At 71.7% G+C, this 114674-nt stretch carries 99 protein-coding genes and 3 pseudogenes; 61 read left to right on the top strand and 41 right to left on the bottom strand.

The features are described from left to right. Positions 1-95: 95 nt before the first annotated feature. From ACFXOA_RS14015 to ACFXOA_RS14005, 3 genes are all read right to left on the bottom strand, one after another. Positions 96-398, bottom strand: a complete 303-nt coding sequence (locus tag ACFXOA_RS14015) for a hypothetical protein (protein WP_385026619.1) — start codon at positions 396-398, stop codon at positions 96-98. A 176-nt stretch (positions 399-574) separates the two neighbouring features. Continuing rightward, positions 575-808, bottom strand: coding sequence for a chaplin (locus ACFXOA_RS14010; RefSeq protein WP_327113122.1), 234 nt, complete (start codon positions 806-808; stop codon positions 575-577). A gap of 222 nt (positions 809-1030) precedes the next feature. Next, positions 1031-1435: a rodlin gene (locus ACFXOA_RS14005; protein WP_362549051.1), complete on the bottom strand. Its 405-nt coding sequence runs from the start codon at positions 1433-1435 to the stop codon at positions 1031-1033. Positions 1436-1702: 267 nt separating this feature from the next. Here ACFXOA_RS14005 and ACFXOA_RS14000 point away from each other — a divergent pair, with 267 nt between their 5' ends. Together ACFXOA_RS14000 and ACFXOA_RS13995 are read left to right on the top strand one after the other, a co-directional pair. Beyond that, complete coding sequence (locus ACFXOA_RS14000; RefSeq protein WP_385026615.1) at positions 1703-2503, top strand: chaplin; 801 nt, start codon at positions 1703-1705, stop codon at positions 2501-2503. Positions 2504-2693: 190 nt separating this feature from the next. After that, positions 2694-3425 (top strand): FadR/GntR family transcriptional regulator, encoded by a 732-nt coding sequence (locus tag ACFXOA_RS13995; RefSeq protein ID WP_385026612.1) that lies wholly within the window; start codon positions 2694-2696, stop codon positions 3423-3425. A 53-nt stretch (positions 3426-3478) separates the two neighbouring features. Here ACFXOA_RS13995 and ACFXOA_RS13990 read toward each other — a convergent pair whose 3' ends face one another. Continuing rightward, positions 3479-4177: a FadR/GntR family transcriptional regulator gene (locus tag ACFXOA_RS13990; RefSeq protein WP_385026609.1), complete on the bottom strand. Its 699-nt coding sequence runs from the start codon at positions 4175-4177 to the stop codon at positions 3479-3481. A 153-nt stretch (positions 4178-4330) separates the two neighbouring features. On the opposite strand from ACFXOA_RS13990, the gene ACFXOA_RS13985 reads away from it, so the two are divergent. From ACFXOA_RS13985 to ACFXOA_RS13970, 4 genes are read left to right on the top strand one after another with little or no spacing between them, the layout of a single operon-like run. Further along, a complete protein-coding gene (locus tag ACFXOA_RS13985; protein WP_385026607.1) occupies positions 4331-5290 on the top strand; it encodes a dihydrodipicolinate synthase family protein in 960 nt (319 codons plus the stop codon). Further along, positions 5287-6231: an ROK family protein gene (locus ACFXOA_RS13980; protein ID WP_385026604.1), complete on the top strand. Its 945-nt coding sequence runs from the start codon at positions 5287-5289 to the stop codon at positions 6229-6231. The genes ACFXOA_RS13985 and ACFXOA_RS13980 overlap by 4 nt, the downstream gene beginning before the upstream one ends. After that, positions 6228-6908, top strand: coding sequence for an N-acetylmannosamine-6-phosphate 2-epimerase (locus tag ACFXOA_RS13975; protein ID WP_385026601.1), 681 nt, complete (start codon positions 6228-6230; stop codon positions 6906-6908). Before ACFXOA_RS13980 ends, ACFXOA_RS13975 begins: the two co-directional genes overlap by 4 nt. 51 nt (positions 6909-6959) lie before the next feature. Further along, the gene (locus tag ACFXOA_RS13970; RefSeq protein ID WP_385026598.1) at positions 6960-8420 is read left to right on the top strand and encodes a sialate:H+ symport family MFS transporter; all 1461 of its coding nucleotides are present in this window, start codon (positions 6960-6962) and stop codon (positions 8418-8420) included. A gap of 14 nt (positions 8421-8434) precedes the next feature. Here ACFXOA_RS13970 and ACFXOA_RS13965 read toward each other — a convergent pair whose 3' ends face one another. From ACFXOA_RS13965 to ACFXOA_RS13950, 4 genes are all read right to left on the bottom strand, one after another. Continuing rightward, the gene (locus tag ACFXOA_RS13965) at positions 8435-8893 is read right to left on the bottom strand and encodes a MaoC family dehydratase (protein ID WP_385026595.1); all 459 of its coding nucleotides are present in this window, start codon (positions 8891-8893) and stop codon (positions 8435-8437) included. Positions 8894-8920: 27 nt separating this feature from the next. Continuing rightward, positions 8921-10258, bottom strand: coding sequence for an MFS transporter (locus ACFXOA_RS13960; protein WP_385026592.1), 1338 nt, complete (start codon positions 10256-10258; stop codon positions 8921-8923). Between the two features lie 107 nt (positions 10259-10365). Then, the gene (locus ACFXOA_RS13955) at positions 10366-11592 is read right to left on the bottom strand and encodes an acetyl-CoA C-acetyltransferase (RefSeq protein WP_385026589.1); all 1227 of its coding nucleotides are present in this window, start codon (positions 11590-11592) and stop codon (positions 10366-10368) included. Positions 11593-11695: 103 nt separating this feature from the next. Further along, positions 11696-12598: a LysR substrate-binding domain-containing protein gene (locus tag ACFXOA_RS13950; protein ID WP_385026736.1), complete on the bottom strand. Its 903-nt coding sequence runs from the start codon at positions 12596-12598 to the stop codon at positions 11696-11698. A 155-nt stretch (positions 12599-12753) separates the two neighbouring features. On the opposite strand from ACFXOA_RS13950, the gene ACFXOA_RS13945 reads away from it, so the two are divergent. From ACFXOA_RS13945 to ACFXOA_RS13935, 3 genes are read left to right on the top strand one after another with little or no spacing between them, the layout of a single operon-like run. After that, positions 12754-13671 carry a CoA transferase subunit A gene (locus ACFXOA_RS13945; protein ID WP_385026733.1) on the top strand — a complete coding sequence of 306 codons (918 nt, stop codon included), beginning with the start codon at positions 12754-12756 and terminating at the stop codon, positions 13669-13671. 26 nt (positions 13672-13697) lie between these two features. Continuing rightward, complete coding sequence (locus ACFXOA_RS13940) at positions 13698-14474, top strand: CoA-transferase subunit beta (protein ID WP_385026586.1); 777 nt, start codon at positions 13698-13700, stop codon at positions 14472-14474. A gap of 35 nt (positions 14475-14509) precedes the next feature. Next, complete coding sequence (locus ACFXOA_RS13935) at positions 14510-16036, top strand: 3-hydroxyacyl-CoA dehydrogenase (RefSeq protein WP_385026583.1); 1527 nt, start codon at positions 14510-14512, stop codon at positions 16034-16036. Positions 16037-16187: 151 nt separating this feature from the next. Here ACFXOA_RS13935 and ACFXOA_RS13930 read toward each other — a convergent pair whose 3' ends face one another. Then, positions 16188-17315, bottom strand: coding sequence for a YihY/virulence factor BrkB family protein (locus tag ACFXOA_RS13930; RefSeq protein ID WP_385026580.1), 1128 nt, complete (start codon positions 17313-17315; stop codon positions 16188-16190). Positions 17316-17332: 17 nt separating this feature from the next. On the opposite strand from ACFXOA_RS13930, the gene ACFXOA_RS13925 reads away from it, so the two are divergent. The 14 genes from ACFXOA_RS13925 (at position 17333) to ACFXOA_RS13860 (ending at position 30726) form a co-directional block, all read left to right on the top strand. Continuing rightward, positions 17333-18970 carry an acyl-CoA dehydrogenase family protein gene (locus ACFXOA_RS13925; RefSeq protein WP_385026577.1) on the top strand — a complete coding sequence of 546 codons (1638 nt, stop codon included), beginning with the start codon at positions 17333-17335 and terminating at the stop codon, positions 18968-18970. 250 nt (positions 18971-19220) lie between these two features. Next, positions 19221-20513, top strand: a complete 1293-nt coding sequence (locus ACFXOA_RS13920; protein WP_385026574.1) for a GAF domain-containing protein — start codon at positions 19221-19223, stop codon at positions 20511-20513. 47 nt (positions 20514-20560) lie between these two features. Then, entirely contained in the window at positions 20561-21154 is a 594-nt protein-coding gene (locus ACFXOA_RS13915) for a GNAT family N-acetyltransferase (RefSeq protein ID WP_385026571.1), read from the top strand. Between the two features lie 132 nt (positions 21155-21286). Next, complete coding sequence (locus ACFXOA_RS13910) at positions 21287-21370, top strand: putative leader peptide (protein WP_349817346.1); 84 nt, start codon at positions 21287-21289, stop codon at positions 21368-21370. Between the two features lie 115 nt (positions 21371-21485). Continuing rightward, a complete protein-coding gene (locus ACFXOA_RS13905; protein WP_385026568.1) occupies positions 21486-23183 on the top strand; it encodes a nitrite/sulfite reductase in 1698 nt (565 codons plus the stop codon). After that, a complete protein-coding gene (locus ACFXOA_RS13900; RefSeq protein WP_385026565.1) occupies positions 23180-23359 on the top strand; it encodes a hypothetical protein in 180 nt (59 codons plus the stop codon). The genes ACFXOA_RS13905 and ACFXOA_RS13900 overlap by 4 nt, the downstream gene beginning before the upstream one ends. Then, positions 23356-24072: a phosphoadenylyl-sulfate reductase gene (locus tag ACFXOA_RS13895; RefSeq protein WP_385026562.1), complete on the top strand. Its 717-nt coding sequence runs from the start codon at positions 23356-23358 to the stop codon at positions 24070-24072. The genes ACFXOA_RS13900 and ACFXOA_RS13895 overlap by 4 nt, the downstream gene beginning before the upstream one ends. Positions 24073-24095: 23 nt before the next feature. Beyond that, the gene (gene cysC, locus ACFXOA_RS13890) at positions 24096-24641 is read left to right on the top strand and encodes an adenylyl-sulfate kinase (protein ID WP_385026559.1); all 546 of its coding nucleotides are present in this window, start codon (positions 24096-24098) and stop codon (positions 24639-24641) included. Beyond that, positions 24638-25573, top strand: coding sequence for a sulfate adenylyltransferase subunit CysD (gene cysD, locus ACFXOA_RS13885; protein ID WP_385026556.1), 936 nt, complete (start codon positions 24638-24640; stop codon positions 25571-25573). The genes cysC and cysD overlap by 4 nt, the downstream gene beginning before the upstream one ends. A 2-nt stretch (positions 25574-25575) precedes the next feature. After that, positions 25576-26913: a sulfate adenylyltransferase subunit 1 gene (locus ACFXOA_RS13880; protein WP_385026553.1), complete on the top strand. Its 1338-nt coding sequence runs from the start codon at positions 25576-25578 to the stop codon at positions 26911-26913. A gap of 234 nt (positions 26914-27147) precedes the next feature. Continuing rightward, positions 27148-28263, top strand: coding sequence for an aliphatic sulfonate ABC transporter substrate-binding protein (locus ACFXOA_RS13875; protein WP_385026550.1), 1116 nt, complete (start codon positions 27148-27150; stop codon positions 28261-28263). A 48-nt stretch (positions 28264-28311) separates the two neighbouring features. After that, positions 28312-29103, top strand: a complete 792-nt coding sequence (locus ACFXOA_RS13870) for an ABC transporter ATP-binding protein (RefSeq protein ID WP_385026548.1) — start codon at positions 28312-28314, stop codon at positions 29101-29103. Beyond that, a complete protein-coding gene (locus ACFXOA_RS13865) occupies positions 29090-29968 on the top strand; it encodes an ABC transporter permease (RefSeq protein ID WP_385026545.1) in 879 nt (292 codons plus the stop codon). Before ACFXOA_RS13870 ends, ACFXOA_RS13865 begins: the two co-directional genes overlap by 14 nt. Before the next feature lie 5 nt (positions 29969-29973). Further along, on the top strand, positions 29974-30726 hold the full coding sequence (locus ACFXOA_RS13860; RefSeq protein WP_385026542.1) for a sirohydrochlorin chelatase: 753 nt from the start codon (positions 29974-29976) through the stop codon (positions 30724-30726). 91 nt (positions 30727-30817) lie between these two features. Here the strand turns inward: ACFXOA_RS13860 and ACFXOA_RS13855 are convergent, their stop codons facing one another. Then, positions 30818-33679: a M4 family metallopeptidase gene (locus ACFXOA_RS13855; RefSeq protein WP_385026539.1), complete on the bottom strand. Its 2862-nt coding sequence runs from the start codon at positions 33677-33679 to the stop codon at positions 30818-30820. A 148-nt stretch (positions 33680-33827) separates the two neighbouring features. Between ACFXOA_RS13855 and ACFXOA_RS13850 the strand changes: the two genes are divergently transcribed. Next, a complete protein-coding gene (locus tag ACFXOA_RS13850; protein ID WP_385026536.1) occupies positions 33828-34844 on the top strand; it encodes a LuxR C-terminal-related transcriptional regulator in 1017 nt (338 codons plus the stop codon). Between the two features lie 101 nt (positions 34845-34945). On the opposite strand, the gene ACFXOA_RS13845 is transcribed toward ACFXOA_RS13850, so the two are convergent. The 7 genes from ACFXOA_RS13845 to ACFXOA_RS13815 form a co-directional block, all read right to left on the bottom strand. Continuing rightward, the gene (locus ACFXOA_RS13845; RefSeq protein ID WP_385026533.1) at positions 34946-35863 is read right to left on the bottom strand and encodes a S1 family peptidase; all 918 of its coding nucleotides are present in this window, start codon (positions 35861-35863) and stop codon (positions 34946-34948) included. 548 nt (positions 35864-36411) lie between these two features. After that, complete coding sequence (locus ACFXOA_RS13840; protein ID WP_385026530.1) at positions 36412-36795, bottom strand: DUF4440 domain-containing protein; 384 nt, start codon at positions 36793-36795, stop codon at positions 36412-36414. Then, complete coding sequence (locus ACFXOA_RS13835; RefSeq protein ID WP_385026527.1) at positions 36788-37336, bottom strand: DUF1697 domain-containing protein; 549 nt, start codon at positions 37334-37336, stop codon at positions 36788-36790. Before ACFXOA_RS13835 ends, ACFXOA_RS13840 begins: the two co-directional genes overlap by 8 nt. A 145-nt stretch (positions 37337-37481) precedes the next feature. Next, positions 37482-37652, bottom strand: coding sequence for a hypothetical protein (locus tag ACFXOA_RS13830; protein WP_385026524.1), 171 nt, complete (start codon positions 37650-37652; stop codon positions 37482-37484). A 404-nt stretch (positions 37653-38056) separates the two neighbouring features. Further along, a complete protein-coding gene (locus ACFXOA_RS13825; protein WP_385026521.1) occupies positions 38057-39361 on the bottom strand; it encodes an ABC transporter substrate-binding protein in 1305 nt (434 codons plus the stop codon). After that, the gene (locus tag ACFXOA_RS13820; RefSeq protein WP_385026518.1) at positions 39361-40200 is read right to left on the bottom strand and encodes a carbohydrate ABC transporter permease; all 840 of its coding nucleotides are present in this window, start codon (positions 40198-40200) and stop codon (positions 39361-39363) included. Before ACFXOA_RS13820 ends, ACFXOA_RS13825 begins: the two co-directional genes overlap by 1 nt. Next, positions 40197-41174, bottom strand: a complete 978-nt coding sequence (locus ACFXOA_RS13815; RefSeq protein ID WP_385026515.1) for a carbohydrate ABC transporter permease — start codon at positions 41172-41174, stop codon at positions 40197-40199. The genes ACFXOA_RS13820 and ACFXOA_RS13815 overlap by 4 nt, the downstream gene beginning before the upstream one ends. A gap of 108 nt (positions 41175-41282) precedes the next feature. Here ACFXOA_RS13815 and ACFXOA_RS13810 point away from each other — a divergent pair, with 108 nt between their 5' ends. After that, entirely contained in the window at positions 41283-42146 is an 864-nt protein-coding gene (locus ACFXOA_RS13810) for a phosphotransferase enzyme family protein (protein WP_385026512.1), read from the top strand. Positions 42147-42210: 64 nt separating this feature from the next. Here the strand turns inward: ACFXOA_RS13810 and ACFXOA_RS13805 are convergent, their stop codons facing one another. Together ACFXOA_RS13805 and ACFXOA_RS13800 are read right to left on the bottom strand one after the other, a co-directional pair. Further along, positions 42211-43530, bottom strand: coding sequence for an MFS transporter (locus ACFXOA_RS13805; protein ID WP_385026509.1), 1320 nt, complete (start codon positions 43528-43530; stop codon positions 42211-42213). Then, positions 43527-44150 carry an ArsR/SmtB family transcription factor gene (locus ACFXOA_RS13800; RefSeq protein WP_385026506.1) on the bottom strand — a complete coding sequence of 208 codons (624 nt, stop codon included), beginning with the start codon at positions 44148-44150 and terminating at the stop codon, positions 43527-43529. Before ACFXOA_RS13800 ends, ACFXOA_RS13805 begins: the two co-directional genes overlap by 4 nt. Before the next feature lie 399 nt (positions 44151-44549). Here ACFXOA_RS13800 and ACFXOA_RS13795 point away from each other — a divergent pair, with 399 nt between their 5' ends. Further along, positions 44550-44909, top strand: a complete 360-nt coding sequence (locus tag ACFXOA_RS13795) for a DUF4333 domain-containing protein (RefSeq protein ID WP_385026503.1) — start codon at positions 44550-44552, stop codon at positions 44907-44909. 18 nt (positions 44910-44927) lie between these two features. Here ACFXOA_RS13795 and ACFXOA_RS13790 read toward each other — a convergent pair whose 3' ends face one another. Together ACFXOA_RS13790 and ACFXOA_RS13785 are read right to left on the bottom strand one after the other, a co-directional pair. Beyond that, positions 44928-45662, bottom strand: a complete 735-nt coding sequence (locus ACFXOA_RS13790; RefSeq protein WP_385026500.1) for a 3'-5' exonuclease — start codon at positions 45660-45662, stop codon at positions 44928-44930. Positions 45663-45739: 77 nt separating this feature from the next. Beyond that, positions 45740-46972 carry an SAV2148 family HEPN domain-containing protein gene (locus ACFXOA_RS13785; RefSeq protein WP_385026497.1) on the bottom strand — a complete coding sequence of 411 codons (1233 nt, stop codon included), beginning with the start codon at positions 46970-46972 and terminating at the stop codon, positions 45740-45742. Between the two features lie 379 nt (positions 46973-47351). On the opposite strand from ACFXOA_RS13785, the gene glgX reads away from it, so the two are divergent. Both glgX and treY read left to right on the top strand, forming a co-directional pair. Continuing rightward, entirely contained in the window at positions 47352-49505 is a 2154-nt protein-coding gene (gene glgX, locus ACFXOA_RS13780) for a glycogen debranching protein GlgX (protein WP_385026494.1), read from the top strand. A gap of 97 nt (positions 49506-49602) precedes the next feature. Continuing rightward, positions 49603-51999 carry a malto-oligosyltrehalose synthase gene (gene treY / locus ACFXOA_RS13775; protein ID WP_385026491.1) on the top strand — a complete coding sequence of 799 codons (2397 nt, stop codon included), beginning with the start codon at positions 49603-49605 and terminating at the stop codon, positions 51997-51999. 8 nt (positions 52000-52007) lie between these two features. Here treY and ACFXOA_RS13770 read toward each other — a convergent pair whose 3' ends face one another. Continuing rightward, positions 52008-52577 carry a TetR/AcrR family transcriptional regulator gene (locus ACFXOA_RS13770; RefSeq protein WP_385026729.1) on the bottom strand — a complete coding sequence of 190 codons (570 nt, stop codon included), beginning with the start codon at positions 52575-52577 and terminating at the stop codon, positions 52008-52010. 422 nt (positions 52578-52999) lie between these two features. On the opposite strand from ACFXOA_RS13770, the gene ACFXOA_RS13765 reads away from it, so the two are divergent. Continuing rightward, the gene (locus tag ACFXOA_RS13765; RefSeq protein ID WP_385026488.1) at positions 53000-54889 is read left to right on the top strand and encodes an RICIN domain-containing protein; all 1890 of its coding nucleotides are present in this window, start codon (positions 53000-53002) and stop codon (positions 54887-54889) included. A 156-nt stretch (positions 54890-55045) separates the two neighbouring features. On the opposite strand, the gene ACFXOA_RS13760 is transcribed toward ACFXOA_RS13765, so the two are convergent. Continuing rightward, the gene (locus ACFXOA_RS13760) at positions 55046-55612 is read right to left on the bottom strand and encodes an FHA domain-containing protein (protein ID WP_385026485.1); all 567 of its coding nucleotides are present in this window, start codon (positions 55610-55612) and stop codon (positions 55046-55048) included. A gap of 148 nt (positions 55613-55760) precedes the next feature. Between ACFXOA_RS13760 and ACFXOA_RS13755 the strand changes: the two genes are divergently transcribed. Beyond that, a complete protein-coding gene (locus ACFXOA_RS13755) occupies positions 55761-56720 on the top strand; it encodes a GNAT family N-acetyltransferase (RefSeq protein ID WP_385026481.1) in 960 nt (319 codons plus the stop codon). A gap of 13 nt (positions 56721-56733) precedes the next feature. Here the strand turns inward: ACFXOA_RS13755 and ACFXOA_RS13750 are convergent, their stop codons facing one another. Further along, positions 56734-58128, bottom strand: a complete 1395-nt coding sequence (locus ACFXOA_RS13750) for a GH1 family beta-glucosidase (RefSeq protein WP_385026478.1) — start codon at positions 58126-58128, stop codon at positions 56734-56736. 203 nt (positions 58129-58331) lie between these two features. On the opposite strand from ACFXOA_RS13750, the gene treZ reads away from it, so the two are divergent. The 3 genes from treZ to ACFXOA_RS13735 all read left to right on the top strand — a co-directional run bounded on the left by treZ (position 58332) and on the right by ACFXOA_RS13735 (position 62181). Continuing rightward, a complete protein-coding gene (treZ, locus tag ACFXOA_RS13745) occupies positions 58332-60092 on the top strand; it encodes a malto-oligosyltrehalose trehalohydrolase (protein ID WP_385026475.1) in 1761 nt (586 codons plus the stop codon). Positions 60093-60221: 129 nt separating this feature from the next. Then, positions 60222-60971 (top strand): SDR family NAD(P)-dependent oxidoreductase, encoded by a 750-nt coding sequence (locus ACFXOA_RS13740; RefSeq protein ID WP_385026472.1) that lies wholly within the window; start codon positions 60222-60224, stop codon positions 60969-60971. A 193-nt stretch (positions 60972-61164) separates the two neighbouring features. Further along, on the top strand, positions 61165-62181 hold the full coding sequence (locus ACFXOA_RS13735) for an aldo/keto reductase (RefSeq protein ID WP_385026469.1): 1017 nt from the start codon (positions 61165-61167) through the stop codon (positions 62179-62181). Positions 62182-62198: 17 nt separating this feature from the next. On the opposite strand, the gene ACFXOA_RS13730 is transcribed toward ACFXOA_RS13735, so the two are convergent. From ACFXOA_RS13730 to tdh, 5 genes are all read right to left on the bottom strand, one after another. Further along, on the bottom strand, positions 62199-63323 hold the full coding sequence (locus ACFXOA_RS13730) for a M24 family metallopeptidase (RefSeq protein WP_385026466.1): 1125 nt from the start codon (positions 63321-63323) through the stop codon (positions 62199-62201). A 68-nt stretch (positions 63324-63391) separates the two neighbouring features. Beyond that, complete coding sequence (locus ACFXOA_RS13725) at positions 63392-64039, bottom strand: nucleoside/nucleotide kinase family protein (protein WP_385026463.1); 648 nt, start codon at positions 64037-64039, stop codon at positions 63392-63394. Between the two features lie 113 nt (positions 64040-64152). Beyond that, complete coding sequence (locus ACFXOA_RS13720) at positions 64153-65055, bottom strand: LysR family transcriptional regulator (protein ID WP_385026460.1); 903 nt, start codon at positions 65053-65055, stop codon at positions 64153-64155. Between the two features lie 30 nt (positions 65056-65085). Then, a complete protein-coding gene (locus tag ACFXOA_RS13715; protein ID WP_385026457.1) occupies positions 65086-66279 on the bottom strand; it encodes a glycine C-acetyltransferase in 1194 nt (397 codons plus the stop codon). Between the two features lie 45 nt (positions 66280-66324). After that, the gene (tdh, locus tag ACFXOA_RS13710) at positions 66325-67353 is read right to left on the bottom strand and encodes an L-threonine 3-dehydrogenase (protein ID WP_385026454.1); all 1029 of its coding nucleotides are present in this window, start codon (positions 67351-67353) and stop codon (positions 66325-66327) included. Between the two features lie 541 nt (positions 67354-67894). Here tdh and ACFXOA_RS13705 point away from each other — a divergent pair. The 6 genes and pseudogenes from ACFXOA_RS13705 (at position 67895) to ACFXOA_RS13680 (ending at position 75827) form a co-directional block, all read left to right on the top strand. Continuing rightward, positions 67895-70309: a GTPase-associated protein 1-related protein gene (locus tag ACFXOA_RS13705; protein ID WP_385026451.1), complete on the top strand. Its 2415-nt coding sequence runs from the start codon at positions 67895-67897 to the stop codon at positions 70307-70309. Positions 70310-70404: 95 nt separating this feature from the next. Then, entirely contained in the window at positions 70405-70881 is a 477-nt protein-coding gene (locus ACFXOA_RS13700) for a hypothetical protein (RefSeq protein ID WP_385026448.1), read from the top strand. A gap of 28 nt (positions 70882-70909) precedes the next feature. After that, positions 70910-71545, top strand: a pseudogene (locus ACFXOA_RS13695) (GntR family transcriptional regulator); the annotation flags it as partial. Continuing rightward, a pseudogene (locus ACFXOA_RS13690) lies at positions 71540-72607 on the top strand (amidohydrolase family protein); the annotation flags it as partial. The pseudogenes ACFXOA_RS13695 and ACFXOA_RS13690, both read left to right, overlap by 6 nt. Before the next feature lie 457 nt (positions 72608-73064). Beyond that, positions 73065-73613, top strand: a complete 549-nt coding sequence (locus ACFXOA_RS13685) for a TetR/AcrR family transcriptional regulator (protein ID WP_385026445.1) — start codon at positions 73065-73067, stop codon at positions 73611-73613. A gap of 39 nt (positions 73614-73652) precedes the next feature. Continuing rightward, positions 73653-75827, top strand: coding sequence for an MMPL family transporter (locus ACFXOA_RS13680; protein WP_385026441.1), 2175 nt, complete (start codon positions 73653-73655; stop codon positions 75825-75827). Positions 75828-75914: 87 nt separating this feature from the next. On the opposite strand, the gene msrB is transcribed toward ACFXOA_RS13680, so the two are convergent. From msrB to ACFXOA_RS13660, 4 genes are all read right to left on the bottom strand, one after another. Next, positions 75915-76322 (bottom strand): peptide-methionine (R)-S-oxide reductase MsrB, encoded by a 408-nt coding sequence (gene msrB, locus ACFXOA_RS13675; protein WP_385026438.1) that lies wholly within the window; start codon positions 76320-76322, stop codon positions 75915-75917. 10 nt (positions 76323-76332) lie between these two features. Next, on the bottom strand, positions 76333-77727 hold the full coding sequence (gene murC, locus ACFXOA_RS13670) for a UDP-N-acetylmuramate--L-alanine ligase (RefSeq protein ID WP_385026435.1): 1395 nt from the start codon (positions 77725-77727) through the stop codon (positions 76333-76335). Positions 77728-77772: 45 nt separating this feature from the next. Beyond that, positions 77773-78225: an indole-3-glycerol phosphate synthase gene (locus ACFXOA_RS13665; protein ID WP_385026432.1), complete on the bottom strand. Its 453-nt coding sequence runs from the start codon at positions 78223-78225 to the stop codon at positions 77773-77775. A gap of 152 nt (positions 78226-78377) precedes the next feature. Then, the gene (locus tag ACFXOA_RS13660; protein WP_385026429.1) at positions 78378-79172 is read right to left on the bottom strand and encodes a pyrimidine reductase family protein; all 795 of its coding nucleotides are present in this window, start codon (positions 79170-79172) and stop codon (positions 78378-78380) included. A gap of 59 nt (positions 79173-79231) precedes the next feature. Here ACFXOA_RS13660 and zapE point away from each other — a divergent pair, with 59 nt between their 5' ends. The 4 genes from zapE (at position 79232) to ACFXOA_RS13640 (ending at position 83401) form a co-directional block, all read left to right on the top strand. After that, the gene (gene zapE, locus ACFXOA_RS13655; RefSeq protein ID WP_385026426.1) at positions 79232-80326 is read left to right on the top strand and encodes a cell division protein ZapE; all 1095 of its coding nucleotides are present in this window, start codon (positions 79232-79234) and stop codon (positions 80324-80326) included. Between the two features lie 86 nt (positions 80327-80412). Continuing rightward, the gene (locus tag ACFXOA_RS13650) at positions 80413-80838 is read left to right on the top strand and encodes an OsmC family protein (RefSeq protein WP_385026423.1); all 426 of its coding nucleotides are present in this window, start codon (positions 80413-80415) and stop codon (positions 80836-80838) included. Positions 80839-81031: 193 nt separating this feature from the next. Then, positions 81032-82408, top strand: a complete 1377-nt coding sequence (locus ACFXOA_RS13645) for an alkaline phosphatase PhoX (protein ID WP_385026420.1) — start codon at positions 81032-81034, stop codon at positions 82406-82408. A gap of 96 nt (positions 82409-82504) precedes the next feature. Beyond that, complete coding sequence (locus ACFXOA_RS13640) at positions 82505-83401, top strand: polysaccharide deacetylase family protein (protein ID WP_385026417.1); 897 nt, start codon at positions 82505-82507, stop codon at positions 83399-83401. Positions 83402-83443: 42 nt separating this feature from the next. On the opposite strand, the gene ACFXOA_RS13635 is transcribed toward ACFXOA_RS13640, so the two are convergent. From ACFXOA_RS13635 to ACFXOA_RS13625, 3 genes are all read right to left on the bottom strand, one after another. Next, complete coding sequence (locus ACFXOA_RS13635) at positions 83444-83635, bottom strand: hypothetical protein (RefSeq protein WP_385026414.1); 192 nt, start codon at positions 83633-83635, stop codon at positions 83444-83446. A gap of 211 nt (positions 83636-83846) precedes the next feature. Continuing rightward, positions 83847-84047 carry a hypothetical protein gene (locus tag ACFXOA_RS13630; protein WP_385026411.1) on the bottom strand — a complete coding sequence of 67 codons (201 nt, stop codon included), beginning with the start codon at positions 84045-84047 and terminating at the stop codon, positions 83847-83849. Continuing rightward, a complete protein-coding gene (locus ACFXOA_RS13625) occupies positions 84044-84721 on the bottom strand; it encodes an AIM24 family protein (protein WP_385026408.1) in 678 nt (225 codons plus the stop codon). Before ACFXOA_RS13625 ends, ACFXOA_RS13630 begins: the two co-directional genes overlap by 4 nt. A gap of 73 nt (positions 84722-84794) precedes the next feature. Here ACFXOA_RS13625 and ACFXOA_RS13620 point away from each other — a divergent pair, with 73 nt between their 5' ends. The 4 genes from ACFXOA_RS13620 (at position 84795) to ACFXOA_RS13605 (ending at position 89100) form a co-directional block, all read left to right on the top strand. Continuing rightward, positions 84795-85559: an aminoacyl-tRNA hydrolase gene (locus ACFXOA_RS13620; protein WP_385026405.1), complete on the top strand. Its 765-nt coding sequence runs from the start codon at positions 84795-84797 to the stop codon at positions 85557-85559. Positions 85560-85772: 213 nt separating this feature from the next. Beyond that, the gene (locus ACFXOA_RS13615) at positions 85773-87095 is read left to right on the top strand and encodes a DUF692 domain-containing protein (RefSeq protein WP_385026402.1); all 1323 of its coding nucleotides are present in this window, start codon (positions 85773-85775) and stop codon (positions 87093-87095) included. A gap of 5 nt (positions 87096-87100) precedes the next feature. Next, on the top strand, positions 87101-88132 hold the full coding sequence (locus ACFXOA_RS13610) for a TIGR04222 domain-containing membrane protein (RefSeq protein ID WP_385026399.1): 1032 nt from the start codon (positions 87101-87103) through the stop codon (positions 88130-88132). Between the two features lie 188 nt (positions 88133-88320). Beyond that, a complete protein-coding gene (locus tag ACFXOA_RS13605) occupies positions 88321-89100 on the top strand; it encodes a TIGR04222 domain-containing membrane protein (RefSeq protein ID WP_385026396.1) in 780 nt (259 codons plus the stop codon). Between the two features lie 282 nt (positions 89101-89382). On the opposite strand, the gene hemQ is transcribed toward ACFXOA_RS13605, so the two are convergent. After that, positions 89383-90096 (bottom strand): hydrogen peroxide-dependent heme synthase, encoded by a 714-nt coding sequence (gene hemQ / locus ACFXOA_RS13600; protein ID WP_385026393.1) that lies wholly within the window; start codon positions 90094-90096, stop codon positions 89383-89385. Positions 90097-90100: 4 nt separating this feature from the next. Beyond that, a pseudogene (gene hemG, locus ACFXOA_RS13595) lies at positions 90101-91589 on the bottom strand (protoporphyrinogen oxidase). A gap of 127 nt (positions 91590-91716) precedes the next feature. Between hemG and ACFXOA_RS13590 the strand changes: the two are divergent. Together ACFXOA_RS13590 and ACFXOA_RS13585 are read left to right on the top strand one after the other, a co-directional pair. Then, entirely contained in the window at positions 91717-92688 is a 972-nt protein-coding gene (locus tag ACFXOA_RS13590; RefSeq protein ID WP_385026390.1) for a DUF4349 domain-containing protein, read from the top strand. Between the two features lie 53 nt (positions 92689-92741). Next, positions 92742-94115, top strand: a complete 1374-nt coding sequence (locus ACFXOA_RS13585; RefSeq protein WP_385026387.1) for an FAD-dependent oxidoreductase — start codon at positions 92742-92744, stop codon at positions 94113-94115. Positions 94116-94154: 39 nt separating this feature from the next. Here ACFXOA_RS13585 and hemE read toward each other — a convergent pair whose 3' ends face one another. Then, positions 94155-95198, bottom strand: coding sequence for a uroporphyrinogen decarboxylase (hemE, locus tag ACFXOA_RS13580; RefSeq protein ID WP_385026726.1), 1044 nt, complete (start codon positions 95196-95198; stop codon positions 94155-94157). Positions 95199-95356: 158 nt separating this feature from the next. On the opposite strand from hemE, the gene ACFXOA_RS13575 reads away from it, so the two are divergent. From ACFXOA_RS13575 to ACFXOA_RS13530, 10 genes are all read left to right on the top strand, one after another. Further along, on the top strand, positions 95357-96016 hold the full coding sequence (locus ACFXOA_RS13575) for a DUF3000 domain-containing protein (RefSeq protein ID WP_385026384.1): 660 nt from the start codon (positions 95357-95359) through the stop codon (positions 96014-96016). Positions 96017-96233: 217 nt separating this feature from the next. After that, positions 96234-96896 carry a response regulator transcription factor gene (locus tag ACFXOA_RS13570; RefSeq protein WP_033300087.1) on the top strand — a complete coding sequence of 221 codons (663 nt, stop codon included), beginning with the start codon at positions 96234-96236 and terminating at the stop codon, positions 96894-96896. A gap of 115 nt (positions 96897-97011) precedes the next feature. Next, entirely contained in the window at positions 97012-98286 is a 1275-nt protein-coding gene (locus ACFXOA_RS13565) for an HRDC domain-containing protein (protein WP_385026380.1), read from the top strand. A gap of 276 nt (positions 98287-98562) precedes the next feature. Beyond that, a complete protein-coding gene (locus ACFXOA_RS13560; RefSeq protein WP_385026377.1) occupies positions 98563-99789 on the top strand; it encodes a thiolase family protein in 1227 nt (408 codons plus the stop codon). Further along, on the top strand, positions 99786-101915 hold the full coding sequence (locus ACFXOA_RS13555) for a 3-hydroxyacyl-CoA dehydrogenase NAD-binding domain-containing protein (RefSeq protein WP_385026374.1): 2130 nt from the start codon (positions 99786-99788) through the stop codon (positions 101913-101915). The genes ACFXOA_RS13560 and ACFXOA_RS13555 overlap by 4 nt, the downstream gene beginning before the upstream one ends. Before the next feature lie 310 nt (positions 101916-102225). Continuing rightward, the gene (locus ACFXOA_RS13550) at positions 102226-104052 is read left to right on the top strand and encodes a stealth family protein (protein WP_385026371.1); all 1827 of its coding nucleotides are present in this window, start codon (positions 102226-102228) and stop codon (positions 104050-104052) included. Then, entirely contained in the window at positions 104049-105176 is a 1128-nt protein-coding gene (locus ACFXOA_RS13545) for a DegT/DnrJ/EryC1/StrS family aminotransferase (RefSeq protein ID WP_385026368.1), read from the top strand. Before ACFXOA_RS13550 ends, ACFXOA_RS13545 begins: the two co-directional genes overlap by 4 nt. Further along, positions 105173-106195 (top strand): Gfo/Idh/MocA family protein, encoded by a 1023-nt coding sequence (locus ACFXOA_RS13540; RefSeq protein ID WP_385026365.1) that lies wholly within the window; start codon positions 105173-105175, stop codon positions 106193-106195. Before ACFXOA_RS13545 ends, ACFXOA_RS13540 begins: the two co-directional genes overlap by 4 nt. Positions 106196-106343: 148 nt before the next feature. Then, on the top strand, positions 106344-107924 hold the full coding sequence (locus tag ACFXOA_RS13535) for a stealth family protein (RefSeq protein ID WP_385026362.1): 1581 nt from the start codon (positions 106344-106346) through the stop codon (positions 107922-107924). Continuing rightward, entirely contained in the window at positions 107921-109903 is a 1983-nt protein-coding gene (locus ACFXOA_RS13530; RefSeq protein ID WP_385026360.1) for a glycosyltransferase, read from the top strand. The genes ACFXOA_RS13535 and ACFXOA_RS13530 overlap by 4 nt, the downstream gene beginning before the upstream one ends. A 75-nt stretch (positions 109904-109978) precedes the next feature. Here ACFXOA_RS13530 and ACFXOA_RS13525 read toward each other — a convergent pair whose 3' ends face one another. After that, complete coding sequence (locus ACFXOA_RS13525) at positions 109979-111007, bottom strand: hypothetical protein (RefSeq protein ID WP_385026357.1); 1029 nt, start codon at positions 111005-111007, stop codon at positions 109979-109981. Positions 111008-111438: 431 nt separating this feature from the next. On the opposite strand from ACFXOA_RS13525, the gene ACFXOA_RS13520 reads away from it, so the two are divergent. Together ACFXOA_RS13520 and ACFXOA_RS13515 are read left to right on the top strand one after the other, a co-directional pair. Next, complete coding sequence (locus ACFXOA_RS13520; RefSeq protein ID WP_385026354.1) at positions 111439-112533, top strand: LCP family protein; 1095 nt, start codon at positions 111439-111441, stop codon at positions 112531-112533. Between the two features lie 17 nt (positions 112534-112550). Beyond that, a complete protein-coding gene (locus tag ACFXOA_RS13515; RefSeq protein ID WP_385026351.1) occupies positions 112551-112967 on the top strand; it encodes an NTP pyrophosphohydrolase in 417 nt (138 codons plus the stop codon). Positions 112968-112972: 5 nt separating this feature from the next. Here ACFXOA_RS13515 and ACFXOA_RS13510 read toward each other — a convergent pair whose 3' ends face one another. After that, positions 112973-114475 (bottom strand): amino acid permease, encoded by a 1503-nt coding sequence (locus ACFXOA_RS13510; RefSeq protein ID WP_385026348.1) that lies wholly within the window; start codon positions 114473-114475, stop codon positions 112973-112975. Positions 114476-114674 lie beyond the last annotated feature (199 nt).

The following is a 114674-nucleotide window of genomic DNA, read 5'->3' as shown; positions in this document are numbered from 1 at the left end:
GCCGTTTCACTCGAACGATGCGTGTCGCCCGCATCCTCACGGTCGCCCGGAGCGACCCGGCGGAATCACCCCCTGGGGAATCCGCTCCCGGAGGATCAACCCCCCAGGGGGAGCCCTCCCAGGAGGGAGCCGGCGGAGTCGGCGACCCCGCTCGCCGTCTGCGCGGACCGGCTGACCAGCCCGTCCTCCCGCAGGGTTCGGGCCGTCTCCCCGGCCGCGTCGACCAGGGGGTTCACCGCCCGGTCCGGGATCCGGGGAACCGTCGCGGTCAGCTCGTCGACGCCGGTGGTCAGGCTCATCCTGGGCGCTGTGGGGACGGTCGCGGCGAAGGCCGGAGCCGATGCCCCGACGGCGGCGACGGAACCCGCGACCAGCGCGGCGGTCTTGGCGTACTTCACTTTCCCTGGTCCTTTCCCCGGCGGCGTACGCCGCCGTCCATGACCGGGACAACGAGCAGGAGCCCTTCGGGAAACTACGCGCGGTACCGGGTCCCGAGACGACGAAAAGGCCCCGGTGCGCGCGACGCGCCCCAGGGCCCTCTCGTGACGGGCGGTCAGTTCGCCCGGAAACGACCTCAGTCGTTGATGCAGACGTTGCCGAACGCCGGGTTCAGCAGACCGACGACGTTCACGGTGTTGCCGCAGACGTTGACCGGGATGTGGATCGGAACCTGAACGATGTTGCCGGACAGGACACCCGGGGAACCGACAGCGGCGGCCTCGGCACCGGAGTCGGCCATGGCCGGAGCGGCGGCACCCAGCGCCATGAGGGTTCCGGCGGCGACGGCGGCAACCTTGGTGTACTTCACTTTCGTCCCTTTCTGCAGCGGAGTCATGAGCGGTCACGTCTTTCGTGCCCGCACGAACGCTCTGTTGAATGCGTTCGTAACTCCGGAGCTGTTATCCGTAACGATCGACGGGCGGCGACGAAACGCTATGGAAGAAGTTTCTCTCGAATCCGCCCGAATGCTGCAGGCCCGGGCCACGCGATGGAGGAGTGTCGGCGGCCCGGACCGGTCCTGGGGCCCGGGTCAGCTGTTGCCGGCACCGTTGCCGGAGAGGACCGGGATGTCCGACAGGATGTGCGACAGCGGCTCGTCGCCCTTGGCCTGCGTGGAGTTGTCCGCGCACTGCTGGTTCTGCGGGTTCGACAGGACGTTGACGTCCTGGACCGCGACCGCGGCGAGGAGTCCGACGAGCGCTCCGGCGTTGGCCTTGACCGGCAGGGCCACACAGGGCTTGTTCAGCGAACCCTGGACGAGGCTGAGCTGCGGGCTCTGGTCGCCCCGGGTCGCGCTGTTGCCGTACTCCGCCTCGGCACCGTTGCCGTTCCACGTCGTCGTGCCCGTGTCGTCGCCGATCGCCATGGCGCTGGTCGCCGTGAGACCGAGGACGGAGGCGGCGACGGCTCCCGTAGCCAGAACCTTCTTGATCACGATTAGCCCTTCTCGTACCGAGTGCCCCGCAGCGGAGCGACCTGATCAACTCACCGCCCGCAGTTAGGTTCCCCCCGTTCACCCGAATGCCCGCCTCGCATCGAAATTCCGAACATACGTGCGTGCCCCTTTCGGGTGATTACAGAATTTCCACGAGTCTCCAAGTTTCCCCCGTAACCACCGGGTCGTTATGGAGTCGTCCGCGTCGATGGAATGACTGCCATCAGGGTCACCGCCTACGCGAATTTCCCCGGAGAAGGGCATGTAATGCGACAGGTTCTGAACAAAAGCATGATCGTCATGGCGGCGGCGTCCGGCATCCTGACCGCCGCCGGCGGTTACGCGCACGCCGACGCCGCCGCCGACGGTGTCGCCGCCAATTCGCCCGGTGTCGGCTCGGGGAACGCCGTCCAGGTGCCGGTGCACGTCCCGGTCAACCTCTGCGGCAACACCGTCAATGTGATCGGACTGCTGAACCCGGCCTTCGGCAACAAGTGCGCCAACGTCAGCTCCGGGCACGGGGGCGGGGGCGCGCACGGGGGTGGCCATGGTGGTGGTCACGGCAGCGGTCATGGTGCGGGACACGGCCACGGGGGTTCGGGTGCAAGCGCCGACGGCAAGGCCGTCGGCTCGCCCGGCGTACTCTCGGGCAACCTCATCCAGGCGCCGGTGGAGGTCCCGGTGAACGCCTGCGGCAATTCCGTGGACGTCGTGGGCGCGCTGAACCCCGCGTTCGGCAACTCCTGCCTCAACGACAGCGGCCCGCACCGCCACCACCCGCCGGTGAAGCCGCCCGTCGACGAGCCGCCCACCGAGGAGCCCCCGGTCGACGAGCCCCCCACCGAGGAGCCCCCCACGGAGGAGCCCCCGACGGTCACCCCGCCGACCTCGAAGCCCCCGGTGGAGGAGCCTCCGGCCGGCAACCCCGGGCCGAACACCCCGAACACCCCGGACACCCAGCTCGCCCAGACCGGCGCCGGGAACATCGGCCTGGCCGCCGGCGCGAGTGCCGTGGCGCTCCTGGGTGGCGCGGTGCTCATGCGCCGTACCCGCGCCTCGCGCGTCTGACCGGCTCCACGCCCCCCGAGGGGCCTGCCGGCGGGTTCTCCCGCCCGGCAGGCCCCTCGGTCCGATCCCGGCGGCGGTCCACACCGGTTCGGCTGCCTTCTCTGCCCGGACCCAGATCTGACGTCTGATATCTGATGCCTTGGTAACGTGTCCCCCTGCTCCACGACCGGAACGCGAGAGGGGTCGACAGGTGGGGAGTTCACCCACGCCGGGCGGGAAGCCCGGCCGGACGCTGCTCCGGCAGGAGGTCGCCGAGGGCATCAAGCGCCTCATCCTGGAGGAGCGACTGCGTCCCGGCGATCCCCTGCCCACCGAGCCCGCACTCTGCGAGGCGCTCGGCGCGAGCCGTTCCAGCGTGCGCGAGGCCGTCAAGATCCTGGACGCGCTGGACATCGTCGAGGTACGCCACGGATACGGCACCTACGTCGGCCGGTTGAGCCTCTCGGCACTGGTGGAGAGCCTGGCCTTCCGCGGACTGCTGTCCCCCGGCGACGACTTCCGGGTGCTGGCCGACCTCGTGGACGTACGCGAACTCTTCGAGCGCGGGATGGCCGACCGGATCATCTCTCTCCTCCGGCCCGCGGATCTGGACGAGCTGGACGTCCTCGTGGACGAGATGCGCGGGACGGACGCGCACACGGGCGAGGGCTTCGTGACCGCGGACCGGGCATTCCACGCGCTCCTGGTCGCTCCGCTCGGCAACGACCTGATCGGGCAGCTGTCCATGGCCTTCTGGGACGTGTACGCGATCGTCGCCCCGCACCTCGACGGGTTCACCCACGCCGACGAGACGGCCACCCTCGCCGCCCACCAGGCCATCGTGGACGCCGCACGGGCCGGTGACGTCGAGGGTTTCGTCAAGGCTCTGGGGGAGCACTACGCCCCCGTCCGCCGCCGCATCTCGGAGGCCCGCACCGCCTGAGTCCGGCCTGACCGGCCGCGTCCTCACCAGGACCGGAACCGGGTTCACTGCCGTCAGGAGCTGCGGTCCCCCGCGTCGAGCCTCGCCCGGATGCCGTCGAAGTGCGTGCGCATGGCGCGTACCGCTCGCTCCCCGTCACCCGCGGCCACCGCCTCGACGATCTCCAGGTGCTGGGAACAGGTGGTGTGCGGGTCCTGGTGACCGTCGTCGAGATCCTCACGCACCCTGTCCATGGCCGCCCAGAAGGCGTCCAGCACCTCGCTGAGCAGATGGTTGTCGAGTGAGGCGTAGAGCGCCAGGTGGAAGGCGCGGTCGGTGGAGCGGGCAACTCTGCCGGTCCGCGCCTCGGACTCCATCGTGCGAACGAGTCCACGGAGCGTCGTCAGGTCCTGGGCCGGCACGCCTGCGGTGACGGCGCCGACGAGGCCGGCCTCGAGCGCTTCCCGCACCCTCATGAGTTCCAGCAGACCCGGCTCGCCGCGCCGGTGGCGGACGGCCGCGCGGAAGGCGAGACCTTCCGCGAACGGCGAGAGCGACAGGGATCCGACGAAAGTGCCTGACCCGCGCCTGATCTCCACCACGTTGACGGCCTGGAGCGACTTCAGGGCCTCGCGTACGGAGACCCGGCCGGCATCGAACAGTTCCGTCAGTTCGCTCTCGGTGGGCAAGGGGTCCCCGGGGCCGAGCCGCCTCTCGAGGATCAGCTCCTTGATCCGGCGCTCGATGTCCTGAGCCATGGTGGGGCGGGCCACAACTGTCCTCCTGGGATGGATCTACCTCTTGACCGTGCGCCGGGACTTCTGTTTATGGTGAGCCCAGACATAGGACATCTTACGTCTGATCTCACGCCACCGTTTGCCCTGTGGGCCCGCGGAGGCGCGCACCGATTCCCTGGAGCCCTCGAAATGCCCCTGACCGCACCCCTGCACGGCGTCGTTCCGCCCGTCTGCACCCCACTCGACGCGCACGGCGAGGTGGACACCGGTTCCCTCTCCCGGCTCGTCGGCCATCTCGTCGACGGCGGCGTGCACGGGCTGTTCGCGCTCGGCTCGACCAGCGAGGTCGCCTATCTGACGGACGCCCAGCGCGCCGTCGCCCTGGAGACCGTGGTCACGGCTGCCGCCGGGCGGGTGCCGGTGCTCGCCGGAGTCATCGACACCACGACCTCCCGGGTGCTCGAACACGCCCGGACCGCCGCGGATCTCGGCGCGGACGCCCTCGTGGCCACCGCGCCCTTCTACACCCGCACCCACCCCAAGGAGATCGCCGGCCACTTCCGCGAGCTCCGTGCCGCCGTCGGTCTCCCGCTGTTCGCGTACGACATCCCGGTGGCCGTGCACTCCAAGCTTCCCGCCGGGCTGGTGCGCGAACTCGCCGAGGACGGCACCCTCGCCGGCCTCAAGGACAGCAGCGGCGACGAGGGCGGTCTGCGCCGGCTGCTCGTGGAGCTCGGTGGACGCGAGGGCCGGTCGAGCGGTCCCGCAGCGGACTTCAGCGTGCTGACCGGTTCCGAACTCACCGTGGACGCCGCCCTGCTGGCCGGGGCCGACGGTGTGGTGCCCGGCATCGGCAATGTGGACCCGGCCGGATACGTCCGGCTGTACCAGGCGGCACGGGCGGGTGACTGGGAGCTCGCGGCACGGGAGCAGGAACGCCTCGTCGCGCTGTTCTCCATGGTCGACGTCGGCCCGGAGGCGGACATGGGCCGCAGTTCCTCCGCGCTCGGCTCCTTCAAGCAGGCTCTGTGGCTGCTGGGTGTCATCGAGAACGGGTCCACCGTCTTCCCGCAGATCCAGCTGTCCGGTGAGTCCGTCGCGCTGGTCGCCGAGCGGCTGCGCGCCGCCGGACTCCAGCCGGTCCGATGAACGTGAGGGCGGCCGGCACGCCGGTGATCGGCCTCGACCTCGGCGGCACCAAGATCGCGGCCGCTCTCTTCGCCGCCGACGGCCGGGTGCTCGCCCGCCGTACCCGGACCACGCCATCCCGGGACGGCGCTCCGGCGGTGCTCGACGCGCTCGCCGCAGCGGCGGCCGACGTCGACCCGGACGGCCTTGCCGGGGTACTGGGCGTCGCCGCCGCCGGGGTCGTCGATCCGGAAACCGGCACGGTCACCAGCGCCACCGACTCGATCAGCGGCTGGGCGGGCACCGCTCTGGGCCCCGGGCTCGCGGCCCGCACCGGCCTCCCCGTGGCCTGCGACAACGACGTACGCGCCGCAGCGGGGCCGGAGCTCGCCGCCCTGGCCGCCCCTGGTGCCTCCCTGCTGTACGCGGCCGTCGGCACAGGCGTGGGCGGGGCGCTCGCCGTGGACGGGCGGATGCTTCTCGGCGCGGCGGGTCTCGCCGGGCACCTCGGGCACCTCCCCAGCGCGGAGGCCACCGGACTTCCCTGCACCTGCGGGGCCGTCGGCCACCTGGAGGCCATCGCCTCCGGGCCGGGCATCACCGCACACTACGGGCGGCTCACGGGTACGCCGGTGGAACGGCTCGAGACCGTGGCCGCCCGGGCTGCCGGAGGTGACGCCGCCGCCGTACGGTCCGTCACCACCGGGGCGGCGGCGGCCGGGAGGGTGCTCGGCGGCCTCGCCAACGCCCTCGGGCCCGACCGGGTCGTCGTCGGCGGCGGCGTCCCGCGGATCGGCACCCTGTACACCGACGCTCTCGACGCCGCCTTCGCCGCGGAGCTGATGCCGCCGTTGCGAGGGCTGGTTCCGCGGCCGCCGCGCTTCGGACATGACGCGGCGGTACGGGGCGCCGCCTCCCTCACCACCACTCTTCCCCTCCATCGTCCGGGAGTTCTCCGATGACCGCTGAGAATCTGGCCCGCGCACTCCGCGGCCGGCTGATCGTCTCCTGCCAGGCGCCGCCCGGAGATCCGATGCGCGAGACCGCGACCCTGGTGCGGCTGGCCCGGTCCGCGGCCGCCGGCGGCGGGGCCGCCGTCCGCGCCGACGGTCCGGAGGTCGTCGCCGCGATCGCCGAGGCGGTGGATCTGCCGGTCGTCGGACTGTGGAAGGACGGCGACGCGGCCGTCCGCATCACCCCGACGGTCCGCCACGCCGTCGCGATCGCGGAGGCGGGTGCGGCGGTGGTCGCCGCCGACGCCACCGGCCGGCCCCGCCCCGACGGTTCGGCCTTCCCCGAACTCGTGGAGGCCGTCCACGCGGCCGGGTCACTGGTGATGGCGGACGTCTCGACCCTCGCCGAGGGTGTCTCCGCGGCCGGGGCCGGGGCGGACTTCGTGTCCACCACCCTCTCCGGCTATGTGCCGGGCACCCCGGAGCAGGAGGGCCCCGACCTCGCCCTGGTGTCCGCCCTCGCCGCCGCCATCGGCGTACCGGTGGTTGCGGAGGGCCGCATCCGCACCCCCGAGGAGGCCGCCCGGGCTCTGGCACTGGGTGCGCACAGCGTCGTCGTCGGGACCGCCATCACCGCACCGACCGCCCTGACCGCCCGTTTCGTGGCCGGTCTCCCCCCGCGCTGAACCGTCCGGACCGCCCAAGGGCACCCGCCCTCCCGCATCTAGGAGTCCAACGTGCAGAAAACGTCACCCTCGCTCCCCTGGTACCGCGAGGTGAGCGGCACCCAGTGGAAGTCGTTCTTCGCCGCCTGGATCGGCTATCTCCTGGACGGATTCGACTTCGTCCTCATCACGCTCGTCCTCACCGAGATCAGCGACGACTTCGGCCTGAGCACGGTGGAGGCGGCCAGTCTGGTCTCCGGTGCGTTCATCACGCGCTGGCTGGGCGGCGCCGTTCTGGGGGCCATCGGCGACCGGTACGGCCGCAGGGCCTCGATGGTGCTGTCCATCCTCCTCTACTCGCTGGGCACCTTCGCCTGCGGCTTCGCCTGGAACTACCACAGTCTCTTCGCCGCACGTCTGGCGATCGGTATGGGCATGGCCGGCGAGTACAGCGCCAGCGCCACGTACGTCATGGAGAGCTGGCCCGCCAGGGTTCGCAGCCGGGCCAGCGGCTTCCTCATCTCGGGCTTCTCGGTCGGCTCGGTACTGGCGGCGCAGGTGTACGACTGGGTGGTCCCCTCCCTCGGCTGGCGCTGGATGTTCTACCTGGGGCTGATACCTATCGCGGTCGCGCTGTGGATGCGGCGCGCCCTGCCGGAGGCCGAGGAATGGGCCACGGACGTCGCGGACCGGGGCTCCCGGCCCAATCCCTTCCGGCCGCTGTTCCGGACGCCGCCTCTCGCCGTGGTCAACACCGTCCTGACCGTCGCCGCCACGCTCGCCCTCTTCCTGGTCTTCACCCCGGGGGGCGAGGGTCTGGTGCCGGCGCTGTCGGTGGTCGCCGGGATCGCCCTCGTGGCGCTGGCGGTCCAGCTCGGCGGGAAGCGCGGATGGCTGCTCTACCTCTCGATGATCGTGACCCTGTTCTTCGCGTTCCTCTACTCCTGGCCCATCCAGTCCCTGCTCCCCACCTATCTCAAGACGGAGCTCGGGTACACCACCGGGCAGGTCACGGACGTGCTCTACTTCGCGGGCTTCGGCACCATGGTGGGGTGCTGGGCCGCGGGTTTCCTGGGCGACCGGATCGGCGCGCGGAAGGCGTACGCGCTGACGCTGCTGGCCTCCCTGGCCTTCGTCTACCCGGTGTTCGCCGTCAAGGACGACCTGCTGCTGCTCGGCTGTCTCCTGTTCCTGCTCCAGGCGACCAGCTTCGGGATCTCCGGGCTGCTGCCCCGGTACATCGGCGGGCACTTCCCGACCGCGAGCCGGGGCGCCGCGCTCGGCTTCACGTACAACGTGGGGGCGCTCGGCGGGGCCGTCGCGCCGGTCCTCGGAGCCCACCTGGCTTCCGGGATGGACCTGGGGCAGGCCCTCGCGGTGCTGACGTTCGCCGGGACGGTCATCGTGGTGCTGCTGGTCGGCCTCGACGTGCCCTCCCGCCTCAACCGGCTGACTGATCCGGAGGCGCGGGCGGACCATCTCGCGGCGTCCGCGACGGCCACGGAACCGGCGAGGACGGGGCCTGTCTCCTGACGGGCCCGGCGGGCCTACGGGTAGAAGTGCGTCAGCGACTCGGCGACACAGGCCGGCTTCCCGGAGCCCTCCAGTTCGAAGGTGAAGGACCGCGTCATCTGTACGCCGCCCCGGGCGACCTCGGAGACCCCGGTGACGGTGGCGTGCAGGCGCACCCGGCTGCCGACGGGGACGGGGGCCGGGTGACGCACCCGGTTGACACCGTAGTTGAGCGCCCTCCCCACGCCCGTCACCTGGAGCAGTTCGCCGAACATCGGGATGCCCCAGCTGAGCACCATGTAGCCGTGCGCGATGGTGCGCCCGTACGGGCCGGTCGCGGCGCGTTCGACGTCGGTGTGGATCCACTGGTGGTCCCCGGAGACGTAGGCGTAGGCGTCGATCAGCTCCTGGGTGATCTCCTTCCACTCCGAGCGCCCGAGGTCGCGGCCTTCGAGGGCGAGGATCTCCTGGATACCGTGCGCGGTGAGGGGCATGGGCGGTACTCCGTTCTGCGGGCGGGGTCAGACGGTGGCGGGAGCCGTGCGGGGTGCGGTGAGCTGCTCGCCCGCCTGCTCGTCGTGGTTGGGGCGCTTGAGCAGCAGGAGCATGCAGCCCAGGGTGAGTGCCACCTGGAGGACGGCGTAGACGATGACGGCGGTGATCGAGCCGGTCCGGTTCAGCAGGAACTGGCCGATGATCGGGGTCGTGCCGCCGAGCAGGGTGCCGCAGAGCTGGTAGCAGAGCGAGATGCCCGTGTAGCGCAGGTGGGCCGGGAAGCGGCTGGCCAGCATGCCGGCGAGAGCCGCGTAGTAGAGGCAGTGCGGGATGGTGGCGACGGCGACGCCGACCATGGCCAGGCCGTAGTTCTCGGTGCTGATGAGCACGAACATCAGCGGCATGAGGACCACTTCGGGGACCAGCATCACGACGACGGCGCGCGACCAGCTCTTCATCCGGGTGGCGATGAGCGCGCCGAAGGGCTGGACGATGATCTGCGTGATGTTGGCGACGAGGATGATCGTCAGGAACGAGCTGCGGTCGAAGTCGAGCGACGAGGTGGCCCAGGACAGAGCGAACGTCGACTTGAAGTACGTCGCGGAGAGGCCGATGGTGCAGGCGCCGATGCCGAGGACGATCAGCATGGGGTGGCTGCGCAGGACCTCGGTGAGCGGGAGCTTGACGACTTCCTTCTTCTCGATGAGCTTGGCCATCGCCGGGGACTCGGCGACCTTGAGCCGCACCAGGAGGCCGACCATGACGAGGGCGGCGGAGGCGAGGAAGGGTACGCGCCACCCCCAGGAGACGAACGCGTCGTCGGGGAGTTGGCTGATGGCGAGGAAGCTGAGGGTGGAGAGGGTGTTGCCGACGGGTGAGCCCTGCTGGGCGAACGCCCCGTAGAGCACCGACTTGCCCTTGGGGGCGTGTTCGGAGGCGATCAGTACGGAACCGCCCCACTCACCGCCGAGGCCGATGCCCTGGACCATGCGGATGCAGACCAGCAGGATCGGCGCGGCGACACCGATGGAGGCGTACCCGGGCAGCAGCCCGATGGCGGTGGTCGAGACGCCCATCATCAGCAGGGTGATGACCAGGGTCTTCTTGCGGCCGAGCCGGTCGCCGTAGTGGCCGAAGATGATCCCGCCGAGGGGGCGGGCGAGGAATCCGACCCAGAAGGTGGCGAAGGCGACCAGGGTGCCTATGGGGCCTTCGAGTTCGGGGAAGAACACCTTGTCGAAGACGAGCGCTGCCGCGGTTCCGTAGATGTAGAAGTCGAACCACTCGATGGTGGAGCCTATGAAGGCTCCGAATCCCGCGCGGTTGGCGGCTTTCGTTCGCTCGCGTGCGCTGGTCGCACTCATTGGTGGCTCCCGTGAACATGGTTGATCAAGCGGATGGGGCACCCGGCAGGGCGTCGCCCGAGACGCCCGGCCCGGTGTGAGGAGGGGACGGAAGGGGACGGAGGGGGTCAGGCGGCGACGCGCTCGAAGATCGCGGCGAGGCCCTGGCCGCCTCCGATGCACATGGTCTCGAGTCCGTAGCGTGCCTGGCCGCGGTGCATCTCGCGGCTGAGGGTGGCGAGGATGCGGGCGCCGGTGGCGCCGACCGGATGGCCGAGCGAGACGCCGGATCCGTTGACGTTGATCCGCTGCTCGTGGTCCTTCTCGCCGAGGCCCAGCTCGCGGGTGCAGGCGAGGACCTGGGCGGCGAAGGCCTCGTTGATCTCGATCAGGTCGAGGTCGGCGAGGGTGAGGCCGGCCCGGCCGAGAGCCGCGTGGGTGGCCGGGACGGGGCCGAGGCCCATCGTCGCGGCGGGGACACCCGCGCGGGCGAAGGAGACGAGACGGACGAGCGGGGTGAGCCCGAGCCGTTCGGCGGTTGCGGCGCTGGTGACCAGACAGGCGGCGGCCGCGTCGTTCTGTCCGCTCGCGTTCCCGGCGGTGACGGTGGCGTCGGGGTCCGACTTCACCATGATGGGGCGCAGGGCGGCGAGTTGCTCGGCCGTGGTGTCGGGGCGGGGGTGCTCGTCCGCGGTGACGACGGTGTCGCCCTTCCTTCCGCGTACGGTGACGGCGACGGTCTCCGCGGCGTATCGGCCCTCCTGCGCGGCGCGGGCGGCGCGGGCCTGTGAGCGCAGGGCGAGCGCGTCCTGGTCCGCGCGGCTGATGGAGTAGGCGCGGCGGAGGTTCTCGGCGGTCTCGATCATCCCGCCGGGCACGGGGTGGTGGACGCCGCCGGCCGTGACCCGGCCCCGGGCGAGCGAGTCGTGGAGCTGGAGGCCGGGGCCCTTGATGCCCCAGCGCCCGTCGTGCGTGTAGTAGGGGGCGGCGCTCATGACGTCGACGCCGCCGGCGATGACGACCTCGCTGAACCCCGCCCGGATCTGCATGGCGGCGTCGAGGACGGCCTGGAGTCCGGAGCCGCAGCGCCGGTCCGTCTGGATGCCGGTGACGGTGTCGGGGAGTCCGGCGTCCAGGGCGGCGACGCGGCCGATGGCGGGGGCCTCGGACGTGGGGTAGGCGTGTCCGAGGATGACCTCGTCCACCCGGTCCGGGTCGACGCCGGTGCGGGCGACGACCTCGGAGATCACGCGTGCGGCGAGTGCGGCCGGGGTCTGGGTGGCGAACGCGCCGCCGAACCGCCCGATGGGCGTGCGCAGCGGCTCGCAGATGACGATGTCGGTCTGATCGGGCACGGCGGAACACCTTTCGGCCGGTTCGGGGTGTGGGGTGACCTTCGCACTGGACCACTGAGTCGGTCCAATATCGAGTTACCCCTTGTTCAAGACGCCGTTCGTCTCAATCGAGGGGTTCGGGGGTCGGCAGGGCCGACTCGGCGACCGCGAGCACCGCGCGCAGGGCCGCGGAGGGGTTGTCGGTACGCCAGGCCAGAGCGGCCTGGCGCCGGACGGCCGGGCCGGCCAGGGGCCGGTAGACCAGCCCGTTCTGCTGGATGTGGCGGACGGAGGAGACCGTGATGGTGACGCCGACGCCGGCCGCGACCAGGGCCAGGATCGTGTACGAGTCGGGGGCCTCCTGCACCACGCGGGGGTTGAAGCCGGCTGCCTCGCACACCTGGAACGTCGCGTCGCGCACGGTCGATCCGGCGTTGGCGGGGAAGGAGACGAAGGGTTCCTCGGCGAGGATGCCGATGGGGATGCTCTCCAGCCGTGTGAGCGGGTGGTCGGAGGGCAGCGCGCACAGCAGCTCCTCCTCGTCGATCACCCGGCAGGAGACTCCCGGCTGGGTGACGGGGAGCCGGACGAACCCCAGGTCGAGCGAGCCGTCGGCGACCCGGGAGAGAGCGACGTTCGCGTACGTCTGCCCCTTCATCACCAGCTCGATCCCGGGGTGGGCGGCGCGGACCGCCCGGGTCAGCAGCGGCAGGGTCTCGTGGCTGGAGGCTCCCGCGAAGCCGATGGTGACCCGTCCGTACTCCCCTCGCCCGGCCGCCTTGGCCGCGCGTACGGCGGTGTCGAGGTCGGCGAGGACCGTCCGCACGGGTTCGAGGAAGGACTCACCCGCGCTGGTGAGGCGGACCGAGCGGGTGTTGCGCTCGAAGAGCTGGACTCCGAGCTCCTTCTCCAGCTGCCGGATCTGCTGGCTGAGCGGCGGCTGCGCCATCTGCAGCCGTCTGGCGGCGCGGCCGAAGTGCAGCTCCTCGGCGACGGCGGTGAACGCGGTCAGATGACGCAGTTCCATCGGGCTGTCCATTCATTAACCATCGGTCTTGATTCGACCTTAATTTGGTATTGGACAGCAATCAATGCCCGCTGACACGGTGAGGGACGACCAGCACGCACTCGCCGAGGAGCACCGTGGAGCGGACGGATACGGCCGACGGGCCCAGCAAAGTCATGTCGATGAGGGAGGCCGTCGCCGCCTACGTGCACGACGGGGCGACCGTCGGCATCGAGGGGTTCACCCACCTCGTGCCGACGGCCGCGGGCCACGAGATCATCCGGCAGGGCCGCAAGGACCTCACCGTCGTACGGATGACCGCGGACATCGTGGTCGACCAGATGATCGCCGCGGGCTGCGTCTCCCGGCTGGTCTCGTCCTTCGTGGGCAACTCCTCGGCCGGTTCGCTCGGTGAGCTGCGCCGCAGGATCGAGCGCGCCGACCCGGCGCCGCTGGAGTTCGAGGAGTACAGCCACTACGGAATGGTCTGCCGCTACCTGGCCGGGTCCCAGCGGCTGCCCTTCTACCCGCTGCGCAGCTACGGCGGCAGTGACCTCCCGGGCGTCAATCCCGATCTGCGCAAGGTGACTTCGCCCTATCCGGGACCCGACGGCGAGCCGGAGCAGATCTACGTCGTGCCGCCGGTGAACCCGGATGTGACGATCGTCCACGCCCAGCGGGCCGACCGCCGGGGCAACACCCAGATCTGGGGCCTGACCGGTATCCAGGCCGAGGCGGTGTACGCGGCCGACAAGGCGATCGTGGTCGTCGAGGAGCTCGTCGCGGACGAGGTGGTCCGCTCGGACCCCAACCGCACACTGATCCCCTCCCACGCGGTGGACGCGGTCGTGGTCTGCCCGCGCGGGGCCCATCCCTCGTTCGCCCAGGGCTACTACGACCGGGACAACGCCTTCTACCGGTCCTGGTCGCACATCAGCAAGGATCCGGAACGGCTGCGGGCCTGGCTGGCGGAGTGGGTGTACGGAACGGCCGACCACGCCGAGTACGTCGACAAGCTGGGCGAGGACTTCTGGGCGGGGCTCGCGGTCGGCGAGGCGCTCAGCGAACCGGTGAACTACGGGCGGCGGCTGTGAGCGCGCCGCGGGAGAAGGGACGGCCCATGACCACCACCGCGCCGGAGACCGCCACGTCCTCCGAACTGCTCTCGGTCGTCGCCTCGCGCGAACTGGCCGCCCGGAGGACGGTGTTCGCGGGGATCGGCCTTCCGACGCTCGCCACCGAACTCGCCCGGCTGACCGTCGCGCCGGAGATCGAGGTGGTGTACGAGTCCGGGGTGTGCGGGGCGCATCCCTCGCATCTGCCGGAGACCATCGCCGACGCCGTGCTGATCTCGGGCGCCGAGGCGGTGCTGTCGATGCCTGCGCTGTTCGGCTGCGTGCTCCAGGGCGGCCACATCGACGTGGGATTCCTGGGGGCGGCGCAGATCGACCGGTGGGGCAACCTCAACACCTCGGTCATCGGCGACTGGGAGAGCCCGGCCGTCCGCCTGCCGGGCTCGGGCGGGGCGGTGGAGGTGATGGCCAACTCGCACGAGGTGTTCGTGGTGATGCGCCGCCACAACCCTCGCTCGTTCACCGAGGCCCTGGACTTCTGCACCACACCTGGACCGGACCGCGCGCTCGCCGACGGAATCAGGCCGCTGGGCGCGGGAGTCACCAGGGTCATCACCGAACTGGGCATCCTGGCAAGGGGCGGTGCCGGGGAGGAGCTCCGGCTGATCGCCGTGCACCCCGGTGTGACAGTCGATCAGGTCCGCGAGGCCACGGGCTGGGACCTCCTCGTCGCCGACACCGTTTCCACCGTGCCCGCGCCGACGGCGGCCGAGTTGCGGCTGCTGCGCGAGGATGTCGATCCCGACCGCGTCTACCTTCGCTGAACACCCGCCGCATCTGCCGAGAGGACGTCACCGCCATGCGTATCAGGATCGTCGGCGCCGGAGCCATGGGCCGGGGCATCGCCCAGTGGGCCGCGGTCGCCGGGCACACCGTGGAACTCTGCGACGTCAGGGCCGAGGCGGTGGCCGCGGCCGTGGACTTCGTGCGTTCGATGCTGGAACGCGCGGTCCACAAGGACCGGATGACCTCCGGCGACGCCGCCGCCGCCCTGGAGCGTCTGGTCCCCCTGGACGACCCGTGGGCGCCGGGGCCGGAGGTCGAACTGGTCGTTGAGGCCGTACGGGAGGATCTGGGCACCAAGGCGGAGGTCTTCGGGAAGCTGGAGGGCGTCCTGCCGGATTCGGCCGTGTTCGCGACGAACACCTCCTCCCTGTCCGTGACCCGGATCGCCGCGTCGCTGAGGGATCCCGGGCGCCTGGCCGGGCTGCACTTCTTCAACCCCGTGCCGCTGATGAAGATCGTCGAGGTGGTGCCGGGTGCGGCGACCCGCCCGGAGATCCCACCGGCCCTGACGGCGCTGGTCGAGAGCTGCGGTCACCGCGCGGTGACCGTCGCCGACACCCCGGGCTTCCTGGTCAACCACGCCGGGCGCGGCCTGGTGACGGAGGCGCTGGCGCTGCTGGAGGAGTCGGTGGCGGACCCGGCGGGGATCGACCGGATCGCCCGGGACGTGCTGGGCCTGCGGATGGGGCCCTTCGAGCTCATGGACCTCACCGGGCTCGACGTCACGGCCGCGGTGATCGACTCGATCTGGCAGGGCTTCCGACACGACGCCCGGCTGCGCCCCTCCTTCCTCACCCCGAACCGGGTGACCGCGGGGCTGCACGGGCGCAAGACCGGGCAGGGCTGGTTCCCGTACGGGCCCGAGGCGACGGGGCCCGCTCCGGAGGCGCCGGTGACGGGTGACGCCGGGCGGCCGGTGTTCGTGGCGGGCGGACGGGGCGATGAGCTCCGCAGCGTGCTGACCGCCGCGGGAGCGGCCGTCGAGGACGGCACCGGGCCCTCCGCCGACGCGGTCGTGCTCGTCCCCGTCTGGGGGACGACCGTGGCCGCAGCCGCCGCGGAGTGGGCACTGCCGGCCGCGCGTACCTTCGGGGTCGACCCGCTGCCCCCGTCGGGCCGCCGCCGGGTGCTCGCGGTGACCCCGGCGGCCGATCCGGCCGCGGCTCGGGACGCGCGCGCGGTCCTGGCCCGCGCGGCGGACGGTCAGGATCCGTACGCCGTGTCCGTGGTGCGCGACACCGCGGGCTCGGTGGCACAGCGGCTGCTGGCGTCGGTCGTGTCGGTCGCGACCTCGATCGCGGAGCGTTCACTGGCCACCCCGGCGGACATCGATCTGGCGGTGACGACGGGCCTGGGCTACCCGACGGGGCCGCTGGCCTGGGGTGACCGGATCGGCGCCGCCCGGCTGCTGGAGCTGCAGCGGTCCCTGCACGCGACGACGGGTGACCCGCGGTACCGGCCGACGCGGTGGCTGACGGAACGCGCCCAGCTGGGTCTCGCGCTGACGGATCCGGGCACCGCACCGGCGGACTGCGCGTAGGGCGCACGGGGCGGCGCCTCCGGGGCAGGGCTCGTGACCGGTCGTACGGATCCGGTCGCGGGCCGGGGCTCCGCGGGCCCGCTCCGACGTGGCGTCCGGCACATCGGCACACGGCACGGCCCCGCGGTCGCCGGGAGGGCCGGGCGGGCCGTCAGGAGGCGTCCTTGTCGCGGGGGCCGTGCAGCCGGGACCTGAGGTCGTCCGGAGGCAGGAAGCGCGACCACCGCTCGGGGAACTCGGACGGCATGGACACGTCCTCGTCGTCGTCGGCGTAGGCGTCCCACTCGGAGACCTGGGTCCGGGCGAGGAGTTCGGCCGCCTGTGCCGCCTTCACACGGTCGTTGGCGGCGCGAGCGGCCGCCGTGGCCAGCGACGGCCAGACACGGTCGATCGCGGCATTCACGGCAGCTCCGACGAGAACGGCGAAAGCGGAGATACCTATCCATAGCAGGACGGCGATCGGCGCGGCCAACGAGCCGTAGATGGTGGGGCCTTCGACGGTGCTCGTGAGGTAGATCCGCAGGAGGAAACTGCCCAGGACCCACATGCCCAGGGCCACGAGAGCGCCGGGCACGTCCTCCATCCAGGGCGAACGGACCGGGACGGACACGTGGTAGAGCGTCGTCAGGAAGGCGATGGACAGGACGATGACCAGCGGCCAGTAGAGGACGGACAGCACCTCCGTCCCCCAGGGGACGAACTCCACCACCCGGTCGGGCCCGACCACCAGCAGCGGCAGCACGACGGCCCCCAGCAGCAGGGCGACCACGTACAGCAGGAAGGCCAGCAGCCGGGTCTTGACGATGCCCCGGTGGCCGTCGAGTCCGTACATCACGGTGATGGTGTCGATGAAGACGTTCACCGCGCGTGAGCCGGACCAGAGCGCGATCGCGAAGCCGAGGGAGATGACGTCGGGGCGTGCCCCGGTGGTCACGTCGGCTATGAGCGGTCTGGCGATGTCGTTGACGCCCCGCTCGGACAGGACCGTCTGCACCGCGCCGAGGATGTTGCGTTCGATCGAGGCGACGGTGGTGGTGGACGTCCAGTCGTCGACGTAGCCGAGCAGGCCGATCAGGCCGAGCAGCAGGGGTGGCAACGACAGCAGGGTGAAGAAGGCGGCCTCCGCCGCGAGGCCCAGAATGCGGTACTCGACACACGAATTGACCGTGTCCTTGAGCAACTGCCACGCCATCTGCCGCTTCGAGACGTTGCGGTAGAGGACTCGGGCCCGGTGGAGTCGGCCCGGTGGCCGCTCGGGTGTTTCATTTGCTGCCTGCACGTCCTTACCGTATCGGCATGGCAGCAAGCACCCACACAGTGACCAACCAGGTTCCGCCGCTGACCGGCTACGACGTGTACGGGGGCGACCTGGTACTGACCGAGGCCGTCGAACGGCACCTCCCGGCCGGGGCGCTCGACGAGGCACGGGGGGAACTGCGCACGCTGGGCCTGTCCGCAGGCTCCGCGCAGGCCCAGGGGTGGGGTGCGGCGGCGAACGAGAACCCGCCGCGGCTGCGGACGCACGACCGGTACGGGAACCGGGTCGACGAGGTGGACTTCCACCCCGCCTGGCACCGCCTCCTCGGCCACGCGGTCTCCGCCGGGCTGACGGACGCCTGGGGCAGGGAGGGCGGCCATGTGCGGCGCGCGGCCGGTTTCCTGGTCTGGACGCAGGCCGAGGCCGGGCACGGCTGTCCGCTGTCGATGACGCACGCGGCGGTCCCGGCGCTTCGGGCGGACCCGACGCTGGCCGCCGAGTGGGAACCGCTGCTGACCTCACGGGTGTACGAGCGGGAGCTGCGCCCGGCGCCGGAGAAGTCCGGCGCGCTCCTGGGGATGGGTATGACGGAGAAGCAGGGCGGCTCCGACGTACGGGCCAACACCACGCGGGCCGAACCGCTGACCGGCGAGGGCGAGTACCTGCTCACCGGCCACAAGTGGTTCTGCTCCGCTCCGATGTCAGACGGCTTCCTGGTGCTGGCGCAGGCTCCTGGCGGGCTCAGCTGCTTCCTGGTGCCCAGGGTCCTGCCGGACGGTGCCCGCAACGTGTTCGCGATCCAGCGCCTCAAGGACAAGCTGGGCAACCGGTCCAACGCCTCCGCCGAGGTCGAGTTCGACGGCACGTGGGCGCGGAGGGTCGGCGAGGAGGGCCGTGGGGTCCGCACCATCATCCCGATGGTGGCGGCGACCAGGCTGGACTGCGTGACCGGATCGGCGGCGCTGATGCGCCAGGCGGTGGCGCAGGCGGTCCACCACTGTGCCCACAGGAGCGTGTCCGGCGGCCCGCTCGTCGACAAGCCGCTGATGCGCAACGTGCTCGCGGACCTGGCCCTGGAGTCGGAGGCGGCGACGACGCTCGCCCTGCGGCTGGCCGCCGCCTGCGACGCGGACACCGAGCAGGAGCGGGCGTTCCTGCGCATCGCGGTGCCGACGGCGAAGTACTGGGTGACCAAGCGTTGCGCCGCGGTCGTCGGGGAGGCGCTGGAGTGCCTCGGCGGCAACGGCTACGTCGAGGAGTCCGGGATGCCCCGGCTGCTGCGGGAGGCGCCGCTGAACTCCCTCTGGGAGGGATCGGGCAACGTGCAGGCGCTCGATGTGCTGCGCGCCCTGCGACGGGAGCCGGCGGCCTTCGACGCGTTCCTGCGCGAGGTGGGGAGGGCCCGCGGCGCCGACCACCGTCTCGACGGAGCGATCAAGGACCTGCTGACCGAGCTCGCGGACCTCGACGCCGTCGAGGCGCGGGCCAGGCGGCTGGTGGAGCGGATGGCGCTGGTGCTCCAGGGCTCGCTGCTGGTGCGCTGGGCACCGCCGGAGGTCGCGGACGCGTACTGCGCCTCACGGCTCGGGCGCGACGGCGGCTCGTCCTTCGGGACGTTGCCGCACACTCCGGACCTCGCCGCGATCGTGCGCCGGGCGCGGGTGCGGGAGGGATAGGGCAAACGAAGGAGGGTGATGCTGCGCCGACACGGCACCACCCTCCACGCTTGTGCACCACCTCGCGGCGGTCGAGGACCGCCGCACGGTGTCACACCACTCTCGTACGCACCTGGGCACGTCACCAGAGTTGCAAAGGGTTGCAATCATTACGTGGAGGCCGGGTCAGGGACGTGGCCCGCACGGCAGGATGGTTCCCTCTGGGCCGGTTGCCGCACGGCCGGGCCCACGCCTTGTTGGGGGGACCGTCATGGACACACGCTCTGCGGCGCCGGACCGGCCGGGAGGCGGACCCGGCCCGGCACTGCCCCAGCGGCTGATCCACCGCGCCCGGGAGGCCCGGATGGCGGGTGAGCGTACGGCAGCGGCCCCTCGTGCGGAGATCGACGCGTCGTGGGACCGCGTCATGGCCAGCGGGATCGACCCGGGCCAGTCGCCGGAGAGCAGCCTGCTGGAGATGGAGGAGATCGAGCACCGGCGCAGCGGCACGGTGCTGGGTGAGGTGATGCCGCTGCTGCGGGAGGGCCTGGCCAGGAGCGCGGACGCGGCGCGGCAGATCATGGTGGTCACCGACCCGGAGGGCCGGGTCCTGTGGCGCCAGGGGAACGCGGCCGTGATGCGCCGGGCGAAGGACATCTGTCTGGAGGAGGGTGCGGCCTGGGCGGAGTCGGCCACGGGGACCAACGCCATCGGCACCGCGCTCGCCGCGCGCACCCCGGTCCAGGTCCACTCCGCCGAGCACTTCATCCGCGCCCTGCACGGCTGGACCTGCGCCGCGGCCCCGGTGCGTGACCCGAGGGACGGCCAGCTGGTGGGGATCGTCGACATCAGCGGTCCCGCGTCCACCTTCCACCCGGCGACCCTGGCGCTGGTCGGTTCGGTGGCGGCGCTGGCGGAGAGCGAGCTTCGCGGCCGGCATCTGGTCGCGATCGAACGGCTGCGTTCGGTCGGGGCGCCGCTGCTGTGCAAGCTGGGCGGACGCGCGCTGGTGGTGGACACCCACGGCTGGCTGGCCGCGGTGAGCGGGATGCCGCCCGTGGACCGGCTGCCGCTGCCGAAGTCGCTGGCGCCGGGGCCCGTATGGCTGGCCCCCCTCGGTATGTGCCGCGTGGAGCCGCTGCCCGGCGGCTGGCTGGTGCAGGTCACCGACGGGGCTCACGACGGGCCTCCGCGCCGGGTGGTGCTCGACCTGAGCCGCGAGCGGGACCTCGCGGTGCACGTGGCCGGCCCGGTGGCGACCTGGAAGCACCGCCTCTCCCCCCGCCACGCGGAACTGCTGTACGCGCTGGCGCTGCACCGGGAGGGGCGTACGGCCGCGGAGCTCGCTCTAGACGTCTTCGGCGACGCCTCGCGGACGGTGACGGTGAGGGCGGAGGTCTCGCGGATCCGCCGCCGTCTCGCGGAGGTTCTCGAGCACCGGCCGTACAGGTTCCGCGAGGGGGTGGTGGTGGAGGTCGCCCACCCCGAGGTGCCCGCGGACCTGTTACCGCGGTCGACGGCTCCGGTGGTGCTCCGCGCGCGGGCGCCCGAGGGTGCCCGCTGAGCGGGGGCGGGTTCGTCGCGGGGCCGTGGCCATGGTTTTCTGACGTCATGAGCGACCGCACCTCCTCCTCCCCCGCCCACGCCGACGTGACCGTCTGGTATCTGGAACAGACGTCGCCCGAGGACCTGCGCCCCGCCTCCGCCCCCGGAGCGGGTGTGACGGTCATGCGCTCGCAGACTCCGCTGCCGGAGTTCAGCCGCTTCCTCTACACGGCGGTGGGCGCCGACGTGCGGTGGACCGACCGGCTGTCGCTCACCCACGCGCAGTGGCGGGAGATCCTGGAGCGGCCGGGAGGCGAGACGTGGGTGGCGTACGAGAACGGGACCCCGGCGGGGTTCATCGAGCTGGACGCCCAGGAGGACGGTGCCGTCGAGGTCGTGTACTTCGGTCTGCTGCCCGCGTTCAGGGGACGCCGGATCGGCGGGCATCTGCTGTCCTGCGGGGTGGCGCGTGCCTGGGACCTCGCGGAGCGCCACCCGGACCGGACGCCGACGAAGCGGGTGTGGCTGCACACCTGCTCGGACGACGGCCCGCACGCGATGGACAACTACCTGCGGCGTGGCTTCCGCCTCTTCGACACCCGGACCGAACGCGAGGCGGTGACCGCCCACCCCGGGCTCTGGCCCGGCGCGGAGGCCTGATCATGCCCACTTCTGTCGCTTTGTCGACAGGGCGGCGTGACCGGGACCACACCGTCTCATATTGCAGGACCACCGCGTCCACATAGTGGATCGTGGTGGACTGGCCCGAGATCCGCGTGACACGCTTCCGTCATGTCTGGAACTGGAATTGCCTTGGTGAGTCGGCGGCACGTCGACCTCGGCCGCATGTCCAGCGCCATCTGTCCGGTCCGCTGAGAACTTCCAGCACCGCGAATTCCCCGATCTCACGCTCCACCCCTGCGCACCGCCGCGCCTCGCGCGAGTGTGCAGTTCAGAGCCGCCCTCCTGCAGTCCCGAAGGACGTATCGCCATGGCCGCCAGCCCCGAGAAGCCTGCTACCGCCACGCCCCGCCGCAAGGCCGGACGTCACCGTGGTGAAGGTCAGTGGGCCATGGGTCACTTCACCCCGCTGAACGGGAACGAGCAGTTCAAGAAGGACGACGACAGTCTCAACGTGCGGACACGCATTGAGACGATCTACTCCAAGCGTGGATTCGACTCGATCGACCCGAACGACCTGCGCGGCCGTATGCGCTGGTGGGGGCTCTACACCCAGCGCAAGCCCGGGATCGACGGTGGCAAGACCGCGATCCTGGAGCCGGAGGAGCTCGACGACCGCTACTTCATGCTGCGGGTGCGCATCGACGGCGGACGGCTGACCACCCCGCAGCTCCGGGTGATCGGTGAGATCTCCGAGGAGTACGCACGCGGGACGGCCGACATCACCGACCGGCAGAACGTCCAGCTGCACTGGATCCGCATCGAGGACGTCCCCGCGATCTGGGAGAAGCTGGAAGCGGTAGGGCTCTCGACCACCGAGGCCTGCGGCGACTGCCCCCGCGTGATCATCGGGTCGCCGGTGGCCGGCATCGCGGCCGACGAGATCATCGACGGCACCCCCGCCGTGGACGAGATCCACGAGCGCTACATCGGCAGCCCCGAGTTCTCCAACCTGCCGCGGAAGTTCAAGACCGCGATCTCCGGTTCCCCCGTGCAGGACGTGGTGCACGAGATCAACGACATCGCCTTCGTCGGTGTGGTGCACCCGGAACACGGCCCGGGCTTCGACCTGTGGGTCGGCGGAGGGCTCTCCACCAACCCGCGGTTCGCCGAACGCCTGGGCGCCTGGGTGCCGTTGGACGAGGTCGCGGACGTCTGGGCCGGTGTGGTCGGCATCTTCCGCGACTACGGCTACCGCCGTCTGCGCACCCGCGCCCGTCTGAAGTTCCTGATGGCCGACTGGGGTCCGGAGAAGTTCCGCCAGATCCTCGAGGACGAGTACCTCAAGCGTCCGCTGCTCGACGGCCCCGCACCGGAGCAGCCCTCCTCCCGCTGGCGCGACCACATCGGTGTGCACCCCCAGAACGACGGCCGGTTCTACGTCGGCTTCGCCCCGCGCGTCGGCCGGGTGGACGGGTCCACCCTCGCCAAGATCGCCGATCTGGCCGAGGCGCACGGCTCCGGCCGGGTCCGCACCACCGTCGAGCAGAAGATGCTGATCCTCGACGTCGCGCAGGACCAGGTCGAGTCGCTCTCCGCCGGGCTGGAGGCCCTGGGCTTCCAGGTGAAGCCGTCGCCCTTCCGCCGCGGCACGATGGCCTGCACCGGCATCGAGTTCTGCAAGCTGGCGATCGTCGAGACGAAGGCGCGGGGCGCCTCGCTCATCGACGAACTCGAGCGCCGCATGCCGGACTTCGAGGAGCCGCTCACCATCAACATCAACGGCTGCCCCAACGCCTGCGCCCGCATCCAGACGGCGGACATCGGCCTCAAGGGCCAGCTGATGCTGGACGGCGACGGCAACCAGGTCGAGGGCTACCAGGTGCACCTCGGCGGCGCGCTCGGCCTGGAGGCCGGCTTCGGCCGCAAGGTCCGCGGGCTGAAGGTCACCTCCGCCGAACTCCCGGACTACATCGAGCGCGTGCTCGGACGGTTCCAGGAGGAGCGCGAGGACGGCGAGCGCTTCGCCACCTGGGCCGCCCGGGCCGGTGCGGAGTCGCTGTCATGAGCGGACGAGCCGCGCCGTTCTACTGCCCCTACTGCGGCGACGAGGACCTGCGTCCGCACGAGGAGGGCCACGGAGCGTGGGAATGCGCTTCCTGCAACCGTGCGTTCCAGCTGAAGTTCGTGGGTCTGCTGACCCGGGGACTTCAGCGCAACGACGGAGAAGGGGACGGGACATGACGGACACTCTGCGAGCGGACGCACTCACCGACGAGGCCCTGAAGGACCTGGCCGAACAGGCCGGGCGCGACCTGGAGGACGCCTCCGCGAGCGACATCCTGACCTGGGCGGCCGAGACCTTCGGCAAGCGCTTCTGCGTCACCTCCTCCATGGAGGACGCGGTCGTGGCACACCTGGCGTCCAGGGTCTTCCCCGGGGTGGACGTCGTCTTCCTGGACACCGGTTACCACTTCGAGGAGACCATCGGCACCCGGGACGCCGTGGGCGCGGTGATGGACGTCAACCTCATCACCCTGACCCCGCGTCAGACGGTGGCCGAGCAGGACGCCGAGTACGGGCCGAAACTGCACGACCGCGACCCCGACCTGTGCTGCGCGCTGCGCAAGGTGAAGCCGCTGGAGGAAGGGCTGACCGCGTACAGCGCCTGGGCCACGGGGCTGCGCCGCGACGAGTCCCCCACCAGGGCGAACACGCCCGTCGTGGGCTGGGACGAGAAGCGCCGCAAGGTGAAGGTCTCGCCGATCGCCCGCTGGACCCAGGCCGACGTGGACGCGTACGTCGCCGAGCACGGCGTACTGACCAACCCGCTGCTGATGGACGGCTACGCCTCCGTCGGCTGCGCGCCCTGCACCCGCCGGGTGCTGGAGGGCGAGGACGCGCGGGCCGGCCGCTGGGCCGGACGCGGCAAGACCGAGTGCGGGCTGCACGGCTGATGACGACTGATCAGGAGATATCGATGAGCGTGACGGAGACGGGGGCCACCGTCTGGCTCACCGGTCTGCCGAGCGCGGGCAAGACCACCATCGCCTACGAACTGGCGGGCCGGCTGCGCGCCGAGGGCCACCGGGTCGAGGTGCTGGACGGCGACGAGATCCGGGAGTTCCTCTCCGCGGGCCTCGGCTTCTCCCGCGAGGACCGTCACACCAACGTCCAGCGGATCGGCTTCGTCGCCGAACTGCTGGCCGCCAACGGCGTGAAGGTCCTGGTCCCGGTCATCGCCCCCTACGCCGACAGCCGCGACGCCGTGCACAAGCGTCATCTGCAGGAGGGCACCGCGTACCTGGAGGTGCACGTCGCGACGCCGGTCGAGGTGTGCTCCGAGCGCGATGTGAAGGGGCTCTACGCCAAGCAGGCGGCGGGCGAGATCAGCGGCCTCACCGGGGTCGACGACCCCTACGAGGCACCCGAGTCGCCGGATCTGCGGATCGAGTCGCACCAGCAGACCGTGCAGGAGTCCGCAGCGGCGCTTCACGCGCTGCTCACCGAGAGGGGCCTGGCGTGAGCACCGTCGCCACCGTGCCGGAAGGCACCGTCAACCCGTACGCGCTGAGCCATCTGGACTCCCTGGAGTCGGAGGCCGTGCACATCTTCCGTGAGGTCGCGGGTGAGTTCGAGCGGCCGGTGATCCTCTTCTCCGGCGGCAAGGACTCGATCCTGATGCTGCACCTCGCGCTGAAGGCGTTCGCCCCGGCCCCGATCCCCTTCACGCTCCTGCACGTGGACACCGGGCACAACTTCCCCGAGGTCCTCGACTACCGCGACCGCACCGTGGAGAAGCACGGGCTCCGTCTGCACGTCGCCTCCGTGCAGGAGTACATCGACGCGGGCAAGCTCCGTGAGCGTCCCGACGGCACCCGCAACCCCCTGCAGACGGTCCCGCTCACCGAGGCCATCCAGCAGCACCGCTTCGACGCGGTGTTCGGCGGCGGACGCCGCGACGAGGAGAAGGCCCGCGCCAAGGAGCGCGTCTTCTCCCTGCGCGACGAGTTCTCCCAGTGGGACCCCCGCCGGCAGCGCCCGGAGCTGTGGCAGCTCTACAACGGCCGCCACGCCGCCGGTGAGCACGTCCGCGTCTTCCCGATCTCCAACTGGACCGAGCTGGACGTCTGGCAGTACATCGAGCGGGAGGGCATCGAGCTCCCGGAGATCTACTTCGCCCACGAGCGCGAGGTCTTCAGCCGCAACGGCATGTGGCTGACCGCCGGCGAATGGGGCGGACCCAAGGAGCACGAGAGGACCGAGACCCGGCAGGTGCGCTACCGCACCGTCGGCGACATGTCCTGCACCGGCGCCGTCGACTCCGACGCGACCACCCTGGACGCCGTCATCACCGAGATCGCCGCCTCCCGCCTGACCGAGCGGGGCGCGACCCGCGCCGACGACAAGATGTCCGAGGCCGCGATGGAAGACCGCAAGCGCGAGGGGTACTTCTAGACATGACCACCACCACCGAGCAGCTCTCGGCCACCACCCTGCTGCGCTTCGCCACCGCGGGGTCCGTCGACGACGGCAAGTCCACCCTCGTCGGGCGCCTGCTGCACGACTCCAAGTCGGTCCTCACCGACCAGCTGGAGGCCGTCGCGCTGGCCTCCACCAACCGCGGCCAGGAGGCTCCCGACCTCGCCCTGCTCACCGACGGTCTGCGGGCCGAGCGGGAACAGGGCATCACCATCGACGTGGCCTACCGCTACTTCGCCACGCCCCGGCGCCGCTTCATCCTGGCCGACACCCCCGGCCACGTGCAGTACACCCGCAACATGGTCACCGGCGCGTCCACCGCCGAGCTGGCCGTCGTCCTGGTCGACGCCCGCAACGGAGTGGTCGAGCAGACCCGCAGACACGCCGCGGTCGCCGCCCTGCTGCGTGTCCCGCACGTGGTCCTCGCCGTCAACAAGATGGACCTGGTGGACTACGCGGAGCCGGTGTTCGCCGCGATCGCCGAGGAGTTCACCGCCTACGCCGCCTCGCTCGGCGTCCCGGAGATCACCGCGATCCCGATCTCCGCGCTGGCCGGGGACAACGTCGTGGAGCCGTCCGCCCACATGGACTGGTACGGCGGCCCCACGGTCCTGGAGCACCTGGAGACGGTCCCGGTCAGCCACGACCTCACCGCCTGCCACGCCCGCTTCCCCGTGCAGTACGTGATCCGCCCGCAGACCGCCGACAACCCGGACTACCGGGGGTACGCCGGCCAGATCGCCGCCGGGGTGTTCCGGGTGGGCGAGACGGTGTCCGTGCTCCCCTCGGGGCGCACCACGACGATCGAGGGGATCGACGCGCTCGGCGAGAGCGTCGACATCGCCTGGGCGCCGCAGTCGGTGACCATCCGGCTCGCCGACGACATCGACGTCTCGCGGGGCGATCTGATCGCCCCGGCCGACGACGCCCCCGCCACCACCCAGGACGTCGAGGCGACGGTCTGCCACGTGGCCGACCAGCCGCTCACCGTCGGTCAGCGGGTGCTGCTCAAGCACACCACCCGCACGGTCAAGGCGATCGTCAAGGACATCCCGTCACGCCTGACGCTGGACGACCTCTCCCAGCACCCGGCTCCGGGCAGGCTGGTGGCCAACGACATCGGCCGGGTCGTGGTCCGTACCGCCGAGCCGCTCGCGCTCGACGCGTACGCGGACTCCCGGCGCACGGGGTCGTTCCTGCTGATCGACCCCGCCGACGGCACGACGCTGACGGCGGGCATGGCGGGTGTCTCGTTCGCCGCCGAGGCGGAGGCCGACGCGGACACCTCCGCCGAGGACGCGGAGTGGGACTTCTGATGACCGGCGACTTCTACTCGACGTTCGCGAAGGAGGGCGGCCGCGTCGGCAGCGGCGCCCTCGGCAGCGGCCAGGGCGGGGTCGGGCGATGTGCGTGATGACGTACGCGCACTGCCTGCGCGCCCCCTCGTACCGCCCGCACCACCCGTACAGACGAAGACCTGCCGACCGCCCGGCCGCGCCCTCTCACTCCAGGGGGACGTGAGAGCCGGGCCTACGAGAGGAAAGCCTCCCGTGCCTGTCACCCGTACCTCGCTCCGCCGCGGTCTCGCCGCGGTCGCCGCCCTGCCGCTCCTCGCCGTGGCGGCCACCGCCTGCGGCTACGGCTCCGAGGCGAAGGAGGAGGACTCCTCGAAGGCGGCCGCCACCGCCGGCGGGAAGAAGCTCTCTGCCGACACCGTGAAGATCGGCTACTTCCCGAACCTCACGCACGCCACCGCCCTGGTCGGTATCCAGGAAGGCCTCATCGCCAAGGAGCTGGGCGGTACCTCGGTCAAGCCCTCGACGTTCAACGCCGGGCCCTCGGAGATCGAGGCGCTCAACGCGGGTTCGATCGACATCGGCTTCATCGGCCCCTCCCCCTCGATCAACGGCTTCGCCAAGTCCAAGGGCCAGAGCCTGCGCATCATCGGCGGCTCGGCCTCCGGCGGCGTGAAGCTCGTCGTCGACCCCGAGAAGATCAAGACCCTGGACGACCTCAAGGGCAAGAAGATCGCCACCCCGCAGCTCGGCAACACCCAGGACGTGGCATTCCTGCACTGGATCGCCGAGAAGGGCTGGAAGGTCGACGCCCAGAGCGGCAAGGGCGACGTCTCCGTGGTCCGCTCGGACAACAAGGTGACCCCGGACGCCTTCAAGTCCGGTTCCCTGGACGGCGCATGGGTGCCCGAGCCGACCGCGTCCAAGCTGGTCGCCGAGGGCGGCAAGGTCCTGCTCGACGAGTCGTCGCTGTGGCCTGACGACAAGTTCGTCATCACCAACATCATCGTGTCGCAGAAGTTCCTCTCCGAGCACCCCGACGTCGTGGACGCGGTGCTCCGCGGCACGGTGAAGACCAACAAGTGGATCAACGCCAACCCGGACAAGGCGAAGGCCTCGGCCAACGCCGCGCTGGAGAAGCTGAGCGGCAAGCCGCTGTCCGCGGAGGTCCTCGACCCGGCGTGGGAGTCCATCCAGATCACGGACGACCCGCTGGCGGCCACGCTCCAGGCGCAGGCGGACCACGCCGTCTCGGCCGGACTGCTGGAGAAGCCCGACCTCAAGGGCATCTACGACCTGAAGCCGCTGAACAAGATCCTCAAGGCTGAGGGGCAGCCCGAGGTCGACGACGCCGGCCTCGGCGCCGAGTGACCACCCGACCGCACCAGGTTCCCTGAAGACTCCCAGGAGGTGACGACCATGGCGACCACCACCCTCACCAAGGCCGAGGACCGTGCAGCGGTCGAGCACGCCGCTCGTATCCGTAACGTCTCCAAGTCCTTCGCAGGACCCACGGGGCAGCAGCTCGTCCTGGACGACATCACGCTCGACGTCGCCCCGGGTGAGTTCGTCACCCTCCTGGGAGCCTCGGGGTGCGGTAAGTCCACCCTGCTCAATCTCGTCGCGGGCCTCGACCGCCCGTCCGCGGGGTCCATCGAGACCCCCGGCGGGCGGCCGGCCCTGATGTTCCAGGAACACGCCCTCTTCCCGTGGCTCACCGCGGGCAAGAACATCGAACTCGCCCTGCGTCTGCGCGGGGTGCCGAAGTCGGACCGCCGCCCGGAGGCGGAGCGGCTGCTCGAACTCGTACGCCTGGGCGGGGCGTACGGGAAGCGGGTGCACGAACTGTCGGGCGGGATGCGCCAGCGGGTGGCGATGGCCCGCGCGCTCGCCCAGGACAGTCAACTGCTGCTGATGGACGAGCCGTTCGCCGCGCTCGACGCCATCACCCGCGATGTGCTGCACGACGAACTGACCCGGATCTGGCGGGAGACGAACGCCTCCGTCCTCTTCGTGACCCACAACGTGCGCGAGGCGGTACGGCTCGCCCAGCGCGTCATCCTGCTCTCCTCGCGACCGGGGCGGATCGCCCGCGAGTGGACGGTCGACATCGAGCAGCCTCGCCGCATCGAGGACACCGCCGTGGCGGAACTGTCCGTCGAGATCACCGAACAACTGCGTGGGGAGATCCGCCGACATGGCCAGCACTGAGACGAAGGCCGACGACCTGGCGGGGCTCGAAGCCGGCCTGGACGCGCTCGACGCGGTCCAGGTACGCCGGACACCCACACGCGAGATCCTCCTCAACAAGGTCCTGCCGCCCGTGGTCGCGGTGGTCCTGGTGGTCCTCGTCTGGCAGTTGCTGGTCTGGGCGAAGGTCACCGACGACTACAAGCTCCCGCCGCCCGGGGCGGTCTGGGACAGCCTGACCGACATGTGGCTTCAGGGCACTCTGCTGGAGGTCATCTGGACCAGTGTGTCGCGCGGCCTCTTCGGCTTCGTGATGGCCGTCGCCATCGGCACCCCCCTGGGCATGCTGGTGGCACGGGTGAAGGTGGTCCGGGCCGCGATCGGGCCGATCCTGTCCGGGCTGCAGTCCCTGCCGTCGGTGGCGTGGGTGGCTCCTGCCATCATCTGGCTCGGCCTCGACGACAGGACGATGTACGCGGTGATCCTGCTCGGCGCCGTGCCGTCGGTGGCCAACGGGCTCGTCTCCGGCGTCGACCAGGTGCCGCCGCTGTTCCTCAGGGCGGGCCGGACCATCGGCGCCACGGGGCTGCGCGGGACGATCCACATCGTCCTGCCGGCGGCGCTGCCCGGTTACCTGGCGGGACTCAAGCAGGGCTGGGCGTTCTCCTGGCGTTCCCTCATGGCCGCCGAGATCATCGCCTCCTCGCCCGATCTTGGTCTGGGCCTGGGGCAGTTGCTGGAGAACGGCCGGAACAACTTCGACATGCCGGGGATCTTCCTGGCGATCCTCCTGATCCTCTTCGTCGGCATCGCGATCGACCTGCTGATCTTCAGCCCGCTGGAGCGGCGGGTACTGCGCAGCCGCGGTCTCCTCGTGAAGAGCTGAGTGCCGTGCCCGCCCCCGTCCTCCTCGTCGTCGCCCATGGCAGCCGCGACCCGCGCCACGCGGCGACCGTGCACGCGCTCACCGCGCGGGTGCGGTCGCTGCGGCCCGGGCTGCGTGTCGAGACCGCCTTCCTGGAGTTCAACGCGCCGTCGGTGCCCAGGGTGCTGGAGCGTCTGTCCGCCGAGGGAACCGGTGAGGTCGTGGCGCTCCCGCTGCTGCTGACGCGTGCCTTCCACGCCAAGTCGGACATCCCCTCGGTACTGCGCGAGGCGAGGACCAGGCTGCCGCGGCTCCGCGTCCGCCAGGCCGGGGTCCTCGGCCCGTCGCCCCTGCTGAACTCGGCACTGGAGCAGCGGCTCCGTGAGGCCGGGATCACGCCGCCCGACCGGGCCTCGACCGGGCTGGTCCTGGCCTCGGCGGGCTCCACGGACCCGGAGGCGATCGCAGTGATCGCTGAAATCGCGCGGGAGCTGCGGCACACCGGTTGGTGCGCCGTGCGGCCTGCGTTCGCCTCCGCATCTCTTCCCCGCACCGCCGATGTGGTGCGGGGGCTGCGGGCCGAGGGTGTGCGGCGGGTGGCTGTGGCCCCGTACGTGATCGCCCCCGGCCGGCTCCCTGACCGTATCGCCGCGGGCGCCGAGGAGGCCGGGGCCGATGTGCTGGCCGGTGTGCTCGGTCCTTCGCCGGCGCTCGCCCGGCTGCTGCTGGCCCGTTACGACGAGGCGCGGGTCGAGTCCGCCGGCGCGATGACCGCCTGAGGTCCCGGTCTCCGCGTACGAGGAGGCGGTCCCGGCTCCACCGAGGAGCCGGGACCGCCTCTTCGTGCTTCACGTCGAGGGCGGGGTCAGGTCAGCAGCTGCCGGCCGGACGGTCCCGCTTCACGAGGTTGGTGTAGCCGGTGGTGCCGTCCAGCCACAGGACGCGCTGCCCGGTGTCGGACGCACCGAACACCTGGTCACCGCGGTTGCAGGAGACCCGGCGCGGGCCGCCCTTGCCGTCGGGGGCCGTCTGGTAGAGCTTCGGCAGCGTGTCGTTGGCGTAGCTGGTGGCCGGGGGCAGGTCCGTCACGGTGACAGCGTCGTCGGAGGCGGTCAGCGAGTAGGCGTACAGCGAGCCCTCGCCTGCCTCCGGCAGGACGGTGATGTGGTCGGAGCCGTCCAGTGCCGCACGCTCCACGGCGGCCTTGTAGTTGTCGGTCAGGTCCTGGTCGAGGATCCAGAAGACTCCGTCGTCCGTGAGGGCGGTCTGGCCGATGCCCATGGCGGTGTCCTTGTTCACGGGCATCAGCTTCTTGGTGCCCGTGGCGGTGTCGAAGACCTCGACGCCGAGCTTGAAGCTGTCGCTCTCGGGCCACATCTTCGCGTAGGCGATCTTGCCGTTCTTCACCGAAGGCAGGGCGGTGGAGAGCTCGTGGCGGCCGTCGTCGACCATTCCCGACACTCCGGTCCGGATGTTGATGTAGGCGACGTGCTGCATGCCGGTGTACGGGTCCATCACGGTGTAGACGAGGTGGTCGCCGTCGATCGCCAGCCCGGAGACGTTGGTGCCCGAGGCCCCCACGACCTTGTCCATGCCGCCGCCGACCGGACGCACGTGGAAGAGGATGCTCGTCGCGGCGAACTCCGCCCAGGCGACGTTCTTCCCGTCGGTGGTGGCGTAGACGTTGTAGTTGCCGTTGTTCGGGCTGACGAGGGTCTGGCCGCCCTTGCCACTGGTGTTGCCGACCCAGACCGAGTAGGGCTCGCTGCCGTCCTCGCTGGTCCGGGAGACCGCGTACTTGCCTCCGCCGGCGCCCACACCGGTACCGGCGATGTTCACCTTGCCGAGGAGGGTGTCGGTGTCGACCCCGAGCGCCTTCTCCCAGCCGGGCACGATGCCGTGCGCGTCGAAGGAGCGCTTGACGATCTTCATCTGCGCCTTGGTGGCACCGAGCTCCTGGGCTGCCGCGATGACCGCCGCGCGGCCCTCGGTGAAGCCGTCGAGCGGAGTCATGTAAGCCGTCAGAGCACGGTAGACGATCTTGTCCGCGAAGGCGGGGTCGAGGTCCTGCCTGATGTCCCACAGGGCGCCGGAGAAGATCGTGGAGTTGAGGTGCACACCACCGTTGTCGCTGCGGTAGCTGACACCGATGAAGTCCTTGGACGTGGTCGCGCCGTCGTCCAGGTCGCGCAGCGCGCATTCGCGCGGCCCCGCGGTGGTGCACAGGTCCTCACCGAGCAGCGCGGCGTCGGGGTCGTCCATGGATATGTGGTTGGCCGTGAGGTCGATGGCGTTGCCGAAGTAGTCGGCGATCGCCTCGTTCATGGCACCGGACTGACCGGCGTAGACGAGGTTGGCGCTGTGCTCGACGACGCCGTGGGTCATCTCGTGGCCGACGACGTCGGTGTCCGCGGAGAAGGTGCGGTAGTCGCCGCCGCCCTGGCCGTAGACCATCTTCTGGCCGTCCCAGAAGGCGTTGTTGAACGGCATTCCGCCGTTCACGACACCGACCAGGGAGTAGATGAAGCCGTCCTTGTCGTCCAGGCCCTTACGGCCGAAGTTCGACTTGTAGTAGTCGTAGACCTGGTGCGCGCCCCAGTGGGCGTCCACCGCGCCGGAGTCGGTGTAGTCCTCGCCCAGTTCGGTGGTGGCCGGGCGGAACGTCTTGATGCCGCTGGGCCAGAGGCCGGACGCGGAGGCGGCCTCCTTGCCCCGGGCGTCGTAGGTCGACAGCATCGGACCGACGTTGGGGTTGTCGCCCCGGAAGCCGTAGTCGATGGTCTGGAGCGCGCCGTCGGTGCCCCGGTAGAGGTTCACCTCGACGTTCTCACCGTTGTAGCGCTTGCCGGAACCCTTGACGACGAGTTCCTGTGCGGCCGCGGTGGACACCTGGTCCGGGCTGCCGGCGGCCCCGCTCGCGACGGGAGTACCGGTGCCCGAGGCTCCGAAGGTCTTGATCGCGCTGTACTGGAGCATCGGGAAGCCGGAGTGCGCGTCGACGTAGACGTTCTGCTTGACCGGCTGCCCGTCCACCGGGCTGGTGCCGGAGACGGTGATGTGCCGGGTGAGGACGCCTTCGCCCTGCGGGAGGACGGCCAGCCCTTCGGCCGAGCCGGTCAGCGTGGACTTCGCCTCGGCGGACTTCTGGTCCTCGGCGGCCGGCTTGCGCATCGGGCCGGAGCCCAGCTGGGACAGGACGGCGCCGACGGCCCGCTCGATCGCCTTCTTCTCGGTGATCCGGGGCTCCACGGTGTCCAGCTTGAGCTGGGTGAAGTACTTGCCGGAGGTCCCGGTGACGGTGCGCTTGCCGTCCTTCTTGTCCATGCGCACGACGTACTGCCCGCCGAGCACCGGCACACCCTTGTACTTCTGCTGCAGGCGGACGGTCTCGCGGCCGCCCTCGCTCTCCGTACCGGCCGCCGTCAGGTTCTTGTCCGGGTCCGCGATGTGGTAGCGGCTCGACTTGGCCTTCAGGTGGCCACGTGCGGCGTCGACGGCGCTGCCCGTTCCGGCGGCAGCGTCCTCCAGGCCGGTGACGAGAGCGGGAGTCGCGGTCTCCTCACCGGGTACCACCGAGGACGCGGTGGGGTCCGAGGCGGGTGCCGCCTGGGCGGCGGGGACCGCCGAGACCAGCAGGCCGGCCGCCGCCAGGAGCGCGGCGACGCCCTGGCCGACGGTCAGACCGGCCTGGGATCCGGATCTGAGCGCTCTCCTGCGGGGTGCAGTTCGCACGATGGTTCCTCCGTAGCACTGGCGCATGAACGAATATCGGTAGCGCACATGCAAGTACCGGAGGGCCTGGGTGAACAATGTGTTCCAGGTGCCGACTTGTGTACGTGCACACTTGTGTGGCCCCCTCCGACCGACGAAGATCGTCGCCGTGGAGCAGTCGGAACAGGACATACGGTGGCAGGCCCTCGGGCTCGGTACGGACGAGCTACGGGTGTACGAGAGCCTGCTGAACGAGCCGGGGCACGCCAGCCGCAGCGCTCTCGCCCGGACTCTCGGGCTCCCGGCGCGCCGGGTGTCCTCCGCCCTGGAGCAGCTCACCGAGCGGGGCTTCACCCTCCCCGCCGGGCCTCAGCCGGGCACCCTGCCGAAGGCGGTGGCCCCGGCCACGGCGCTGCGGAACCTGATCCATCTCAGCAAGGCCGAACTGCTGCACCGTTCGGCCGAACTGGAGGAGCTGACCGGCTCCGTCGACCAGCTCGCGGCCCAGTTGCTGAGCACCGCGCACGACACCCGCGCCTTCGGGATCGAGACGATCCACGGCAGTCAGGCGATCGCCGAACGGGTGTCCGGGATGCTCGTGTCGGCGACGGAGGAGGTGGCGCTGCTCGACCGGCCTCCGTACGCGGCGAGCGAGCCGGACGGTATGCCCATGCCCTTGAACATGACCGATCCGGTGCGCCGCGGGGTGCGCGTACGGGCGGTGGTGGACCGCGAGGGACTGAGTTACCAGGGCCGGGCCCGCGGTCTGGACGTGCTGGCCGCCCACGGCGTGCAGATACGGGTCGGCACCGGTCTTCCCACGAAGCTGATCACCGTCGACCGCAGGGTGACGCTGCTGCCGCCGACCGACGCGGCCGACCCGACGGCGTCGGCACTGCTGGTGAGCGACTCGTTGCTGAGCCATGCACTGGTGCCGCTGTTCGAGGCGGTCTGGGAACACGCGACCCCCATCGGTTCCGACCCGCACGGCCAGGTCACCGAGGAGGAGCGGGAGTTGCTGACCATGCTCGCCTCCGGCCTCAAGGACGAGGCGATCGCGCGGCGCCTGGACATCCACGTGCACACGGTGCGCCGCCGCATCTCCCGGCTGATGCAGACGCTGAACGTGGAGACGCGTTTCCAGGCGGGGGTGCAGGCCACGCTCAGGGGCTGGCTGAAGGACTGACCCACCGGCAGGCGGGGCCGCGCCGCCCGCCCGGAGCCGGCAACGGGCCGCGCTCGGGGAGCGCGGCCCGTCCAGGGTGCCGTGAGCCGGATCAGGCCGTCCTAGAAGACGCTGACGCCGTAGGCGTTGAGGGCCTCCACGACCGGCTGGAAGAAGGTGGTCCCGCCCGAGGAGCAGTTGCCGCTGCCGCCGGAGGTGAGGCCGAGGGCAGTGCTGCCGGAGAAGAGCGAGCCGCCGCTGTCGCCGGGCTCGGCGCAGACGTTGGTCTGGATCAGGCCGTAGACGATGTCACCGCCGCCGTAGTTGACCGTGGCGTTGAGCCCGGTGACCGTGCCGCTGTGCACCCCGGTGGTGGAGCCGGAGCGCTTCACCGCCTGGCCGACCCGGGGGTTCGCGGCCGTGGTGATGTCCTGGTAGCTGCCGTTGTAGAGGTAGACCCGGCCGTCCGCGTTGGCGGAGTTGCTGTGCCGGATCAGGCCGTAGTCGTTGGTCGGGAAGCTGCTGCCCGCGCGCGAGCCGAGCACCGCCGTCTGGCCCGAGTTGGTGTACCAGGTGCTGCCGATCTCGGTGCAGTGCCCCGCGGTCAGCGCGTAGTACGTGCTGCCGCTGCGGACGTTGAAGCCGAGGGAGCAGCGCCCGCCGCCCGCGTAGATGGCCTGGCCGCCGGCGATGAGCTTGTTGAAGGTGCCCTCGGTGCGGTTGATCTCGGCCTTGGCGCCCGAGTCGGTGACCGACCTCTTGATCTCGGCGATCTCGGCGGCGGTGACCGTGCTGTCCACGGTGACGACGACCTTGCCGGTGTTCGCTTCGGTGTACCAGGCGGTGCCGGCGATGTCGGCGCCGCGCACGGCCGAACTGGCTTCGGCCAGCTCCGCCTTCGTCACGGTGGCGTTCGGGGCCGCCTGGGCGACCGCGGTGGGCGCCGCAAGCGCGACGGCGGTGACCAGACCCGAGGTCGCCGCGATGAGGCGAGCACGTCTGGAGATCGAGCCGAGGGGGGCGAAGCGCTTGAAGGTCACAGGATCCTCCGTCTTTGGGGGGTGCCGGTCCGCTGGGTGGGCGGTCCGGGTGTACGGCTCTCCACGGCCAGTGGGATTTCTCGCCGTGGACCTGCCAACCGCACGCCTCGAATCCTTGACTCCGGTTCAACCGCTGGCAAGGTCGCCTTCCGGACCCGCGGGATCGGGAACATCGCGCCCTCCGGCCCCTCGCGAACGCGCCCTCCGCACACCGGCGTCCGCTCACCGGACGGAGCTCCGCCGTGAACTGCTGCAAAGCGGGGAACGCCGGGCGGACCTCGGCCACTGTCTACGCGCATCGCGTTCACACACGTCCGCACGGCCCGGACGGCAGGCGAGCGGGAAACCGCGGCAGCGCCGCCGGCAGGCGGCGGCGCCCGTCCGTTCGGTCGGCTTTACCTGCCTTTTGCCCGGGCCGCCGACCTGGCTGGAACTGAACCTTCCGGCGAGAACCGGACTGAGCCGGGGCCCGGATCAGTCCGGCACCGCACCCTTGCGGGACCGGCCCCGGGCGTGCTCCGGGCCGCCGCCCGGGCACGGTGGGCGGCTCAGACCTCGGCGAACGGGTCGTCGATGAAGGGGGTCGCCTGGTGGAAGTAGAGACGCCAGCCGTCCTCCGCCTTCCGCCAGAGCGAACTGCGGTGCGAGCGAAGCCCTTTGGACTCGGTGTCGAAGGTGAGGTGAACCAGATCGGGTGCGAGCTGCTCGCCGCGCATCCTGGACGCGGTGAGCGGACCGGGGCGCGGCGCGTCCGGGTCCGTGAGCATGGCGATGATGGTGTCCCGCTCCCAGAGCCGGCCACTCGTGCCGATCTCGCGGAAGTCGGGGTGCAGGAGCTCGGCCAGCACGTCGGCGGACGCCCGTACCACGGGGTCGAGAAGGCGGAGCTCGCCCTCGATGGCTGCGGCCACGGCCGGGGAGGGCTCAGTCACGTGTCATCTCCACAAGCTTCACGGCGGTGTTCCAGTTGCGGCTGGTGGCCACGAGCCCCCGGGTGACGGCGGGCCGGCCCAGGGCGACGGCCAGCTTGGAGCGGCCCAGCCCTTCGGGTGCGTACAGATAGAGGACCCTGTCCCCGAGCCGGTACTCCTCGGGGTGGAAGGACTCCTCGTCGAGCGAGGCGAACCGGGCGGCGTCGACGGGCTGGTCGAAGTACGTCGCGTGGAGCTGCTTGCCCTCGAGCTCGGCGGCCGGGAACGGGCACGCCTCGACGACGTCCGCGAGGTAGGAGGCGGAGCGGACCAGGCAGTCCACGGGGAAGCCGAAGTGCGATTCGAGGGCCCGCTCGAGGTCCGCGCGAAGGGACTCCTCGTCACCGGACGCACTGCGGAACACGGCGTTGCCGCTCTGCAGGTAGGTGGCGACGTCCTCGTGCCCCAGCTTCCCGAGAAGTTCCCGCAGATCCGGCATGGGCACCTTCCGGCGGCCGCCGACGTTGATCCCCCGCAGCAGTGCCGCGTACATCGCGCTCATGGTCCCCACCCTAGGGTGTCGGGCTCACCGGTTCCGCACGGGGCGCGTCCCACGGGCGGCGATCCGCCTCGTGCCTCACCGGGCATGCCGGACCGCCGCGCTCCGTGGGGGAGAGCGCGGCGGCCCGGGGTCAGTTGTACCGGACCTACCCGACGATCCTCAGCAGCCTGTTGGCGGTTTCCTCGGTCGCGTCGGAGACGGCGTCCGCCGCGGCCCCCGCGAGCGGGGATGTGAGCAGCGTGGCGCCGACGGCGGCCGCCACCGCGGTTGTCGCGGCGGTGAGCCTGACCGAACGCATGCGTGTGTGAACTGTCATGAAGAGGGGTCTCCTCGTCAATCCTTGTGGGGGGATTGGCCCTCGGCCGGAAGATCTCCGGGGGCTGCCTCGAAACATTGCTCGATTGACGCGCTCAGATCAAGACCTTCATAGAGCCGTCACCCAGTCGGCGAACTTCCGTCACAGGCGGGCACACACCGGATGGCCTCATCGCGCCCATACCGGGGCGCATCAGCCTCGGGCCGTCGCGTCGCCAGGGGCCGCGGACCTGGCCACGATGGGCAGCCTCACCCCGTCCGCACTCCTCGACCGCCGCCCGACCCGGGGAGCGATGGCGGGCTGGGCACGGCGGAACGCCCCTCCGGCGTTCCTCGCGGGCGGTTGCTCGCGGGCGTTCCTCGCCGGCGTTCCTCACGGGCACGGAGGGGCGTCATGACACGCTGTCAGCGCTGGTAGCGGGCGAGCACCCGGTTCCCGTCCTCCACGAGGCGCCTCTTCAGCTCCTCCGTGCCGATGGCTCCGCTGTAGTACTCCTGGAGCGCCGGGGTGGCGACCTTGTCCTTCCACTCGGGGTAGCCGCGCACCGACTGCGCGGGGGCGGGCTTCAGCGCCCGGGCCAGTGCGGTTCCGGTGGCCCAGCCGTTCTCCTCGGTGCGCAGGGCCGGGTCGGCCAGCGCCTCGGTGCCGGTGGGCAGCATCCAGTCACCGCGGGCCAGCCGCACCATGTTCGCCGGGCGGAGCAGGAAGTCGACGAAACGCATCGCCTCTTCCTTGTGAGGGCTGTCCTGGGCGATCGAGAGGGTCTGGGGGCTGACCCCCTGGGCGAGTCCGCCACTCCCGGCCGGGGCGGGCAGCACCGTCCACTCGAAGCCCTCCGGGGCCTGCTCGGCGACCTGTTGCCGGTAGGAGAAGCCGAGCGGGACCATCGCGTACCTGCCGCCGAAGAAACCGGGGAGTGCGTCCGATCCCCCCATGCCGAGCGCCTGCCGTGCCGCGCTCCCGTCGGTGTTGACCTGGTCCCGGACCGTGCCGGGCATCACCTGGTCACCCTCACCGAACCGGACGGTCACCTTGCCGTCGTCGCCTCGGTGGAACAGCTTCCCGCCGGCCGAGAGCCCCAGGTTGAGGGTGACGGAGACCGGCTCCTTGAGGGGCCAGGCCACCCCGTACGTGCCCTTCTTCGTCAGCTTCTCGGTGACCTGCCGGAACTCGGGCCAGCTCCAGGGGTGCTCCGGAGTGGGTATCCGCACGCCCGACGACTCGAGGATCCTCGTGTTGGCGATGAGGACCTTCGGCTCCTGCAGGAAGGGCACGCCGTAGACCCCGTCGCCGAAGGTGGTGGCCTGCCAGGAGTTGCGGGGGATGTCCCGGGTGAGCCGGCCGGGCAGCAGCTTCCGCAGGTCGGCGAGGTAGCCGCCGTAGGCGAAGTCCGCCAGGTCGTCCGAGGCGTCATGGATGATGTCGGGTGCCTCACCGCCCTCGAAGGAGGTGAGCAGCTGGTCGTGGACGTTGTCCCAGCTGCCCTGGACGTAGTCCACCTGGATGTCCGGATGCGCGGCGTTCCACTCGCGCACCAGCTGCTTGTTGGCGTCCACCGACTCCTTCTGCCAGGCCAGCGACTGGAAGCTGAGCCTGATCACACCGTCCTCCGACGCACCGCTGTCGCCGTCCGCCGAGCAGCCGGCCAGCATGAGGGCGAGTGCGGTGGTCACCGCGACGGCGAGCGCGGGAAGTCCTCGACGGCGCATCAGTGCTTCACCGCCCCGGCGGTCAGGCCACCCGTGATGCGCTTCTGGATGAAGGCGAAGAGCACGAGGGACGGGAGCGTGGCGAGGAACGCGGCCGCGGCGAGCGGCCCGAGGTCGGCCGCCCCTTCAGCGCCGAGGAAGTGCGTGAGTACGACCGGCAAGGTCTGCTTCTCCGGGGTCTTGAGCAGGACGAGCGCGAAGAAGAACTCGTTCCACGCGGTGATGAAGGCGAAGAGCGCGGTGGCGACGATTCCGGGGGCCAGCAGCGGCGCGACGACCGAGACCAGGATCCGGCCCTTCCCCGCCCCGTCGACCGCTGCCGCCTCCTCGAGTTCCGGCGGCACGGCACGGACGTACCCGGCCAGCATCCAGAGTGCGAACGGAAGGGACCAGACGACGTACACCAGGATCAGACCCCACAGCGAGTTGATCAGGTGCAGGTGCTTGAGGACCAGGAAGAGCGGGATGATCACCAGGACGAAGGGGAAGGCCTGGCTGACGACGACCCACCCGGTGGCGGCCGTCGCCAGCCGCCCTCGGTGGCGCGCCATCACATAGGCCATGGGCGTGGCGATGACGACGGCGATCAGGGCCGCGCAGAGCGCGGCGGTGAGCGAGTTCGCCGCCGCCCTGAGGAGCGGCTGCTCGTCGAACGCCTGACGGAAGTTGTCCAGGGTCGGGTGCTCGGGGATCCAGGTCGGGTGCAGCGAGCCCAGCTCACGGGCGGGCTTGAAGGCCGTGGAGATCAGCCAGAGGAAGGGGAAGGCCAGAAAGGCCAGGTAGCACAGGAGCGCGGCGTACTGCCCGGCGCGCGCGGTGGTGCCGGTCCGGAGGCTCACGCGTCCTCGCCTCCCCTGAGCCGGCCCACGAGATAGAAGGCGAGCAGCACGGAGATCACGGCGACCATCACACATCCCATCGCGGCGGCGTAGCCGAACTGCCCGTAGCGGAAGGCCTCTTCGTATGCGAAGAGCATGGGCAGCCGGGTGCGGCCGCCCGGGCCGCCACTGGTCAGGACGTAGACCAGGGCGAAGGAGTTGAAATTCCAGATGAAGTTGAGGGCGCTGATCGCGAGGGCGACCGGTCTGATCGCCGGCCAGGTGACCGTGCGGAAGCGGCGCCAGGCGCCGGCTCCGTCGAGGGCGGCGGCCTCGTGCAGTTCGTGCGGGGTGTTCTGCAGCCCGGCGAGCAGCGCCACCGCCGTCTGCGGCATGCCCGCCCAGATCCCCACCACGATGACGGCCGGCAACGCGGTGGCCAGGCCCGTCAGCCAGTCACGGCCGTCGCCGAGACCGAGATCCCGCACGGTCTCGTTGAGGATGCCGGCGTCGGGGTTGTAGACCAGCCGCCACATGATGCCCACGACGACCTCGGGCATGGCCCAGGGAATGATGGCGAGGGCGCGGGCGAGCCAGCGCATCCGCAGGTTCGCGTTGAGCAGCAGGGCCAGACCGAGGGCGAGCACGAACTGGGGGACGGTGACACCGACCGCCCAGAACAGGCCGATCCGGAAGGAGTCCCAGAACAGACCGTCGTGCAGCAGGTCCTGGAAGTTCAGGAGACCGGTCCACCCGGTGGAGCGGGTACGGCCGGACTGCGCGTCGGTGAAGGCCAGCGCGATGCCGTACAGCAGCGGCCCGACGCTGAGGATCAGGATCGGGATGAGCGCCGGCAGCACCAGGAACCAGGCGCCCCCGTCCCGTCCGCGTATCCGGTCCTTCCGGCCCCGGGAGGACCTGCCCCCGGATTCGGGGCCCTGCCGCCCGGACCGCGCCGTCGCGGTCGCTGTTGTCACGAATTCATACCCTTCCATCCATCTGAATGTGCTTCATCCCCGTATGGCTGCCTGGGCGGCCTCCGTCATCGTGCGGACGGGCAGGGTGTTCGTCAAGGTGGCCTGCGAGGATGAGAAAATCGGGCCATGGACGAGATGCGGGCGCGCGAGGTACTGACCGCTGCCGGGCTGCCCGGCGGGGCGGAGCTCCTGGCGCTGGGCGAGAACGCGGTGTTCGGCGGCGACCTGGTGGTCAAGGTCGGCCGCGACGCCACGCACCACCCTGAACTACGAGAGCGCGCCGAGCGCGAGGTGGCGGTGGCGCGGTGGCTCGACGCCTGTGGTGTACCCGCCGTACGGGCCGCCGAACCCGTGGCCCGACTGGTCGAAGGCCACCCGGTGACCGTGTGGCACCGGCTGCCGGAGGCGGTGCGCCCGCCCGAACCGCGCGACCTGGCCCCGCTGCTCAGGCAGGTCCACTCCCTGCCGCTCCCGGATGACTTCACCCTGCCCCGCCGGGAGCTGCTCGGCGGTGTCGAGCGCTGGCTGCTGCTCGCCGGCGACGCCATCGACCCCGCGGACGCCGACTACCTGCGGGGCCGGCGCGACGGCTTCGCCAAGGCCGCGGCGGCACTGGCCCCGCACCTGAAGCCGGGCCCCGTCCACGGCGACGCACTGCCCCGCAACGTCCATGTCGGCCCGGACGGGCCCGTCCTGGTCGACCTGGAGACGTTCTCAGCGGATCTGCGCGAGCACGACCTCGTGGTCCTCGCCCTCTCCCGGGACCGCTACGGCCTGCCCGCCGAGTCCTACGACGCCTTCACCGAGGCGTACGGCTGGGACGTGCGCGACTGGGAGGGGTGCGCCGTGCTGCGCGGCGCCCGGGAGACCGCGAGCTGCGCCTGGGTCTCCCAGCACGCACCGTCGAACCCCAAGGCGCTGGCGGAGTTCCGGCGCCGGGTGACCTCGCTGCGCGAGGACGACCCCGAGGTCCGCTGGTACCCCTTCTGAACCATCCGCCGTCCGCTGCCGAACCGGACGGCGTCCCGCCGGGTCTCCCCTCCGGGCAACCGCATTATTTGGCCACCCCGTCCGGGGCAGGGGCGGGAACGGCGCCCTCGGCGCCCGGCCCGTCCGACACCAGCGTGCGGATACGCGGTATGGGCGAGGCAAGCAGCCAGAACACCGACAGCGCACCCCCCAGGGCGCCGATGAGAAGGGTCGCCCGTAGGCCGAAGGCGGTGGCCAGCAAGCCGCCGACAACGGCTCCGATGGGGCGTACGCCGTAGTTGACAGTCCCGAACGCGCCTGCCACGCGACTGCGCATCCCGTCGGGGATCACGCTGGTCTGCAGTGCGTTGAGGTTGACGTCGAAGAGCATCACACCGACTCCGGACAGGAGTCCGGCGCCGGCCAGTGCTCCGGCCCGAGCCCAGAGCGGACCTCCTGCTCCCGCCACGAGTCCGATGGGCGCGGGGAACAGCACCGCCCCCACGGCGACGCTGCGCCCCAGTCCGATGAGCCGCGAGAGCCTCGGGGCGAGGACGGCGCCCAGCAGGGCTCCGGTGGAGCCGATGCCCATGGCCAGGCCGGTTGCTCCGGGGGAAAGTCCCAGGTTCCGCCCCGCGAACAGGACCAGTAGTCCGCTGCCGGCGACGAAGGTGAAGAAGTTGACCGTCACCACGCAGCCGAGTGCGGCACGGAGTATCTCGTGCCGCAGGACGAAGGCGATCCCCTCCCGGGCACGCCGCAACAGCGAGGAGGGAGCCGATGCCTCCACCACGCGAGTGGGCGGATCGACGAGCGGGACTCTGCCCACCATGAACGCGGACACGACGTAGGAAAGGGCATCGGCGATGACCGCGACGGGCGCGGAAAGCACCTGGACGAGGCCTCCTCCGACCGCCGGGCCCGCCACCTGTGAGGCCGCTCTGCCGACGCTGAGCTTGCTGTTCGCCTCGACGTAGGACGAGCGGGGCACCAGGGAGGCGAAGAAGGCCGGATACGCGGTGTTGAACAGCACCGCCGCGCTGCCGGTCAGCAACGCCACGGCGTAGAGCTGACCGATTGTCACCGCGTTGAGGAGACTGGCCACGGGGAGGCTGAGCAGTATCACGGCACGCGCCAGGTCGGCGAAGATCATCAGACGGCGCTTGTGGATCCTGCGGTCGACCCAGGCTCCCAGAAGGATCGCGAGCAGGTTCGGCGTCCAGATGAGGGCGGTCAGCCACGCCACCTGGTTCGCCGAGGCGCCGAGCGCCGCGACAGCGACCAGCGGCAGAGCCAGTTCGCTGATCCGGTCGCCGAACTGCGAGATCGTATGGCCGGCCCAGAAGCGCCGGAATCCCCGGTCGTGCAGAAGGGATGCGGCACGCGGTGCCTGAGAAGCGCTCATCGTTCCTGGGCTTCGTCCAGCTCGCCGTCTTCCGTGCCCTGCCCCTCGCCCTCCTCCGGCAGGACGTAACGCAGCAGGCGGACACCGCGGCTTCCGGCGGGGCGCTGGGCGGGGTCGCGTGTCACGTACGGAGCGAGCACCTGCTCGATACCGTCCTCGATCAGGGCCAGTTCCTCCGCCGAGACGACCACGCGTGTGTTGGCCAGGCCGGAAGCCCTCTGCCACACCGGGTCGAGGCGCGGTTCGGTCTCCGCCGCCCATCTGCTGGGCAGATCGCCGTAGCGCACGAACATCTCCATGGACAGCGCCCGCGCGGCGGACCTGCCTTCCGCGTCCTCCGGCGCCACGAAGCGGTAGCCGCGCGACACCGCCTCCCAGCGCCGTTCCCGGCGATCCGGTCCGGCTTCGGAATCCCGGACCAGCCCGAAGCCTGCCAGGTGGCGGAGGTGCCAGCTGGTGACGGAAGGAGTCGCTCCCACGTGGGGCGCGAGTCGGGTGGCGGTGGCGGGCCCGTACCTCTGGAGGCGGTCGAGGATCGCCAGCCTGACCGGGTGCGCCAGCGCCCGCATCGCCTGTGGATCGGTGATCTCGATGTCGCCCAGCCGATTCTCGGAATCCATGACGTGAGAGTGTGCTCTCACATATTGTGAGAGTCAACTCTTATAACCGACTTGAGTCTCCGCCGAACCCCGCGGCTCCCACCGAACGCCGACGACGTGCGCGCCGAGCCGTCAGGGCTCGAACAAGTCCGCCTCATCGGCCTCCGACCGGTCGGAGGCGCCCAACGACGAGGCGAATAGCGCCGGGCCGCATGCTGCGACTGCTGCGAGGGCCACCTCGCCAAGTCCCGGTCTGCCGGATCCCCGGGGCGCCCGGCCGAGGCGGCAGGAGGCCGGTTGCTCACGTCCTGGTGCGGCTCCCACCATGCCGCGCTGCCCGAGCAGGTCGGCGAAGCCGTCGGGCGGACGGGGCCCCGTAAGCTACCGGCATCAGCCTCGACCGTTCGGAACGGAGCCCTCGTGGCCATACCCCGCTCGACCGCGGCGAAGTGCGGCATTTCGGCCCTGGCCGTGGCCGCGGGCGTGCTGCTCGCCGGCTGCTCGGCGTCCGTTCACGTCGGGAGGACCGAGCCGAAGCTCTCGGCGGAGAAGCTGGCCACCACGGTCTCCGAGAAGCTCGCCCGGACGACGGGACAACCCGAGCCCGACATCAGCTGCCCCGAGGACCTCACCGGGAAGGTCGGCACCACGACCCGGTGCGAACTCACGGCGAAGGACGGCAGCACCCTCGGCGTGACGGTCACCGTCACCTCGGTCGAGGAGGAGCGGATCAACTTCGACATCAAGGCCGACGAGACGGCGACGCCTGCTCCCAACTGACTTTCCTGGCGCGCCCGGTCAGCCCGTTCCGCCCGCGGGCTCCCGCTTCCGGGGGATGAGCGGCCAGGCGGGCTCCACGACCGCCTCCGGATCGGCCGTGCGCCGCAGGTACGCCTGGAGGGACCGTGACTGCTCGGCCGCCGCGCGGATCTGGAGTCCGTGCAGATCCACCAGCTCCATCGCACCGACCAGCGTGTGCACCGCCCCCATGCGCCGTACCACCCGGGCCGCGGCCACGGCGTCCGCGCGTGCGTCGTGCGCGTCGTCCAGTGTCACCCCGTAGTGGGCGCAGAGGGCGTGGAGCGCTCGCTTCCCCTTCCGGTACCTGTCGACGTGCTTGTCGATCACCAGCGGGTCGATCACGGGTGCGGGCGCTTCACCCAGCCGCTCGCTGACCGACTCCACGCCGTACCGCCGGCACTCGCGGTCGAGGAGCGAGAGGTCGTAGCGCGCGTTCATCACCACCAGGGGAGTCCCGGCTCGCAGGCCCTCGGCGACGACCCCGGCGATCTCGCCGACCGCCGACGCGGCCGGGGCGCCGTGTTCCCGGGCCCGCCGGGTGGAGATGCCGTGGATCGCAGAGGCCTGTTCGGGTATGGCCACACCGGGATCCAGCAGCCAGGTGCGCTCCCTGGAGACGGAACCGTCCGCCTCCAGCCGGACGACGGCCGCCGTCACGATCCGGTCGGTCTCCACGTCCGTGCCCGTGGTCTCCAGGTCGAACGCCGTCAGCGGCCCGCTCATCCAGCTCATCCCGCATCTCCTCCTGTGGTGCTTCCCCCAAGTCCCGACCACCTTCGCACGCACCACTGACAGCCGGGGAGAAGGTGTCAGGAGACGGGCCGTGAGTCCGTCCAGACCGACTCGAACTCCTCGCGGTACGTCTCGAAGAGGCCGTGCTCACTGTCCTGCCCGGCCCTGACCACCGCACGCCCCCCTCCTCGCAGCACCAGCACCGGCGCCTCCATGCCGCGCGCACGCCGCAGGTAGGGCTGGACGACACCGACCGCGTCGGACCCGTCGCCGTCCACCAGGTAGGCGGTGAACCGCGGGGTCTCGTCGAAGACGTGGATCTGGAAGGCCCCCGGGTCGCGCAGCTTGGAGCGGACCCGGCGCATGTGGAGGATGTTCATCTCCACCGAGCGGCTCAGTTCACCCTTCTTGAGCCCCAGTTCGCGCTCCCGGCGCTTGACCGCGCTGCTCGCCGGGTTGATGAACAGGAGCCGTACCCGGCAGCCCGACTCCGCGAGGCGGACCAGCCTGCGTCCGGAGAAGTTCTGGGTCAGGAGGTTGAGCCCTATGCCGATGGCGTCCAGCCGGCGCGCCCCGCCGAACAGGTCCTCGGCGGGGAGCTGGCGCTGGAGCCGCACACGGTCGGGGTGGACGGAGACCACGTCGGCGTAGCGGTCGCCGACGAGTTCCTCCACCGCGTCCACGGGCAGCCGGTCGGCGGACGGCACCGCGGCTCCGCCGCCGAGGATCTCCATCAGCCGCGCGGAGGCGCGTTCGGCCTGGGCGAGGACGGCCTCGTTCAGGGCGCGGTTGCGGGAGACGACGTTACGGGCGACCTCCAGCTCGTCCAGCGCCAGCTCCACCTCGCGCCGGTCGTCGAAGTACGGTTCGAAGCAGGGCCAGTGCTGGACCATCAGCTCGCGCAGCTGCGGCAGCGTCAGGAAGCTGAGGACGTTGTCGTCGGCCGGGTCGAGCAGGTAGCCCTTGCGGCGGGACACCTCCCGGACGGCCACCGCACGCTGCACCCACTCCTGGCCGGCGGGACCCGCGGCGGCCACCACCCAGTCCTCCCCGTGCACCGGTTCGTAGATCGGCCGGATCACGGCGGAGACGACGGCGCGCAGCCGCTGCTCCACCAGGTTCAGCCAGATGTACGCCCGCCCGGCGCGCTGGGCCCGTGTGCGCACCTCGTCCCACGCGTCCGCTCCCCAGTCCAGCTCAGCACCGATCTCCATGGGCTGCGCGAGGGAGACCGCGCCTGGTGGAGCATCGGTGGACTCCCCCTCGTGACCTGTGTCACCTGGGGGCAGCTCGAACCCTCCCGAGCTCACCCGCGTACCGCCTTCCACTCCCCCACCAACGATCAAGGAAGGGTACTCCGGCAGCGGGAGCCGGTGCAGCAGGATGCACAGGCTCCTCACCCAACTCCCCTGCGTGACATGACCGTTCCTTGCGGTGAGATCGGGTGGAGTGAGATGGTTCATAGCGATTGCGCACCCCCTGGCATGCCGCACACGGGACGGAGGAGCTGCCCGGCGGTCCGGACCCCCTGTCCGGGCGACACCGAGGTGTCCCAGGTTGACCGGCTCGGCGGGATCGCACGACGGGACCCGGCCGCACCGGTCGACGTACTAGGTAGTGGACCGTCTTTCGGGGAGTATCGGGTCGAAAAGGCCCAGCACCCGGATCAGAAGTGGAAGAGTCCTATCTATGCAGGTCTGGCCGGGACACGCGTATCCCCTCGGCGCCACCTACGACGGCGCCGGAACCAACTTCGCGGTCTTCTCGGAGGCCGCCGACCGAATCGAGTTGTGCCTCCTGCACGACGACGGTTCAGAAACGGCGGTGGAGCTCCGCGAGACCGACGCCTTCGTCCGTCACGCCTATCTGCCCGGGGTGATGCCGGGGCAGCGCTACGGCTTCCGGGTGCACGGACCGTACGAACCCCGGAACGGGCAGCGCTGCAATTCGGCGAAGCTCCTCCTCGACCCGTACGCACGTGCGATCTCGGGGCAGATCGAGTGGGGTGAGGCCGTCTACGGCTATCCCTTCGGCAAACCGGACGAGCGCAACGACCTCGACTCGGCTCCCCACATGATGAGCTCCGTCGTCGTCAATCCGTACTTCGACTGGGGCGACGACCGCCGCCCGCGTACGGACTACCACCGTACGGTGATCTACGAGGCCCATGTGAAGGGCCTGACGATGCTCCACCCGGGCCTGCCCGAGGAACTGCGCGGCACCTACGCGGGGCTCGCGCACCCGGAGATCATCGCCCATCTGACGGAGCTGGGTGTCACGGCGATCGAGCTCATGCCGGTGCACCAGTTCGTCCAGGACCACCGTCTCGCCGACGCCGGCCTCGCCAACTACTGGGGCTACAACACCATCGGCTTCTTCGCCCCGCACAACGCGTACGCCTCCTGGGGCGACCGCGGTGAGCAGGTGCTGGAGTTCAAGCAGGCGGTGAAGGCACTGCACCAGGCGGGCATCGAGGTGATCCTCGACGTGGTGTACAACCACACCGCCGAGGGCAACCACCTGGGTCCGACGCTCTCCTTCCGGGGGCTGGACAACGCCTCTTACTACCGGCTGTCCGATGATCCGAAGTACTACATGGACACGACCGGCACGGGGAACTCCCTGCTGATGCGGTCCCCGCACGTGCTGCAGCTGATCATGGACTCGCTGCGGTACTGGGTGACCGAGATGCATGTGGACGGCTTCCGCTTCGATCTGGCGGCGACCCTGGCCCGGCAGTTCCACGAGGTCGACCGGCTGTCGTCCTTCTTCGACCTGGTGCAGCAGGATCCGGTGGTCAGCCAGGTGAAGCTGATCGCGGAGCCCTGGGACGTGGGCGAGGGCGGCTACCAGGTGGGGAACTTCCCGCCGCTGTGGACCGAGTGGAACGGCAAGTACCGGGACACCGTGCGCGATCTGTGGCGGGGTGAGCCGCGGACACTCGCCGAGTTCGCCGGGCGCCTGACGGGGTCGTCCGACCTCTACCAGGACGACGGGCGGCGCCCGCTGGCCTCGATCAACTTCACCACCTGTCACGACGGTTTCACCCTGCACGACCTGGTCTCGTACAACGAGAAGCGCAACGACGCCAACGGCGAGGGCAACCGGGACGGCGAGAGCCACAACCGCTCGTGGAACTGCGGGGCGGAGGGCGAGACCGACGACAAGGAGATCCTGGAGCTGCGCAGCCGTCAGATGCGCAACTTCATCGCCACGCTGATGCTCTCCCAGGGCGTGCCCATGCTGAGCCACGGCGACGAGTTCGCCCGTACCCAGCGGGGCAACAACAACGGCTACTGCCAGGACAACGAGCTGTCCTGGGTGCACTGGCCGGATCCGGCCGCCGCCACGCACGCCGAGGAGGGCGAGGAGGGCGCCGGCACGGACACGAGCCTGCTGGAGTTCACCCGGGCGATGGTCTGGCTCCGGCGGGACCATCCGGTCTTCCGGCGCCGGCGCTTCTTCCACGGGCGCCCGGTGGAGGGCACGCACGACGAGCTGTCGGACATCGCCTGGTTCACCCCCCGGGGCGAGGAGATGACCCAGCGGGACTGGCAGGCCGCGCACGCCAAGGCGATGACGGTCTTCCTCAACGGTCACGCCATCTCGGAGCCCGGCCCGCGCGGCGAGCGGATCGCCGACGACTCCTTCCTGCTGATGTTCAACGCAGCCGCCGAGAATCTGGAATTCACCGTTCCCATGAATCACGGCAAGCAGTGGCAGGTGGTCGTGGACACGGCGATCCCGGACGGTGTTCCTCCCGGCGCGGGGCCCAAGGTGTCCGCGGGCGAGCGGGTGACGCTGATCGGACGCAGTCTGACGGTGCTCAAGCGTCCGGCGTAGGCCGATGGGGTGACGGGTACCGGCCGGGCAGGCGTCGGCCGGTACCCGGTGGTGCGGTAGGTGGGAGAGAGCCGCCCGGCTGGGTACGTACGAGTCCATGACGCCCACCGCCACGTACCGGCTGCAGCTGCAGCCGGACTTCCCGTTCGCCGCCGCCGCGGACGCCGTGCCGTATCTCGCCGAGATCGGCGTCTCCCATCTGCACCTGTCCCCCGTACTGGAGGCCGTCCCCGGGTCCGGGCACGGCTACGACGTCGTCGACCACCACACGGTGCGCGCCGAGTTCGGGGGCGAGGAGGGCCTGCGGTCGCTGGCCCGTACGGCGCACGCCCACGGTCTCGGACTGGTCCTGGACATCGTCCCGAACCACATGGCCGCCGCCCCCCGCTGGAACCACCCGTTGTGGGAGGTCCTGCGCGAGGGCCCCGCATCCCCTTACGCCCGCTGGTTCGACATCGACTGGGAGGCGGGAGGCGGGAAGGTGCTGCTGCCCGTCCTCGCCGGTCGCGCCGGCGAGGAGAGCGCCGCCTTCGAGGCGGGCACCCGTGACGACGGCACGCCGGTGCTCCGCCACGGGGACCTGGAGTTCCCCCTGCGGGACGGCACCGCGGACCTGCCGATGCCGGAACTCCTCGCCGCCCAGCACTACCGGCTCGCGTGGTGGCGGCTGGCCAGGACGGAGCTGAACTACCGCCGCTTCTTCACCATCTCCGATCTGATCGCCGTCCGGGTGGAGCACCCCGAGGTGTTCGCCGGCACGCACGGCAAGATCCTCGAGCTGGTGCGTGACGGGGTGGTCGACGGGCTGCGCATCGACCACCCGGACGGGCTGGCGGACCCGGGCGCGTACCTCGCCCGGCTGGGCGAGGCCACGGAAGGGAGGTGGACGGTGGTGGAGAAGATCCTCACCGGTCCCGAGGTGCTGCCCGCCGACTGGGCGGTCGCGGGGACCACCGGCTACGACGCGCTGCACCGGATCGACGGTCTGTTCACCGACCCGGTGGGCGCGGCCGATCTGCTCGACCGGTACCGCGACTTCGCGGGCCCCCCGGGGGACCGGGGCGGCTACTGGACCGCGACGGTGCGCCGCGCGGCCTACCGGGTCGTCACCCACGAGCTGGCCGCCGAGACGGAGTGGCTGACGCGGCTGGCGACCGAGGTGTGCGCGGGGGACCCCGCCCTGCACGACCATGCCCCGTGGGCGTTGCACACGGCGGTACGCGAGCTGCTGGTACGGGTGCCGGTCTACCGGCCGTACGTCACGGCGGGCGGTCCGCTCTCGGAGATCGCCGAGTCGGCACTGCCCTCGGAGGCCGTCCGGGACGCGAAGGCGGTGTTCTCGGTGCCCCAGGAGGCCGAGGCCGTCGACGTGGTGCGGGACCTCGCCCTGGGGCGCCTGGGCGACGGGCCGGAGCACTCGGCGTTCTGCGCCCGGTTCGCCCAGACCGCGTCCGCCCTGCACGCCAAGTCGGTGGAGGACACGGCCTTCTACCGGTACGTCCCACTGATCTCGGCGACGGAGGTGGGCGGCGACCCGGGGCGGCCGGCGGTGAGCCCCGAGGAGTTCCACGCCTTCTGCGCCCGCCTCGCCCGGGACTGGCCGGCCACCGGCACGGTGCTGACGACCCACGACACCAAACGCAGCGGGGACGTGCGGGCGCGGATCGCGCTCCTGTCCGAGTGCCCCGAACGCTGGTCGTCGCTGGTGGCCCAGCTGACCGGGGTGGTGTCCGTGCCGGCTCCGGACCCGCAGCTCGCCTGGCAGGCCTGGCAGTCGGCGTACGGCTGCGCGGGCCTGCCGGCCGGCGAGCTGGCGGAGCGGCTGGAGCCCGCGCTGCTGAAGTCGGTTCGTGAGGCGGGGCTGTTCACCAGCTGGACCGAACCCGACCCGGTGTACGAGAGGGCGGTGACCGGCTTCGTGGCGGCAGGTCCGGGCAGCGACACGGGTGAGGCGCGGGCGATGCTGACCGGCTTCGCCAAGACGCTCGCCCCCTTCGTCCGGGCCAATGTGCTGGGCGCCGCGCTCGTACACCTCACGATGCCGGGGGTCCCCGATCTGTACCAGGGCACCGAGCGGGAGTTCATCGCACTGGTCGACCCGGACAACCGGCGTCCCTTCGCCAGGCCGCCGGGGGACGACGACGAGAAGGCGGCGCTGACGGCCGCGGCGCTGCGGCTGCGCCGCGACCGTCCGGAGGTGTTCGGTGAGTCGGGTACCTACGCACCCCTGGCCGCGCGTGGCGCGGCGGCGGCGCACTGTCTGGCGTTCGCCCGGTCGGGCGAGGTGGTCACCGCCGTGACCCGTCTGTCGATGAGGCTCGACGAGGAGGGTGGCTGGCGGGACACCGAACTGGGGCTCCCGGACGACGGTCCCTGGACCGATCTCCTGTCTCCGGGAAGGAAGTTCACCGGATCGGCGGTCGCCGTGGCGGAGCTCTTCGCGGACCGCCCGGTGGCGCTCCTGGTCCGGGCGGGGTCCGCGCCCGGCAGGTGACGGCCGGCTCAGCGCCCCGCAGCGGTGCCGTAGGTGCGGGGCGCGAGCGTGGCCAGCAGCGAGCTGACCACGAGTTCGGTGGAGGCCGCCATGTCCACGGCTTCCGGGGACAGGAGCCACTGCACCTGGAGGCCGTCCATGACGGCGATGACGGCGTTGGCCGCCGTCTCGGCCTCCTTCGCGCGTTCCGGGGGGAGGTCGCAGGCCTCGCGCAGGGCATCGGCGACGAAGGCGCGCAGCCCGGTGTAGCGGTCGCGGAAGTAGTCCTGGGCGGGATGGCGCTCGGTGACGGACTCCGCCGAGAGCACCGCGTACAGCCGGACGATGCCCTCCCGTTCGGCGTTGCGCAGCGCGGTGTCCACCAGGTGGCGCAGGAATTCCAGGCCCTGCGGGCGGTCGGTGCCCAGCTGCTCGATGTCCGTCTGGTCACGGAGCTCCAGGACGCTGGTGAGCAGCAGCGCCTTGGAGCGGAAGTAGTGCAGGACCCCCGCCTGGGTGAGGCCCGCCTGCTCCGCGATCTCGGCGAGCGAGGCGTTGTTGTAGCCGCGGGCGCCGAAGGTGTCCATCGCGATGTGCAGGATGCGCCGCTGCTTCTCCTTGGCCTCCGCACTGCGTGGGGTGCGGGGGCGGGCCTTCTGACCGGGTGTGCGTGCTGAAGGGTTGCTCACCCGCGCAGCCTAAGCGCTGTCCAGCGGCGCCAGGTGGGTCAGGGCTGGTCCGGAGGGACACGCTCCCCCACCCGACAGCAATGTGACCCAGATCACTTACTAACCACTCAGCGAGTGTGCTTTCATATCGGCGTCCTCGAACTCCCCTGCCGATGGCCGCACTTGCCCGTCAGGGGAGGAACGGGGGCACCGGCTCGACGCGAGACCGTCGGACCACAGGTCCCGTGCGCCCCACCCCTTCAGGCAGACCGCCGGTCCGCGCGCCGCCGAACGACGGCTCTCCCGTGACTCCGGCGGACCACCCGCACAGGTACGACCGAAGGAGCCGCACCATGTCAGCACCCAGCCCCGCCCGCCGCGGGCGGACGAGAACCGCAGCCGCCGCCCTCACCCTGGCCCTCGCCGCCCTCGTACCGACAGGCGCGGGCACCGCGCAGGCCGCCGACCCGGCGGCGCAGGTATGGATCACCACCCCGGACGGCAGCAGGAGGCTCGCCGCCGACGGCAGCGTCCCCTTCACCGCAACGCCCCAGCCCGTGGACATACGCATCGACGCCGGCAGCAAGGGCCAGAGGTTCACCGGCGCGGGGGCGTCGGTGACCGGAGCCTCCGCCCACCTGATCCAGGGGCTGACCCAGGCCAGGCGCGACGAGCTCATGAGATCGCTCTTCTCCCCCACCGACGGCATCGGTCTCAACTACCTCCGCCAGCCGCTGGGTGACTCCGACTTCAACGCCGCCAGTGGATTCCACAGTTACGAGGACACCCGCGGCTCCTTCTCCGTCGCCCGCGACCGCAGCGAGATCATCCCGGTCCTCAAGCAGGCCACGGCGGTCAACCCCGCGATCAGGTTCATGGGCTCCCCCTGGTCGCCGCCCGCCTGGATGAAGACGAACAACTCGCTCATCGGCGGCAGCCTGAGGACCGAGAACTACCAGGACTACGCCGACTACCTCGTCAAGGCCATCCGGGCGTACGCGCAGGAGGGCATCGGTCTGACCGATCTCACCGCGCAGAACGAGCCCGAGTTCGCCGCGAGTTACCCCTCGATGACGATGACATCGGGGCAGCAGGCGGAGTTCTTCAAGGTTCTCGACCGCACCCTCACGGCGGCCGGTCTGCCCACCAACCTGCTGGCCTACGACCACAACTGGGACCATCCGAACTACCCGGTCGAGGTCTTCGGCGGGACCCAGGGCATCAGCCGGGTGATCGGCGCGGCCTTCCACTGCTACGGAGGGTCTCCTTCGGCCCAGCAGCAGGTGGTGAACGCGGGCAAGCGTGTCTTCTTCACCGAGTGCTCCGGCACTGAGAGCGCCGATCCCGCCTCGACCTTCGCCGACACACTGCGGTGGCACGCGGAGAACCTGGTCGTGCAGAACATGCGCAACGGCGGGGAGACCGTCGTCAACTGGAACCTGGCCCTCGACCAGAACGGCGGCCCCCACCAGGGCGGTTGCGGAACCCGGTGCAACGGGGTGGTGGAGATCGCCGGCGGTACGGTCAGCCGCAACGCCGAGTACTACGTCCTCGGCCAGCTCACCAAGTTCGTCAAGGCCGGAGCGACCCGTATCGGATCGACCAGCCAGGGCGGTGGCGGGGTGCAGAACGTGGCCTTCCAGAACCCGGACGGCAGCCGCGCGGCCTACGTGGTCAACACCGCCGGCTCCTCCCAGCGGTTCTCCCTGACGGACGACGGCAGATCACTCGCCTACACCCTGCCCGCCGGAGCGGTCGCCACCTTCGTGTGGGACGGCACCGGGACCCAGCAGCCCTCCGGACCCATCGATCCCGCCGCCTGGTACCGGGTGAAGAACGCGGGCAGCGGCGCGTGCCTGGACGCGGCGGACTGGGGCACCGGCGACGGCACCGCGCTCCAGCAGTGGGCGTGCGGCACCGGCGCCAACCAGAACTGGCAGTTCCGCCCCACCGACGGCGGCAACTACCAGGTCGTCAACCGGCACAACGGCAAGGTCTGGGACGTCGACGGCGGAGCCGGCGCGACCGGGAACGGCACCAGGGTGCACCTCTGGTCGTACGTGGGCGGGACGAACCAGCAGTGGAGGCCCGAGGCCGTCGGCGCCGGTGGGCAGTACCGCTTCGTCGCCCGTCACAGCGGCAAGTGCCTCACGGTAAACGACTCCTCCACCGCGAACGGCGCTCGGCTCTCGCAGCAGCCGTGCGGCGGCTCCGCGTCACAGACGTTCACGCTGACCGGCTGAGGACGGGCACGCGGAGCGGTACGCCCTGACGTCGCGTGAGGCGACAGGACCACGGTTCACCCGACCGTGAGGGCCGGTGTCGCAACGCCGGCGCCGGTGGTCCGGGCATGGCCCGGACCACCGGACGTGGGAGCGGCGTACCTGGCCCCGACCGCTTCAGGCCGGGGGGACGGGGAGGGAGGCGGTGAGCCGGAAGGCGACCCGGCCGAAGCTCACCTGGTCGCCGTCGCCGACCACGACCGACCCGACGACCCGCTGCCCGTTGACACACGTCCCGTTCGTCGAGCCGAGGTCACGCAGGATCCACCGGCTCCCGTGTGCGGTCAGTTCGGCGTGCATCCGGGACACCGTCTCGTGGCTGAGCCGCAGGCCGTTGCCCGGGTCACGGCCGATCCTGAGCGGGTGCGGGCCGGGAATCGGCAGCATCAGCTTCGGCAGCCTTTCGGACAGCCAGGCCCTGCGGACGCGCGCCGGGAAGGCGGACACCTCGCCCACCGCGCGGAACAGCCCCCGGGACCACCGGCCGCCGGACTCCAGGTCGGAGGTCAGCGCCTTCAGCTCCTCGGAACGCCGTGCGGCCAGGGCGAGTTCCATGCGGCGCAGAAAGGTGTCGTGCGAGAGCTTCCCCTGCGCGGCGCCGTCCCTGAGCACACCGAGGACACGGTCGCGCTCGGCGTCGGAGAGCCGCGCGGGCTGCGTGTGGTGCTCGAAGGAGGACGTCACGTCACCGATTGTCGGGGGGCGGCGGCCGGGGTGTCCAGACAATGCCGGATTTCCGGCCTCCTGACCTGCGGAGCAGTACGAGAATTGCCGTGCCCGGAGCACGGCTCGTTGTTAGTGTCGCGCGTCGCAGACACACCTGAGGAGCCCGATGACCTTCGCACCGACCGCAACGACCGTACGTCCGCTCTCCGGTCCCGGCGAACTCCCCCTGTTCCGCCGCCTGACCTACGTACTCGACCATGAGCTCGCCGACGACCTCGGCACGGGCCGGCGCCGCCCCGAATGGATGTGGGTGGCACTGCGCGGCGACCGTGTCCTGGGCAGGATCTCCTGGTGGACGGGACAGCCCGGTTCCGGGCCCCAGGCCCTGGACTTCTTCGACCTGGACGACTCGCTTCCGGTGGCGGAACGGGAGGCGGTCGGCAGGGAGTTGCTGGAGACGGCGGACGCGGCCGTGATCCCGGCCGGATCGCCCAGGCCGGAGTACGGACGGTTCGTCCCGCCGGACTGGCGGGAGGACCCTGCGGTTCGCGACGCGGTGGAGACGCGGGTGCGGGTGATGGAGGCGAGCGGCGCCAGGATGCTCGTCGAGCGTCTGCGCCTGGAGTGGCGCGAGGGGACGCCCGTCCCGCCGGACGCCGGACGGCTCGTGTTCCGCCCCGTGTCGGGCCGGGAGGATCTGCTCGCCCTGATGACGCCGGTGATGGAGGGCACGCTGGACGCCCATGGGCAGCAGGACCTGGCCTCGGGTCTGAGCGCCCGTGAGGCGGCGGAGAAGCACTACGACGAGGACTTCGCACCTCTGGCCACCCCCCGGGAGTGGTGGCGGATCGCCGAGCTTCCCGACGGCTCCCCGGTGGGCTTCGTCATCCCCGCCCGGAACAACTACCACCCGATGATCTCGTACATCGGGGTCCTGCCCGGACACCGCGGCCACGGCTACATCGACGACATCCTGGCCGAGGGCACCCGGGTCCTGGCGGCCCAGGGCGTCGACCGGATCCGGGCGGCGACCGATCTCGGCAACACCCCGATGGCCCGGTCCTTCGCGCGGCTCGGCTACGTGAACTTCGAGCGCGCGTTCAACATGGTCTGGGACGGGGCCTGAGCCACTGGGCCGCTCAACCGGGGGGCCGGCCTCCCGGCGCGCGCACCTGCCCGTCCGCGCCGCCCGTGCGCTGGGCCCGGATCAGCTCGCGGTACCAGGCGTAGGAGTCCTTCGGGGTCCGCCGCAGGGTCTCGTAGTCGATGTGGACCAGACCGAACCGCTTGCTGGCGCCCTCGGTCCACTCCACGTTGTCCGTGAGCGACCAGGTGAAGTAGCCGCGTACGTCGACGCCCGCGTCGATGGCTGTGCGGAGCGCCTCCAGGTGGCCCTCCAGGAACGCGATGCGGCGGCCGTCCGCGACGGGCTCGTCGACGGCGCAGCCGTTCTCCGTGATGTAGACCGGCGGCAGCCGGTCGCCGAAGCGGTCACGCAACTGGCCGAGGGTCTCGGCCAGTCCCTGCGGGACGACGGGCCAGCCGAAGTCGGTGGTGTCGTAGCCCTCGATCTCCCGGATGCCGAAGGGGAGCCCCGGGGGCATCGGGTAGCCGGAGAAGGATTCGAGAGCCTCGGGCCTGGGCGCCCCGACGAGAGTCGGGTTGTAGTAGTTGACGCCGTACCAGTCGAGCGGCGCGGAGATGACCTTGAGGTCGTCCTCGACGGGCCCCGGCATCAGTGCGGCGAAGCCTTCGTCGGGGTAACGGCCGGTGAGGACGGGGTCGGCGAAGAGCCAGTTGGTCAGGGTGTCGTAGATCTCCGCGCCGGCCCGGTCCTCCTCGGTGTCCCCGGCCGTCCACACCGGTGAGTGGGAGAGCGCCAGGCCGATGTTGCCGGCGCCGGCGGCGCGCAGCGCCCGTACGGCGAGCCCGTGGGCCAGGAGCTGGTGGTGGGCGGCGGGCAGGGCGTCGAAGAGGAGGGCGCGGCCCGGGGCGTGCTCACCGAGCGCGTAGCCGAGCATCGTGACCTCGGCCGGTTCGTTGATGGTGATCCACATGGGGACCCGGTCGGCGAGGCGTTCGGCGACGATGCCCGCGTACTCGGCGAAGCGGTAGGCGGTGTCCCTGTTGAGCCAGCCGCCCGCCTCGTCCAGCGGGAGCGGGGTGTCCCAGTGGTAGAGCGTGGGGGCCGGGGTGATGCCGTGGGAGCAGATCTCGTCGACGAGCCGGTCGTAGAAGTCGAGTCCCGCCGGGTTGAGGGCGCCGCTGCCGCCGGGCACCACCCGGGGCCAGCTGACGGAGAAGCGGAAGGCGTCGGCACCGAGTCCGGCGAGCAGCGCGACGTCCTCGCGGTAGCGCTCGTGGAAGCCGGTGCCGCGCGTGGTGTCCGTACCGTCCTTGATCCTGCCGGGTTGCGCGGCGAAGGCGTCCCAGCCGGAGGGCCCTTTGCCGTCCGCGTCGAAGGCGCCTTCGGTCTGGAAAGCGGAGGCGGAAGCGCCCCAGAGGAAGCCGGGCGGGAAGGGCGGCACGGTCATCTCGGCCTCCAGCAGCCGTAAGAGGGACCTTGTATGACTGCCCGGGTTCCAGGCGAATGAGCAGAACCCGGCAGGGCAATGATCAGGACCAGACCCTAGTGGCCACATGCGGGCTCCCTCCAGTGTCCTGGGGCCGTGCGTGCGAATTCCGCCGATCATGGGGCCTCCTGCGAGGCATCAGGTTCATGGACGAGGAGTGCTGGATGCAGTTCGAGGTGTGGGCCCCGGAGTCCGGTTCGGTCGTGCTGTGCACGGCGGACGGGCGCCGGGAGATGGAGCGCGACGCGCTGCGCGCGGGCTGGTGGAGGACCGAGGCCGAGGCGGTGGACGGCGACCTCTACGGCTTCTCGCTCGACGACGGCCCGGTGCTCCCCGATCCGCGTTCCCGCCGGCAGCCGGACGGTCCCGACGGCCGGAGCGCGGTCGTCGACCACGACGCGTACGCCTGGCGCAGCCCGTGGGCGGGGCGCGGGCTGCCCGGCGCGGTCCTGTACGAACTGCACATCGGGACCTTCACCCCCGAGGGCACCTTCGACGCGGCGGCCGAGCGGCTCGGCCATCTGGCCGGTCTGGGCATCACCCATGTGGAGCTGATGCCCGTCTGCCCGTTCCCGGGCACGCACGGGTGGGGGTACGAGGGGGTGTCCCTCTGGGCGGTCCACGAGCCCTACGGCGGCCCGGAGGGGCTGAAGCGGTTCGTCGACGCGGCACACGGCCAGGGCCTCGCGGTGCTCCTCGACGTGGTCCACAACCACCTCGGCCCGTCGGGCAACCACCTCCCGGCCTTCGGCCCGTACTTCACCGACACCCACCACACGCCCTGGGGTTCGGCCGTCAACCTCGACGCGCCCGGCTCGGACGAGGTGCGCGACTACCTGCTGGGCAGCGCGCTCGCCTGGCTGCGCGACTACCGGCTGGACGGGCTGCGCCTGGACGCCGTCCACGCGCTGGCGGACGGCAGGGCGCTGACCTTCCTGGAGGAGCTCTCCGCCTCGGTCGACGCCCTCGCCTCCGAGCTGGGGCGGCCACTGGGGCTGGTCGCCGAGTCCGATCTGTGCGATCCGCGCACCACGACCCCGCGGAGCGAGGGCGGCATCGGGCTGCACGCACAGTGGAACGACGACTTCCACCACGCGCTGCACACCGCGCTCACCGGCGAGTGCCAGGGCTACTACGCCGATTTCGCGAAGGCTCCGCTGGGCGGTCTCGCCAAGACCCTGACCAGGGCGTTCTTCCACGACGGTACGTACTCCAGCTTCCGGGGCCGTGCCCACGGGCGCCCCGTCGACCCCGCCCGGAGCCCGGCGCACCGTTTCGTCGGGTACGCGCAGACGCACGACCAGATCGGCAACCGCGCACAGGGCGACCGTCTCGCGGCGGGCCTGTCCCCCGGCCTCCAGGCCTGTACGGCCGCCCTCGTGCTCACCTCCCCCTTCACCCCGATGCTCTTCATGGGCGAGGAGTGGGGCGCGGTCACGCCGTGGCAGTTCTTCACCGCCCACACCGACCCCGGTCTCGCCCGGGCCGTACGCGAGGGCAGGCGCCGGGAGTTCGCGGCGCACGGGTGGGCCGAGGAGGACATCCCCGACCCCCAGGACCCGGCCACCCGGGACCGCTCGTGCCTCGACTGGGAGGAACCCGGGCGCGCGCCGCACAGCCGTCTGCTGGCCTGGTACCGCGAGCTGATCGCGCTTCGCCAGGCCCTGCCGGACCTGTCCGATCCTGATCTGGCCTCAGTGAAGGCCGCGTACGACGAGGAGGCGCGCTGGATCGCCTTCCGGAGAGGCGACCTGCGGGTGGCGGTCAACCTGTCCGGTGAGCCGGCCGCCGTCCCGCTGGGGACCGGACGGCACCGCGGCGGCGGGGGCCGCGTACTGGCCGCCTGGGAGCCGGTCGAGGCCCCGGGAGCGGACGGTGTGCTCCATCTCCCCGGTGAGTCGTGCGTGGTCCTGGCCGACCGGTGAGCACCGATGACGCTCGCCCGTCCCGTGACTGCCGTCCACCCTGCCCGTTGACGCCGACGACCGGCGGTCGTACCGTGCGGCGGACAGATATGTGACTGACGTTCATGAACAAGGACATGGGGTGGAGTCGTGGGGCAGCGCAAGGTCGTGGTGTCGGGTGGCGGTACGGGGATCGGGCGGGCGGTGGCCGAGGTCTTCGCGGCGGACGGCGACCACGTCGTCCTCATCGGCCGGCGCGAGGAGCCCCTGGAGAAGGCCGCCGGAGAGCTCGACGCCGCGCACGGTGCGGGGACGGCCTCCTGGGTCGCCGCCGATCTGAGCGATCCCGGCCAGGTCCGCGGAGCCGTGGAGTTCTGCACCGCGGGCGGCACGCAGGTGGACGTGGTCGTCGCCAACGCCGGCGGCAACGTCGCACCGTCCCACGACGGCACCCTCGAAGGCGTCGCGGACAGCTTCCGCCGCAACTTCGAGGCCAATGTGCTCACCGCCGTACTGCTCACCGAGGGCCTGCTGCCGCACATCACCCGGCCCGGCGGCCGCATCATCCAGATGTCGTCCATCGCCGCCCTGCGCGGCCCCGGTTCGTACGGCGGCTCCAAGGCCACCGTCAACACCTACACCGTCGACCTGGCGCAGAAGCTCGGCCCGCAGGGCATCACCGTGAACGCGGTCGCTCCGGGCTTCGTCGCCGAGACCGAGTTCTTCGGCGACCGGGCCACACCCGATTTCGTGGCCGCCCGGACCAAGCAGTCGCTGACCGGCCAGGCGGGCCTGCCCTCGGACATCGCCGCCGCGGTGCGCTATGTGGCGTCACCCGAAGCGGCGTACATGACGGCGCAGATCGTGCATGTGAACGGGGGTGCGGCGCTCGGGCGCTGACGGCCGCCATCGGGTGCCGACCGCCCGGCAGGCGGCCGGCCCCACTCCGCTCCGCGTCCGGCGCGAGCAACCGGCAGGACGGCAACACCGGCCTCTCACAGTTGACTTCACGACGCGCTCCTTCAGTCCCCTTGCCTTCGCGTGCACTTCAACACGTATGGTCCAGACCAAGGATCAGCACACAGGGGGACCCATGAAGCAGCGATTCCTCGGCCGGTCGGGTCTGCGCGTCAGCGAGCTCTGCCTCGGCACGATGACCTTCGGCCAGGACACCGACGAGGCCGACGCCCACCGCGTCCTGGACACGTTCACCGAGGCGGGCGGGACGTTCGTCGACACGGCCGACGTCTACCAGCGTGGGGTCTCGGAGGAGATCATCGGCCGCTGGCTCAAAGGACGCCGTCGTGACGAACTGGTCATCGCCACCAAGGTGTTCGGGACGATGGGCGAGGCTCCGAACGCGGGCGGCCTGAGCCGCAAGCACATCGTGCGGGCCGTCGAGGACAGCCTGCGGCGCCTCGGCACGGACCACATCGACCTCTACCAGACACATGTGTGGGACGCGACGACCCCGCTGGAGGAGACCCTCGCCACGCTCGACACCCTGGTGAAAGCGGGCAAGGTGCGCTACCTGGGCGCGAGCAACCTCTCCGCGTCCCAGCTCCAGCGCGCCCAGGACCTGGCCCGCCGGCAGGGCTGGGAGCCCTATGTCAGCCTTCAGCCGCTCTACAACCTGCTGGCCCGCGAGGTGGAGTGGGAGCTGACCCCGGTGAGCCTCGCGGAGGGCGTCGGCGTCATCCCGTGGAGCCCGCTCCAGGGAGGCTGGCTGACGGGCAAATACCGGCGTGGGATGACCGCGCCGGAGCCCGGCACGCGCGAGGCCCGCTACCAGCAGGAGCTGGGCCGCGAGGCATGGCGGGAGCGGGACAACGAGGAGACCTGGCGGGTCGTCGACGCCGTGGTGGCGGTCGCCGGCGAGGCGGGCCGGACGCCCGCGCAGGTCGCCCTGCGCTGGCTGCTCGGCCGCCCCGGCGTCACGGCACCGATCGTCGGGGCCCGTACTCCGGAGCAGCTGGCGGACAGCCTGGGCGCCGTCGGCTGGGAGCTGACGGCGGAGCAGACCGCCCGGCTGGACACGGCGAGCGAGCGCCCGCTCCCGTACCCGTACGACGTGCTGCACCGGTTCCGCGACCGGGAGCCGCAGGGCTGAGGCGGCGGACGCCCCCGCTACTCGACGACGGCCAGTTCGCGGGCGGTGTTGTTCAGCCTCCTGCCGCCGGTCTCCGTGACCGTGACGATGTCCTCGATGCGGACGCCGAAGCGGCCGGGCAGATAGATGCCCGGCTCCACGGAGAAGCACATGCCGGGGACGAGGGGCTGCTCCTCGCCCTCGATCATGTAGGGCGGCTCGTGGGTGGTGACGCCGATCCCGTGGCCCGTGCGGTGGATGAAACACTCGCCGTAGCCGAATTCGGTGATGACCGCGCGCGCCGCCTGGTCCACGTCCTGGCAGGCGGCGCCCGGGCGGACGGCCGCGCACCCCGCCTCCTGCGCCTCCCGTACGACGTCGTGGACCCGCTGCTCCTCGGCGGTGGGTTCGCCGACGTGGACCGTACGGGAGGTGTCGGAACCGTAGCCGTGCATGAGGCCGCCGAAGTCCAGGACGACCATGTCGCCCCGCTCGATGGTCCGGTCGCCCGCCTCGTGGTGGGGGTTGGCTCCGTTCGGGCCCGACCCGACCACGGTGAAGTCGACCTGCGAGTGGCCGTGCGCGGTGAGGAGGGCGGCGAGGTCCGCTGCCACCTCGCTCTCCCTGCGGCCGGAGAAGCGGACCTTCAGGATCTCCTCGTACGTCGCGTCGGCCGCGGCACCGGCGGCGGCCAGCCTCTCCAGCTCGGCCGCGTCCTTGACGGCGCGCAGCATCGGCAGGGCGTCGGTGAGCGAGGCGTAGGAGGTGTCGGGGAGCAGCTTGTGGAGCGCCAGCAGATGGAGGGCCCAGGCGTTGTCGCTGATCCCGAACCGGCCCCTGGAGTCGAGCAGTCCGGCCGTCAGGGCGTAGGGGTCCGCCGCGTCGGTCCACTCCCGCAGGGCGAGTGCGGGCGCGCCGGTCGCCCGCTCCGCGTCCGCGGCCTCCAGGGCGGGGACGACGAGGACGGGGTCGTGGCCGGCCCGCAGGACGAGCACGGTGAGCCGTTCGGTCTCCGCGGTCGGGCGGTAACCGGTCAGGTGGACCATGTCGGGTCCCGGCGCGACGAGCACACCGGCCAGGCCCGCGGCGTCGGCAGACTCCGCGGCGCGGGCCATCCGGGCCCGGTAGTCGTCGGCGGTGAAGGGGGCGGGCTGATGGGGCATGGGACCTCCTGGCAGGGGCGACGGCACTGTGCATCCTGCCCGCCGGCCGAGACGGAGGCGAGCAGGATTCAGGGCGCGCCGGTCACCGGCTGCCCCGGGCGTACGACGAGGTCGGCACGGTGCCGGTGGAGTTCGACCAGCCGGGCGTTCGGCTCGTCGGACCGGGCGACCCAGCTCTCCGCATGAGCCCGGGACTTGCCGAACCTGACGTGCCGGTCCACCAGTCGGCGTACCCGTGTCTCCGGTTCGGGGTCGAGGAACCACGCCTCGTCCAGGAGTCCCCGCACCCGCGCCCAGGGCCCGTCGTCCAGCAGCAGGTAGTTGCCCTCGGTGACGACGAGCGGGACGTCCGCCTCCACGCGCACGGAGCCCGCGACCGGCTCCTCCAGCGCCCGGTCGAAGGCGGGGGCGTAGACCGGGTCCGTCGCCCCGGGGTCGCGCAGCCGCTCGAGCAGGGCCACGTACCCGGCCGCGTCGAACGTGTCGGGGGCGCCCTTGCGGTCGGCCCGCCCGAGCCGTTCCAGCTCGGCACCGGCCAGGTGGAAGCCGTCCATCGGGACCAGGACCGCGCGCCCGTCGAGGCCGGCGACGATCTCGGCGGCGAGTGTGGACTTCCCCGCACCGGGGGCCCCGGCGATCCCGAGCACCCGGCGGCGCCCGTCCTCGGCCAGGCGGCGGGCGCGGTCGGTGAGTGCGGGGAGGTGGCTCGGGTCCATACCGGCATTGTCCCCGGCGAACCTCGCCGCTCCGGCGCGCGGCCTTCACTCTTGTGTCCGAGGACCTCTACGGCAACCGCTGGGACCCGCTGCAGCCCGCGTGAGCGGGAGCCTCACGCGGGTGCGGCGGCCTCCGCCAGCGCCTCCAGCACGGGCTTGATCAGCGGGTGCCCCTCCGCTCCCTTGCGTACCGCCGCGAAGACCCGGCGGGCCGGGGCGCCTTCCACCGGACGTACGACGACCCGGTCGAGCGCGGTACCGCGCAGCGCCGACCGGGGTACCAGGGCGACCCCCGCACCGGCTCCGGCCAGGGCGACCACTGCGTGGAAGTCGTCGGAGGAGTGCTCCAGCCGGGGTGCGTAACCGGCGTACTCGCACGCCAGGACGACCACGTCGTGGCAGGGGTTGCCCGGGTAGGGGCCGATCCACGCGTCCTTGGCGAGGTCCGCGACGGCGACGCGCTCCTGGCCGGCGAGGCGGTGGCCGGCGGGGAGCACGGCGTCGAAGGGCTCCGCGTACAGCGGCACCCTGGTCAGCCGGCGGTCGTCCTCCCCCGGTGCGCCCCGGTACTCGACGGCGACCGCCACATCGACCTGCCGGTCCAGCACCATGGGCACGCTGGCGTCCCCCTCCGCGTCCTGCACCCGCACCCGGATCCCGGGGGCGGTGAGGGACAGCGCGGCAATGGCGGGGGCGAGGACCAGGCCGATGCCGGTGGCGAACGCGGCGACAGTGACGGTCCCGGCGACACCCGCGCCGTAGTCGGCGAGCTCCGCCTCCGCCCGTTCCAGTTGGGCGAGCACCGCGTTGGCGTGGGTCAGCAGGATCTCCCCCGCCGGGGTCAGCCTGGCGCCCCGCGCGCCGCGCTCGACCAGCCGGTGGCCGGTCTCCTGCTCCAGGGCGGCGAGCTGCTGGGAGACCGCGGAGGGGGTGAGGTAGAGCGCCGCGGCGGCCGCGGTCACCGTACGGTGGTCGGCCACCGCACGAAGGATTCGCAGCCGCCGTGCATCGATCATGCGCCCATTGTCCCTGGCCGGGGGCGTTCGCTACGCCTCCAGGGCCGCCCGCGCGTCGACGAAGGCGTCGACCGCGCGGTTGACGTCCTCGGTGGAGTGGGCGGCGGAGAGCTGGACCCGGATGCGCGCGGCTCCCTGCGGGACGACGGGATACGAGAAGCCGATCACGTACACCCCGCGTTCGAGGAGCAGTTCCGACATGCGGGCCGCCTTCGCGGCGTCACCGATCATCACAGGGGCGATGGCGTGGTCGCCGGGCAGGATGTCGAAGCCCTCCTCGGTCATCCGGGTGCGGAAGAGCGCGGTGTTGGCGTCGAGCCGCTCGCGCAGTTCGCCCGCGGACTCCAGCAGGTCGATGACCTTGAGGGACGCCGCGGCGATGACCGGGGCGAGGGTGTTGGAGAAGAGGTACGGGCGTGAGCGCTGGCGCAGCAGGGCGACGATCTCGGCGCGTGCGGCGACATAGCCGCCGGACGCTCCGCCGAGGGCCTTGCCGAGGGTGCCGGTGATGATGTCGACGCGGTCCATGACGCCGTGCAGCTCGGGGGTGCCGCGGCCGCCGGGTCCGACGAATCCGACCGCGTGCGAGTCGTCGACCATGACCATGGCGCCGTAGCGGTCGGCGAGGTCGCAGATCTCCGCCAGCGGGGCGACGTAACCGTCCATGGAGAACACGCCGTCGGTGACGACGAGGCGGCGCCGGGCTCCGGACGCCTCCTTGAGCTGCTGCTCGAGGTCGGCCATGTCGCGGTTGGCGTAGCGGTAGCGCTTGGCCTTGGAGAGGCGGATGCCGTCGATGATGGAGGCGTGGTTGAGGGCGTCGGAGATGACCGCGTCCTCCGGGCCGAGGAGGGTCTCGAAGACTCCTCCGTTGGCGTCGAAGCAGGAGGAGTAGAGGATCGTGTCCTCCTGTCCGAGGAACGAGGAGAGGCGCTGCTCCAGCTCCTTGTGGACCTCCTGGGTGCCGCAGATGAAGCGTACGGACGCCAGGCCGTAGCCCCAGCGGTCGAGCGCGTCGTGGGCGGCGGCGATGACGTCGGGGTGGTCGGCGAGGCCCAGGTAGTTGTTGGCGCAGAAGTTGAGGACCTCACCCGCCCGGCCTCCGGCGGTGACGGCGACGGTGGCCGACTGGGGGGTGCCTATGACCCGTTCGGGCTTCTGGAGCCCGGCGTCGCGGATCTCGTCGAGGGTGGCGCGCAGGTCGTCGCGTACGGAGTCGAACATGAGGGGTGTCTCCCAGCTGGATACGGGGGGTGCGGACGAGAGGCTTCAGGCGGCCCAGTCGAGCAGGATCTTGCCACCGCGACCGCTCGCGGCGTCGTCGAACGCGGCGTCGAAGTCCTGGTAGTCGTACCGGCCGGTGATCACCGGGGCGAGATCGAGTCCGCCCTCCAGGAGCACGGACATGGCGTACCAGGTCTCGTACATCTCTCGGCCGTAGATGCCCTTGATCGTGAGCATCGAGGTGACCACGCGGGACCAGTCGACGGGGAACTCGGCCGACGGCAGTCCGAGCATCGCGATGCGGCCGCCGTGGGTCATGTTGCCGATCATGTCCCGCATGGCCTCGGGCCGTCCGGACATCTCCAGGCCGATGTCGAAGCCCTCGCGGAGTCCGAGTTGCCGCTGGCCGTCGGCGATGGTCGCCTCGCCGACGTTCAGCGCGAGGTTCACGCCCACCTTGCGGGCCAGTTCCAGGCGGGCCTCGCTGACGTCGGTGATGACGACGTTGCGGGCGCCGGCGTGGCGGGCGACGGCGGCGGCCATGACGCCGATCGGGCCGGCGCCGGTGATCAGCACGTCCTCGCCGACGAGCGGGAAGGACAGCGCGGTGTGGACGGCGTTGCCGAAGGGGTCGAAGATCGCGGCGATGTCGAGGTCGACCTTCTCGCGGTGCACCCAGACGTTCGAGGCGGGCAGTGCCAGGTACTCGGCGAACGCCCCGTCCCGTCCGACGCCGAGCCCGAGCGTGGAACGGCACAGGTGCCTGCGGCCGGCGAGGCAGTTGCGGCACTTGCCGCAGACGAGGTGCCCCTCGCCGCTGACCAGGTCGCCGATCTTGATGTCGACGACGTCCGCGCCGATCGCGGCGACCTCGCCGACGAACTCGTGGCCGAGCACGAGCGGGGTACGCACGGCCTGCTGCGCCCAGCCGTCGTAGTCCCGGATGTGCAGGTCGGTCCCGCAGATCCCGGTGCGAAGCACCTTGATCAGCACATCGGCGGGGCCGGTCTCCGGCTCGGGCACGTCCATCAGTGCCAGTCCCGGCTCTGCCTTGTGCTTCACGAGTGCCTTCACGGCCGCGGCTCCCTGTACCCGATTGCTGGTGGACGTCCCGGCTCCGGGCATGCCGATGAGACCGGCGGGCCCGGGGTCGCGGGAGGAGACGGCAGGCGGGTCGGGCTGGTCGCCGGTCCCGCGGTCTGAGCCGTCTCCAAGAAATGTGCCCCATGCCACCGCTGCGGTCCATCGAGGATTTCTTAAGCGCGGCCGTAGATCCGCTTCAGGCCCGCGCGGACGGACGGCGCCCCGGCGGCGTGGAAGGCCGCCGGGGCGGGCGGGCGCGGCCGCCCCCATGACGCCGCACCGCGCGGGACTGTTCCGCGTCACCGGAGGGCCGGGCGGCGGGACCGTTCCGCGTCCGGCGGGCGGTCGGTGTGTCCGGCCCGCGGAGTGCGGCCCAACGGGCCGTCAGGGCTTGATAACGTCGCCCGCACGACTGCGGAAAGTTCCCCGCCGGGGTCGTCGCTCCGCCGGGCCGGGCCGCACCGACAGGGCGGTGAGCGGCGGCCGGTGCGCGTGTCGGGGAGCACGTGGCAGGGACGATGAGGGCCTACGTATGAGCCTCCCGCAGTTGCACTACACCTCCGTCACGTCCGGGGACGGGGGGCCCGCCGGCCGGTTCACCGCCGCCGACGCCGCGATACCCGGGCCGGTGCGCGCCGAGGCCGCGCCGCTGCTCGCGTACGAGGCCCCCGAGGGCACTCCGGACGGCCTCTCGGATTCACAACTCCGTTCGCTGCCGGTCGCGTTCGGTTTCGCCGCGCTCTCCGACGGCAGCCACCTCCTCAGCCGTACGGTGCCCACGGGCGCGGGCGGATTCCACGCACACGCCGTGCATCTGCCGTCCGGTACCGCGCTGCCCGGACGGATGCTCCCGGTGTCCGCGTGGGGCGCGGCGGGGTGGCTCTCCACGACCCCGGACCGGATGCCGCCCGACCCGCTGAGCGCGCACCGGCCGGTGCGCGGTCCCGCCCCGGGGCTCAGCCGCGAGGCGCTCGGGGACTTCGCGGTGTCGCGCGGTCCCTGGCTCGCCACGGTCCTCGGCGATCTGCGCGCGGTGAGCGAGGACCCGTCCGCACCCGCGGTGGTGCTCGTCGAGCGGCAGAGCGCGGACGTGGCCCGCTGGGTCGCCCTGGCCGCCGCCGCGCTGCCCCGTGAGCACGCCGAGCGGCTGACCTTCACCACGTACACCCGCCACCCGGGACACACCGCCCACCGGGTCGTCGGGGTCCTGCCGGAGGACGCTCCGGACGTCTGCGACCCCCGCTTCCGGGTGCACAGCGTGTCGGGCCCGCGCCCCTCCGGAGCTACGGACGACGCCTGGGCGGCGACGGCGGCGCGGATCTGGCGCAGCCGGGCCCCCGAACTCTTCGAGGAGGCCGCGGAACTTCCGGGAGAGCCCTTCACCGCCGGTCCGCTCGCCGTGACCGCGCTCGGCGCGGGCATCGCCCTCGGGTCGGTGGAACGGGCGGCAGCGGCGGCCTGGGCCGCGGAAAGGCCGTACGCGCTGGACGAGAAGGGCATCCGGCGGCTGACGGACGCGCTGACCGCTCCGGCGGACGACCGGACGCCCGCGGAGTGCGCCGCGGCACTGCGGCTGCTGACCGCGCTCGACGGCCGCTGCCCCGCCTCCGTCACCGCGCCTCTGGCGGCGCTGCTGGTGACGGAGGCGGTGCGCGGCGGAGATGTGACCCTGCAGCCGCCGGCCCGGTCGGCGTTCGAGGAGCCGGCCGGGGAGCGGGCCCTGGCGGCGCTGGTCGAGGAGCTCGGCGGCGAACTGCTGGCCGAGCTCGCGTCGGGGGTGTCCCAAGGGGTCGAGCGGACCGTGCAGGTGCTGCGGATCGTACGGCTGCTCGGCCTGGACACCGCTGGGCTCCTGCCCTCCGCCGTGAACCGGCTGGCACAGGCGTTGCTGGACGACACGGGGACGGCCGGGTTCCCGTCGCTGCTGGAACTGCTGGACGAGCAGTTCGACGTACGCACGGCCCTGCTGGGCGAGCTGGACCGGCTGGCCCCGGACCGGCCGGCCGCCGCGGAGGGGCTGCTGCTCAGGGTCTCCCTGCCGTTCACGGGGACGCAGGCGCTGCCGCATCTGCGGATGTGCGCCGAGGCGCCCGGCGCCAAGGCGCGCGCGCAGGACCGGATGGGTTCGCTGCACACGGTGCTGCGGGCGGCCGGGATGTCCCCCTTCGCCGAGCCCCTGGTGCTGCGGACGGCGGTGGGACTGGTGTGGGGCGACGGGACGCCGGCCGCCGGCGAGGCCCGGTCGCTGCTGGGGACGGCCACGTCCGACGCCCACAGGGCGGCGGGCACCTGGAGCCATCTGGTGGCCGCCGCGCTCGCCGCGCCCCGGGACGACGAGGACGCCCCGCCACTGGCCCACGACCTCCTGCGGAGCTTCCCCCAGGAGATCGGGGCCGAGGCGCGGGCGGGCCTCCTGCTTCTGGACTTCGCACGGGACATGCGCGAGGGCACGGCGGAACCGGGCTGGGCGGACCGCGCCCGCTCGCTGCGCACCGGTGCCGGACGGCCGGGGAGCGCTGCGGTGGAACACGCGTACGGCGCCCTGGCCGAGCGGCTGCTGGCCCCGGGCCGTCCGGAGGACGAGCTGTACGCGTTCGTGCACAGCGGTGACGAGGACCTCGTCGACGCGTACGGCCGGGCCGCCCGACGCGAGGCGGTCGGCGCCCTGCTGCGGGCGGATCCCGCGTACGTGGCGGACTGCTTCACCGTGTGGAACGCGCACCCGCACGCGGGCGGCGACTGGAACCGGACCAGGACGTCTCTGCTGGACGAGGTGCTGCGCCCCGTGGTGCGGGAGCTGTCGCCCGAGGAGCTGGCCGCGGTGGAGGAGGCCGTGGAGCGCGGGGACAGCAGCCGGACCGCCGATGCCTTCCGGGCGTGGAACCGGCCGTCCCGCCCCCTGGGACGGCTCGGCCGGCGCATCGTGGGCCGGGTGCGCCGGGGATGACGGGTTCGCCCGGGGCTCCGTGCGGCGGGTACCGTGGGAGGTTCTGATCTCGTGCGCCTCCTGACGGGCTGCGTGACACCCCAGGAGGAGACGGCATGACGACCAACCGCGGACGCAAGGACGTGATCCGGGACCGGATGGCCGCGACCGGCGAGTCGTACAACGTCGCCGCCCGGAACCTGAAGGCGATGAAGGACATGGGCGCGACCCGTGAGGCGCGCCTGGTCCAGCGGTGGGTGCCCGCGGAGACGCTGGACGTCCCGTGCCCCTGCGGCGGTACCTGCGAGCCGGGCGGGACGTGCGACCACTGCCACGCCGGGTTCCGGCACGTGAAGCGCTACCCGGGCAGTCTGACGGAGGTCGAGGTCTGGGCGGACCGCTACGAGTGCATGGGGTGCTCCGCCTCGTACACGCTCACCGTCCGTCTCACGGGACGGCCGTGGGGTGTGGCCGGGACCGTGGTGCGGGGCGGCGGGGCGGAGGAGGTCGTGCAGGCCAGGGTGTTCCCCGGGGTGGCGCACCCGCTGCTGCGCGCCGAGGCGGGCGCGGGGTCCGGGTCGGACGAGGACTGAGAGGCCCGGGTCCGTCGGGTCGGGGCGGATGACGACGGAGGCGGCAGAGGTGGCGGAGAGAAGTGGCACCGCGGCGGCGGCCGGAGGCGGCGGGCAGCCGGCCACCGGTCCCGCGTCGCTGAGTGCGCGGGCACGTGAGGCCGTACTTCAGCGCATCGTGGACCGGCGGTACGCGCAGGGCGCGCGTCTGGTCGAGCGGGAGGTCGCCGAGGAGCTGGGCATGTCCCGGGTGCCTGTGCGGGAGGCCCTGCGCGCGCTGGTCGCCGAGGGACTGCTCGAACTGCTCCCCCACAGCGGGGTGCGGGTACGTCGGCTCCAGCAGACCGACGTCGAACATCTCTACGAGGTCTGGGAGCCGCTGGCGGTCCAGGCCTCGCGCCTCGCGGCGCGTGCCGTGGCCGCCGGTGACCTCTCGGGGCTGACCGGGCTCGAAGCGGCGCTGCGTCAGGCCGAGTCGGCGGCGGCGTCGGACGAGGGGACGCGCGAGGTCGCCGCACACACGGCGTTCCACGAGAGCGTCGTGGCGATGACGGGCAACTCGCTGCTGGCACGCACCCTGGAGCAGCTGAGCTGGCAGCTGCGGCTGCTGTTCGGCCTGCGCGAGGAGCCCGACCACATGCGGGCCCAGCACGCGGAGATGTACCGGCACATCGCCGCCGAGGACTCGGTGATCGTCATCGAGGACGGGACCGTACGCGCCGCGGGGACGCGAGGCGACGTCGCCGTACCCCGGGACGCCAGGACCCTCGACGCACACGGCCGCTGGGTCCTGCCGGGGCTGACGGACGCTCACATCCACCTGAGCACCACCGCCGAGGCCCTGGACGCCATACGCCAGGGGGCCACCAGCGCCCGGAGCGGCTCGACCTCCTTCTACCAGGACATCGCCGTACGCGAACTCGCCCGGCACAGCCCCGGCCTGGCGCCCAGGCTCGTCGCCGCGGGAATCTTCGTGACGCCGGACCTCGGCGAGACCGTGCTGGCCGACCCGGACCTCACCCCGCTCGCCCGCCTGAAGGACGGTGTCCGCTCGGCGGAGGCGCTGCGCCGGGTGGTGGAGGTGAACATCGCCAGGGGCGCCGACGTCGTCAAGACACGGGTCAACGAACGCGCCGGGCTGCCCGAGCAGGACCCTCTGGCGCAGGTGTACTCGCGCGAGCAGCTCTCCGAGGCCGTGCGCGCCGCCCGGAGGGGCGGCAAGGGCGTCCTGTGCCACAGCTACAGCGAGCGCGGCTGCGACGACGCCGTCACCGCGGGTATCCGCTCGCTGGAACACGGCGTGTTCGTCGGCGAGCGCACCCTGCACGAGATGCGTCGGCGGGGCACGTACTTCACGCCCACGCTCACCGCGATCGCGGGCCTCGCCGAGTCCTCCGACCCGGTCCTCGCCGAGCGGGGGCGCGCCTACCTGCCGGTGCTGAAGCGCGCGGTGCTCGCGGCGCACGAGCTGGGTGTCCCGCTGGCCGCCGGAACCGACTCGTCCGGAGGCACGGTGCGTCCGATCGGCGGGGAGGTGGAGCTGATGCGGGCCGCCGGCCTGCCGGCGCTGGACGCGATCCGCACCGCCACGACCGGTGCAGCACGCCTCCTCGGGCTGGAGCGCACCGTGGGCCGCCTCGCCCGGGGGTTCGCCGGGGACGCGCTCGTCCTCGACGGCGATCCGCTGGCCGACGTCACGGTGCTGCGGCGCCCCGTCCGGGTCGTCCGTGCCGGCCTCGCGGCCTGACCACCTGCCGCCTCCCGCCGCTCCCCCATCGGCGCGTCCCGACGACGAACTCCCGGAGTAGCGCGTCGCCGCCCGCGGAGGTGCGGACGCGACGGGTCTCCGCCACGCGGACCTCACTCGCGGCGCACCCGCCGGCTTCGTACTCGTACGCGGCGAACGCGTCACCCAGGCCGTGGTGGACACGCCCCGGCGGGACCTGGTCGCGCACGGCGGTGAAGTGGTCGTGCGCGACGGGGTGTTCGTCGAGCGCGACAGGCGCCCCGCGGACGGCTGACCAGCCGGGCAGGCCCGCAGGGGCCACCTGACACCACATCGAGCGGCCCTCCGGCAGTCGGCGCCGGGGGGCCGTTCCGCGTCCGCGCGGAGGAGTCACAACCACCCCGGTGGCGCGCGCCGTCACCCGGCGTCCCCGACCGGCCGGTCAGGTCTGACCGATCGGTCAGCTACGGTGGGCCACATGCCACGACCGCCGTCCACGATGCGGCGTCAGATCCTCGACGCCGCGCTGCGCCTCTTCGCCGAGCACGGCTTCAGGGGCACCTCGCTGCAGGACATCGCGGTGGAGGCCCACTGTTCCAAGGCCTCGCTGCTCTACCACTTCGCCGGCAAGGACGCGATCCTCACCGAGCTGCTGACACCACCGGCCGAGAGCCTCTCCGTCATGCGGGAGGAGCTGGCGGCGCTGACGGGGGATCAGGCCGTCGAGTCGGCCGTGGAGGTCTACGCCGCCCTGGCGATGCGCTTCCACCTGGAGGTGAAGATCATCTTCGCCGAGCTGCCCGACATGCTGGAGCACCCCGTTCTCGCCGTCATCCCGCACGCGGTCGACGGGCTCGCGGACGCGCTGGCCGGCGGTTCCGTGGAGCCCGGTGCGCGCGTGAGGGCCCAGATGGTGATCGGCGGCGTGGCGGTCGCGGTCGCTTCCGGCGTGGACGCCGAACCCGAAGCGATGCGTGCAGAACTGATCCGGGGGGCGTTGGGAACCCTCGGCCGTCCCACCAGTTGACAGAAGTCGTCCCGTACGAAGAGAAAGACGTCTCCTCGCATGGCCATCCTGCTGTACCGGCTCGGCCGGCTCTCCTTCCGTCGCCGGGGGCGTGTCCTCGCTCTCTGGCTCCTGCTGCTGGCGCTGCTCGGCGCGGGCGCGGCCGCCTTCAGCGGCCCCACCACGAGCAAGTTCTCCATTCCCGGGACCGAGTCGCAGAAGGCGCTGGACTCCCTGTCCCGTGAGTTCCCACAGGCGGGCGGGGCGACGGGGACCATAGTCGTGGCGGCGCCCGCGGGCGGGAAGCTGACGCCCGCCGCCGTGGCCCCGGTGACCGAGGATGCCAAGGACGTCCCCGGAGTCCTCGGAGCCGTCGACCCGTTCGTGTCCAAGGCGGTGTCCCGGGACGGCCGCTACGCCCTGATCCAGGTGCAGTTCACCTCCGGCGTCGACGGGATCACCGACGCGCAGCGTGAGGCGTTCACCGAGGCCGGCGCGTCCGTGAAGGGACTGCGCGTCGAACACGGCGGCGAGATCATGCGGGGCGTGCCCGAGGTCGGTTCGACGGAGGTCATCGGTGTCGGGGTGGCGGCGATCGTGCTCGTCCTCACCTTCGGCTCCCTGGTCGCCGCGGGCATGACCCTGCTCAACGCGCTGGTCGGTGTCGGGGCGGGCATGGCCGGGCTCTTCGCCCTCAGCTCCACCGTCGAGCTGACCAGCACCGCTCCGATCCTCGCCCTGATGCTGGGGCTGGCCGTCGGCATCGACTACGCCCTGTTCATCACCTCCCGCTACCGCCACTACCTGCTGGAAGGGCTGGACGGCGAGGAGGCGGCCGGCCGGGCGGCGGGGACCGCGGGTTCGGCGGTCGTGTTCGCCGGGGCCACCGTCGTCATCGCGCTGGCGGGGCTCGCCGTGGCGGGGGTCCCCTTCCTCACGGTCATGGGCCTGGCGGCCGCGGCGACCGTGGCCCTCACGGTGCTGGTGTCCCTCACCCTGCTCCCCGCGGTCCTCGGTTTCGCCGGCGTCCGCGTCCTGCCCCGGAAGCTCCGGGCCCGGGACCGGTCGACGGCTGCCGCGGAGGAACCGGCCGGACAGGGCCTCGGATTCGGCTGGGGCCGGATCGTGGCGCGGCTGCGCGTCCCCGTACTCGTGCTGGGGGTGGCCGGGCTCGCCGCCCTCGCCCTGCCGGTCCAGGACATGCGGCTGGCGCTGCCCGACGCGAGCACCGAAGCGGTGGGGTCACCCAACCGCGAGGCGTACGACCTGACCACCGAGGGCTTCGGCGAGGGCTTCAACGGACGGCTGATCGCCGTGGTGACCGCCGGCACGCCCGAGGCCACGGGCAAGGCGGTGAAGGAGACCGCGGGGCTGATCACGGGCGCCGACGGGGTGCTGGCCGTGGCGCCCCCGCAGGTCAACGAGAAGGGCACGACCGCGCTGCTGGCCGTGATCCCGAAGACGGGTCCCACGGCCGCCGCGACCGAGGACACCGTCAACGAGATCCGTGACCGGGTGGAGAAGGTCTCGGGGGCGTCCGTCGCCCTGACGGGCGCCACGGCGGTCGGCATCGACGTCTCGGAGAAGCTCGCGGCCGCGCTGCCGGTCTATCTGCTGCTGGTGGTCGGCCTGTCCGTGCTCCTGCTGATGCTGGTCTTCCGGTCGGTCCTGGTGCCGCTCAAGGCGGCACTGGGGTTCCTGCTGACCATCGGCGCCACCTTCGGCATCACGGTGGCCATCTTCCAGCAGGGCCACCTGGCCGGTCTGGTCGGCCTGGACACCCCGGGGCCGCTGGTCAGCTTCCTGCCCATCCTGCTGATCGGCATCCTCTTCGGGCTGGCCATGGACTACGAGGTCTTCCTGGTCTCCCGGATGCGGGAGGACTTCGTCCACGGCGCGGACGCACGTGAGTCCGTCATCAGCGGCGTCGGCCACAACGGCCGCGTGGTCACGGCGGCCGCCGTGATCATGACCGCGGTCTTCGGCGGCTTCGTCTTCATGCACGACCCGATCATCAAGTCGATCGGGTTCGCCCTCGCCGTCGGCGTGCTCGTCGACGCCTTCGTCGTACGCATGACACTGGTGCCGGCGCTGATGCACCTCCTCGGGCGGGCCGCCTGGTGGCTGCCCCGGCCGGTGGACCGCGTCCTGCCGGACCTCGACATCGAGGGCGAGCGCCTGCGGCGGGAGATCCCGGTGCGGCGCCAGGAGCCGGTGGAGCTCGTGAAGAGCTGACCAGGGCCCGGCGCGAGCGACGACGGCCGCCTGGCAGGGGTGCGTACTCCTGTCAGGCGGCCGTCGTCACAACAAGCCCAGGGCGGCTCAGCTCTCGTCCGGCGCCAGGGTCAGCGAGATGGAGTTGATGCAGTACCGCTGGTCCGTGGGCGTGGGATAGCCCTCGCCCTCGAAGACATGGCCCAGGTGCGAGCCGCAACGGGCGCAGCGCACCTCGGTGCGGACCATGCCGTGGCTGTTGTCCGCGATCAGCTCGACCGCGTCGGTGTCCTTCGGGTCGTAGAAGGACGGCCAGCCGCAGTGGGACTCGAACTTGGTGTCGGAGCGGAACAGCTCCGCACCGCAGGCACGGCAGGAGTAGACACCCGCCGTACTGGTGTCGGTGTACTCACCGACGAACGCGGGCTCGGTGCCGGCCTGCCGCAGCACCGCGTACTCGGCGGGGGTCAGCTCCGCCCGCCATTGCTCGTCCGGCTTCTCGACGTCGTACGACACGGTGGCTCCCTCAGCTCGACAGGTGGTCCAGGATCCGCGGGCCGAGGTCGGTGACGTCGCCCGCTCCCATGGTCAGAACCAGATCCCCCGGCTTCGCCATTCCCGCGACGGCGGCGGGTACCGCGTCCTTGTCGTGGACGGCCGTGACCTCGGCGCCCGCGGCCTGTGCCGCGTCGATGATCAGCTCGCTGGTCACACCGGGGACCGGGTCCTCCCGGGCCGGGTAGATGTCCAGGACCAGTGAGGCGTCGGCGAGGGCCAGGGCCTGGCCCATCTCTGTGCCGAGTTCCTGGGTGCGGGAGAAGAGGTGGGGCTGGAAGACCACCAGGAGGCGCGAGCCCGTCGCTGCGCCCCGCATGGCCTCCAGGTCGGCGGTCATCTCGGTGGGGTGGTGCGCGTACGAGTCGATGACCTGGACGCCGGCCGCCTCGCCCTTGAGCTGGAGGCGGCGCTTCACCCCGGTGTACTTGCCGATGGCGGAGGCGAGGTTGTGCGCCGGGATGCCGAGGGCGATACCGGCGGCCAGCGCGGCCACGGCGTTGTGCGCGTAGTGGCGCCCGGGCACCGAGACGGTGAAGGTGAGGTACTTGCCGCCGAGGACGACCGTGACCTCGCTGGTCAGACCGCGCGGGGTGACCTTGTGGACGCGGACGTCGGCACCCTCGGACTCGCCGTAGGTGACGACGGTGAGGGAGGAGTTCCCCCGCACGCGCCGGGTCAGCTCGGCCGCGCCGGGCTGGTCGGCGGCGACGACGAGCGTGCCTCCGGGGACGACCTTGCCGACGAAGGTCTCGAAGGACTCGTAGATCTCGTCCATCGACGCGTAGTTCGCGTGGTGGTCCAGTTCCACGTTGAGGACGATCGCGACCTCGGGGGCGTACTTCTGGAAGCTGCGGTCGCTCTCGTCCGCCTCGGCGACGAAGATGTCGCCGCCACCGTGCGTGGCGTTGGTGCCCGGCCCCTCCAGGTCGCCGCCGATGGCGTACGAGGGGTCGAGGGCGAGCTCCGAGAGCGCGACCGCCAGCATCGAGGTCGTGGTGGTCTTGCCGTGCGTGCCGGCCACCGCGATGGCGCGCAGCCCGTCCATCAGGGAGGCCAGCGCGTCGGAGCGGTGCACCACCGGGATGCCGAGCTCGGCCGCGCGGACCAGCTCCGGGTTGTCGGCGCGGATGGCGCTGGAGACGACGACGGAGGTGGCGTCGTCGGCCAGGTGTCCGGCGGCGTGCCCGATGTGGACGGTCGCCCCCAGTGCGCGCAGGGCGTCGGCGGTGGCGGACTCCCTGGCGTCGCTGCCGGCCACCTTCGCGCCGCGCTGGGCGAGGATCTTCGCGATGCCCGACATTCCGGCGCCGCCGATGCCGATGAAGTGCGGCCGTTCCAGGGCGGCAGGAATACCGGGTGCCATACGTGTCTCTCCCGAGGTGTGACGTGTTCTGGGTCCGCCCCCAGCCTATTCGCTGTGCGCGAAGAGCTTGAGCACCGGTACGCCGACCTTGTGGCGGGCCCGGGACGCCCAGTCGCGGTGGAAGAACTCCTCGACGTAGTGCGGGGCCGTGAGGACGATGACCTCGTCGGCCCCGGAGTCGTCGACCACCGTCCTCAGCCTGTCCAGGGGGTGGTCCTCCACGACCTCTCCGACGGCCTCCGATCCCGCCTCGCGCAGTTCCCGCAGCGAGTACTCCAGCGCCATCTCCGCCGGTTCCCTCGCCTCCTCGCCCTCCGGCCGGTCCCCTTCACGGACGGCTTCCCGGAGCTCGCCGATCGCCACGTCGTCGATCGCGCGCAGCAGTACGTCCGCCTGGTCGCTGCGGGGCTGCATCAGTACGACGAACGAGGTCTTCTCATCGCCGTGGAGGGTGGTGACGAACTCCACGTCCTCCGGGGTGAGGGGCTTCTCGATCATCAAAACGCTTGTGAACACGACAGGCGCCCTTCCGCTTCATCTGGTCGGCCGGGGGGACGGCCGCTACTGCTGAAACCATCCTTCCCCGCAATTGCACGGGGTAGCACGAGTAAGTCTGCCCACCCGGAGCCAACCGGAACGGTCAATTCCGCTCAGTGTCGGATCTTCCCGTACCGAGTGAAGAGGAACCCTTCCTCCTCCAGCAGGGAGACAAGGGAGAAACGTTCCGGCACCGGGACGGCCGGGCCGCCCGCGATGCGCTGCGCGTCCCCCGCGGCGAGCATCGGGGAGAGCGTCAGACAGAGCTCGTCGAGCACACCCGAGGCCACGAACTGGCCGAGCAGGCGCGGCCCGCCCTCGGTGAGGAGCCGTCGCAGGCCGCGCTCGGCGAGGACCGCGACGGCGCGGGCCGGGTCCACGGCGGCGCCGTCCCCGGCGAAGAGCACCTCGGCCCCGGCCGCCCGGGCCGCGTCGACCCGGTCCGAGGGCGCCGCGGTGCCGGTGATCAGCAGGGTCGGCACCAGCGGCGAGACGAAGAGCGGGAGCGAGAAGTCCAGGTCGAGGCTCGCGCTGACGACGGCGATGACCGGTGCGGGCCCCTGCCCGGCCGCCTCACGCCGGGCGGCGAAGGCCTCCCGGGCGCGCGCCGGCCGGTAGCCCTCCAGGCGTACGGTCTCGGCACCGACCACGACCGCGTCGGCCAGGCCCCGCAGGGTCCCGAAGATCCGCATGTCGGCGGGGGTGGAGATGCCCTGCGAGCGGCCGTCGTGGTGGGCGGCGCCGTCGAGGGTGGACACCATGTTGGCGCGGAGCCAGGAGCGGCCCTCCGGGCCCGCGTCCGGATAGGCGTAGGCGTCGGCCAGTTCGCCGAGGGTCCACTCGCGGTCGGCGCCGTCGGGGGACGCGGTGGTGGCTGTCGGGTCCGTCACAGGGAGCAGGCGTCGCATGGTCCGCAGTCTGGCACGCCGCCGAGGGGCCGTCGGGAGAGGCCTTAAGGTGGAGAGTTGTGTCGTCCTCCACCACCGCGCAGGGGCAGAGCCCCATAGCCGAACAGTCCCCGCAGTCCCTGTGCGCGCTCGAGCCGCGCGTCCCCGCCGACCGGCTGGTCGCGGAGATGGTGCCGCCGCCGCGCTTCGACTCGGTGCGCTTCGATACGTATGTGCCGGACCCGAACCAGCCGAGCCAGCGCGAGGCCGTCGAGGTGCTCAGCTCCTTCGCGGCGGGGCTCGGCGGCGCGCACGCCACCGGTTCCGGTCGCCGCAAGTGGTTCGGCAGGAAGCAGCCGGCGGCCCCCTCCGCACCGCGCGGGGTGTATCTCGACGGCGGGTACGGCGTCGGCAAGACGCATCTGCTCGCCTCCCTGTGGCACGCCACCCCGGCCGACAGCTCCCTCAAGGCCTTCGGGACCTTCGTCGAACTGACGAACCTGGTCGGGGCGCTCGGCTTCCAGCAGACCGTGCAGACCCTGAGCGGGCACCGGCTGCTCTGCATCGACGAGTTCGAGCTGGACGATCCCGGCGACACGGTGCTGGTGTCCTCGCTGCTCGGCCGGCTGGTGGACGCCGGGGTGGCGCTGGCGGCCACGTCGAACACCCTGCCCGGGAAGCTCGGTGAGGGGCGGTTCGCGGCGGCGGACTTCCTCCGGGAGATCCAGGGGCTGTCCTCGCACTTCCGGCCGCTGCGGATCGACGGCGAGGACTACCGCCACCGCGGGCTCCCCGAGGCCCCGGCCCCGTACTCCGAGGAGCAGGTCACCAGGGCCGCGTACGCGACCGCGGGCGCCTCCCTCGATGACTTCCCGGCGCTGCTCGACCACCTCGCCCGGGTGCACCCCAGCCGCTACGGCGCACTCACCGAGGGGGTCGCTGCGGTGTGCCTGACCGGTGTCGGGCCGGTGCCCGACCAGTCGACCGCGCTCCGGCTCGTGGTGCTCGCGGACCGGCTGTACGACCGCGAGATCCCGGTACTCGCCTCCGGGCTGCCCTTCGACAAGCTGTTCGGCGACGAGATGCTGAACGGCGGGTACCGCAAGAAGTACTTCCGGGCGATCTCGAGGCTGACGGCACTGGCGCGTGACGCGAAGGGCATGGTGGCGCAGTAGGTTCGGGTGTGCGGGGCACGGGCACGCCTCCGGGCGCCGTCCGCCGCTCCCGCATTACCGCGCATACCGTCCGAAGGGATCCACACATGGCTACCACGCGTCAGGCGCACACGGTCTGGGAAGGCAACCTGCTCGAGGGCAGCGGCGTCGTCACCCTCGACTCCTCCGGTATCGGGGAGTACCCCGTCTCCTGGCCGTCCCGCGCGGAGAAGGCGAACGGGAAGACCAGCCCCGAGGAGCTCATCGCCGCCGCGCACTCCAGCTGCTTCTCGATGGCCCTCTCCAACGGCCTGGCCAACGCCGGCAACCCTCCGACCCGGCTGAACACCCAGGCCGAGGTCACCTTCCAGCCGGGCACCGGCATCACCGGCATCCACCTCACGGTGGAGGGTGAGGTTCCCGGCCTGGACGAGGCGGGCTTCGTGAAGGCCGCCGAGGACGCCAAGGCGAACTGCCCGGTCAGCCAGGCACTCACCGGCACCACCATCACGCTGACCGCGTCGCTGGCCTGATCACCCCTCACCTGTCCCCCGGAAGGCCCCGCCTTCCGGGGGACAGGCATGTGCGCGGTCCGTCCGGCCGCGTGACCACCTGCGCGCGACCGCACCAAAATTACATGCGCATGACAGCGTTCAGGATGGCGCTCCCCGGGGCAGGCCTGATCGAACAAGTAGCGCCACCTGTCCGCCAACAGGGAGTTGCCTCATGTCATCCGCACCTCGACAGCTCACCAGCCGACGCCAGGTCCTGGCCACGAGCGCCGCGGCCGCGGCCTCGGTCGCCTTCACCGGGGCGTTCACCGAACTCTTCACCGGCACCGCCGCGGCCAGGGGCCACGGCGGGTACGGCCCCCTCGTGCCGGACCCGGACGGCCTCCTCGACCTTCCGAAGGGCTTCCGCTACCGGGTGCTCTCCCGCGAGGGCGATCCGCTGCGCTCCGGCGAGGGGCTGGTACCCGGCAACCACGACGGCATGGCCGCCTTCGCCGGCCGCCGCGGGCGGGTCCACCTGGTGAGGAACCACGAGAACCGCGCCACCGGCAGGATCGCCGTCCCCACGGTCGACGGCCTCACCTACGACCCCATGGGCAAGGGCGGCTGCACGTCACTCGAACTCGACGGCCGGGGAGACGTCCTGGGCGAGCGGGTCGCCATCGCCGGTACGGCCGTCAACTGCGCGGGTGGCCCCACCCCCTGGAACACCTGGCTGACCTGCGAGGAGACCGAGGACAGGGCCGGGACCAACGGCTACACCAAGGACCACGGCTTCATCTTCGAGGTGGACGGCGCCGACCCCCGCCGCACCGGAGCCGTCCCCCTCACCGCGATGGGCCGGTTCCAGCACGAGGCGATCGCGGTCGACCCGCACAGCGGCGTCGTGTACGAGACGGAGGACGCGTTCGAGAAGCCGTTCGGGCTCTTCTACCGCTTCCTGCCCGAGAAGCCGCTCGGCGGGGTGGGCTCCCTGCGGGCCGGGGGAGCGCTGGAGGCGATGCGGGTCCCCGGGGTGCCCGACCTCTCGGCGGTCCAGGAGACCGGCGCGAGCTTCGACCGGGTGGAGTGGGTGCCGGTACCGGATCCGCAGGCGGCCGGCACGCCGATCCGGTTGCAGGACTTCGGCCCCAGGGGCATCACACACGCCCAGAAGCTGGAGGGCTGCTACTGGGGCGGCTCCTCCGTCTACTTCGTCTCCAGCTTCGCCCACAGCGCGGAGGGGTCGGCCGCCGACCACTTCGGCCAGGTGTGGCGGTACGAGCCCGGCCGGCGCCGGCTCACCCTGGTGATCGTCTTCGGCCCGGACACCGACGTCCGGCTGCCGGGAGAGTCCCCCGACAACATCTGTCTCGCCGCGGGCGGCGGACTCATGGTCTGCGAGGACGGCGGAGGCGCCCAGCACGTGCTCGGGGTGACCCGGAAGGGCGAGGTCTACGCCATGGCGCGGGGCCGGCAGAACATCGGCACGGCCGAGGAGCCGGAGTGGGGCGAGTTCGCCGGCGTCACGTTCTCACCGGACGGCGGGACGATGTTCGTGAACTGCTACAACCCGGGGACGACCTTCGCGGTGACGGGTCCCTGGCGGTGAACGCGGCACCGGCGGACGGGTGATTCGGAGTCCCGCCCCCAGGGCCCTCCGGAGTGCCGGGGCCCCGGTCCGGCGACCGACGACTAGCGTCCCACGATGATCAAATCCGTTCGTACGATCATCTCACTGACCGTGTTGGGTGGAGTGCTGGCAGGCTGCGGAAGCTCCGGGGCGCACCGCACCGGCACCGCCGCCCTCCCACCGCAGCCGAGTACCGCGGCCTCCTCTTCCGCCCCCGGGACGGAACCACCCGTTCCGGCCCGGGGGCCCAAGGGGCTCACACCGGTGTTCGAACGAAGGGCGGGAGACTCCGCTCCGGGGTCGGCTCCGCAGGGCTCCCGCGACGCGGCGGGCAGGACCGGCAAGGTCGTGGCGCTCACCTTCGACGCCGACATGACCGCCGACCAGGGCCCCCGGGCGGCCGAGGGCGAGCGCTTCGACAACCCCGCGCTCATCGCCTCGCTCCGGCGGATGAAGGTCCCCTCCACGGTCTTCATGACCGGCCGGTGGGCGCAGGAGTACCCGGAGCAGGCCCGCTCGATCGGCAACGACCCGCTCTTCGAGATCGGCAACCACTCGTTCAGCCACTACGCCTTCGCCACACCGTGCTACGGGCTTCCGGCCGTGGACGAGGCCGACATGCGCGGTGACGTGGAGCGCGCGTTCACCGCGATTCGGGGTACGGGGGCCCGCAACGTCGTCCCGTACTTCCGCTTCCCCGGCGGCTGCTACGACGACGTGGCGCTGAAGGCCCTCGGCCCGACGGGGGTGACCGCCGTCCAGTGGGACGTGGTCAGCGGGGACGCCTTCGCCACCGACGCGGACGCGGTGGCCGAGCAGGTGCTGGAGGGGGTCAGGCCCGGCTCACTGGTGGTCATGCACTGCACCCGCAGCGCGGCACCCGTCACGGAGGAGGCGCTGCGCCGGATCGTGCCCGAGCTGCGTGAGCGCGGATACCGCTTCGTCAAGGTCTCCGGGCTGATGCGCCCCTGAGCCCGTCCCGTCGCCCCCTGCGGTCACCCGGAACGCCGGACGTCAGCCGGAGCAGGCGTTGCGGCCGGCTTCCTGCCAGGCGCAGACCGGGCAGAGGGTGATGCCCTTGGCCGACTCGGGGTACTCGGTCGGCTCGCGGCACAGCACGCACTCGGCGTACGGCGGTCCGGCGTCCGCCGGTGCGGTCGCGGGTGCGGGCGCCTCGCAGTACGTGCCGTCCACTCGTTCGTCCATGGCATCGAGCCTACTCACCCGCGCAGCGCCGCCCTCCGCGAGGTGAGCGCGGCCGCCAGGGCGGCGACGGCGGGGGGCCCACCGCCGGAAGGAGGCGGCGCCGAACCGCTCCGGCCGCCACCCGGCCCGGGCGGCGGCCTCGGAGGCCCGTGGAAGGCCCAGGTGGACCAGGTATCCGGCGGCGGTGAACGGCGGCGAAGCGCTCGGGGGCCTACGCCGTGCGCGGACGTCCCGTGACGCGTCCCTCCGTCGGCGCGTCGACACCGGCGAGCAGTCGCAGCGGGGTCGGCTCGCCCGCCCCGTCGGTGCCCTCGATCCGGGCGAGGGAGCCCGCCGGCAGCTCCGGACCGAGCCCGCGCAGCGCCCAGGGCCCTCGCGGGCCGTGACGGCGGCCGCCTCCGCGCAGGATCAACTGGACGACTTGTGCTCGGGCTTGAGCTCGCTGGGACGGACGATCACGAAGCCTTCGCCCTGGAGCATGAGCTGGACGGCCTCGCCCGAACCGCCGCGGACCATCGAGCCGAAGCTCTGCGAGCGGTGCAGCGAGGTGGAGAGCTGGGCGCTCCAGCCGACGACCGCGTCGGTGTCGACGTACACCGGCTGCTGCGTGGTCACGGGGATGACGATCGGGTTGCCGTCGCAGATCAGGCCCAGTTTGCCGTAGCCGCTGAAGACGCTGTTGAAGAGGCCGCCGCCGGTCATCCCGGCACCCTTCACCGTCTTGATCTCGTAGCTGAGGCTCGCGTCGAAGCAGAGGACGTTGCGTCCGTTGACCGTCAGCACGTCGCCCTGCTCCATCTCCACGATGAAGCAGTTCGCGGCCTCGTGGGCGAACCACGCCTCGCCCTGGCCGGTGACCGCCATCAGCGCCAGCCCCTCGCCGGTCACGGCGCGCTTCAGCATTCCGCCTATGCCCTGGCCTTTGCGCTCGAAGCGGAGATTGCCGCGGAAGGCGATCATCGATCCCTGGCGGGCGTGCATCTCGCCGTTGACGGCGTACTTGATGGATTTGGCGTTCTGCAGGCTCATGCCGGGCGCCGTGGCCTGCCGGGCCGTGTTCTCGCTGGAAAAGAGGTCGCTCTTCATGCGGTGCATCCTCACCCGGAGCCTCCGATTCGGACAACAACGGGGTGTCCGAGGGGCCTGGCAGACTGGTGTGGTGAGCAGCGACAGCATCCATGAGCCCCTTCCCCCGGCGCCCGAGGCGTCCACCGACAGCCCGTTCCGTACGGAGCCGACGTCCCGCGACGAGGCCCCTCAGTACGTCCTGCCGCTGGTGGTGCACCTCGAGAAGACGGACCCCCCGTCCCGCAACGACGCCCTGGTGACGGCTGCCCGCGCGGTGCTGACGATGCTCTCGGACCCACGCGCCCTCGGCGACGAGGAGTCCGGGACGGAGGGCGAGTGGGCGCGGGCCGTGCGCGCCTGGCAGGACGCCCGTATACGCAAGGTGGTCCGCCGGGCCAGGGGCGCGGAGTGGCGCAAGGCGTCCGCGCTCCCCGGGATCACGGTGACGGGCGACCGGGCCGAGGTGCGGGTCTTCCCCCCGGTGCCGCTCGACGGCTGGCCCAAGGAGCTGGCCAAGCTCCAGGTGTCGGGCACCGATCTCGACGATCCGGAGCCGGTGGCGGCGCCCGATCCGGCCGGCCCGGTGCTGTGGATGAACCCGGGGGTGACCATGTCGGCCGGCAAGGCGATGGCCCAGGCGGGGCACGGCGCACAACTGGCCTGGTGGGAGCTGTCGGACACGGAACGCAAGGACTGGCGGGAGGCGGGCTTCCCGCTCTCCGTCGCCACCGCGGACGCCGCTCTCTGGGACCGGCTGAGCGCGAGCGGGCTGCCCGTGGTGCGGGACGCGGGGTTCACCGAGGTCGCCCCGGGCTCCTGCACGGTGGTCGCCGACCACCCTGCCCTCCACCGCTGACCTGCCGGTCCGGGGTGGGCGGGCCGACCCGCCAGGGACCGGCCCCTGGCGGGTCACCGGTCCCGGCCGAGGAGGCTGAAGCGTCCCGGGCCGGAGCGCGCGTCTCCCCGTACCGCGCCGGGGAACCTCAAATCCAGCTCTGAACGTCGCCCTCTTCGGATTCACCGGTGCGCGAAGGGGTCATCACCCCTGCACGGAACGGGGAGGAGCACCATGAAGCTGGGAATCGGCATCGGATGGCGGCCGGAGATCGCCGAGGCGGTCGAGGCTCTGCCGGGGATCGACTGGGTCGAGGCCGTGGCGGAGAACCTCTGCCCGGGCCACCTGCCCGCGTCCCTGGTACGTCTGCGGGAGCGGGGGGTCACGGTGGTCCCTCACGGTGTGGCGCTGGGGCTGGGCGGAGCGGACCGCCCCGATCCGGACCGCCTGGCCGCGCTCGCCGCCCGCGTCGCCATGCTGGACGCCCCTCTGGTGACGGAACACATCGCATTCGTACGCGCCGGCGGGCCGCTCACCGCCTCGCCGGCCCTGGAGGCCGGTCATCTGCTTCCGGTCCCCCGGACCTGGGACGCGCTGGACGTGCTGTGCGAGAACGTACGGATCGCGCAGGACTCGCTGCCGGTCCCGCTGGCGCTGGAGAACATCGCCGCGCTGGTCTCCTGGCCGGGCGAGGAACTGACCGAGGGGCAGTTCCTGGCCGAACTGGTCGAGCGGACCGGCGTACGGCTGCTGATCGACGTGGCCAATCTGCACACCAACCACGTCAACCGGGGCGAGGACCCCGCCGTGGCGCTGGACGAGCTGCCGGTCGAGGCGATCGCCTACGTCCATGTGGCGGGCGGCGTCGAGAAGGACGGGGTCTGGCACGACACGCACGCCCATCCTGTGACGCGACCGGTGCTGGACGTCCTGAGCCTCCTCCGCTCACGCGTGGATCCGCCGGGGGTCCTGCTGGAGCGGGACGACGACTTCCCGCCGGCCGATGAGCTGGCCGGCGAACTCACCGCGATCCGCGGCGCGCTGGCCGCGGCTCCCTCCACCCCCTCCTCCGCCACACCCTCGGCCTCCGTCCCCTCGGTCTCCGGCGAGCGGCTCTCCCGGCGCCCGGCGGACGCCGTCGGCACCCCGGGAGCCCGCGGCAGGACGGCGCTGGCGCAGACCGCGCTGCTCTCCGCCCTGGTGGCGGGAACCCCCGCACCCGACGGCTTCGACCGGCGGCGCCTGGGCGTGCAGGGCAGGGCCCTGGCCGCGAAGCGCGCCGACGTCGTCGCCAAGGTCGCGCCGGAACTGCCCGAGATCCTCGGTACCGGCTACCGCAAGGAGTTCCTGTCGTACGCCAGGAACCGGCCGATGTCCGGCGGTTACCGCCGTGACGCCCTCTCGTTCGCCGAACTGCTGCTCGCCGAGGGCCGGCCGGCCGACGAGGCCGCCCGGCAAAGGCTGACCCTCTGGTGGCAGGAGCGCGCCTCGTCCCGCCCTCCGCGCCGGGCCCGACGCCTGGTTCGCTCCGCCCGTGCGGCCCTCCTCGGAAGGTGACCGGAATGAACGTACTGGCTCTGCTGTTCACCCTGGCCGTAGCCGTCTCCTGCACGCTCCTCGTCGTCGCCACGCGCCAGGCCGGCGGGCGGACCGGCCCGTCCGGTGGGTACGCGCTCGACCTCTCCGAGGTGGCCTTCCTCATCGGTGGTCCGGCCCGGGTGGTGGACACCGCGCTGACCCGGATGCACGCGGACGGGAGGCTGGCCGTCGGCGGACCGGGCATCGTGGCGCTCCGGCGGGCAGAGGCCCATGACCCGGTGGAGCGGGCGGTCCTCCACGAACTGACCGCGGCGCCGAACGGAGCCCTTCACACCCTGCGTCACGCGGTGATGCGGCATCCCGCCGTGCAGGAGATCGGCGACGGCCTCGCCGTACGGGGACTCCTGGCCGCACCCGGTGAGGGCACGACCCGCCGTCGCTGGGCGCTCGCCCTGGCCATCGGGTGCATCGTCGCCCTCCCGGTGAGCATCGCCCTGACCGTCGTGCAGTACGCCGTGTTCGAGGGCTACACCGACATCCCGTTCCCCTTCGTGCTGAAGGTGGGGCCCGCGCTGATCGCGGGCATCGTGGTCGGTCTGAGCACAGCGGCGGCCGCCAGGAGGCGCATCACCGCGGCGGGGCGCCGCGTCGTCGCCGGCCACCGGGCCGCCACCCCTCGGTCGGACGATCCGGCGCACCTCGTCTGCGTCCACGGCCTGCGCGCGCTCCCCGACCCGGACCTGCGGGGGCAGTTGACGAGTGCCGCCCGGATGCCGTTTCCCCGGAGTTCCTCGACGTCCTCCAGCTCGGACTCCTCGGCGGCGGCCTTCGTTCCGGTGGTGTGGTGTGCGGGTGCGGGACCGGGCGGCGGTTCGAGCTGTGGCGGTGGTTCGGGTTGCGGCGGGGGATCCGGCTGCGGGGGTGGATCGGGTTCGAGCTGCGGCGGGGGATCCAGCTGTGGCGGGGGCTCGAGCTGCGGTGGCGGATCGGGTTCCAGCTGCGGAGGCGGCTCCAGCTGCGGCGGAGGTGGCGGAGGCTGCGGAGGCAGCTCGTAGCCGGCTCCGCAGCGGTCGGCCCACGTCCGGGCCGGTCACCGGCGACCGGCCCGCGGCAGTCGATCGGCGGGCTGTGTCTGCCGGACGGCAGACAGATTTCAGTCACCGGCGACCGGAAGCCGTCACGATCGGTCCGCATCGTGAACACGGCATGGCGCAGTCTCGACTGTTTCGCATAGAAATCGGCCATGCTCTGGGTTCTGCTTCTCCTCGTCGCGTGGGGTGCCGCCGGCATCACCTGTATCCGCCTGTGTCTCGTCACCGCGAGCGCCGCACAGCGGCCGGCGACCGCCGCCCGGACGCCCGGCACACCCGAACTGAGCCTGTACGAGACGGCGTTCCTGGCGGGCGGCCCCCAGCGGGTGGCCGATCTGGCCCTGGTCTCCATGCATCTGAGGCGTCGCCTGCTGCTGGCCCGTACGGGATGGGCGACGGTCGTCGATCCGGAGGGACGCGACGACGTGGAGCGGACGGTCATCCGGGCGATCGGCCCCGAAGGACAGTCCCGGATAGCCCCGATACGGGCCGCGGCCTCGGCGGCGGACGCCGTGCGCTCCCTCGCGGACAGGCTGGTCGCCGCGGGCCTCGCCGTACCCCACGGGACCCGCACCGGCCTGGAGTCGGCGGTACGCGCCGTGCGCGGCGCCGCGGTGCTGGTGGTGGCACTGGCTGCCACCGCCGTACTGATGCCGGGTCAGGAGACCGGTTACGCGGGCCCGGTGGCCGCGTGGTTCGGTCTTCCGCTCGTGCTGACACTCGGGTGTCTGGCCATCGCCCGGGTGGAGAACCACCCCGACAGCCCGTGGGCCTCACCCTCCGGGCAGCGCTGGCTCGACTCGTTGCCGGCTCCGGCGGGCCGCGGCGCCGACCGCGATCTCCTGGCGGCGGTGGCCGTACGGGGCGTCAGCGCGGTGCCGGACCCGGACCTGCGCGCGGCCCTGCTGAGCCGCGCCCGCCCGGGGTTCTGACCGGGGCACCACCACGCACCACGCGCGAGGGCCGCCCCGGAAAAGGGCGGCCCTCGCGCGTCACTCCGTGCGGTTGTTCGGTCCGGGACACATCGGCCGGATCCGGCGGGTGGTGGCGGTCCGCGGAGAGGAATGGCTGACTCCCCCGCGGGCCACGACGGTTCGCCGGCCCGGCCGATGTGTGCCCGGCACCGGACCCGGTGTCGCTGGAACGACGGGCGGCGTCACACGCGCCGTTGCCCGCCAACTGATCTTCCGGGTCGGGATGACCGGAAACGCTGGCTATGCGAGTCCGGACACCAAGTCTGCGACGGTCTTCCTGCGCCCCGTGTAGAACGGGACCTCCTCACGGACGTGCATCCGCGCCTCGGAGGCGCGCAGGTGACGCATGAGGTCGACGATGCGGTAGAGCTCGTCCGCCTCGAAGGCCAGGAGCCACTCGTAGTCGCCGAGCGAGAAGGAGGCGACCGTGTTGGCGCGGACGTCGGGATAGCCCCGGGCCATCTTCCCGTGGTCGGCGAGCATACGGCGGCGGTCCTCGTCGGGGAGCAGGTACCAGTCGTAGCTGCGCACGAAGGGGTAGACGCTGACGTAGTCGCGGGGCGTCTCGTCGGCCAGAAAGGCCGGGACGTGCGACTTGTTGAACTCGGCGGGGCGGTGCAGCGCCATGTTCGACCAGACCGGCTCGAGGGCACGGCCCAGCTTGGTGCGCCGGAAGAGGTTGTACGCCTCCTGGAGCTCGTCGGAGGTCTCCGCGTGCCACCAGATCATCAGGTCCGCGTCGGCCCGGAGTCCGGACACGTCGTAGGTGCCTCGGACCGTGATGTCCTTGCCCTGGAGCTGGTCGAACAGCTCCTGGACCTCGTCGGCGTAGCCGGCGCGGTCGACCGGGAGGACGTCCTTCAGCCTGAAGACGGACCACAGGGTGTAGCGGATGACCTCGTTGAGGTCCTTGGCCTTCTTACCCGCGTTCGGGAGCTTTTCTGGCGCACTCATACGGCTATTGTCCCGCCTCGCTCGGCGTGCCCCGTACCCGGGTCGGGGTGTTGCCGGTCTCCTCCCGTGCGAGCACCGCCGAGGTCGCGGACGATCTCGTCCGCGGCGCGGTGCGCGCTCGCCACACAGGCAGGGATCCCGACCCCGTCGTAGACCGCTCCGCACACCCTCAGCCCGGGCAGCGCGGCGACCGCGTCGCGGATCCGGCCGACCCTGTCGAGGTGGCCCACGGGGTACTGGGGCAGCCCTCCGATCCACCGGGTGACGGCGGTGTCGACCGGCCGTGCGGCCAGCCCCGTGGCGGTGGCGAGATCGCCCAGGGACGCGGCGACCAGCTCGGAGTCCTCCCGGTGCAGGTGCTCCTCCTCGCCGTAACGGCCGACGGAGGTACGCAGCACGAAGAGGCCGGGGTCGGCGTCGGCGACCCACCGCCACTTGTTGCCGGAGAAGGTCGCGGCCTTGATGGTGCGTCCGTCGACGGGTGGTACGAGGAATCCGGAACGGTCCCGCAGCGCCTCGTTCCGCTCGACGTCGGCGCGCCGGAAGGCCATCGTGACCAGGGCCATCGAGGCGTACTCGACGGCGGCGAGCTCCACCGACGCCACGGGGCACTCGGCGGCGAGCAAGGTGGAGGCGGACCAGGCGGGGGTGGCGAGCACCACCGCGTCGGCGGCGATGACCCGGCTGTCGGTGCGCACGTCCCAGCCGGTACCGGTGCGGGTGAGGCCGAGCACCGGGGTCTCGGTGAGTACGTCCGCACCGCCCTGGCGCACGGCGTCCGCGACGGCGTCCGGCAGGGTGCCGATGCCGCCCTCGATGCCCTGGAAGACCGGTCCGGTCTGCTGCCGGGCGGCCGCCCGCTCCTGGATGCGGAGCACCCCGTCGAGGAGCGGCCCGCCCTCCTTGACGGCCTCGAAGAGCTGCGGCACCGCCGCCCGCATCGAGATCCGGTAGGCGTCCCCGGCGTAGACCCCGCCCAGCAGCGGCTCCACGAGCCGGTCGACGACCTCGCGGCCGAGCCGGTCGGCCACGTACGAGCCGACCGCGACGTCGTCGCCGACCTCGGTCGGGGTGAGGTCGCGTTCCTCGGCGATCCTGGCCAGGCCCTCGGGCGAGAGCAGGCCACTGAGCGCGGACGGGTCTCCGGGGACGCCCATGACGTGCCCCTTGGGCATGGGCCGCAGGGCGTCGCGGGTCCAGACCGAGGCCGTGGCCGTGGCGGGCGGCTGGAGGCGGTCACCGAGGCCCACCGCGGTGGCCAGCGCGACCGCTTCGGGCCGGCGCGCGAGCATCGACTCGGCCCCGAGGTCGACCCGGGCGCCGGCGACCTCGCCCGTCATGAGTTTCCCGCCGACGCGCGCGGTCGCCTCCAGGACGGTGACCCGCAGGCCGGAGCCCAGCAGCCGGTGGGCCGCGGCGAGTCCGGCGATGCCGCCGCCGATGACGACGACATGGCCCGTACGTGTGGTGTCGCGCTGAAGAGGACGCTGCATGGGTCCACTCTCTCAAACCCGTCCCGAGTCCCGAACGTGACCGCTTCGCAACCGCCGTCCGGCAACCCGGACCGGGGTGCCGCGCGTCGAAGGAGCATCATCGTCAACGGTCCTGGGGGGACACGACATGCGATACGACCGGCACACGGACCGTCATCCGCCGGCCCGGCGGGGCCGCGGGCCGAGCGTGCTCGCGGCGGCCGGACTCCTCCTGGTGCTCCTCGCCACGGGCGGCTGCGCCGCCTCCTCCGACGGCGCCTCCTCCGACAGCGGCGCGGGGGACGACTCCAAGGCGGCCGCTCCGGCCGCCCAGGGGGCGGGCGGGAGGTCCGCGGAGAAGGCCGCCGACGGTTCCGCCCCGAAGCCGGGCTCGGCCGTGGCCGTCCACGTGATCCGTACGGCCACCCTCTCCGTCGAGGTGCGGAGCGTGCCGACGGCCGTGGCGGCCGCGCGCACCGTGGCCGAGAACGCGGGCGGGCTCGTCGCGGAGGAGGACACGGAACGCGTCGACGACACCCGCGACATGTCCCGACTGGTACTGCGGGTGCCCACGGACCGGTACGAGGAGGTGCTCCGCGAGCTCGCCGGGAGCGGGAAGCTGCTGTCCCGTACGTCGAACGCCAAGGACGTCACCGGGCAGGTCGTCGACGTGGAGAGCCGGATCGCGACGCAGCGGGCGAGCGTCGCCCGGGTCCGCGACCTCATGGACAGGGCCGGGAAGCTCAGCGATGTGGTGACGCTGGAGGGCGAACTCAGCCGTCGTCAGGCCGATCTGGAGTCGCTGCTGGCCCAGCAGGCGTCGCTGAAGGACCGTACGACCCTGGCGACGGTCACCCTGGAGCTCGGGGAACCGGGCGAGGGCGACGGGGACCGGCGGGAGGACGACCCCGGCTTCCTGGACGCACTGGGCGGCGGCTGGGACGCGTTCGTGACGACGCTGCGCTGGATCACCGTGGTCGTCGGCGCCACGGCACCGTTCCTGGCGGCCGCGGCCCTGCTGGTGGTGGTGTGGCGGCTGTCGCGCGGCCGGCTGCCCCGGCGGCACCGTGGCACGCCGGACGATGCGCCGGAGGCCACCCAGGCCCCACCGGTCCCGTAGGCGCCGTAGCGTGGGCCCCTGACCGGCACGGCAGCGGCGAAGGGGACCCGGCAATGACGGTGGAGCGACTGGTGGTCGTCGGGGGTGACGCGGCGGGCATGTCCGCCGCGTCACAGGCCCGCAGGCTCAAGGGCCCGGACGAGATGAGCATCGTGGCGTTCGAACGCGGCGACTTCACCTCGTACTCGGCGTGCGGCATCCCGTACTGGGTGAGCGGCGACGTGGAGGGGCCCGACGCCCTCGTCGCCCGTACACCCGAGGAGCACCGGTCCCGCTCCATCGATCTGCGGATGCGCACCGAGGTGACGGAGATCGACGTCGACGGGCACCGCGTCCGGGCACTCGACCGCGACAGCGGTGAGACGTACTGGACGGAGTACGACAAGCTGGTGATCGCCACCGGGGCCCGGCCGGTGCGGCCGCCGATCCCCGGCATCGACGCGCCCGGTGTGCACGGGGTGCAGACCCTGGGCGACGGCCGCGCGCTGCTGGACTCGCTGGACCTGGCGCCGGGGCGGCGGGCGGTGGTCGTCGGCGCCGGCTACATCGGCGTCGAGATGGCCGAGGCCATGCTGAAGCGGGGTTTCGGGGTGACGGTGGTCAACCGCGGCGAGCAGCCGATGGCGACGCTCGACCCCGACATGGGCCGTCTGGTCCACGAGGCGATGGACGGTCTGGGCATCACCACGGTGGACGGGGCCGCGGTCACCCGGATCGAGACCGGGCCGGACGGCCGGGTCACGGGGGTCGCCACGGACCGGGACACCTACCCGGCCGACGTCGTGGTGCTGGGCATCGGCGTGGAGCCCGAGACCGCCCTCGCCCGCGCGGCGGGGCTTCCCGTCGGCCCGCACGGCGGGCTGCTGACCGACCAGTCGATGCGGGTCGTGGGACGGGACGACATCTGGGCGGGCGGGGACTGCGTGGAGGTCATGGACCTGGTCGCCCGCCGTACCCGGCACATCGCGCTCGGCACCCACGCCAACAAGCACGGCCAGGTCATCGGGTCGAACGTGGGCGGCGGCTACGGCACGTTCCCCGGCGTGGTCGGGACCGCCGTGAGCAAGGTCTGCGACCTTGAGATCGCCAGGACCGGGCTGCGCGAGAAGGACGCCCGGGCGGCCGGCCTGCGATTCGTCACGGCGACGATCGAGTCCACGGGCCGCGCGGGGTACTACCCGGGAGCCCGGCCGATGACGGTGAAGATGCTGGCGGAGTACCGCACCGGCCGGCTGCTGGGCGTGCAGATCGTCGGCCGCGACGGCGCCGCGAAGCGGGTGGACGTCGCGGCCGTGGCGCTCACCGCCGGGATGACGGTCGAGCAGATGACGGCGCTCGACCTGGGGTACGCGCCGCCGTTCTCCCCGGTCTGGGACCCGGTCCTGGTGGCCGCCCGCAAGGCCGTGTCGGCGGTGCGGGCGGGCTGAGGGGCCGGGCCCTTGGGCCGTCCCCCGGGGGGACGGCCCTCAGCGCTCGGTCTGCTGGTGGACGTACTCGACCAGGCGGGTCAGCGCGTCCGGCGGGGTGGTGGGCATGACGCCGTGGCCGAGGTTGAAGATGTGGCCCTCGAGCCCGGCGGCGGCGTCGAGCACCTCGCGGGTCTTGGCCTCCACCGCCTCGGTCGGCGCGAAGAGCACCGCGGGGTCGAGATTGCCCTGGAGGGCCTTGCCGGGGCCGACCCGGCGGGCGCCCTCGTCCATGGGCACGCGCCAGTCGACGCCGACGACGTCGGCGCCGGCCTCGCCCATGAGACCGAGCAGCTCGCCGGTGCCCACGCCGAAGTGGATGCGGGGCACGTCGTACGCGGCCACGGCCTCGAAGACCTTCGCCGAGGCCGGCATCACGGAGCGGCGGTAGTCGGCGGGCGCCAGCGCGCCGACCCAGGAGTCGAAGAGCTGTACGGCGGAGGCCCCGGCCTCGATCTGGACCTTCAGGAAGGCGCCGGTGATCTCCGCGAGCCTGTCGAGCAGCTCGGCCCAGAGCTCCGGCTCGCCGTACATCATGGCCTTGGTGCGCTCGTGGTTGCGTGAGGGCCCGCCCTCCACGAGGTAGCTGGCGAGGGTGAACGGCGCACCGGCGAAGCCGATCAGCGGGGTGGCACCGAGCTCCGCGGTGAGCATCCCGATGGCCTCGGTGACGTACGGGACGTCCTCGGGTGTGAGGTCGCGCAGCCGGGCGAGGTCCGCGCGGGTGCGGATCGGCTCGGCGATGACCGGGCCGACGCCGGGCTTGATGTCGAGGTCGATCCCGATGGCCTTGAGGGGGACGACGATGTCGCTGAAGTAGATCGCGGCGTCGACCTTGTGCCGGCGCACGGGCTGCATCGTGATCTCGGTGACCAGCTCCGGCATCATGCAGGAGTCCAGCATCGCGACGCCCTCGCGCACCTTCAGGTACTCGGGCAGCGATCGTCCCGCCTGACGCATGAACCAGACCGGGGTGTGCGGCACCGGCTCGCGGCGGCAGGCCTTGAGGAACGCCGATCCATGGGTGGCGGGGGGCGTCCGCAGGCCCGAGGACGGGCCCTCCCCTGATCGGACGGAGCTGAGCTCTGAGGGAAGGTCGTTGGCACTCACGCACAGAATCTTCGCACGGAGCGGCGAGGAGCCGGACGTCGCATGGGTGTCCCTCCCTGCGCGGGGCCCCGGTTCCGCCTACTCTTCCCCGCATGGCTCCGGCGCAGGGACAATTTTCCGATCATTCCGATGGCACTGACAGCGAGGAGAGTGCGGGGGGCGAAACAGTCCCGCAGGCGTTCCGGTCGGCGGTCGAGGCGCTGCGTGCGGCCCGGCTGCGGCCCGAACTGGAGGTCGAGCCCACCCGGCCGCCCAAACGGCTCGCCCCGCACGCCTACGCGATGGAGGCCGCCGTCGTGGACGGCGAGGACGATCTCGCCGACGGCCGTCTGGTCCTGCTGCACGATCCGTCCGGGCACGATGCCTGGCAGGGCACGTTCCGCCTGGTGACGCTCGTACGGGCGGAACTGGAGCCGGAGATGGCGGCCGACCCGCTGCTGCCCGAGGTGTGCTGGTCCTGGCTGACCGGGGCGCTGGACGCGCGGGGGCTCGCGTACGGCGAGGCGGGCGGAACGGTGACGCGGGCAGGTTCGCACTACTTCGGCGCGCTGGCTGCGCGCCGTCCGGCGACGCAGATCGAGATCCGGGCCTCCTGGACACCGCGCGAGGGGCGCGGCGGGGTTCCGGACGTGGGGGCGCACCTGGTCGCCTGGGGCGATCTGCTCTGCCAGCTCGCCGGCCTGCCGCCGTCGGGTACGGCGGACGCCGCGGTGGTGACACTTCCGCAGCGGCGCGGGCCACAGCCCTCCTGACGCGTCATCACCCCCGAGAGAGCCGGTCGCCCAGCGCCGGCTCTCTTTTCGTACAATCGATCGCGCGTCCTATTTGCCCGAATTGTTACTCACTAAATCGTGATCTTCCCCTAAAGGAGGACGCGCCTGCTGCCGAAGAGGTCAATGACCCTTCAAGCACGGTTCGCCCCGGCTTCATCCCCGAGCCGGCCCGTCCCGCCACTCCCCAGGAGGCCTGGTGTCCGTTCTCCTCGAGCAGCCCGCAAGCCTGGTCGCCTACCGCCCGAACAAGCCGACGGCCATGGTCGTCGTGGCCGACCCGCGCGTCCGTTCCACCGTGACCCGCCATCTGTGGGCCCTCGGAGTTCGTGACGTCATCGAGGCGTCGTCCATCGCGGAGGCCCGCCCCCGCGTCGGCAACCCGCGCGACATCTGCGTTGCCGACGTCCACCTGCCCGACGGTTCCGGGCTGACCCTGCTGTCCGAGACCCGAGCCGCCGGCTGGCCGAACGGCCTCGCCCTCTCCGCCGCCGACGACATCGGCGCGGTGCGCAACGCCCTCGCGGGCGGCGTGAAGGGGTACGTCGTGACGGGCACCCGGACCAACATCGGCCACCCCACCCGCCCCGGCGTCGCCCCGATCGGCGCGAACGCCGCCCGTATGCACCGCAGGCCTCCCGGGTCCCCGAGCCACCCGGGCGGCTACCGCGAACTGTCCGGCCGCGAGGTGGAGGTGCTGCGCCTGGTCGCCGAAGGCCAGTCCAACAAGGCCATCGGCGTCTCGATGGGCCTCTCCGCGCTCACGGTCAAGAGCCACCTCGCCCGCATCGCCCGCAAGCTCGGCACCGGAGACCGCGCCGGAATGGTCGCCGTCGCCCTGCGGACGGGCATCATCCACTGACCCCCACCCCTCCGGCACCTGCACGGACGCGCATCCGGCCGGTTTACGTGCATGGCCGCCCGTCGGCGGAACGTTCCGTCGACGGGCGACCGGCACACACAGATACCCTTGGCATGTGACCGACGCCCAAGAGACCGCAGAAGAGACCTCACTGCGAACCACCGGGGGCGCTCCCCCGGACGACGTCGCCCCGGCGCCGATCCCCTTGCTCGAGCCGCGCGAGGGCATCCCCCCGGTGGTGGCGGACGACGACGCGCTCGCCGGGGTGATCGCGGCCTTCGCCGGCGGCACGGGCCCCGTGGCCGTCGACGCCGAGCGCGCCTCCGGGTACCGCTACGGCCAGCGCGCCTACCTCGTACAGCTGCGCCGCGAAGGCGCCGGGAGCACGCTGATCGATCCGGTCGGCTGCCCCGACCTGTCCGGGCTCGGCGAGGTGCTCGCGGACGCCGAGTGGATCTTGCACGCCGCCACCCAGGACCTGCCCTGCCTGCGCGACATAGGCATGACCCCGACCTCGCTCTTCGACACGGAGCTCGCCGGACGCCTCGCGGGGTTCCCGCGTGTCGGCCTGGGCGCCATGGTGGAGAACGTCCTCGGCTACGCCCTGGAGAAGGGGCACTCCGCGGTCGACTGGTCCACCCGGCCGCTGCCCGAGCCCTGGCTGCGTTACGCCGCGCTCGACGTCGAACTGCTGGTGGACCTGCGTGACGCCCTGGAGAAGGAGCTCGACCGGCAGGGCAAGCTGGGGTGGGCGCTGGAGGAGTTCGCGGCGATCGCCTCGGCACCCCCCGCGCCCCCGCGCAAGGACCCGTGGCGCCGCACCTCCGGCATGCACAAGGTTCGCCGCCGCCGGCAGATCGCCGTCGTGCGGGAGCTGTGGACCGCACGGGACCAGGTGGCGCAGCGTCGCGACATCTCCCCCGGCAAGGTGCTCGGCGACGCCGCGATCGTCGAGGCCGCGCTGGCCCTCCCGGCCGGTGTGCAGGCGCTCACCGCCCTGCCCGGCTTCGGGCACCGGATGGGGCGCCGCCAGCTGGAGCAGTGGCAGGCGGCCGTCGACCGGGCCAAGCAGCTGCCCGAGTCGGAGCTGCCGCAGCCCGGTCAGCAGCCCGCCGGCCCTCCCCCGCCGCGCTCGTGGGCCGACAAGGACCCGGCCGCGGCAGCCCGTCTGTCGGCGGCCCGTACGGCGGTGACCGAGCTCGCCGAGCGGCTGCACATGCCGCAGGAGAACCTGATCACCCCGGACACCGTGCGCCGGATCTGCTGGGAGCCGCCCAAGGCGCTGACCCCCGGCGCCGTCGAGAGCGCGCTCGCCGGGCACGGCGCGCGCCGGTGGCAGATCGAGCAGGTGGGCCCCCTCCTGCTCCGCGCCCTCGACACGGGCGCCTGACCGTCCCTGCACCCGTACGTGTGGCCCCCTGCCGGATTCGGCGGGGGGCCACACGCGTGTCGGGATCACTCATGGGACCCCCTCGTCCAGGAGGATCGATTTCACGCCAGTCGACCGGCCTGCCCCCGCGGTCGGCGAAAGCCCTCCGCGTGTGACGTTCGCCGCTCCGGGGACGGGGGGTGGGCAGTCTGGTTACCCGCAAGTAGCATGAGGGGCGTGGCGCGCCGATGCGTGCGCCCGCAGCAGTGCCATCCCGCACCCTGGAGGAGAGCCACCGTGCCTCGTACCATCCGGGACGTCGTCTTCGTCGACGGCGTCCGCACCCCGTTCGGCAAAGCGGGCCCGAAGGGCATCTACCACGAGACCCGCGCCGACGATCTCGTCGTGAAGGCCATCCGGGAGCTGCTGCGCCGCAACCCGGACCTGGACCCCGCGAAGATCGACGAGGTCGCCATCGCCGCGACCACCCAGATCGGCGACCAGGGCCTCACCCTCGGGCGGACCGCGGGGATCCTCGCCGGTCTGCCGCAGTCGGTGCCCGGTTACTCCATCGACCGCATGTGCGCGGGCGCCCTGACCGCCGTCACCTCGACGGCCGGGTCGATCGCCTTCGGCGCGTACGACGTCGTCATCGCGGGCGGCGTGGAGCACATGGGCCGCCACCCGATGGGCGAGAGCGTGGACCCGAACCCGCGCCTCGTGTCGGAGAAGCTGGTCGACGAGTCCGCCCTCTTCATGGGCATGACCGCGGAGAACCTGCACGACAGGTACCCCTCGATCACCAAGCAGCGCGCCGACGAGTACGCGGTCCGCTCCCAGGAGAAGGCCGCCAAGGCCTACGCCGACGGCAAGATCCAGCAGGACCTGGTGCCGGTCTCCGTGCGCCGCACCAACGCCGAGGCCGGAGAGACCGGCTGGGGCCTGGTCACCGCCGACGAGCCGATGCGCCCGGGCACCACGCTGGAGTCGCTGGCCGGGCTGAAGACCCCGTTCCGCGCCCACGGCCGCGTGACGGCCGGTAACGCCGCGGGTCTCAACGACGGCGCCACCGCCTCGATCCTGGCCTCCGAGGAGACCGCCCGCGAGCTGGGCCTCCCGGTGAAGATGCGCCTGGTCTCCTACGCCTTCGCGGGTGTCGAGCCCGAGGTCATGGGCTACGGCCCGATCCCGGCGACGGAGAAGGCCCTGGCCAAGGCCGGTCTCTCCATCGACGACATCGGCCTCTTCGAGATCAACGAGGCCTTCGCCGTGCAGGTGCTGGCCTTCCTTGAGCACTACGGCATCGCCGACGACGACCAGCGCGTCAACCAGTACGGCGGCGCGATCGCCTACGGCCACCCCCTCGCCTCCTCCGGCGTCCGCCTGATGACCCAGCTGGCCCGCCAGTTCGAGGAGCAGCCGGAGGTCCGCTACGGCCTGACGACCATGTGCGTCGGCTTCGGCATGGGCGCGACGGTCGTCTGGGAGAACCCGCACTTCGAGAACGCCGGAGGCAACAAGTGAGCTCCACCACCGAGCTTCTGAAGGGCGCGGCCGAGCTGTTCCCCGGTGAGGTCGTCACGCAGGCGCACGTACGCCACCTCGACCTGCCCGGCGGCGCGGGGCGCTTCGCGCTCATCACGCTGGACAACGGCTTCGACCACACCAAGCCGACCACCATCGGCCCGCAGTCGCTGGCGAACCTGGACGCCGCCGTCGACCAGGTCGAGAAGGAGGCGGCCGAGGGCACGATCGTCGGCGTCGGGGTGACCGGCAAGCCGTTCATCTTCGCCGTCGGCGCCGACCTCAAGGGCGTCGAGCTCCTCAAGGCGCACCAGGACGCGCTGGCCATCGGCAAGGGCGGCCACGACGTCTTCCGCCGTCTGTCGGGCCTCGCGGTCCCCACGTTCGCGTACTACAACGGCGCGGCGATGGGCGGTGGCGTCGAGATCGGGCTGCACTGCTCGTACCGCACCGTCTCCAAGGCGCTGCCGGCGTTCTCGCTGCCCGAGGTCTTCCTCGGGCTGGTCCCCGGGTGGGGCGGCTGCGTGCTGCTCCCCAACCTGATCGGCGCCGACCGCGCCGTCTCGGTGATCATCGAGAACTCGCTCAACCAGAACCGCCAGCTCAAGGGCGCACAGGTCTACGAGCTCGGGATCGCCGACGCGATCTTCGAGGGCGCGGACTTCCTGGAGCAGTCGCTGATCTGGACCGCGTCCGTCCTCAAGGGCGAGATCGCGGTCGAGCGCCCCGACGTCGACCGCGGTGAGGCCTGGGACCAGGCCGTCGCACGCGGCCGGACCATCGCCGACTCCAAGGTGCACGGCGCCGCTCCGGCCGCGTACCGCGCGCTGGACATCATCGCCGCCGCGAAGTCCGGCGACCTCGGCGCCGGCTTCGACGCCGAGGACCAGGCCCTCGCGGACCTGATCATGGGCGGCGAGCTGCGCTCGGGGATCTACTCCTTCAACCTGGTCCAGAAGCGCGCCAAGCGCCCGGCCGGCGCTCCGGACAAGGCCCTCGCCCGCCCGGTCACCAAGGTGGGCGTCGTGGGCGCGGGTCTGATGGCCAGCCAGCTCGCGCTGCTCTTCCTGCGCCGCCTGGAGGTCCCGGTCGTCCTCACGGACATCGACCAGGCCCGGGTCGACAAGGGCGTGGGCTACGTCCACGCCGAGATCGAGAAGCTGCTCGGCAAGGGCCGGATCAACCAGGACAAGGCCAACCGCCTGAAGGCCCTGGTCTCCGGTGTGCTGGACAAGGCGGAGGGCTTCTCCGACGCCGACTTCGTCATCGAGGCGGTCTTCGAGGAGATCGGCGTCAAGCAGAAGGTGTTCGCGGAGGTCGAGGCGGTCGCTCCGGCGCACGCGATCCTCGCCACGAACACCTCCTCCCTCTCGGTGACCGAGATGGCCTCGAAGCTGAAGCACCCCGAGCGGGTCGTCGGCTTCCACTTCTTCAACCCGGTCGCCGTTCTCCCGCTGCTGGAGATCGTCCGCGGCGAGCAGACCGACGACGCCTCGCTGGCGACGGCCTTCGGTGTCGCCCGCAAGCTGAAGAAGACCGCGGTGCTGGTGAAGGACGCCCCGGCGTTCGTCGTCAACCGCATCCTCACCCGCTTCATGGGCGAGATCCAGAACATCATCGACGAGGGCACCCCGGTCGCCACGGCGGAGAAGGCCATCGAGCCCCTCGGCCTGCCGATGTCCCCGCTGGTGCTGCTGGAGCTGGTCGGCCCGGCCATCGGCCTGCACGTCTCCGAGACCCTGAACCGCGCGTTCCCGGACCGCTTCACGGTGTCGGAGAACCTGGCCGCGGTCGTCAAGGCCGGCAAGCGGGGCTTCTACGTGTACGACTCCGGCAAGCCGGAACTGGACCCGGAGGTCGCGGCCCTCCTCCAGCAGGGCGACACCGTCCTCACGGAGGACCAGGTCCGCGAGCGCGTCCTGGACGCGGTGGCGCAGGAGATCGGCCTGATGCTGGACGAGGGCGTCGTCGCCGAGGCCCAGGACGTCGACCTCTGCCTCATCACCGGCGCGGGCTGGCCCTTCCACCTGGGCGGTATCACGCCGTACCTGGACCGCGAGGGCGTCTCCGAGCGGGTCAACGGGAAGCGGTTCCTGGAGCCGGGCGTGGCGAGCGTTCCCGCCTGAGGCGACACCTCGCACTTCTTCACCGAATCCCCGTGACAAGCGGGTCGCGGGCCGCACGGATCACCGTGCGGCCCGCTTCGGCATGCCCGGAATAGTCGTTTGCGTAGCCGAATCGGAACCAATTACTTGCAGACTCAACCTTAGAATCTTGTTATTCTTCACCTCTGCGACACGTTTGCTTCACTTGGCTGCACTTCCCGGGCGGACCCCACCTCCGCGCTCCGTCCCGCCGAGTCCGACGCACGGTCGCCGAGAAGGCTGATGGTTGCTCGCCGTGAGGCAGAGCGGGGGAACACGGAGTGAATGAGCGATGGGCAACCCGGAGGCCTCCACTTTGCTGCGCCTTTACCGGCGCGTGCTGCCGCACACACTGCGGCACCTCCTCGTAAGGCTCGTCCCCGCGCGCAACCGGCTGATCCTGCAGAACGGGCTGTCGGGGCTCGGCACCTTCTGGCGCGCCCTGCGCAAGCAGGTGAGCGTGCGCACGAACAAGCGACTGCGCCAGGACGCCCGCAGACCGGGCGCGAAGCTCGTCTGGTACGCGCGCGGTGTGCGTGCCGCGGAGGTGACCGAGGGGCTGACACCCTCCATCGCCCGGGCGACGAACCTGCTGCGCGTGACCGACGTGCTGGAGCGCCACGGCATTCCGTACTTCTGCGTGCGGGGCAACTCCGTCACCATGACCGCCGTCGCGGTCCCGGCCGGAGAGCGCCGGCGCGCGGAGCGGGCCCTGCGGGTGAGCCCTCTCATGGAGGGCGCACTCCTCGCCGGTGGTGCGGCGGGCGGGAAGCCGCTCCACGCGGATCAGCGCACCTCCTGGTCCCAGGCTTCCGACGAATCGATTCTGCGGGTCTGGTGGCTGCTCACCGACCCTGAGGGCCGATGGACTCTGGGCCCCAACCACGCCTGCGTCATCGAGTACTGGAGCGAGGAGAACGGGCTCCTCCTCGCCCCCGTACCCAACCTCACCGCGACCGCCGTAGTCGCCTCCGAGAACCCGGTACGGGTGCCGGTCAGCCACTTCACCGGCCAGGTCAGCGGAATGGTCGGGGCACCGCCCCACGTCGCCACACGGTCCGAGTTCACCCTGTCCCTGCCGGACGAGGTCACGTTCCCGGTGGACGCGGTCTACACCTGGGTCGACGGGGCGGATCCCGAGTGGATCCGCCGGCGGGCCACCGCGCTCGGCCGCACCGACTACCACGAGCAGGCGGTGAGTGCCGCCCGCTTCACCAGCCGCGACGAACTGCGCTACTCGCTGCGGTCCCTGCACCAGTTCGCACCCTGGCTGCGCACCATCTACCTGGTCACGGACGGGCAGGTACCCGCGTGGCTCCACACCGCCCATCCACGGCTGAAGGTCGTCCCGCACCACGAGATCTTCTCGGACGCCTCGGCGCTGCCGACCTTCAACTCACATGCCATCGAGAGCCAGCTGCACCACATACCAGGGCTCTCCGAACACTTCCTCTACTTCAACGACGACGTCTTCCTGGGCCGCAGCGTGACCCCCCAGGAGTTCTTCCACGCCAACGGGCTCTCGAAGTACTTCCCTTCGAACGCACTCGTGCCGATGACCCCGCCCGCCGCCGAGGATCCCCCCTCGGAGATCGCGGCGAAGAACAACCGGGTCGTGATCGCGGGGACGTTCGACCGCGTGCTGACCCAGAAGATGAAGCACGTGCCGCACTCCCTGCGCCGCGACATCCTCCAGGAGATCGAGGACCGCTACCCGGCCGAGCACCGGCAGACGCAGCACTCGCACTTCCGCAGCCCGACCGACCTGTCGATCACCTCGTCGCTGCACCACTACTACGGCCAGCAGACGAGCCGTTCGGTGCCCGGCCGGATCCGCTACACCTACCTGGACCTGGCCGCCCCGAACACCGGCAGGCATCTCAACCGGCTCCTGGCGCAACGTGACTACCACACGTTCTGCATCAACGACACCGTGGACGACCCGGACACGGCGGAGGCCCGCACGGCGATGCTCAGGACGTTCCTGGAGACCTACTTCCCCGTGCCCAGCCCGTACGAGCGTCCAGGGCCGGACATCGAGATCCCCCGCGACCTGGTGGACCTCCCCCGGCCGGAGCCCGTCCACGAAATACCGAACTCTGTGAAGTGGAACCAATGACCAGTGACCCCCAGGTGATACGCGCCGCCGCCCCGGTGATCGGAGAGGACGAGATCGAAGCCGCGGTGCGCGTCCTGCGCAGCGGCATGGTCGTGCAGGGGCGGGAGGTCGCCGGGTTCGAGGAGGAGTTCTCGAAGTTCGTCGACGGGCGCCACTGTGTGGCGGTCAACTCGGGCACCAGCGCCCTGCACCTCTCCCTGATGGCGCTCGGCATCGGCCCCGGCGACGAGGTGATCGTCCCGTCCTTCACCTTCGCCGCGACCGCCAACGCGGTCCGCCTCGTCGGCGCCACCCCGGTGTTCGCCGACATCGAGCGGGACAGCTTCTGCCTCTCCCCGCGGGCGGCGGAGGCCGCGATCACCCCGCGTACGGCGGCGATCATGCCCGTGCATCTCTACGGCCACCCGGCGGCCATGACGGAGCTGACCGCCGTGGCCGAACGGCACGGGCTGGCCGTCGTCGAGGACGCCGCGCAGGCCCACTCCGCCGCGCTCGACGGCACACCGGTGGGTGCCTTCGGCGCCGCAGCCTGCTTCAGCTTCTACCCGACGAAGAACATGCACAGCCTCGAGGGCGGCATGATCACGACCGGCGACGCGACCCTGGCCCGGACGCTCCGGCTGCTGCGCAACCAGGGCATGGAGCAGCGGTACGCCAACGAGATCGTGGGGTTCAACGTCCGTATGACGGACGTGTCGGCGGCGATCGGCCGGGTGCAGCTCCGCAGTCTGGAGACGTGGACCGACCGCCGCCGTGCGAACGCCTCCGCCCTCGACGCGGGTCTGCGCGGTGTCGTCACCCCGCCGGTGGCCGAAGGCGCGCGGCACGTCTACCACCAGTACACGATCCGGGTGGACCGGGAGTCCGGGAAGGACCGGGACACGGTCTCGCGGGAACTGCAGGACCGGGGCATCGGCAACGCCGTCTACTACCCGACGCCCGTGCACCGCCTCAAGCCCTTCAGCAGCGGCGAGAAGGTGCTCGGCCACGCCTCCGGGGACCTGCCCGAGACGGAACTGGCGGCCGCCCAGGCGCTGTCGGTACCCGTGCACCCGCTGCTGAGCTCCGAGGAACTGGAACGCCTGATCACCACCGTCAACGAGGTCATGGGGGAGAGCGCGTGAACGGGGAGAAGACTCTGAGGGCGGGGCTGATCGGCCTCGGTTCGATGGGCCGCAACCACGCCCGGGTCCTGCACGGGCTCGACGGTGTGCAGCTGGCCGGGGTCGCGGACCCGGTCGCCGCCCAGGACGCCGCACCCGGCTCCGTGCCGGTCCTCCGCAGCGTGGCCCAACTGGTGGACCAAGGCATCGACTACGCCGTCGTCGCCTGCCCCACGGCCCTGCACGAAGAGGTGGCCCTGGAGCTGGCGGCCGCAGGCGTACACGCACTGATCGAGAAGCCGATCGCACCGTCGGTGCGGTCCGCCGAGATCATCACCAAGGCGTTCGCCGAAGCCGGTCTGGTGGCCGGTGTCGGGCACATCGAGCGGTACAACCCGGCTCTGCGCGAGCTTCGCGCCCGTCTCGACCTGGGTGAGCTGGGCGAGGTGTTCCAGATCGTGACGCGCCGGCAGGGCCCCTTCCCGGCACGGATCGCCGACGTCGGGGTGGTCTACGACCTGGCGACCCACGACATCGATCTGACCGCCTGGCTCACCGGCAGCCCCTACGAGTCGGTCTCCTCGGCGACCGTCGCGCGCAGTGGGCGGGTCCACGAGGATCTCGTGGCCTTCGTGGGGCACCTGTCGTCCGGAGCCGTCACCAGTCATCTGGTCAACTGGCTGTCGCCCCTGAAGGAGCGGGTCACCATCGTGACCGGCGAGCACGGGTGCTTCGTGGCCGACACCCTGACGGCGGACCTGTGGTTCTACGCCAACGGGTCGCAGCCCACCGAGTGGGAGGGGCTGCGCCAGTTCCGCGGCGTCTCGGAGGGCGACGTGACGCGCTACGCGATCGTCAAGCGCGAGCCCCTGCTGGTCGAGCACGAGACCTTCCGTGACGCGGTGCTCGGCAAGGAGGCCGACATCGTCACGCTGGAGCAGGCGACCGGCACCGTGGCCGTGGCCGAGGCGGTTCTGGAAGCGGCCGCGCACAGGACCGCCGTTCCCGTGGGGCCGGGCCGGCCGGTGGCTTCCGTCTGATCGCGGTACCCGGGCGGCCCGGACCGGGCCGCCCGGGTGGGCGGAGTTCTTACGGCGTCTCGACGGCGCTCTGATGTTCTGGAGTAATTCGGTGATCCATCCGATCAACGCGACGGCCGAACGGCCCAGTCGGGCCATGTCCGTGGGCATGCACGAGATCTCTGTCGGCATGCACCGCCGGCTGGCTCACGTCCAGCCCGGTCTCACCCCGCTCGCGGTGCGCGCCCTGCACCTGTCGCTGGTGTCGACGGCGCTGACCCAGGCAGGGGTCGAGCACTTCGTGGTGCCCGGGACCGAGGACACGTCGTCGGCGGTCGGCGTCCGTGACATCCACCGCGGCAGGGTCGCGCAGACACTGCGGTCGCTGTTCGGCCGGAGCCCCGGATACATCCAGCGCAAGGTCCCCGTCCAGCGCACCAGCGAGCTGCTGCACCTGGGATCGCGCGAGGCTTCCTGGCAGGGGCTGGAGACGGTGGACGTGCTGCGCGCCATCTGGTTCCAGGCCGACCCGTCCGGCGAGCTGGTGTACGGCACCGAGTACGGCTGCGACATCGAGTTCTGGCGTGAGGAGGAGGGACGTCTGCTTCCTCCCCGGATCAACCGGGGAGCGACCTTCCTTCCCGTGCAGGGCGAGATGACGCTCGTCTCCCCGGATCGCTTCTCCAGGCTGGCACCTCCTCTGCGGACGGAACCGGCACCCAGGCAGCGCCGCTGGGGGCGCAAGCCGGAGCAGTCCGGACTGCCGACCCGGAGGGAGTTCGTCTGCACGGGGCCCGACGAGGTCACGTTCCCCATCGACGTCGTCTACACCTGGGTGGACAGCGACGACCCCGCCTGGCAGCGGCGCAGGGCCGAGGCCTCGGGCGACGTCTTCCACGAGGAGTCCGCGAGCGCGGGCCGCTACATCAACCGCGACGAACTCCTCTACTCGATGCGGTCCCTCCACATGTACGCGCCGTGGGTCCGCCACGTCTTCCTGGTCACCGACGACCAGGTGCCGCACTGGCTCGACGAGTCCGCCGAGGGCATCACCGTCGTGTCGCACCGGGAGATCTTCCGGGAGACCGACCGTCTTCCGGTCTTCAACTCGCACGCCATCAGCGCGCAGCTGCACCGCGTTCCCGGGCTTTCCGAGCACTTCATCCACTTCAACGACGACGTGTTCGTGGGCAGGCCGGTCACACCGCACGAGTTCTTCCTGCCGAACGGGGCGTCGAAGTACTACCCGGACACCGTGCGCATCCCGATGGGCCCGGTGCATCCCGACGACCTTCCGCACGAGGTGGCCCGGAAGAACGTCCGCGCCCTCCTGGAGAAGCGGTTCGGCCGCACGATCATCGACGCGATGAAGCACACCCCGGTGCCGCTGCGGCGCAGCGTGCTGGAGGAGATGGAGCGGGAGTTCGCGGACGTGTTCCGGGCCACGGCCGCCGCCCGGTTCCGCAGCAGGACCGACATCGACGTCGGCACCTGCATGTACCCGTACTACTCGTACTTCACGGAGCGCGGGGTGCCGGACACGATTCCGTACGCCTACCTGCACCTTTCGATGGTGCAGCTGTCGAAGAAGCTCGACCGGCTGCTCAGCCGGAGGGACGCCGCCGTGTTCTGCGTGAACGACTCCTTCACCACCGAGGACGACGTGGCCGATCAGGAGGCGCTGATCCATCCGTTCTTCGAGGCGTACTTCCCCCTGCCCAGCCCTTACGAGAAGCCGGCACAGCGGTGAAGATCGACTTCCTGGTCCAGAACGCCTACGCCGCGGACGGGGCGACCCGCGCCGTCCTCAACCTCGCGGCGGCGCTGGCCGACACCCACGAGGTACGGGTCGTCTCGGTGTTCCGCTGGCTGGACCGGCCGGCGATCGCCCCCGCCCACGGTGTGCGCACCCTCGCGCTGCTGGACCTGCGGGAGGGCCGGCGCCCGGACAAGCAGGACATCCGCAGGCTCAGCCCGTCGGGCGTCATCCCGCGCACGCAGGAGATGTCCTGGCGCTACAGCCGGCTGACGGACGACAAGGTCGAGGAGTACCTCGGGGGGACCCAGGCCCAGGTGGTCGTGGGCACCAGCCTGGAGCTGGCCGCCTACGTCTCGCGCTGGGGGCGCCCGAGGGCGCTGCGGCTGGGTCAGCTGCACCTGCTGAGCACGGTGCTGTCGCCTCAGGAGCAGAGCCGTGCCTGGGCCGGGCTCGGCCGGCTGGACGCGGTGATCGTACCGAGCGCCGCCGAGGCCTCGGCGGTCACCGAGGCGGGTCTGCCGGGTGGTGTCGCGGTGTACGCGCACCCCGACTGCGTACCCGATGTGCGGGTGCGTCCGGCTGACGGCCGGTCCCGGACCGTGATGGCTGCCGGACGGCTGATTCCCGAGAAGCGCTTCGACCTGCTGGTCCAGGCCTTCGCCAAGGTGTCGGAACGGCACCCCGACTGGCGGCTGCGGATCTTCGGCACCGGCCCCGAGTACGGGGCGCTGCGCGCCCTGGTCGCGGACCTCGACCTGTACAACCACGTGTTCCTGATGATGGAGGAGCCCAGGCTGGAGGCGCAGTGGGCGGCCTCCGCGATCGCGGCCGGCACCTCGGACCGCGAATCCTTCGGGATCGCCCTGGCCGAGGCGATGCGCTGCGGTCTGCCCGTCGTCTCCACCGACTGCCCCGGCGGCCCGTCGGAGATGGTCCGCCACGAGATCAACGGCCTTCTCACCCCCGTCGACGACGTCGACTCGTTCGCCGACGCGCTGCTGCGTCTTGTCGAGGACGAGGCGGGCCGGGCGAAGATGGGCCGCCAGGCCCTCGAGGACTCCTTCCGATACGGGCCTGAGGCGGCGGCCGGGCGTTTCGAGAAGGTCATCAGGATGTCCCGGCGCGCCCGCCGCGAGTCCCGCCCCGCCGCGGAGATCACCGTGGGGTGCTCGGTGGAGCCCGACGGCCTCGTCGGCCTGCATCTGGCGGGCGTCCGCGAGGGCCACGAGGGGCTCGCGCTGGTGCTGCGCAGGCGCAAGGCGGCACGCGGCGAACGGCCCGTCAGGCTGCCCCTGGCCGCTGCCCCGCACCTGGGACCGCACCTCTACACCGCGGTGGTCCCCCCTGACCCCGCGGTGCTGCCGGAAGGCCGCTGGGACGTCCATTTGGACACGGGCGAGGGCAAGCCCGCGAAGGTGCGTCCGGGCGCACTCGACCTGCGTGGCTTCGGCCCGGTGGCCACCGGCCCCGGGTCCACGGTCGTCCACCTCCCCTACGCCACCGAGAGCGGTCACCTGGCCCTGCGTACCTGGACGCGCGAGCGCCACGCCGAGGCGACCGAGGTCTGGGTCACCGAGGGCGTGCTCCACATCCGGGGCTTCCTGTACGGCTGCGACTTCGGCGACGCCGAGCCGTTGCTGCTGATGCGCCGGCGCGGGAGCGGGGATCACAGCTTCTGGCTCTCCGGTGGCTCGTCGGGCGCCGGGGACTTCTCCTTCGCGCTGCCCGCCGCCGATCTCGCCGAACAACTGGTCGACCGGCACGAGCTGTGGGACCTGTGGGTGGGCAGGCGGTACGACCCCGTGGTCGCGCGGCTGGGGCGTTTCCTCACCGACGTGGTGGACGTGAAGGGCGTCTTCACCTATCCGAACGCGGTGGTGCAGGCCGGCGACGGTCCGGACGTCCTGGTCAAGCCCTACTACACCGCCAACACCGAGCTCTCCGTCCGGGTGTCCGAGAGGGACGGGTAGCGGCCCGTGTACCCGAAGCCCCCTCCGGAGACGGGCCCCGCCCGTCCTCCGCGCCGCGCCTCGCGGGCGGTCCGCTCAGAGCCGGAGCCAGGCCTCGAGCGCCAGGCCCTGCCGGTCGGCCCGCTGCCTGCTCACACTCAGCCGGCCCTCCCCGCCGATCACGGCGACGACGAGCCGGCCGGCACGGTCGCGGGCGAGTGCGGGCACGCCCTCGCAGCGCTCGCGGGTGTCGGCCCACCACGCGCCCGCGGATTCGGTCTCGGTCGGGTAGGCGGTCACCGCGAGGGTGCCCGTCTCCTCGGTCTGGGCGAGCACGGTGCAGTCGTATCCGTCCACGGCGCAGCGGGAGAGGGCGAGGGGGCCGCGCCCCGAACGCCCCTGCAGCGGAGCCGGGGCGACGTCCGCACCGCCGGGCTCCGGCACCCGGTAGGCGACGACCTCTCCGCTGGCGTCGTCACGCCAGAAGTGGGTCACCCTGTCGTCGTAGGACTCGGTGCCGGAGGCCGTCTCGGGGCGCGCGATGAAGACGAGGTTGGGCGAACGGTCCAGGGAACCGCCGGGCTTCTCCTGGCGCCACACGTACACGCCCTTGTCCGCCGGCATGAAGAGCTCGACCCGGCCGGACCGGGTGACGACCGCGGAGATGCCCTCCCGCACGCGCTTGCACGGCATCGCCGTCCACTTGCCCCAGGTCCCCTCGCCGCTGCGGCGACGGGTGAACACCCCACCGGTGGCGCTGCGGACGAAGACGTGGACCGCGCCGTCGCCGTCGGCCACGGCCACCGGGGCACCGATGGCCGCCGCCTGGGCCGGATCCGTGTGCGGGTTTCCGATCGAGTGCCAGCCTGTCACCGGACGGCCGGTCTGGTACTGGGAGGCGAAGACGATCTCGACGGGCGTCCGGGCGCCTCCGCGGCGCACGGCGAACAGGTCGACATAGCCCTGCGGACCGGGAGCGACACAGAGATACGGCAGCAGGTCCGTTCCGGGCAGGACGAGTTCAGGACCGGACCAGTCGTAGGAGTGCGCGGACTCCGTCCAGCGCACGAGCCCGCCGTCGCTGCCGACCGCGTAGGCGGTGAGGCGGCCGCCGGCATCCGGCACCAGCCATCCGGCTCTGCGCGGCGCGACTGCCGCCGGGTGGTGTGCCGGGGCGGACAGCCCGTCGGCCGCGGGAGGGGTCCTCCCGTCGGAGTGACCGGCACGCCTGCGTCCTGAGCGCAACCCCATTGCTCCCCGCCCGTTCTTCACCGAGTACTTCCTCCGGTGCCGAACGGCGATGGGCGGAGTCCCGTGGTTTTTCTTCGAATGACCGTTTTCGCTTTCAAAGCGTCAACTGGTGTCACAATAATACTCGACAGAGGTCGATTTCAGGGTGCTTCCTATCACAGAATGCGACTTCGAGGCGTGCACGCCGCCCGGCCGAAACGTGACACAGGGACGATCCCGGCACACACCCACCGAGCTGTCCGCCCTCCTTCTCCTCCCCTCTCGCACGCGCCGAGCGCGTCCCGACGGAAGAACCAGACGAGCCCATGACTGACCAGACCACCGGTACCGGATCACGGACGCCCGACGAGCCCCGCTCCCGGCGCGCGCCCAAGCCCCGCAAGCGCCGCCGCGGCCTCAAGATCACGCTCGGGGTGCTGCTGGTGCTCCTGCTCGCGGGCGGCGGCACGGCGTACTGGATGTACCAGGACCTCGACGGCAACATCAAGGGTGTCGACATCGACAAGGCCCTCGGAGAGGACCGCCCCGAGAAGCTGCCCACCAGCGGCCAGAACCTGCTCGTCCTCGGCTCGGACTCGCGTGCGGGCGCGGAGAACAAGGAACTGGGCGGGGGCGGCGCGGTCAGCGGCGCGCGCTCGGACACGGCGCTGGTGGTGCACATACCCGAGGGCCGCACCGAGGCGACCGCCGTCTCCATTCCGCGTGACACCCTGGTGACCCGGCCCGAGTGCGTCAAGGCCGACGGGTCGAAGACGGCGTCCGCCGAGCGGGTCATGTTCAACTCCGTCTACTCACAGGTCGGTCCGGCCTGTGTGGTCAAGACCGTGGAGAAGATGTCCGGGGTCAGGATCGACCACTACCTGGAGATCAACTTCGCCGGCTTCAAGGACCTGGTGGACGCCATCGGCGGGGTCACGGTGAAGGTGGAGGAACCGATCCACGACAAGTCCTCCGGCCTCGACCTGACCGCCGGCACGCACAAGCTGGACGGCACACAGTCGCTGGCCTACGTACGCACCCGGCACGGCATCGGGGACGGCAGCGACCTCGGCCGCATCGGGCTCCAGCAGCAGTTCCTGATGGCCCTGCTGACGGAGATCAAGTCGCAGGACCTGCTGGGCAGTCCGACCGACACGTACAAGATCGCCAACTCCGCGACCAAGTCGCTCACCACCGACGAGGGGCTCGCCTCGCTGACGTCGCTGGCCGAGTTCGCGCGCTCCATGAACGGGGTCGACCCCTCGTCCATGGAGACGATCATGCTGCCGGTCGCCTACGACAAGCAGGATCCGAACCGCGTGGTCGCCGCCGAGCCGCAGGCCGGCACCCTCTGGAAGGCGATCCGTACCGACGGCACGATCCCGGAGTCCGCCAAGAAGTCCCCGGCCACCGGCGGCTGATCCGGCATCCTTCGAGGATGGACGAGCGGATGGCGGCGGACGGCCGGACCCTGGTGATCGTCGACGCGGCCAACGTCGTCGGATCGGTACCCGACAAGTGGTGGCGCGACCGGCGCGGGGCGACCGAGCGGCTACGGGACTCCCTGGTCCCGTACGCCGCCACCGGGCTGCCCGGCCACCCGGGCCCGGTCGAACTGGTCCTGGTCGTGGAGGGAGCGGCCCGCGAGGTCGCGTCCGTCCCGGAGGTCCGCGCCGAGCCCGCGCCGGGCAGCGGGGACGACCTGATCACCGAACTGGCCGCCGTGGCACACCGGGCACGGCGGCCCTGCGTGGTCGTCACCGCCGACCGGGAACTGCGGCGGCGGGCCGAGGCGTACGGGGCCCTCTGCGTGGGCCCGCGCACGGTGCGCCCGCTGCCGCCGCCGAGTGGCTGACCGGGTCAACGAGCCTTCGCCATACGGCTGTTCCTGCGGCCGTAGAGGAAGTAGACGAGCACCCCGATCACCATCCAGATCCCGAACCTCAGCCAGGTCTCCGCGGGAAGGTTGAGCATCAGCCAGACCGAGGCGGCCACCGAGAGGATCGGCAGCACCGGCACCCACGGGGTGCGGAAGGCGCGGTGCAGCTCGGGGCGGGTACGGCGCAGGACGATGACGCCGAGCGCCACGACCACGAACGCGAAGAGCGTGCCGATGTTCACCAGGGTCGCCAGTTCGTTGATGCTGGTGAAACCGGCCACGATCGCGATGATCACGCCGAGGAGGATCGTCGGGCGGTACGGGGTGCCGAACCGGGGGTGCGTCCTGGAGAAGAACCGCGGGAGCAGGCCGTCGCGGCTCATCGCGAAGAACACGCGGGTCTGGCCGAGCAGCAGGATCATGCAGACGGTGGTGAGTCCGACCGCGGCGCCGAAGCTGATCACACCCGCGTAGAAGGGGTGCCCCACGGCCTTGAAGGCGTCGGCCAGCGGGGCGCTGACGGAGAGTTCGGAGTAGTTCTGCATCCCGGTGACGACGATCGACACGGCGACGTAGAGCAGCGTGCAGATCACCAGCGAGGCGAGGATACCGCGCGGCATGTCCCGCTGCGGGAGCTTGGTCTCCTCCGCCGCGGTCGCCACGACGTCGAAGCCGATGAAGGCGAAGAAGACGATGGAGGCGGCGGTGAAGATGCCCATGACGCCGAAGTTCGTCGGTTCGTAGCCGAAGATCAGCTGGACCATGGGGGCGTCCAGACCTGATCCGCCCTCCTGCTTCCGGGCCTCGGGGATGAACGGCGACCAGTTGGACGCGTCGATGAAGAACAGCCCCGCGACGATGACGATCAGCACCACGGCGATCTTGATCGCCACGACGACCGTGGTCACCCTCGCGGAGAGCTTCATCCCGAGCACCAGGATGACCGTCAGCAGCAGCACCAGGGCGAACGCCAGGATGTCGAAGCCGAAGCCGCTCGCCACGTCGGGACCGGAGAGCACCTCGGGCATCGTCCAGCCGATGTTGTCCATGAGCGAGCGGACGTAGCCGGACCAGCCGACCGCCACCACCGCCGTGCCGAGGGCGAACTCCAGCACCAGGTCCCAGCCGATGATCCACGCGACCAGCTCACCGAGGGAGGCGTAGGCGAAGGTGTACGCCGACCCGGCCACCGGGACGGTGGAGGCGAACTCCGCGTAGCAGAGCGCGGCGAGGGCACAGACGATGCCGGCGGCGACGAAGGCGAGGGCGGTGGCGGGGCCTGCGGTCTCCTTGGCCACCTTGCCGGTGAGGACGAAGATCCCGGTGCCGATGATGACACCCACGCCGAAGACCGTGAGGTCGAGCGCGGAGAGGGACTTCTTGAGCGCGTGCTCCGGTTCTTCCGTGTCGCGGATGGACTGTTCGACCGTCTTGGTCCGGAACAGCCCCTTTCCGCTGGGGGGCGTGTCCTGCTGCGTGCTCACCGGCGTACCTCCACGCACTCGTCGTGCACGCCATGATTCGGAACCGGCGGCCCCGGAACGCCCGCGAAGGCGTGATGCGCCCGGATTTCACGCGAATGGGCCGGGGGGGGCCCCCCGGGGGGGGGGGGGGGCCCCCCCCCCCGGCGAGGGGCGGCTCGATAAGCCTCCCGCTCAACTGGTGGTCTCGCGTCAGCTCCGC

The organism is Streptomyces sp. NPDC059166, assembly GCF_042755185.1.
Classification (GTDB): Bacteria; Actinomycetota; Actinomycetes; order Streptomycetales; family Streptomycetaceae; genus Streptomyces.
Note: the sequence above shows the minus strand (reverse complement) of the source record. Positions and strands in the feature narration are given on the sequence as shown.

Coding starts and splice junctions, on each gene's coding strand:
- ACFXOA_RS13720 (WP_385026460.1), bottom strand. CDS start 65,055: ATGATCGATGCACGGCGGCTGCGAATCCTTCGTGCGGTGGCCGACCAC.
- ACFXOA_RS13725 (WP_385026463.1), bottom strand. CDS start 64,039: ATGGACCCGAGCCACCTCCCCGCACTCACCGACCGCGCCCGCCGCCTG.
- ACFXOA_RS13650 (WP_385026423.1), top strand. CDS start 80,413: ATGGCTACCACGCGTCAGGCGCACACGGTCTGGGAAGGCAACCTGCTC.
- ACFXOA_RS13615 (WP_385026402.1), top strand. CDS start 85,773: ATGAAGCTGGGAATCGGCATCGGATGGCGGCCGGAGATCGCCGAGGCG.
- ACFXOA_RS13870 (WP_385026548.1), top strand. CDS start 28,312: ATGGCGACCACCACCCTCACCAAGGCCGAGGACCGTGCAGCGGTCGAG.
- ACFXOA_RS13790 (WP_385026500.1), bottom strand. CDS start 45,662: ATGAGCTGGATGAGCGGGCCGCTGACGGCGTTCGACCTGGAGACCACG.
- ACFXOA_RS13545 (WP_385026368.1), top strand. CDS start 104,049: ATGACCAGTGACCCCCAGGTGATACGCGCCGCCGCCCCGGTGATCGGA.
- ACFXOA_RS13805 (WP_385026509.1), bottom strand. CDS start 43,530: ATGAGCGCTTCTCAGGCACCGCGTGCCGCATCCCTTCTGCACGACCGG.
- ACFXOA_RS14000 (WP_385026615.1), top strand. CDS start 1,703: ATGCGACAGGTTCTGAACAAAAGCATGATCGTCATGGCGGCGGCGTCC.
- hemQ (WP_385026393.1), bottom strand. CDS start 90,096: ATGAGTGCGCCAGAAAAGCTCCCGAACGCGGGTAAGAAGGCCAAGGAC.
- ACFXOA_RS13610 (WP_385026399.1), top strand. CDS start 87,101: ATGAACGTACTGGCTCTGCTGTTCACCCTGGCCGTAGCCGTCTCCTGC.
- ACFXOA_RS13735 (WP_385026469.1), top strand. CDS start 61,165: ATGAAGCAGCGATTCCTCGGCCGGTCGGGTCTGCGCGTCAGCGAGCTC.
- ACFXOA_RS13635 (WP_385026414.1), bottom strand. CDS start 83,635: ATGGACGAACGAGTGGACGGCACGTACTGCGAGGCGCCCGCACCCGCG.
- ACFXOA_RS13940 (WP_385026586.1), top strand. CDS start 13,698: ATGACCACCACCGCGCCGGAGACCGCCACGTCCTCCGAACTGCTCTCG.
- ACFXOA_RS13950 (WP_385026736.1), bottom strand. CDS start 12,598: ATGGAACTGCGTCATCTGACCGCGTTCACCGCCGTCGCCGAGGAGCTG.
- ACFXOA_RS13920 (WP_385026574.1), top strand. CDS start 19,221: ATGGACACACGCTCTGCGGCGCCGGACCGGCCGGGAGGCGGACCCGGC.
- ACFXOA_RS13685 (WP_385026445.1), top strand. CDS start 73,065: ATGCCACGACCGCCGTCCACGATGCGGCGTCAGATCCTCGACGCCGCG.
- ACFXOA_RS13550 (WP_385026371.1), top strand. CDS start 102,226: ATGGGCAACCCGGAGGCCTCCACTTTGCTGCGCCTTTACCGGCGCGTG.
- ACFXOA_RS13590 (WP_385026390.1), top strand. CDS start 91,717: ATGCGATACGACCGGCACACGGACCGTCATCCGCCGGCCCGGCGGGGC.
- ACFXOA_RS13715 (WP_385026457.1), bottom strand. CDS start 66,279: ATGTTCGACTCCGTACGCGACGACCTGCGCGCCACCCTCGACGAGATC.
- glgX (WP_385026494.1), top strand. CDS start 47,352: ATGCAGGTCTGGCCGGGACACGCGTATCCCCTCGGCGCCACCTACGAC.
- ACFXOA_RS13750 (WP_385026478.1), bottom strand. CDS start 58,128: ATGACCGTGCCGCCCTTCCCGCCCGGCTTCCTCTGGGGCGCTTCCGCC.
- ACFXOA_RS13895 (WP_385026562.1), top strand. CDS start 23,356: ATGACGGACACTCTGCGAGCGGACGCACTCACCGACGAGGCCCTGAAG.
- ACFXOA_RS13585 (WP_385026387.1), top strand. CDS start 92,742: ATGACGGTGGAGCGACTGGTGGTCGTCGGGGGTGACGCGGCGGGCATG.
- ACFXOA_RS13765 (WP_385026488.1), top strand. CDS start 53,000: ATGTCAGCACCCAGCCCCGCCCGCCGCGGGCGGACGAGAACCGCAGCC.
- ACFXOA_RS13985 (WP_385026607.1), top strand. CDS start 4,331: ATGCCCCTGACCGCACCCCTGCACGGCGTCGTTCCGCCCGTCTGCACC.
- ACFXOA_RS13815 (WP_385026515.1), bottom strand. CDS start 41,174: ATGGAAGGGTATGAATTCGTGACAACAGCGACCGCGACGGCGCGGTCC.
- ACFXOA_RS13640 (WP_385026417.1), top strand. CDS start 82,505: ATGATCAAATCCGTTCGTACGATCATCTCACTGACCGTGTTGGGTGGA.
- ACFXOA_RS13680 (WP_385026441.1), top strand. CDS start 73,653: ATGGCCATCCTGCTGTACCGGCTCGGCCGGCTCTCCTTCCGTCGCCGG.
- ACFXOA_RS13520 (WP_385026354.1), top strand. CDS start 111,439: ATGACTGACCAGACCACCGGTACCGGATCACGGACGCCCGACGAGCCC.
- ACFXOA_RS13905 (WP_385026568.1), top strand. CDS start 21,486: ATGGCCGCCAGCCCCGAGAAGCCTGCTACCGCCACGCCCCGCCGCAAG.
- ACFXOA_RS13965 (WP_385026595.1), bottom strand. CDS start 8,893: ATGCCCCTCACCGCGCACGGTATCCAGGAGATCCTCGCCCTCGAAGGC.
- treZ (WP_385026475.1), top strand. CDS start 58,332: ATGCAGTTCGAGGTGTGGGCCCCGGAGTCCGGTTCGGTCGTGCTGTGC.
- ACFXOA_RS13535 (WP_385026362.1), top strand. CDS start 106,344: ATGCACGAGATCTCTGTCGGCATGCACCGCCGGCTGGCTCACGTCCAG.
- murC (WP_385026435.1), bottom strand. CDS start 77,727: ATGGCACCCGGTATTCCTGCCGCCCTGGAACGGCCGCACTTCATCGGC.
- ACFXOA_RS13810 (WP_385026512.1), top strand. CDS start 41,283: ATGGACGAGATGCGGGCGCGCGAGGTACTGACCGCTGCCGGGCTGCCC.
- ACFXOA_RS13645 (WP_385026420.1), top strand. CDS start 81,032: ATGTCATCCGCACCTCGACAGCTCACCAGCCGACGCCAGGTCCTGGCC.
- ACFXOA_RS13755 (WP_385026481.1), top strand. CDS start 55,761: ATGACCTTCGCACCGACCGCAACGACCGTACGTCCGCTCTCCGGTCCC.
- ACFXOA_RS13880 (WP_385026553.1), top strand. CDS start 25,576: ATGACCACCACCACCGAGCAGCTCTCGGCCACCACCCTGCTGCGCTTC.
- ACFXOA_RS13625 (WP_385026408.1), bottom strand. CDS start 84,721: ATGAAGAGCGACCTCTTTTCCAGCGAGAACACGGCCCGGCAGGCCACG.
- ACFXOA_RS13865 (WP_385026545.1), top strand. CDS start 29,090: ATGGCCAGCACTGAGACGAAGGCCGACGACCTGGCGGGGCTCGAAGCC.
- ACFXOA_RS13835 (WP_385026527.1), bottom strand. CDS start 37,336: ATGAGCGCGATGTACGCGGCACTGCTGCGGGGGATCAACGTCGGCGGC.
- ACFXOA_RS13900 (WP_385026565.1), top strand. CDS start 23,180: ATGAGCGGACGAGCCGCGCCGTTCTACTGCCCCTACTGCGGCGACGAG.
- ACFXOA_RS13935 (WP_385026583.1), top strand. CDS start 14,510: ATGCGTATCAGGATCGTCGGCGCCGGAGCCATGGGCCGGGGCATCGCC.
- ACFXOA_RS13915 (WP_385026571.1), top strand. CDS start 20,561: ATGAGCGACCGCACCTCCTCCTCCCCCGCCCACGCCGACGTGACCGTC.
- ACFXOA_RS13960 (WP_385026592.1), bottom strand. CDS start 10,258: ATGAGTGCGACCAGCGCACGCGAGCGAACGAAAGCCGCCAACCGCGCG.
- ACFXOA_RS13830 (WP_385026524.1), bottom strand. CDS start 37,652: ATGACAGTTCACACACGCATGCGTTCGGTCAGGCTCACCGCCGCGACA.
- ACFXOA_RS13605 (WP_385026396.1), top strand. CDS start 88,321: ATGCTCTGGGTTCTGCTTCTCCTCGTCGCGTGGGGTGCCGCCGGCATC.
- treY (WP_385026491.1), top strand. CDS start 49,603: ATGACGCCCACCGCCACGTACCGGCTGCAGCTGCAGCCGGACTTCCCG.
- cysC (WP_385026559.1), top strand. CDS start 24,096: ATGAGCGTGACGGAGACGGGGGCCACCGTCTGGCTCACCGGTCTGCCG.
- ACFXOA_RS13665 (WP_385026432.1), bottom strand. CDS start 78,225: ATGATCGAGAAGCCCCTCACCCCGGAGGACGTGGAGTTCGTCACCACC.
- ACFXOA_RS13825 (WP_385026521.1), bottom strand. CDS start 39,361: ATGCGCCGTCGAGGACTTCCCGCGCTCGCCGTCGCGGTGACCACCGCA.
- ACFXOA_RS13705 (WP_385026451.1), top strand. CDS start 67,895: ATGAGCCTCCCGCAGTTGCACTACACCTCCGTCACGTCCGGGGACGGG.
- ACFXOA_RS13515 (WP_385026351.1), top strand. CDS start 112,551: ATGGACGAGCGGATGGCGGCGGACGGCCGGACCCTGGTGATCGTCGAC.
- ACFXOA_RS13910 (WP_349817346.1), top strand. CDS start 21,287: ATGTCTGGAACTGGAATTGCCTTGGTGAGTCGGCGGCACGTCGACCTC.
- ACFXOA_RS13975 (WP_385026601.1), top strand. CDS start 6,228: ATGACCGCTGAGAATCTGGCCCGCGCACTCCGCGGCCGGCTGATCGTC.
- ACFXOA_RS13945 (WP_385026733.1), top strand. CDS start 12,754: ATGTCGATGAGGGAGGCCGTCGCCGCCTACGTGCACGACGGGGCGACC.
- ACFXOA_RS13660 (WP_385026429.1), bottom strand. CDS start 79,172: ATGCGACGCCTGCTCCCTGTGACGGACCCGACAGCCACCACCGCGTCC.
- ACFXOA_RS13800 (WP_385026506.1), bottom strand. CDS start 44,150: ATGGATTCCGAGAATCGGCTGGGCGACATCGAGATCACCGATCCACAG.
- ACFXOA_RS13730 (WP_385026466.1), bottom strand. CDS start 63,323: ATGCCCCATCAGCCCGCCCCCTTCACCGCCGACGACTACCGGGCCCGG.
- ACFXOA_RS13700 (WP_385026448.1), top strand. CDS start 70,405: ATGACGACCAACCGCGGACGCAAGGACGTGATCCGGGACCGGATGGCC.
- ACFXOA_RS13980 (WP_385026604.1), top strand. CDS start 5,287: ATGAACGTGAGGGCGGCCGGCACGCCGGTGATCGGCCTCGACCTCGGC.
- ACFXOA_RS13925 (WP_385026577.1), top strand. CDS start 17,333: ATGGCAGCAAGCACCCACACAGTGACCAACCAGGTTCCGCCGCTGACC.
- ACFXOA_RS13575 (WP_385026384.1), top strand. CDS start 95,357: ATGGCTCCGGCGCAGGGACAATTTTCCGATCATTCCGATGGCACTGAC.